General features: G+C 58.6%; 101 protein-coding genes, 1 tRNA gene and 3 pseudogenes (2 of these 105 running past the window's edge). 32 read left to right on the top strand and 73 right to left on the bottom strand.

Going from position 1 to position 115,343, the window contains the following annotated elements; translation table 11 throughout:
• The 15 genes from sctE to ACM6IQ_RS09670 all read right to left on the bottom strand — a co-directional run.
• On the bottom strand, positions 1 to 572 hold the beginning of the coding sequence (gene sctE / locus ACM6IQ_RS09740) for a type III secretion system translocon subunit SctE (protein ID WP_414878617.1). The gene continues 1,192 nt to the left of window position 1, outside the view; only the first 572 of its 1,764 coding nucleotides appear in the window; the start codon lies at positions 570 to 572; its stop codon lies beyond the left edge, outside the window.
• Positions 573 to 574: 2 nt separating this feature from the next.
• Entirely contained in the window at positions 575 to 1,057 is a 483-nt protein-coding gene (sicA, locus tag ACM6IQ_RS09735; protein WP_017337486.1) for a type III secretion system translocator chaperone SicA, read from the bottom strand.
• Positions 1,058 to 1,175: 118 nt separating this feature from the next.
• Positions 1,176 to 2,210 carry an EscU/YscU/HrcU family type III secretion system export apparatus switch protein gene (locus ACM6IQ_RS09730; RefSeq protein ID WP_017337485.1) on the bottom strand — a complete coding sequence of 345 codons (1,035 nt, stop codon included), beginning with the start codon at positions 2,208 to 2,210 and terminating at the stop codon, positions 1,176 to 1,178.
• Positions 2,185 to 2,991: a type III secretion system export apparatus subunit SctT gene (gene sctT, locus ACM6IQ_RS09725; RefSeq protein ID WP_414878979.1), complete on the bottom strand. Its 807-nt coding sequence runs from the start codon at positions 2,989 to 2,991 to the stop codon at positions 2,185 to 2,187. The genes ACM6IQ_RS09730 and sctT overlap by 26 nt, the downstream gene beginning before the upstream one ends.
• A gap of 4 nt (positions 2,992 to 2,995) precedes the next feature.
• Positions 2,996 to 3,250: an EscS/YscS/HrcS family type III secretion system export apparatus protein gene (locus ACM6IQ_RS09720; RefSeq protein ID WP_017337483.1), complete on the bottom strand. Its 255-nt coding sequence runs from the start codon at positions 3,248 to 3,250 to the stop codon at positions 2,996 to 2,998.
• A gap of 10 nt (positions 3,251 to 3,260) precedes the next feature.
• Complete coding sequence (locus ACM6IQ_RS09715) at positions 3,261 to 3,923, bottom strand: EscR/YscR/HrcR family type III secretion system export apparatus protein (RefSeq protein ID WP_414878616.1); 663 nt, start codon at positions 3,921 to 3,923, stop codon at positions 3,261 to 3,263.
• The gene (locus tag ACM6IQ_RS09710; RefSeq protein ID WP_414878615.1) at positions 3,920 to 4,843 is read right to left on the bottom strand and encodes a FliM/FliN family flagellar motor switch protein; all 924 of its coding nucleotides are present in this window, start codon (positions 4,841 to 4,843) and stop codon (positions 3,920 to 3,922) included. The genes ACM6IQ_RS09715 and ACM6IQ_RS09710 overlap by 4 nt, the downstream gene beginning before the upstream one ends.
• The gene (locus ACM6IQ_RS09705; protein WP_414878614.1) at positions 4,840 to 5,688 is read right to left on the bottom strand and encodes a hypothetical protein; all 849 of its coding nucleotides are present in this window, start codon (positions 5,686 to 5,688) and stop codon (positions 4,840 to 4,842) included. The genes ACM6IQ_RS09710 and ACM6IQ_RS09705 overlap by 4 nt, the downstream gene beginning before the upstream one ends.
• Complete coding sequence (locus ACM6IQ_RS09700) at positions 5,685 to 6,140, bottom strand: type III secretion protein (protein ID WP_414878613.1); 456 nt, start codon at positions 6,138 to 6,140, stop codon at positions 5,685 to 5,687. The genes ACM6IQ_RS09705 and ACM6IQ_RS09700 overlap by 4 nt, the downstream gene beginning before the upstream one ends.
• A complete protein-coding gene (sctN, locus tag ACM6IQ_RS09695; protein ID WP_414878612.1) occupies positions 6,124 to 7,410 on the bottom strand; it encodes a type III secretion system ATPase SctN in 1,287 nt (428 codons plus the stop codon). The genes ACM6IQ_RS09700 and sctN overlap by 17 nt, the downstream gene beginning before the upstream one ends.
• The gene (locus tag ACM6IQ_RS09690) at positions 7,407 to 7,814 is read right to left on the bottom strand and encodes a hypothetical protein (protein ID WP_017337477.1); all 408 of its coding nucleotides are present in this window, start codon (positions 7,812 to 7,814) and stop codon (positions 7,407 to 7,409) included. Before ACM6IQ_RS09690 ends, sctN begins: the two co-directional genes overlap by 4 nt.
• 13 nt (positions 7,815 to 7,827) lie before the next feature.
• Positions 7,828 to 9,879 (bottom strand): EscV/YscV/HrcV family type III secretion system export apparatus protein, encoded by a 2,052-nt coding sequence (locus ACM6IQ_RS09685; RefSeq protein WP_017337476.1) that lies wholly within the window; start codon positions 9,877 to 9,879, stop codon positions 7,828 to 7,830.
• A 23-nt stretch (positions 9,880 to 9,902) separates the two neighbouring features.
• Positions 9,903 to 11,009 carry a type III secretion system gatekeeper subunit SctW gene (sctW, locus tag ACM6IQ_RS09680; RefSeq protein WP_414878611.1) on the bottom strand — a complete coding sequence of 369 codons (1,107 nt, stop codon included), beginning with the start codon at positions 11,007 to 11,009 and terminating at the stop codon, positions 9,903 to 9,905.
• Complete coding sequence (gene sctC, locus ACM6IQ_RS09675) at positions 11,006 to 12,661, bottom strand: type III secretion system outer membrane ring subunit SctC (protein WP_414878610.1); 1,656 nt, start codon at positions 12,659 to 12,661, stop codon at positions 11,006 to 11,008. Before sctC ends, sctW begins: the two co-directional genes overlap by 4 nt.
• Before the next feature lie 4 nt (positions 12,662 to 12,665).
• Positions 12,666 to 13,445 (bottom strand): helix-turn-helix domain-containing protein, encoded by a 780-nt coding sequence (locus ACM6IQ_RS09670; protein ID WP_414878609.1) that lies wholly within the window; start codon positions 13,443 to 13,445, stop codon positions 12,666 to 12,668.
• A 177-nt stretch (positions 13,446 to 13,622) separates the two neighbouring features.
• Between ACM6IQ_RS09670 and ACM6IQ_RS09665 the strand changes: the two genes are divergently transcribed.
• From ACM6IQ_RS09665 to cobA, 7 genes and pseudogenes are all read left to right on the top strand, one after another.
• Positions 13,623 to 14,834, top strand: coding sequence for a CmpA/NrtA family ABC transporter substrate-binding protein (locus ACM6IQ_RS09665; protein ID WP_414878608.1), 1,212 nt, complete (start codon positions 13,623 to 13,625; stop codon positions 14,832 to 14,834).
• Between the two features lie 15 nt (positions 14,835 to 14,849).
• Positions 14,850 to 15,425: an ANTAR domain-containing response regulator gene (locus ACM6IQ_RS09660; protein ID WP_017337471.1), complete on the top strand. Its 576-nt coding sequence runs from the start codon at positions 14,850 to 14,852 to the stop codon at positions 15,423 to 15,425.
• Positions 15,426 to 15,677: 252 nt separating this feature from the next.
• Positions 15,678 to 16,889, top strand: coding sequence for a nitrate/nitrite transporter (locus ACM6IQ_RS09655; RefSeq protein WP_414878607.1), 1,212 nt, complete (start codon positions 15,678 to 15,680; stop codon positions 16,887 to 16,889).
• Positions 16,890 to 16,896: 7 nt separating this feature from the next.
• A complete protein-coding gene (locus ACM6IQ_RS09650; protein WP_017337468.1) occupies positions 16,897 to 18,570 on the top strand; it encodes a bifunctional protein-serine/threonine kinase/phosphatase in 1,674 nt (557 codons plus the stop codon).
• Between the two features lie 330 nt (positions 18,571 to 18,900).
• Positions 18,901 to 20,100: pseudogene (locus ACM6IQ_RS09645) on the top strand (NAD(P)/FAD-dependent oxidoreductase); the annotation flags it as partial.
• A gap of 20 nt (positions 20,101 to 20,120) precedes the next feature.
• Positions 20,121 to 22,838 (top strand): molybdopterin-dependent oxidoreductase, encoded by a 2,718-nt coding sequence (locus ACM6IQ_RS09640; protein ID WP_414878606.1) that lies wholly within the window; start codon positions 20,121 to 20,123, stop codon positions 22,836 to 22,838.
• 10 nt (positions 22,839 to 22,848) lie between these two features.
• Positions 22,849 to 23,616 carry a uroporphyrinogen-III C-methyltransferase gene (gene cobA / locus ACM6IQ_RS09635; protein ID WP_414878605.1) on the top strand — a complete coding sequence of 256 codons (768 nt, stop codon included), beginning with the start codon at positions 22,849 to 22,851 and terminating at the stop codon, positions 23,614 to 23,616.
• Between the two features lie 114 nt (positions 23,617 to 23,730).
• Here the strand turns inward: cobA and ACM6IQ_RS09630 are convergent, their stop codons facing one another.
• The 8 genes from ACM6IQ_RS09630 to ppsA form a co-directional block, all read right to left on the bottom strand.
• Positions 23,731 to 24,765 (bottom strand): OmpA family protein, encoded by a 1,035-nt coding sequence (locus tag ACM6IQ_RS09630; RefSeq protein WP_414878604.1) that lies wholly within the window; start codon positions 24,763 to 24,765, stop codon positions 23,731 to 23,733.
• A gap of 107 nt (positions 24,766 to 24,872) precedes the next feature.
• The gene (gene sigX / locus ACM6IQ_RS09625) at positions 24,873 to 25,463 is read right to left on the bottom strand and encodes an RNA polymerase sigma factor SigX (protein WP_017337463.1); all 591 of its coding nucleotides are present in this window, start codon (positions 25,461 to 25,463) and stop codon (positions 24,873 to 24,875) included.
• An 86-nt stretch (positions 25,464 to 25,549) separates the two neighbouring features.
• Positions 25,550 to 26,374 (bottom strand): mechanosensitive ion channel family protein, encoded by an 825-nt coding sequence (locus ACM6IQ_RS09620; protein WP_008027407.1) that lies wholly within the window; start codon positions 26,372 to 26,374, stop codon positions 25,550 to 25,552.
• Between the two features lie 2 nt (positions 26,375 to 26,376).
• Positions 26,377 to 26,625 carry a hypothetical protein gene (locus ACM6IQ_RS09615; protein ID WP_007944521.1) on the bottom strand — a complete coding sequence of 83 codons (249 nt, stop codon included), beginning with the start codon at positions 26,623 to 26,625 and terminating at the stop codon, positions 26,377 to 26,379.
• 63 nt (positions 26,626 to 26,688) lie between these two features.
• Positions 26,689 to 27,684, bottom strand: coding sequence for a zinc transporter ZntB (locus ACM6IQ_RS09610; RefSeq protein ID WP_017337462.1), 996 nt, complete (start codon positions 27,682 to 27,684; stop codon positions 26,689 to 26,691).
• Between the two features lie 26 nt (positions 27,685 to 27,710).
• The gene (rraA, locus tag ACM6IQ_RS09605) at positions 27,711 to 28,202 is read right to left on the bottom strand and encodes a ribonuclease E activity regulator RraA (protein ID WP_017337461.1); all 492 of its coding nucleotides are present in this window, start codon (positions 28,200 to 28,202) and stop codon (positions 27,711 to 27,713) included.
• A 121-nt stretch (positions 28,203 to 28,323) separates the two neighbouring features.
• Positions 28,324 to 29,313, bottom strand: coding sequence for an alpha/beta fold hydrolase (locus ACM6IQ_RS09600; RefSeq protein ID WP_017337460.1), 990 nt, complete (start codon positions 29,311 to 29,313; stop codon positions 28,324 to 28,326).
• Positions 29,314 to 29,406: 93 nt separating this feature from the next.
• Entirely contained in the window at positions 29,407 to 31,782 is a 2,376-nt protein-coding gene (gene ppsA, locus ACM6IQ_RS09595) for a phosphoenolpyruvate synthase (RefSeq protein ID WP_017337459.1), read from the bottom strand.
• Between the two features lie 174 nt (positions 31,783 to 31,956).
• On the opposite strand from ppsA, the gene ACM6IQ_RS09590 reads away from it, so the two are divergent.
• Entirely contained in the window at positions 31,957 to 32,775 is an 819-nt protein-coding gene (locus ACM6IQ_RS09590; RefSeq protein WP_008027418.1) for a pyruvate, water dikinase regulatory protein, read from the top strand.
• A 117-nt stretch (positions 32,776 to 32,892) separates the two neighbouring features.
• Here the strand turns inward: ACM6IQ_RS09590 and prpD are convergent, their stop codons facing one another.
• The 6 genes from prpD to ACM6IQ_RS09560 all read right to left on the bottom strand — a co-directional run bounded on the left by prpD (position 32,893) and on the right by ACM6IQ_RS09560 (position 41,529).
• Positions 32,893 to 34,377 carry a 2-methylcitrate dehydratase gene (gene prpD / locus ACM6IQ_RS09585; protein WP_414878603.1) on the bottom strand — a complete coding sequence of 495 codons (1,485 nt, stop codon included), beginning with the start codon at positions 34,375 to 34,377 and terminating at the stop codon, positions 32,893 to 32,895.
• A 217-nt stretch (positions 34,378 to 34,594) separates the two neighbouring features.
• On the bottom strand, positions 34,595 to 35,785 hold the full coding sequence (prpF, locus tag ACM6IQ_RS09580; RefSeq protein WP_414878602.1) for a 2-methylaconitate cis-trans isomerase PrpF: 1,191 nt from the start codon (positions 35,783 to 35,785) through the stop codon (positions 34,595 to 34,597).
• 56 nt (positions 35,786 to 35,841) lie between these two features.
• The gene (gene acnD, locus ACM6IQ_RS09575; protein WP_414878601.1) at positions 35,842 to 38,439 is read right to left on the bottom strand and encodes a Fe/S-dependent 2-methylisocitrate dehydratase AcnD; all 2,598 of its coding nucleotides are present in this window, start codon (positions 38,437 to 38,439) and stop codon (positions 35,842 to 35,844) included.
• Between the two features lie 203 nt (positions 38,440 to 38,642).
• Positions 38,643 to 39,770 carry a 2-methylcitrate synthase gene (gene prpC, locus ACM6IQ_RS09570; protein WP_017337455.1) on the bottom strand — a complete coding sequence of 376 codons (1,128 nt, stop codon included), beginning with the start codon at positions 39,768 to 39,770 and terminating at the stop codon, positions 38,643 to 38,645.
• Positions 39,771 to 39,922: 152 nt separating this feature from the next.
• The gene (gene prpB / locus ACM6IQ_RS09565; RefSeq protein ID WP_017337454.1) at positions 39,923 to 40,813 is read right to left on the bottom strand and encodes a methylisocitrate lyase; all 891 of its coding nucleotides are present in this window, start codon (positions 40,811 to 40,813) and stop codon (positions 39,923 to 39,925) included.
• The gene (locus ACM6IQ_RS09560) at positions 40,810 to 41,529 is read right to left on the bottom strand and encodes a GntR family transcriptional regulator (RefSeq protein WP_193393024.1); all 720 of its coding nucleotides are present in this window, start codon (positions 41,527 to 41,529) and stop codon (positions 40,810 to 40,812) included. The genes prpB and ACM6IQ_RS09560 overlap by 4 nt, the downstream gene beginning before the upstream one ends.
• Positions 41,530 to 41,831: 302 nt before the next feature.
• Here ACM6IQ_RS09560 and ACM6IQ_RS09555 point away from each other — a divergent pair, with 302 nt between their 5' ends.
• The 4 genes from ACM6IQ_RS09555 (at position 41,832) to pabB (ending at position 46,439) form a co-directional block, all read left to right on the top strand.
• Positions 41,832 to 42,368: an ATP-dependent zinc protease gene (locus tag ACM6IQ_RS09555; RefSeq protein WP_017337452.1), complete on the top strand. Its 537-nt coding sequence runs from the start codon at positions 41,832 to 41,834 to the stop codon at positions 42,366 to 42,368.
• 5 nt (positions 42,369 to 42,373) lie between these two features.
• Positions 42,374 to 43,909: an inactive transglutaminase family protein gene (locus ACM6IQ_RS09550; protein ID WP_017337451.1), complete on the top strand. Its 1,536-nt coding sequence runs from the start codon at positions 42,374 to 42,376 to the stop codon at positions 43,907 to 43,909.
• Positions 43,909 to 44,895 carry an alpha-L-glutamate ligase-like protein gene (locus ACM6IQ_RS09545; RefSeq protein WP_253438844.1) on the top strand — a complete coding sequence of 329 codons (987 nt, stop codon included), beginning with the start codon at positions 43,909 to 43,911 and terminating at the stop codon, positions 44,893 to 44,895. Before ACM6IQ_RS09550 ends, ACM6IQ_RS09545 begins: the two co-directional genes overlap by 1 nt.
• Positions 44,896 to 45,101: 206 nt before the next feature.
• Positions 45,102 to 46,439 carry an aminodeoxychorismate synthase component I gene (gene pabB / locus ACM6IQ_RS09540; protein WP_414878600.1) on the top strand — a complete coding sequence of 446 codons (1,338 nt, stop codon included), beginning with the start codon at positions 45,102 to 45,104 and terminating at the stop codon, positions 46,437 to 46,439.
• Between the two features lie 139 nt (positions 46,440 to 46,578).
• Here pabB and thrH read toward each other — a convergent pair whose 3' ends face one another.
• Positions 46,579 to 47,196 (bottom strand): bifunctional phosphoserine phosphatase/homoserine phosphotransferase ThrH, encoded by a 618-nt coding sequence (gene thrH / locus ACM6IQ_RS09535; protein WP_017337448.1) that lies wholly within the window; start codon positions 47,194 to 47,196, stop codon positions 46,579 to 46,581.
• 172 nt (positions 47,197 to 47,368) lie between these two features.
• Between thrH and ACM6IQ_RS09530 the strand changes: the two genes are divergently transcribed.
• The 3 genes from ACM6IQ_RS09530 (at position 47,369) to ACM6IQ_RS09520 (ending at position 50,997) form a co-directional block, all read left to right on the top strand.
• A complete protein-coding gene (locus ACM6IQ_RS09530) occupies positions 47,369 to 48,109 on the top strand; it encodes a phosphoadenylyl-sulfate reductase (RefSeq protein WP_414878599.1) in 741 nt (246 codons plus the stop codon).
• Positions 48,110 to 48,679: 570 nt separating this feature from the next.
• Positions 48,680 to 50,212, top strand: a complete 1,533-nt coding sequence (locus tag ACM6IQ_RS09525; protein ID WP_414878598.1) for an NCS1 family nucleobase:cation symporter-1 — start codon at positions 48,680 to 48,682, stop codon at positions 50,210 to 50,212.
• Positions 50,213 to 50,268: 56 nt separating this feature from the next.
• Positions 50,269 to 50,997: an aspartate/glutamate racemase family protein gene (locus ACM6IQ_RS09520; protein WP_414878597.1), complete on the top strand. Its 729-nt coding sequence runs from the start codon at positions 50,269 to 50,271 to the stop codon at positions 50,995 to 50,997.
• Between the two features lie 106 nt (positions 50,998 to 51,103).
• Here the strand turns inward: ACM6IQ_RS09520 and ACM6IQ_RS09515 are convergent, their stop codons facing one another.
• Entirely contained in the window at positions 51,104 to 52,027 is a 924-nt protein-coding gene (locus ACM6IQ_RS09515; protein ID WP_414878596.1) for a LysR family transcriptional regulator, read from the bottom strand.
• Positions 52,028 to 52,152: 125 nt separating this feature from the next.
• Here ACM6IQ_RS09515 and ACM6IQ_RS09510 point away from each other — a divergent pair, with 125 nt between their 5' ends.
• Positions 52,153 to 52,899, top strand: a complete 747-nt coding sequence (locus ACM6IQ_RS09510; RefSeq protein WP_017337443.1) for a 3-oxoacyl-ACP reductase family protein — start codon at positions 52,153 to 52,155, stop codon at positions 52,897 to 52,899.
• Positions 52,900 to 52,977: 78 nt separating this feature from the next.
• Here ACM6IQ_RS09510 and ACM6IQ_RS09505 read toward each other — a convergent pair whose 3' ends face one another.
• Entirely contained in the window at positions 52,978 to 53,673 is a 696-nt protein-coding gene (locus tag ACM6IQ_RS09505) for an HAD-IA family hydrolase (RefSeq protein ID WP_414878595.1), read from the bottom strand.
• Positions 53,674 to 53,933: 260 nt separating this feature from the next.
• Between ACM6IQ_RS09505 and ACM6IQ_RS09500 the strand changes: the two genes are divergently transcribed.
• Together ACM6IQ_RS09500 and ACM6IQ_RS09495 are read left to right on the top strand one after the other, a co-directional pair.
• Entirely contained in the window at positions 53,934 to 58,802 is a 4,869-nt protein-coding gene (locus ACM6IQ_RS09500; protein ID WP_414878594.1) for an RHS repeat-associated core domain-containing protein, read from the top strand.
• A complete protein-coding gene (locus tag ACM6IQ_RS09495) occupies positions 58,802 to 59,194 on the top strand; it encodes a hypothetical protein (RefSeq protein WP_414878593.1) in 393 nt (130 codons plus the stop codon). The genes ACM6IQ_RS09500 and ACM6IQ_RS09495 overlap by 1 nt, the downstream gene beginning before the upstream one ends.
• Before the next feature lie 145 nt (positions 59,195 to 59,339).
• Here ACM6IQ_RS09495 and ACM6IQ_RS09490 read toward each other — a convergent pair whose 3' ends face one another.
• The 8 genes and pseudogenes from ACM6IQ_RS09490 to ACM6IQ_RS09455 form a co-directional block, all read right to left on the bottom strand.
• Positions 59,340 to 59,558, bottom strand: a complete 219-nt coding sequence (locus tag ACM6IQ_RS09490; protein WP_414878592.1) for a hypothetical protein — start codon at positions 59,556 to 59,558, stop codon at positions 59,340 to 59,342.
• A gap of 108 nt (positions 59,559 to 59,666) precedes the next feature.
• Positions 59,667 to 59,855, bottom strand: coding sequence for a hypothetical protein (locus ACM6IQ_RS09485; RefSeq protein ID WP_414878591.1), 189 nt, complete (start codon positions 59,853 to 59,855; stop codon positions 59,667 to 59,669).
• A gap of 129 nt (positions 59,856 to 59,984) precedes the next feature.
• A complete protein-coding gene (locus tag ACM6IQ_RS09480) occupies positions 59,985 to 60,413 on the bottom strand; it encodes a glycine zipper domain-containing protein (protein ID WP_017337436.1) in 429 nt (142 codons plus the stop codon).
• A 189-nt stretch (positions 60,414 to 60,602) separates the two neighbouring features.
• Positions 60,603 to 60,974 (bottom strand): hypothetical protein, encoded by a 372-nt coding sequence (locus ACM6IQ_RS09475; protein WP_017337435.1) that lies wholly within the window; start codon positions 60,972 to 60,974, stop codon positions 60,603 to 60,605.
• Between the two features lie 312 nt (positions 60,975 to 61,286).
• A complete protein-coding gene (locus tag ACM6IQ_RS09470; protein WP_414878590.1) occupies positions 61,287 to 61,475 on the bottom strand; it encodes a hypothetical protein in 189 nt (62 codons plus the stop codon).
• Positions 61,476 to 61,654: 179 nt separating this feature from the next.
• Positions 61,655 to 61,975, bottom strand: a complete 321-nt coding sequence (locus tag ACM6IQ_RS09465) for a YbjQ family protein (protein WP_017337360.1) — start codon at positions 61,973 to 61,975, stop codon at positions 61,655 to 61,657.
• 119 nt (positions 61,976 to 62,094) lie between these two features.
• Positions 62,095 to 62,244 (bottom strand): annotated as a pseudogene (locus ACM6IQ_RS09460) (6-aminohexanoate hydrolase); the annotation flags it as partial.
• A 211-nt stretch (positions 62,245 to 62,455) separates the two neighbouring features.
• A tRNA-Ser gene (locus ACM6IQ_RS09455) sits at positions 62,456 to 62,545 on the bottom strand.
• A gap of 309 nt (positions 62,546 to 62,854) precedes the next feature.
• Between ACM6IQ_RS09455 and ACM6IQ_RS09450 the strand changes: the two genes are divergently transcribed.
• The 3 genes from ACM6IQ_RS09450 (at position 62,855) to ACM6IQ_RS09440 (ending at position 65,593) form a co-directional block, all read left to right on the top strand.
• On the top strand, positions 62,855 to 63,544 hold the full coding sequence (locus ACM6IQ_RS09450) for a crotonase/enoyl-CoA hydratase family protein (protein WP_414878589.1): 690 nt from the start codon (positions 62,855 to 62,857) through the stop codon (positions 63,542 to 63,544).
• 213 nt (positions 63,545 to 63,757) lie between these two features.
• The gene (locus ACM6IQ_RS09445; protein ID WP_017337357.1) at positions 63,758 to 64,480 is read left to right on the top strand and encodes a lysophospholipid acyltransferase family protein; all 723 of its coding nucleotides are present in this window, start codon (positions 63,758 to 63,760) and stop codon (positions 64,478 to 64,480) included.
• Between the two features lie 141 nt (positions 64,481 to 64,621).
• Complete coding sequence (locus tag ACM6IQ_RS09440) at positions 64,622 to 65,593, top strand: magnesium and cobalt transport protein CorA (protein ID WP_017337356.1); 972 nt, start codon at positions 64,622 to 64,624, stop codon at positions 65,591 to 65,593.
• A gap of 103 nt (positions 65,594 to 65,696) precedes the next feature.
• Here the strand turns inward: ACM6IQ_RS09440 and ACM6IQ_RS09435 are convergent, their stop codons facing one another.
• From ACM6IQ_RS09435 to ACM6IQ_RS09425, 3 genes are all read right to left on the bottom strand, one after another.
• Entirely contained in the window at positions 65,697 to 66,425 is a 729-nt protein-coding gene (locus tag ACM6IQ_RS09435; RefSeq protein WP_414878588.1) for an amidotransferase, read from the bottom strand.
• A 95-nt stretch (positions 66,426 to 66,520) separates the two neighbouring features.
• Positions 66,521 to 68,665, bottom strand: coding sequence for a 3-hydroxyacyl-CoA dehydrogenase NAD-binding domain-containing protein (locus tag ACM6IQ_RS09430; RefSeq protein ID WP_414878587.1), 2,145 nt, complete (start codon positions 68,663 to 68,665; stop codon positions 66,521 to 66,523).
• Positions 68,666 to 68,693: 28 nt separating this feature from the next.
• A complete protein-coding gene (locus ACM6IQ_RS09425; protein ID WP_017337353.1) occupies positions 68,694 to 69,899 on the bottom strand; it encodes an acetyl-CoA C-acetyltransferase in 1,206 nt (401 codons plus the stop codon).
• Between the two features lie 593 nt (positions 69,900 to 70,492).
• Here ACM6IQ_RS09425 and ACM6IQ_RS09420 point away from each other — a divergent pair.
• Positions 70,493 to 71,323, top strand: coding sequence for a c-type cytochrome (locus ACM6IQ_RS09420; protein WP_414878978.1), 831 nt, complete (start codon positions 70,493 to 70,495; stop codon positions 71,321 to 71,323).
• Between the two features lie 171 nt (positions 71,324 to 71,494).
• Here ACM6IQ_RS09420 and ACM6IQ_RS09415 read toward each other — a convergent pair whose 3' ends face one another.
• From ACM6IQ_RS09415 to ACM6IQ_RS09380, 8 genes are all read right to left on the bottom strand, one after another.
• Complete coding sequence (locus ACM6IQ_RS09415; protein WP_017337351.1) at positions 71,495 to 72,304, bottom strand: transglutaminase family protein; 810 nt, start codon at positions 72,302 to 72,304, stop codon at positions 71,495 to 71,497.
• On the bottom strand, positions 72,301 to 73,251 hold the full coding sequence (locus tag ACM6IQ_RS09410) for an alpha-E domain-containing protein (RefSeq protein ID WP_150711766.1): 951 nt from the start codon (positions 73,249 to 73,251) through the stop codon (positions 72,301 to 72,303). Before ACM6IQ_RS09410 ends, ACM6IQ_RS09415 begins: the two co-directional genes overlap by 4 nt.
• A gap of 12 nt (positions 73,252 to 73,263) precedes the next feature.
• Entirely contained in the window at positions 73,264 to 74,673 is a 1,410-nt protein-coding gene (locus tag ACM6IQ_RS09405) for a circularly permuted type 2 ATP-grasp protein (RefSeq protein WP_017337349.1), read from the bottom strand.
• A gap of 468 nt (positions 74,674 to 75,141) precedes the next feature.
• Positions 75,142 to 75,483, bottom strand: a complete 342-nt coding sequence (locus ACM6IQ_RS09400; RefSeq protein WP_017337348.1) for a ribonuclease E inhibitor RraB — start codon at positions 75,481 to 75,483, stop codon at positions 75,142 to 75,144.
• 218 nt (positions 75,484 to 75,701) lie between these two features.
• Positions 75,702 to 75,935 (bottom strand): hypothetical protein, encoded by a 234-nt coding sequence (locus ACM6IQ_RS09395; RefSeq protein WP_017337347.1) that lies wholly within the window; start codon positions 75,933 to 75,935, stop codon positions 75,702 to 75,704.
• Positions 75,936 to 76,084: 149 nt separating this feature from the next.
• Entirely contained in the window at positions 76,085 to 76,960 is an 876-nt protein-coding gene (gene speE, locus ACM6IQ_RS09390) for a polyamine aminopropyltransferase (RefSeq protein WP_017337346.1), read from the bottom strand.
• Positions 76,961 to 77,213: 253 nt separating this feature from the next.
• The gene (locus ACM6IQ_RS09385; protein WP_017337345.1) at positions 77,214 to 77,405 is read right to left on the bottom strand and encodes a PLDc N-terminal domain-containing protein; all 192 of its coding nucleotides are present in this window, start codon (positions 77,403 to 77,405) and stop codon (positions 77,214 to 77,216) included.
• Between the two features lie 66 nt (positions 77,406 to 77,471).
• Positions 77,472 to 78,002, bottom strand: coding sequence for a hypothetical protein (locus ACM6IQ_RS09380; protein ID WP_008042186.1), 531 nt, complete (start codon positions 78,000 to 78,002; stop codon positions 77,472 to 77,474).
• A gap of 179 nt (positions 78,003 to 78,181) precedes the next feature.
• Here ACM6IQ_RS09380 and ACM6IQ_RS09375 point away from each other — a divergent pair, with 179 nt between their 5' ends.
• The gene (locus ACM6IQ_RS09375) at positions 78,182 to 79,663 is read left to right on the top strand and encodes a methyl-accepting chemotaxis protein (RefSeq protein WP_414878586.1); all 1,482 of its coding nucleotides are present in this window, start codon (positions 78,182 to 78,184) and stop codon (positions 79,661 to 79,663) included.
• A 137-nt stretch (positions 79,664 to 79,800) separates the two neighbouring features.
• Positions 79,801 to 80,166, top strand: coding sequence for an Mpo1-like protein (locus ACM6IQ_RS09370; RefSeq protein WP_017337343.1), 366 nt, complete (start codon positions 79,801 to 79,803; stop codon positions 80,164 to 80,166).
• On the opposite strand, the gene ACM6IQ_RS09365 is transcribed toward ACM6IQ_RS09370, so the two are convergent.
• From ACM6IQ_RS09365 to ACM6IQ_RS09355, 3 genes are all read right to left on the bottom strand, one after another.
• On the bottom strand, positions 80,167 to 80,964 hold the full coding sequence (locus ACM6IQ_RS09365; RefSeq protein ID WP_017337342.1) for an acyl-CoA thioesterase: 798 nt from the start codon (positions 80,962 to 80,964) through the stop codon (positions 80,167 to 80,169).
• Between the two features lie 217 nt (positions 80,965 to 81,181).
• Complete coding sequence (locus ACM6IQ_RS09360; protein ID WP_414878585.1) at positions 81,182 to 81,949, bottom strand: CHAD domain-containing protein; 768 nt, start codon at positions 81,947 to 81,949, stop codon at positions 81,182 to 81,184.
• 42 nt (positions 81,950 to 81,991) lie between these two features.
• Positions 81,992 to 82,270, bottom strand: a complete 279-nt coding sequence (locus tag ACM6IQ_RS09355; RefSeq protein ID WP_017337340.1) for a hypothetical protein — start codon at positions 82,268 to 82,270, stop codon at positions 81,992 to 81,994.
• A 221-nt stretch (positions 82,271 to 82,491) separates the two neighbouring features.
• Between ACM6IQ_RS09355 and ACM6IQ_RS09350 the strand changes: the two genes are divergently transcribed.
• Positions 82,492 to 83,532 carry a patatin-like phospholipase family protein gene (locus ACM6IQ_RS09350; RefSeq protein ID WP_017337339.1) on the top strand — a complete coding sequence of 347 codons (1,041 nt, stop codon included), beginning with the start codon at positions 82,492 to 82,494 and terminating at the stop codon, positions 83,530 to 83,532.
• A gap of 146 nt (positions 83,533 to 83,678) precedes the next feature.
• On the opposite strand, the gene ACM6IQ_RS09345 is transcribed toward ACM6IQ_RS09350, so the two are convergent.
• The 6 genes from ACM6IQ_RS09345 to kdpF form a co-directional block, all read right to left on the bottom strand.
• Positions 83,679 to 84,377, bottom strand: a complete 699-nt coding sequence (locus ACM6IQ_RS09345) for a response regulator (protein ID WP_017337338.1) — start codon at positions 84,375 to 84,377, stop codon at positions 83,679 to 83,681.
• A gap of 49 nt (positions 84,378 to 84,426) precedes the next feature.
• Positions 84,427 to 87,078 (bottom strand): sensor histidine kinase, encoded by a 2,652-nt coding sequence (locus tag ACM6IQ_RS09340; RefSeq protein WP_017337337.1) that lies wholly within the window; start codon positions 87,076 to 87,078, stop codon positions 84,427 to 84,429.
• Between the two features lie 131 nt (positions 87,079 to 87,209).
• Positions 87,210 to 87,755 carry a potassium-transporting ATPase subunit KdpC gene (gene kdpC / locus ACM6IQ_RS09335; RefSeq protein WP_017337336.1) on the bottom strand — a complete coding sequence of 182 codons (546 nt, stop codon included), beginning with the start codon at positions 87,753 to 87,755 and terminating at the stop codon, positions 87,210 to 87,212.
• A 188-nt stretch (positions 87,756 to 87,943) separates the two neighbouring features.
• Entirely contained in the window at positions 87,944 to 90,001 is a 2,058-nt protein-coding gene (gene kdpB, locus ACM6IQ_RS09330; protein ID WP_414878584.1) for a potassium-transporting ATPase subunit KdpB, read from the bottom strand.
• 10 nt (positions 90,002 to 90,011) lie between these two features.
• A complete protein-coding gene (gene kdpA, locus ACM6IQ_RS09325) occupies positions 90,012 to 91,706 on the bottom strand; it encodes a potassium-transporting ATPase subunit KdpA (protein WP_414878583.1) in 1,695 nt (564 codons plus the stop codon).
• An 8-nt stretch (positions 91,707 to 91,714) separates the two neighbouring features.
• On the bottom strand, positions 91,715 to 91,804 hold the full coding sequence (kdpF, locus tag ACM6IQ_RS09320; RefSeq protein ID WP_007899818.1) for a K(+)-transporting ATPase subunit F: 90 nt from the start codon (positions 91,802 to 91,804) through the stop codon (positions 91,715 to 91,717).
• 404 nt (positions 91,805 to 92,208) lie between these two features.
• On the opposite strand from kdpF, the gene eat reads away from it, so the two are divergent.
• Both eat and ACM6IQ_RS09310 read left to right on the top strand, forming a co-directional pair.
• Positions 92,209 to 93,573, top strand: coding sequence for an ethanolamine permease (gene eat, locus ACM6IQ_RS09315; RefSeq protein WP_017337333.1), 1,365 nt, complete (start codon positions 92,209 to 92,211; stop codon positions 93,571 to 93,573).
• A 125-nt stretch (positions 93,574 to 93,698) separates the two neighbouring features.
• Complete coding sequence (locus ACM6IQ_RS09310) at positions 93,699 to 93,866, top strand: DUF2897 family protein (protein ID WP_017337332.1); 168 nt, start codon at positions 93,699 to 93,701, stop codon at positions 93,864 to 93,866.
• A gap of 126 nt (positions 93,867 to 93,992) precedes the next feature.
• Here ACM6IQ_RS09310 and ACM6IQ_RS09305 read toward each other — a convergent pair whose 3' ends face one another.
• On the bottom strand, positions 93,993 to 94,844 hold the full coding sequence (locus ACM6IQ_RS09305) for an urea carboxylase-associated family protein (protein WP_414878582.1): 852 nt from the start codon (positions 94,842 to 94,844) through the stop codon (positions 93,993 to 93,995).
• A gap of 15 nt (positions 94,845 to 94,859) precedes the next feature.
• Positions 94,860 to 95,513, bottom strand: coding sequence for a GntR family transcriptional regulator (locus ACM6IQ_RS09300; RefSeq protein WP_017337330.1), 654 nt, complete (start codon positions 95,511 to 95,513; stop codon positions 94,860 to 94,862).
• A gap of 176 nt (positions 95,514 to 95,689) precedes the next feature.
• Here ACM6IQ_RS09300 and ACM6IQ_RS09295 point away from each other — a divergent pair, with 176 nt between their 5' ends.
• A complete protein-coding gene (locus ACM6IQ_RS09295; RefSeq protein WP_414878581.1) occupies positions 95,690 to 96,247 on the top strand; it encodes a TetR/AcrR family transcriptional regulator in 558 nt (185 codons plus the stop codon).
• Here the strand turns inward: ACM6IQ_RS09295 and fabF are convergent.
• The 3 genes from fabF to ACM6IQ_RS09280 form a co-directional block, all read right to left on the bottom strand.
• Positions 96,244 to 97,518 (bottom strand): beta-ketoacyl-ACP synthase II, encoded by a 1,275-nt coding sequence (fabF, locus tag ACM6IQ_RS09290; RefSeq protein WP_414878580.1) that lies wholly within the window; start codon positions 97,516 to 97,518, stop codon positions 96,244 to 96,246. The two genes, ACM6IQ_RS09295 and fabF, sit on opposite strands and share 4 nt — an antisense overlap.
• Positions 97,519 to 97,549: 31 nt before the next feature.
• Positions 97,550 to 98,344 carry an SDR family NAD(P)-dependent oxidoreductase gene (locus ACM6IQ_RS09285; RefSeq protein WP_017337327.1) on the bottom strand — a complete coding sequence of 265 codons (795 nt, stop codon included), beginning with the start codon at positions 98,342 to 98,344 and terminating at the stop codon, positions 97,550 to 97,552.
• Between the two features lie 197 nt (positions 98,345 to 98,541).
• Complete coding sequence (locus ACM6IQ_RS09280; protein WP_414878579.1) at positions 98,542 to 98,877, bottom strand: ComEA family DNA-binding protein; 336 nt, start codon at positions 98,875 to 98,877, stop codon at positions 98,542 to 98,544.
• A gap of 926 nt (positions 98,878 to 99,803) precedes the next feature.
• On the opposite strand from ACM6IQ_RS09280, the gene ACM6IQ_RS09275 reads away from it, so the two are divergent.
• Positions 99,804 to 101,153 carry a hypothetical protein gene (locus ACM6IQ_RS09275; RefSeq protein ID WP_414878578.1) on the top strand — a complete coding sequence of 450 codons (1,350 nt, stop codon included), beginning with the start codon at positions 99,804 to 99,806 and terminating at the stop codon, positions 101,151 to 101,153.
• A 354-nt stretch (positions 101,154 to 101,507) separates the two neighbouring features.
• Positions 101,508 to 101,788 (top strand): annotated as a pseudogene (locus ACM6IQ_RS09270) (ATP-binding protein); the annotation flags it as partial.
• 380 nt (positions 101,789 to 102,168) lie between these two features.
• On the opposite strand, the gene ACM6IQ_RS09265 reads toward ACM6IQ_RS09270, so the two are convergent.
• From ACM6IQ_RS09265 to ACM6IQ_RS09230, 8 genes are all read right to left on the bottom strand, one after another.
• A complete protein-coding gene (locus ACM6IQ_RS09265; protein ID WP_414878577.1) occupies positions 102,169 to 103,281 on the bottom strand; it encodes a glycosyltransferase family 4 protein in 1,113 nt (370 codons plus the stop codon).
• Positions 103,281 to 105,242, bottom strand: coding sequence for an asparagine synthase (glutamine-hydrolyzing) (gene asnB / locus ACM6IQ_RS09260; protein WP_414878576.1), 1,962 nt, complete (start codon positions 105,240 to 105,242; stop codon positions 103,281 to 103,283). The genes ACM6IQ_RS09265 and asnB overlap by 1 nt, the downstream gene beginning before the upstream one ends.
• Before the next feature lie 26 nt (positions 105,243 to 105,268).
• The gene (locus ACM6IQ_RS09255; protein WP_414878575.1) at positions 105,269 to 106,420 is read right to left on the bottom strand and encodes a glycosyltransferase; all 1,152 of its coding nucleotides are present in this window, start codon (positions 106,418 to 106,420) and stop codon (positions 105,269 to 105,271) included.
• 63 nt (positions 106,421 to 106,483) lie between these two features.
• Complete coding sequence (locus tag ACM6IQ_RS09250; RefSeq protein ID WP_414878574.1) at positions 106,484 to 107,155, bottom strand: class I SAM-dependent methyltransferase; 672 nt, start codon at positions 107,153 to 107,155, stop codon at positions 106,484 to 106,486.
• 70 nt (positions 107,156 to 107,225) lie between these two features.
• Entirely contained in the window at positions 107,226 to 108,464 is a 1,239-nt protein-coding gene (locus ACM6IQ_RS09245) for a lipid II flippase MurJ (protein ID WP_414878573.1), read from the bottom strand.
• A 93-nt stretch (positions 108,465 to 108,557) separates the two neighbouring features.
• The gene (locus ACM6IQ_RS09240; RefSeq protein ID WP_414878572.1) at positions 108,558 to 109,601 is read right to left on the bottom strand and encodes an NAD-dependent epimerase/dehydratase family protein; all 1,044 of its coding nucleotides are present in this window, start codon (positions 109,599 to 109,601) and stop codon (positions 108,558 to 108,560) included.
• A gap of 15 nt (positions 109,602 to 109,616) precedes the next feature.
• Positions 109,617 to 110,894, bottom strand: a complete 1,278-nt coding sequence (tviB, locus tag ACM6IQ_RS09235) for a Vi polysaccharide biosynthesis UDP-N-acetylglucosamine C-6 dehydrogenase TviB (RefSeq protein WP_414878571.1) — start codon at positions 110,892 to 110,894, stop codon at positions 109,617 to 109,619.
• A gap of 678 nt (positions 110,895 to 111,572) precedes the next feature.
• Positions 111,573 to 113,192: a hypothetical protein gene (locus ACM6IQ_RS09230; protein ID WP_414878570.1), complete on the bottom strand. Its 1,620-nt coding sequence runs from the start codon at positions 113,190 to 113,192 to the stop codon at positions 111,573 to 111,575.
• Positions 113,193 to 114,055: 863 nt separating this feature from the next.
• Here ACM6IQ_RS09230 and ACM6IQ_RS09225 point away from each other — a divergent pair.
• Together ACM6IQ_RS09225 and ACM6IQ_RS09220 are read left to right on the top strand one after the other, a co-directional pair.
• Complete coding sequence (locus tag ACM6IQ_RS09225) at positions 114,056 to 115,015, top strand: UDP-glucose 4-epimerase family protein (RefSeq protein WP_414878569.1); 960 nt, start codon at positions 114,056 to 114,058, stop codon at positions 115,013 to 115,015.
• Positions 115,015 to 115,343 carry the 5' portion of an MraY family glycosyltransferase gene (locus ACM6IQ_RS09220; protein ID WP_414878568.1) on the top strand. It continues 709 nt past the right edge of the window, so 329 of the gene's 1,038 nt are visible here — the first part of the coding sequence; its start codon is at positions 115,015 to 115,017; its stop codon lies off the right edge, out of view. The genes ACM6IQ_RS09225 and ACM6IQ_RS09220 overlap by 1 nt, the downstream gene beginning before the upstream one ends.

Genomic DNA, 115,343 nt, shown 5'->3' with positions numbered 1-115,343 from the left:
TCGCGACGCGCCAACTCACTCGCATACTCGGGTGATTCGGGGTCCAGCTTCGCCAGACGCGCCTCGCTTTCGTCCAGCAAGCCCTGGAGTTGCTGAACCCGCTCGCGCAATTTCTCGAGCTGTTCCTGACTGCCGCCAATTGCGCCCTCGGCGGCTTCCAGAGCCGCGACGGCCTCAGCATATTCAGACGCCAGTTTTTCATGACCCTGTTGTTTGGCACCGGCCATGCTCTGCAACATCGCCAAACGGTTTTTCAGCTTGTTGACGTCGACCTCGCCAATCAGCTCGCTGATCATCGCCATCAGCAGCGTGAACAAATCGCCTTCCGACTCTTTGCCACTCGTGCGGGCCAGTGGCAGATGCAACTGTGGACGCCCCGGGGTGGCTGTGGATTTACCGTGCTCGCCGTCGTAATTCACCGACATCAAACCGGCCAGCGCGTCCTGGCCAGCCTTCTGAAAATCCACCGTTCTGGCTGCCTGGCTGGCGGCTTTGCCGTAGATCTCAAAGGCTTCGGTACGGCTGAGCCCTCCGGCATAAGCCGGGTTGAATGTACTTCTGATTTCACTCATGTTCAGTCCTCCGAACAGTCCATTTCAATGTGAGCCAAGGTGTCGAGATACACCTGTGCCTGTTTGCGCAGGTCCTCTTCCGTGGCCTGCTCCAGTACGTACCCGAAACACAACCTGGCCTTGCCGATCTTGCCCAGGGCAAGCTGGCACTGACCGCTGTAGAACATCGGTCGGTAATCGTTCTTGCCCTGGGCGAAGGCGATGGCGTACAGGTCGATTGCTTTCTGATGGTTTTGCTTGAGCTGGTACACCGCCGCCAATCCCATCCAGTACTGGCTGTTGTAAAAGTCGTAGATGCACAGGAAGTGAAAGAACTTCTCGGCATCGTCCAGCCGGCCTTGCTCATAAAACTGGTAAGCAAAGGCATAAAGACCATCCATGTGCTCGTCGCTGAGGCCCTGCACGTCCTTTAACGGCGCCCCCGCGAGCACGGCATCCACGATTTCCAGAGCGATTTGCTCGTCTTGTTGGTTGTTGCGACTCATCGGCCACACTCCTGAAAAAACGTCAGCGCCGCTGACGAACGCATTGAGCCAAAGCGCTGGCAGACCCGCTGCCAAATTGCGCTCATGCCAACGATGGGATGGATAAAGAAAGGGGGGATCAGGCCTGCTCCACCTGCTCGAGCCAGATCAACAGGCGCAGGACTTCCTCGACTTCCTGCACCTGGAGGAAGCTGTAGCGCTGGTGGGTCTTGAAGATCCGCCGGGCCAGGGCGATGTCGTTGATCACTGGTACCCCGACCTCTTTGGCATACGCTCGAACGGCCAGGGCGCGCTGGTTGGTTTCCATCAGGGAGATGAACGGCAGCACGGTGATTTCCGGACGGAAATACACGCCGATGGCAATGTGGGTGGGGTTGGCGATGATCATCCGCGAGCTGCGCACATCGGACTTGACCTGCTCCGACAGCAACTCCCGGTGCAGGTCACGCCGGCGACCCTTGATTTCGGGATTGCCGTCCTGCTCCTTGTGTTCGCGCTTGACCGAGTCCTTGTCCATCATCTGGTCTTTCATGAACAGCCAGTACTCGCTGAGCGCATCGAGCACCACGATCAACAGCACGCAGCCCAGAAACGCCAACACCAGCACCAGCAGCAAGTGCCCCCAGATCGCGAACAGCTCCGGGGCCTGGGCAAACAATTGGGCAAACAGCAATTGCCGCTGGGTGACCCAGACAATCCACAGCGCCAGGGCAAAGCTGCCCAGGTACAACAGCGCTTTGACCGTGTCCTTGACCGTGCGCAGGCTGAACAGTTTTTTGAAGCCATTGATCGGGTTCAGCGCCCCGAGATTCAGCTTCAAGGCTTCGCTGGCCAGGGCAAAACCGCTTTGCAGCAACGCCGGCAACGCGCTGGTCAAGACACACACCAACAGCAGCGGCAGCAGTGCCTTGAGCCCGACCACCACCAACATCGCCGAGTACTTTTGCAGGTCGGCATCAAAGTCGCTGGCGATGATGCGCCGGTAGACTTCCATGACCTCAAGCAACGAGCTGTTGAACACCATGTAGGTGATGCCGCACAGGGTCAGGCAGGTGACGACCAGATCCTTGGCCTTGAACGTTTGCCCCTTGCGCGACGCATCCCGCAGTTTCTTCGGGGTGGGCTTCTCAGTCTTCGAGGCGCTGGACGACATCGCCACCCTCCCCGTCGCCAGTCAGATAGTGCTCCAGTGCCTGGGACTTGCTCCCCATGCGCAGGACTTCGTCGGGCAAGTGCACGCCGAAGTACAGCATCAGCACCACCAGCGCCACCAGGCTCTTGACCGTCAGCGACACCGAGAATGCATTCATTTGCGGTGCATAACGCGAGAGCAATCCAAGGAGCGCTTCGCTGACCAGCAGCGTCGCCACCACCGGCGCGCTGATCACCAGGGTTTTGCTCACCAGCGCATCCAGCAGACTCAGCACGGCTGGCAGGTGCATCTCACAGCCGTTTGCCGGCGTACAAATGCGATAACTGTGGCCGACGGTTTCGAGCATCAACAGCATGCCGCCACCTTCGAGATAAACCGCGGCGGCGAATAACTGGAGAAAATTCGCCAGCTCCGACGTATCGACGCCGTTGGCCGGGTCCACCGTACTGCTGAGCATTGCCCCGCGCTGGTTATCGATCAGGTTACCCATGGCGTGCAACACCCAGAACGGCCAGCACAGCAGGCAGCCCAGCAGTACGCCAATGCCGGCCTCGCGCAGCAACAAGCCTAAGAATGCCAACCCGTCGAGGCGCGGCAGCGGCTCGCCGACAGAGGTCCAGAACCCCAACGCCACCAGCACGATGACAGCCTGGCGCGGTGCCCCGGTCAGCACGCCGCTGTTGAGAAACGGCAACATGAAAAAAATCGGCGCCAGCCGTGCAACCCCCAGGACCGCCGCCGCGAACAGCGCGTACAGATCGAAAAACAGCGTCACCGACATCGGTCTAACCCAATGCCAGACGGATGACTTCACGGCTGAAATCGAGCAGGGTTTCGCCATACCAGCCCGAGAGCAGAAACAGGCACGCCGCCACCGCCATCAACTTGAATCCGAACGGCAGTGTCTGCTCCTGCAACTGGGTCACGGTCTGAATCAACCCCACCACCAGGCCGACCACCGTGGCGACAATGATCGGCCAGGCCACCATCAACAGAATCAGGTACAGGGTTTTATTGCCGGCATAGACCAGATCGTTCATGTCTATTCCCCTATGCCAGCAACGTCAGGTATTGCTTGACCAGACCGGTCGACAGCAACGCCCAGCCATCCAGCGCGACAAACAACACCAGTTTGATCGGCACCGAAATGATCACCGGACTCATCATCATCATGCCCAGCGCCAGGAGGATGCTGGAGATCACCAGATCGACGATCACAAACGGCAGATAGAGATAAAAACCGATCTTGAATGCGCTTTTGATTTCACTCAGCGCATAGGCCGGCAACAGCGAAAACAGTGAAGGTGTGAGTTGTTCATCAGCGGGCAGCTCCACCTCGGCATCACTACTCTGGACCGCTTGTGCACGCTCGAAGAACAGGGCCAGTTCGGGGTCAGTGTATTTGCGCAGGTAATCCTTGTAGCCACCCAGACCGTTCTCGGCAAAGTTCACCACCGACTCGATGTCGGTGAAGGCCACCGCTTCTTCCTTGTAGTAGCCGTAACCCTGCTTCATGACCGGCGTCATCACGAAAATCGCCAGCATCAAGGCGATCGCGTTGAGGGCCATGTTCGACGGCACCTGCTGCAATCCCAGCGCGTTGCGCACGATGACAAACACGATGGAAAACTTGATGTAACAGGTACCGGCGGCTACCAGGAACGGCAGCAGTGAAGCGAACGCCAGCAGCGCAATCAGCGAGACATCATTCATCGCCGCTGTTCCGATAAGTCGTTCCGATAGACTTCGAGCAACTCCACACCCAACTGATCGTCCAGCTGCACCAGTTCCCCACGGGCCACGCGCTTGCCATTGGCGCGAACCTCGATGTGCCGGGCGGCATCGGCCGCCAGCGGAATGAGCTGGCCATCGATGATCTGTGACAACGTCCCCAGGTCGATCTCATGAGCGGCGAGCAGGAATTCCAGGCGCACCGGCAAAGCACCCAGTTCGATGTCCGCATCGGCTGGGCCATCCGTCTGTTGATTTGAATCGGCAACCGTCGATTGCATGTGTAATCCCTCTTCAGTGAACGTGAACACACCGATGCGTTGATCGGCCAACAGGCATTGGTCTGTCCGGTGGGTGATGCGCAGGACGTCGCCCTGCCCCAGCCGCACTGGACGCAGGTGGCTGAAGCCCAGCAGCAGTTGCAGGCGAAGCGGCAAATCAGCCAGCCATGACCACGGTCCAGGCGAGCGACGGGACGCCTGTGTCGGTGGCAACTGCGTCAACCACACGCGCCCATGAGCCGTGTCGAGCCAAAGCAAATCGTGCGCTGGCAGTTCGGCCGGGGCGTCGATCAGTTCGAGATCGACCAACGCTTGATAAGACAGCTCGTCCACCATGGGCAGCGGTCGCGGCACAGCCCGGAACAACTCGACGATGCTCGCCGGCGGGCACTCGACGATCAACAATGAGCGCAACTGCGGTAATGCTTGATCCAGCCAGTCGCGGGCCAGGATCAGGCCATGCCAGTCCCCTTCCTTGCTGCGAGCGCAAAACCGCAAGTAGCCGGGCAATAGGTCCGGTCTGCCCACGCCGGCACCATGACCGGCATCGCACCAGCGTTGAACTGCTTGCGTACGGGCGTGCGCCGTTGCGTCGACCCGGCGCAACGTCAGCGCTCTCATGCTGGAAATTCCTGCTGCTCCGTCTGCTCTTCATCCGGCGAGTGATGGGAGCCTTGGTGCTGCTGCTCGCCACCGTCGTCGGTCAACCGCCAGCCGGGATCCCGAGCCAGTTCAAAAGGTGCCTTGAGTTGTTCGAAGACCAGGGTGTTGCTCGGGCTGAGCAGCAAGTTCTGAGTGGGCTCGTCGGGTAATCGGGAAATCGTCACTTGCCCGCTGGCGGCGCCTTTGTTGAAGGGCACCTGCAGCAGGCCACGGCTGGAACCGGGCAGCGTTTCGATCATCATGTCGAGGGCTGGCTTGGGCATAGGCATTGGGGGCAAGGGGATGGAAACCGCTGCGGCCGCAGGTGCATGCCGCACGGTGTGAAAGTTCATCAGTGCTTCGGGCGGTGGCGCGTCGGCGGCGAGTGTTGCCGGGGTACTGGCGGTGGCTGTCCGCTCGACCGGCAGCGATTCAGCCGTACTCGACGAATGTGGGTTCACGTCAATGCGCCCTGGAATCCCTTGCGCAGGCATGGCCACCCTGTCGAAGGCCGGGGCAACAACCTCCATTCGTTGTTTCAACGAAGGTTGGACTGGCTGGCCGGAGAACCGGACCGGTTGCGGATGAGACATCAGCTCCGGGACCCCCTGGGCGGAGATCAACGAATGCCCGGCCCCTTTGCGGCCAGCCTCCATGACAGGCCGATGACGCACAATCAGCGTTGCAAGCAAATCCTGCACACCTTGCGGCAGCTCATCTTCTTGCGCCGGTACAAGTGTGTCGCGCAGTTCATCTGCAGAACCCTCGGTAGCAGGTTCCAGCGTTGGCGCCGGTCCTGGTGAAACCGTAGAAACCCCCTTCATCGCTTTACTCCAGTCATCTCTTCTGTCTCCCGTTCTTCCCGGCGCACCTGCTCCAGCCGTTGCGCGCGCACCAGTTGCTGCACCGACCGTTGGTATGTGTCGTGTTTACGCTGCAGGCCACGCAGTTGCTCGCGTTGCGCTTGCAACGACAGCTCGATCTGCCTGCACTGCCCGTCCACGCGGTCGCGCTCAAGGCGTACCAGATCAATCTGCCGCCGGATGACCGCCTGGGTTCGCAGCAACGCCAGCAACTGCCCATGATCCAGAACGCAATCGGTGGCACGATGGCTGGCCAGCAGGTTTTGCAGCGAGACCTCTTGCCCCTCGAAACCGGCGAGTTCCCCCCGCAGCGGCTGCAACTGTTGTTGGGTGCGCAGCACGGCCTGTTCACCGCGTTGCTGACGGAACTGGCTGAACACCAACAGGCGGCGCCGGTCAGGCAATGAGTTCATTGAGGCTCCGCAGGGTTTCGTCAGGCTCGCAACATTCGTCCGTCGGCTGACGCAGCCAGTGAGTCAAGGCTTCGCGACGCTGCAAGGCCTGGTCGTTGGCGGCATCGGCGCCCTGGGTGTATTCGCCCATGTCGAGGAAAATCTGCAACTGCTCCAGGCGCGTCAGGGTTTCACGGGTCGACGCCGCCAGTTGTTGCACCTGCGCGCTGGTGACTTGCGTCGCCACGCGGCTGACACTGCGCAAGACATCGATCGCCGGGTAATGACCTTTGGCCGCCAGGGCACGACTGAGGTAAATGTGGCCGTCGAGAATGGAGCGAATCTCTTCGGCGATCGGGTCCGGTTCATCGTCACTCTCGAGCAGGACCGTGTACCAGGCGGTAATACTCCCGGAAGCCGTCACGCCGGGCCGCTCCAGCAAACGTGGCAGCGCATCGAACACCGACGCCGGATAGCCGCGCCGGGCCGGCGCTTCACCCGCGGCCAGGGCCAGGTCGCGGCGAGCACGGGCGTAACGGGTCAACGAGTCCAGCAACAGCACCACACGCTGGCCCTGATCGCGGAAATATTCGGCGATGGCTGTCGCCTGCAACGCTGAATTGCAGCGGTCCACCGAGGAAAAATCCGATGTGGCAAACACCACCACGCAACGTGATCGCTTCGTGGATTGGCGCAGATGTTCAATGAACTCGGTCACTTCACGCCCGCGTTCGCCGATCAGGCCAATGACGAAAACGTCCGCATCGGTGTGGCTGATCAGCATATTGATCAAGGTTGTTTTGCCGGACCCGGCCGCGGCAAAAATACCGATGCGCTGACCGACACCGCAGGTCAACAAGCCATCGATAACGCGGACTCCGGTGCTCAGCGGTTCTGCTACCGGCCGACGCTGGTGGTACGACGGCGGGTCGGCATCCACCGGATAATCCTGCGGCTCGAAGGCTGTCGACGGTGCCAGTCGCTCGACGATATTGCCCTGGGGATCGACCACGCTGCCCAGCAAGGCATCGCTGCAACTCAGGCGCAATGTCGAACCCGTCGGGACAATCATCGACTGTCTGGACAATCCTTTGGCGTCGCCGAGCAAACTGAGCAGTACGGCGCCGGGTTTGAAGCCGATGACTTGCGCCCGGGCCGCCACGAGCGGCGAACGCCAATGACGACGCACTTCGCAGACCTCGCCGACCACCACATCGTCCAGCGCCGCTTCGATCAAAGGACCGCTCAAGCGCAAGGGATGGGCGGCCTGCCGTTCCAGCCGGATGCTCATCGGCGCAACAGTTCGCACAGCGTTTCAATCGACTGCACAAAAGCATCCAGGGCCTGCGCGAAACGCTCGGCGTCCCCCAGGGCGTGGTCATTGGCCATCAAGCGCAGTTCGAGCTGCCCCTGGACTTCGCACAGGTGCAGTTGGCCGGTGCGAGAAAAAGCATTGCCTTCCAGCAAGAACTGCATCAATTCGAAGGCGCAATGGTTCATGACGCCGGGGGTCGCCTGCGCGACGGCGGCCCAGATCCACACATCGCCTTCCACCACGGCCACGCTGACATCGGGCAGGTTTTTCATCTGCATTTCAATGGTGCTGTGGCTGTCGAAGTGCCCTATCTGGCTGTCCATGCAGCCGCTGTGTCGCAGTGCTTCACGCAGCAGGTCAGCAATATCGATCGGTCTCATTTACAGGGTTTCCTCAGAGGGTCTTGATGACATTGACCGAGATGGTCTCGGAGATTTCGCCGAACGACATCACGTCCAGCTCCCGGAAACGCCCCTCGATCAGTTTCTTGATGTAGCGCCGCACATCGACCGAACACAGCAGCACCATGTCCTTGTGCGCGATGTGCAGGCTGTCCAGGCCGACGCTCAGGCGGTCCATCAGCTCTTCCGACTCGGCCGGCTCCAGGTTGATGAAACTGCCGCCCGAGGTTTGCCGGATGCCCCGGCGTACTACCTCTTCGAATTCCGCCGATAGCAGCAGGACGCGCAAGTCATTGCCGTGGGCGAATTTGTTGCTGATGTAGCGCGCCATCGCTCCGCGAACGTGTTCGACCAGCGCCAGCACGTCCTTTTCCCGTGACGCCCAGTGGGCCAGCGACTCCAGGATCAGCTTCATGTTGCGCACGGAAATGCGCTCACCGATCAGGCGTTGCAGGACCTCGGCGATCTTCTGCACCGTGACATGGCGATAGACTTCCTTGAGCAGGTCGGGATATTTCGCTTCCATTTCGTCGAGCAGTTGCTTGGTTTCCTGCACGCCGAAAAACTCCTGGATATTGCGCGCCAGCAACGTGACCAGGCAGCGGTAGCACTCCTCGTCTGCCGGGCGCAGTTGATAGCCCAACTGTTGCACTCGCTCCTTGTCGACGGCGTTGACCCAGACACCGCCCAGGCGATTGCTGTCGTTGCCGCGCACCAGGGCAAAACCCAGGGGCTCGAGGTCCGGCGAATAGTCGAGCAGACGCCAGTGATCGAAATGGATATCGAATTGCTCGGCACGCACTTCATTGATCAGCACCGCCACTTGATGAGCCGGCAACGCCTCGCTCGCGCGGAACTGCGGTTCGGGTATCCGCAAGCCGTAGTCGACGAAAAACTGGCTGCGAAAGCGCGCCGCCCAACGGGCTTTGTTCAGCGCAGCCAGTTGCGACGTGGGCACCAGCAACATCAAGGCGATGGTCTCTGTGGCGATGTTATCGACGTCATCGAGCAATCCCGACCCGGTTTGCAGCACATCCTGCTCGGTGGCTGCAACACGGCTCTCACCGTCAACAGTGCCCCTGGAAGCCTTTCGATGCCGGATGAACACCACCAGCGCCAGCACCGCGGCAATCGGCAGAAACGTCATCAGCGGGAACCCGGGGAGCAGACCGACACCCACCGCCAGCAGCGCGGTGACGCCCATCACGAACGGATTGCCGAGCATCTGGGCCAGCATGTTGCGCCCCAGGTTGCTGTCGTCGCCGTTGACGCGGGTCACGATGAAGCCGGCGCCGATGGCGATCAGCAGCGCCGGAATCTGTGCGACCAGGCCATCGCCGATGGTCAGCAAGGTGTAGGTCGACAGGGCCGTGGACATGTCCATGCCCATTTGCCCGACACCGATGGCCATGCCGCCGATGAAGTTGACGAAAATAATGATGATGCCGGCGATCGCATCGCCCTTGATGAATTTCATCGCGCCGTCGAAGGAGCCATACAGCTGGCTTTCACGCTCCAGCACGCTGCGTTTTTCCTTGGCTTCCTCGGCCGTGATGGCGCCTGCCTTGAGGTCGCCGTCGATGCTCATTTGCTTGCCCGGCATGCCGTCCAGCGAGAAGCGCGCCGCGACTTCGGCGACCCGCTCCGAGCCTTTGGTGATCACGATGAACTGCACAATGGTGACAATCGAAAAGATCACGAAGCCCACAACAAGGCTTTCGCCGATCACGAACTCGCCGAAGGACGCGATGATCTCGCCCGCATCGGCCTGGCTCAGGATCAAGCGGCTGGTACTGATCGACAGTGCCAGGCGAAACAGGGTGGTCAGCAACAGCAGCGCCGGGAACGTCGAGAAGCTGAGGATGCGTTCGATGTAGAACGAGCCCATGAACACCAGCAGCGAAATGACGATGTTCAGGCCGATGAGAAAATCCACCAGCACCGTCGGCAGCGGAATGATCAGCATGGCGATGATCATCACCATGAGAGTCAGGATCAGCAGCTCCGGGCGAGCGCTGACGTTGCGCAAAAACACATTGAACATGGCAGGTCAGTTCCGGAAAAAAGTCATGAGCAACCGCCGAGACGACGCTGTTCAATGCATTCGTGGGTGTAGGCAACGTCGGCCAGCAGCGAAAACTGTCGCGCCAGGCGCAGCGGCGCCTCTTCATCGGCAAACAGTTGCAACGGCAACTGCAGGCTGAACCGGCGCACCGTCTGCAGCAGCGTCGAGCGCTCACGGTGCAGGCTCAGCAGCACGCGCTCACCGAGCACGCCGAGCAACAACTGGTCGAGCTCATCGGGCCAGGTCAACAGGCCGAACAGGAACACCAGCCAGTCGGATTCATCGGGGTTGTGCCGGCAGATCAGTTCATCGCCCAGCAGGCCGCCGATGAACAGACCATCGGCTGAACGCAGGCGCTTGAGGCCATTCAGCCGGGCCAGCAGTTGGCCAAACTCTGCGCGCGAGCAACTCGGGTCCTGGGCGCTGATATCGGTGAGCAGCGCCGCTTCGATGAAGGCCAGTACATTCGTGCGTTGCAGTGGGCCGTACAGCGCAATCCAGTCCTGATAACAGCTGACCGGCCCTTCATCGGACTCGAGAAAATCCCGGTACGTTTCGCGCAACAGCGCGGCGCGCACAGCCATGCTCGCGCCGAACATCCTGGCCTTGAGCGCGGCGTTGATGCCGGCGTTCATGCGCTTGGGAGACGCCTGGGCGACCACCGTCTGCAAAAGGGTTTCGAGCCGCTGACGGGTGCTTTTCTCGAGTTTTTTACGGCGCAACAGTTCTCGCAGCACCAACGCCAGATCGCTGTCATCGGCAAACAGCTTCCGCGCCATTTGCAGCAACCAGCTGATGGGTTTGTCGCCGAGCCGTGCCAGGCTGAGAATCTGCCGAACCTTGGGCACGGTGTCGTCGTCCAGGACCCTTTCGAAGTTGTCGGTCAAGGTGTCGGACTTCAGTTCGAACTGCCGACGGCCACGAAACTGCGCCAATGCCGCCGACATTTCATCGCTGATCTGCACGAAACGCTGCAGGACGGCAGCCGTGCCGCTGTCGTCGAGATCAGTCTCCGCCGTCGCCTGTGGCTGCGGATGCTCGGCGGCCTTCTCGGCATTCAGCCGCGCCTGGGCCGCGCGCCCACCGCTGGAAATCGCTGGCAGGATCATTTTATTGCCGCCCGAAAATAGGAACGGCGCAAACGTTCGTGCTGTTCCGGGGTCAGCAACTGTGGAGCCGGTTCAACGGCGTTCGGCTCCAGCGTGTCGCGAATTTCCTTGGGTTGAATCAGGAAGACCCGCACGGTATTCGCCGAGCGACTCTGCCGATAACTGAACAGCCGGCCTATCCACGGAATCGACCCCAGCACCGGTATCCGGCCAATCTGTTCGCCGTGGTCATCGCGGGTGAAACCGCCCACCAGCAGGCTCTTGCCCGGCGGCACCCTCGCCACCGTACTGATGCGGGTGCGGCCGACTGTCGGCAGAGCGCTGGGCCGCTCACCCTGGCCCGGGTTCTCGATTTCGTTGCCGTCTTCGATATTGAGCGACATTTCAATCTCGTCCGCCTGGGCGAAACGCGGCAATACGCTCACCAGCGTGCCGTAGGTCACGTGCTGCAGATCAACACTGCGCTCGCCCACCAGCGGCGCATAAAAGGTGCGGTTATTGTCGAAAATCGCCGGCACATTTTCCTGGGTCAGGATCACCGGTCGCGACACCACATTCGCCCGGCTCGTGCGCTCCAGCGCCATGACCTGGGTGACGAACGACGCACCATCGAGCGTGGTCGCCGAGCCGGCGTTGAGCGACGCGCTGAATTTTCCGCCCGAATTCACGACGCCTTGCCAATTGACGCCCAACTGATTGAGCTCATCCTTGTGCAGATCAATGATCCACAACGACAACTCCACGTGGCGTTTGGGCGTGTCCAGCGCACTGACCAGGTTCTCGATAAAACGCACCTGCTCCGGCAACCCCTTGACCAACAGGCTGTTGGTGTCGGGATAGGCCACGACCCGAATGTTCCCGGCAGCGGTGTCGCGCGCGAGGATTCGCGGCGCGGACGGGTCCTGATCCGAAGGGGAGCTCGCCAGGCCTTCCAAAGGAAACGCCGGCATCATGCCCTGCGGTCGCTGTGCCGGGACGTGCGCCACCGCGGGCTCGACGCCGTTGCGTTCGCCGCGCAGCAAGGCCTCAATCACGGTGGCCAGCCCGGGAATCGTCACCTTGTCATCACGCAACTCGTATTTGCGGTCGCTCACAAAGGTGTTTCGCACCTGGATGACGCCGATCTGCTGCTTGCCCAGCAACAGTTCCGAGCGCTGGTTATCCATCAGGCCGGCCGCTTGCGTGACCAGATCGACATACATCGGCGGGCCGGAGACATGGAACGTACGCAGGCCATCGTGGCGCAATGGATAACGGCGATCGTGCAACCCGGAGCGTTCCAGGAACGCCTGCAGCTTCGCCACGGTCAGGGTTTGCAGCGACACCATCGCGCTTTTGAGTTCCGGGGCGTCATACAGATAAATCGCCTGACCATCGCTGTACCAGATCAGGCCCATTTGCGCGCTGACTCGCTCAAAGGTGCGTTGCGGCGCGAGCAGGTCGAACGTACCGGAAATCCGCTTGGCCGCAGCGGCCTTGCTGACGATGACCGGCTTGCCCAGCGGGCCGGACAGCTCGCTGAAAAAAGTGCGCGCGCTTTGTTCGCGGGCCTCGAAATTATAGACAGAGGCCTGTGCGGCAAAGGGTGCGAGCAGCAACACCGTGGCCAGACAGACGGGCAAAAGGGATAAGGAGAACGATCGGCGGTTCATCGGCTCACTTGCCTGGAAGGTAGGTGATATCGGCAAGACTGCTGGGCGTGAAGCCCACCAGTTCGCGGATTTCCTTGGAGAAATGCGAAGAAGAGGCAAAGCCGAATTCCAGCGCGACATCCGTTAGCGAGCAGTCCCGCAGACTCATGTTCAACAGCGCCTGGGCCGTGCGCCAGCCGCGCAATGCAGGCTTTGCCGCACTGCCCAGCGCCTGTCGGCACAATCGACGAAAGTGCGATACGGAAACGCCATAGCGTTGCGCCAGGTCGCTCAGTTTTTCACTGCGGGTGCCCTGCTCCAGCAGGAATCGCACAAGCCCGTAGCTCTCGGTATGACGTAGCACGCTGGCGAAAGCGTGGTAGGCCGGACTTGCGCTCATGGCCTGCCCGATGTACCAGCGCTCCAGCGCGCGCTCCGACCGAACGGTCTCGTACGTGACCGGCAACAGCGCCCACGGCGCATGGCCCGGCCGTTGCTCCGTCAACGTGTCACTGAGATCGAAAAAGACCTGCAGTTTCACCAGCCGTGTTTCGGACAGCGGCAGCACCTGCACACAGCCACCGCGCATTTGCAGCGCCTCGCTGACCGCGATCAGCCCCTCCCAACCACCGGGCAACCGGTGGCACTGCGCCGAACCCAGCAGGTCGGTCGACTCGCTGACACGCAGATGCAACACCCGCTCGCCGGAACGAGCCTCCGGGAATGTGGGGGCATGAAATGATTCGGTTTGCACGCCAACCTCCTTTGCAGCCTGACGATGAAGGGTCGGCAGGATGAAAGACATGGCGCGGCAAGTCCTGATGGAAAACTGATGAACACCGGGCTGGCATATGCCTTGCACCCATTGAGGTATCAGCACTCATGCCAACGGCGGGATGAGTGCCAGGACAATGGCGTCGTCACCCGGCCTTGCTCATGCGAGGACCCGGGACGACGCTTTTTTTTGCAAGGTGAAGATGCGATGAACGAACCATCAGCCGGCCCGTTGGCCTGGGTCAACGGCAGCGACGCCCCGGAAAAGACCGACATCAACCTCGGTTTCATGGCCCTGAGCGACTGCGCCTCGGTGGTGGTCGCCGCCACCCAGAGTTTTGCCCAGCCCTATGGACTGACCTTGAACCTCAAGCGCCAGTCCTCCTGGGCCAACCTGCGAGACAAACTGGTCAGCGGCGAACTCGACGCCGCCCACAGTCTTTACGGCCTGATATACGCCGTGCACCTGGGCATCGGTGGCGTCGCGGCCACCGACATGGCGGTGTTGATGGGCCTGAATCAGAACGGCCAGAGCATCAACCTTTCCCATGGCTTGCAGGCGCTCGGCGTGACCGGTCCTGAAGCACTGGACCGTCACGTGCACCAAACTCGCCCAAAACTCACCTTCGCCCAGACATTCCCGACCGGCACCCACGCCATGTGGCTGCACTACTGGCTGGCAAGCCAGGGCATTCATCCGTTGCACGACGTCGACAACGTGGTGGTGCCGCCACCGCAGATGGTCGCGCACCTGCAAGCGGGCCGTATCGACGGGTTCTGCGTCGGGGAGCCCTGGGCCGCCAGCGCGGTGAAACAGCAGCTCGGCTTCACGATGGCGACGACCCAGTCGATCTGGCCCGACCATCCGGAAAAAGTCCTCGGTTGCACCCGTGCGTTTGTCGAGCAATACCCCAATACCGCCCGGGCACTGGTGATGGCCATTCTGGAAGCCAGCCGTTTCATCGAAGACAGCGTCGAGAATCGCCGCAGCACCGCGCAGCTGTTAAGCGCTCCGGATTACCTCGATGCACCGCTCGATTGCATCGAACCGCGCCTGCTCGGCGAATACAACGACGGCCTCGGCAATCACTGGCAAGATCCGCACGCATTGCGCTTCCATGGCGGTGGCGCGGTCAACCTGCCGTACCTGTCCGATGGCATGTGGTTCATGACCCAGTTCCGCCGCTGGGGCTTGTTGCGCGACGACCCGGACTACCTCGCGGTGGCCCGTCAGGTCCAGCAACTAGACTTGTATCGAGAGGCCGCGGCCGCCGTCGGTGTTGCCTCGTCGGGCGAGGAAATGCGCAGCAGCCAGTTGATCGACGGCAAACGCTGGGACGGTTGCGACCCTGCCGGTTATGCCCGCAGCTTCAAGCTGCACGCCATGAGCGACAGCTCGCCCCTACTCGCCAGCCGCTGACAGGAGACTGCGAACATGTTGCGTATCCTGCTGATCAACGACACCGCGAAGAAAGTCGGCCGGCTGAAAGCGGCCCTGACCGAAGCCGGGTTCGAGGTGATCGACGAATCCGGCCTGACCATCGACCTGCCCGCGCGCGTCGAAACGGTGCGTCCGGACGTCATCCTGATCGATACCGAGTCACCGGGCCGCGATGTGATGGAGCAAGTGGTGCTGGTATCCCGCGACCAGCCGCGGCCGATCGTGATGTTTACCGACGAACATGACCCCGATGTGATGCGCCAGGCGATCAAGTCCGGGGTCAGCGCCTACATTGTCGAAGGCATTCACGCACAACGCTTGCAGCCGATTCTCGACGTGGCCATGGCGCGCTTCGAAAGCGACCAGGCCCTGCGCGCCCAGCTGCACGCCCGCGACCTGCAACTGGCCGAGCGCAAGCGCATCGAGCTGGCCAAGGGATTGTTGATGAAGATGAAAGACTGCAACGAGGAAGAGGCCTACACCCTCATGCGCCGCCAGGCCATGAGCCGGCAGCAGAAGTTGATTCAGGTGGCGGAGCAGATTATTGCCATGAGTGAGTTGCTGGGCTGACAAAGCAAAGATCGCAGCCTCGCCACAATTCATGATGTGGCACAGATCTCGCTAGGTAACCGCTACAGGTAACCAACGGCGGTTGCCCCACCTACGACAAAGACGTCGCTCACCTCATTTGCCCAAGGCGAATCCGGTGGCGGCGTTTTTTTGTTTTGGCCCCACAGCCCGGGGCCGGTGGTGCGGCCGTTGCGGCGCCCCACCTGCAAGCTCATGACTCCTTCTCGAGACGACTCACAGCTGAGGTGCGCGATGAATTCAAGCTTCTGGAAATCCGGCCATACCCCGACATTGTTCGCGGCCTTCCTCTATTTCGACCTGAGTTTCATGGTCTGGTACCTGCTCGGCCCATTGGCGGTGCAAATTGCCGCCGACCTGCACCTGACCACCCAACAACGCGGCATGGTGGTTGCCACGCCGATTCTGGCGGGCGCCGTATTGCGCTTCATCATGGGCATGCTCGCCGATCGCCTGTCGCCGAAAACCGCCGGGCTGATCGGCCAGGTGATCGTCATCTGCGCCCTGTTCGGCGCCTGGAAACTGGGCATCCACACTTATGAACAAGCGCTGTTGCTGGGCCTGTTCCTCGGCATGGCCGGTGCGTCCTTCGCCGTGGCCTTGCCGCTGGCGTCGCAGTGGTATCCGCCGCAGCATCAAGGCAAGGCCATGGGCATCGCCGGGGCCGGTAACTCGGGCACTGTGCTCGCTGCGCTGATCGCTCCGGTGCTGGCCGCAGCGTTTGGCTGGAGCAACGTGTTCGGCTTCGCCCTGATTCCGCTGATCCTGACCATTATCGTCTTCGCCTGGCTGGCCAAAAATGCCCCTGAACGGCCGAAAGCCAAGTCGATGTCCGACTACTTCAAGGCCCTGGGTGACCGTGACAGTTGGTGGTTCATGTTTTTCTACAGCGTGACCTTCGGCGGCTTCATCGGCCTGGCCAGCGCCCTGCCCGGCTACTTCAACGACCAATATGGCCTGAGCCCGGTCACCGCCGGTTACTACACGGCGGCCTGCGTGTTTGGCGGCAGTCTGATGCGTCCCTTGGGTGGTGCGCTGGCGGACCGTTTCGGCGGGATTCGCACGTTGCTGGCGATGTACACGGTGGCGGCGATCTGCATTGCGGCGGTGGGTTTCAACTTGCCGAGTTCCTATGCGGCGCTGGCACTTTTTGTGTGCACCATGCTCGGTCTGGGTGCGGGTAACGGCGCTGTTTTCCAATTGGTCCCACAACGCTTTCGTCGTGAGATCGGCGTGATGACCGGTTTGATCGGTATGGCCGGTGGCATCGGCGGTTTCGCCCTCGCGGCGGGCATGGGTGCGATCAAGCAAAGCACCGGCAGCTATCAACTGGCCCTGTGGTTGTTCGCCAGTCTTGGCGTCCTCGCCTGGTTCGGCCTGCACGGCGTGAAACGTCGCTGGAGGACCACCTGGGGCTCCGCGGCCGTCACCGCCGCGCGGGTGTGAGGGCTGAATGAGCCTGCAACTGAGTTTCGCCGAAGCCAGCGCCATGGGGCCGCGCGAGGAGAATCAGGACGCCCTGCGCCTGGTCACTCCCGCGCCGGCGCTGGCGGCGAGCAAGGGCTACCTGTTCGCCATCGCCGACGGCGTCAGCCAGTGCGCCGATGGCGGGCTCGCCGCCCGTTCGACCTTGCAGGCGCTGGCGCTGGACTATTACGCCACCCCGGAAACCTGGGGCGTCGCCCAGGCACTGGACCGCCTGCTACTGGCACAGAATCGCTGGCTGCAGGCCAATGGCGGTGGGCAACCGCTGCTCACGACCGTCAGTGCCCTGGTCATGCGCGGCAGGCGATTTACCCTGGCGCACGTCGGTGACTGCAGGGTTTATCGCTGGCACGCCGATCACTTGCAACGGATCAGCGAAGACCACGTCTGGGACCAACCGGGCATGCAGCATGTGCTCAAACGGGCGCTGGGCCTCGATCAGCATCTGGTGCTGGATTTTCTCGATGGCGAGTTGCGCCAGGATGAGAGTTTCGTGCTGCTCAGCGATGGCATCTGGGCTGTGCTGGGTGACACCGCGATTGCGGCGATCCTGCGCGATCAACCGGATCTGCGCAGCGCGGCACACACCCTGGTGAGTGCCGCGCATCTTGCGGGCAGTCAGGACAATGCCAGCGCTTTGCTGGTGCGGGTCGACGCACTCGGTGAAACGAGTATCGGCGACGCGCTGATTCATCTGCAGCAATGGCCACTGCCGCCGGCGCTGAAACCGGGCCAGTCCTTTGAGGGGTGGCAGGTAGAAACGATACTCGGGCAGAGCCAGCAGTCCCTGCTTTACCGGGTGCGCGACGCTCAGCAACAACCCTGGCTGCTGAAAACCTTGCCCGCGGCACTGCGCGACGATCACCTGGCCGGGCAGGCATTGCTGTCGGAAGAGTGGTTTCTCAAGCGTGTGGCCGGCCGGCATTTTCCTGAAGTCCATGCCGCCCATCAGCGTCAGCATTTGTACTACGTGATGCGTGAATATTCCGGGTCTACCCTGGCACAACTGAGCGCGCGAAACGCAATGTTGCCCATGGCTCAATGGCAGGACCTGGCGGAACGTTTGCTGCGGGCAGTCGGCATGCTGCATCGCCGGCAGATTCTCCATCGCGACATCAAACCGGAAAACCTGCTGCTGGGGGACGACGGCGAGCTGCGCCTGCTGGACTTCGGCCTCGCCTACTGCCCCGGTCTGTCTGAAGACCAGGCCTCGACCCTGCCTGGAACGCCCAGTTATATCGCGCCGGAAGCCTTTCGCGGCGATCCGCCGTCGGCGCAACAGGATTTGTATGCGGTCGGCGTGACCTTGTATTTCCTGCTCACCGGGCATTATCCCTACGGCGAAATCGAAGCGTTCCAGCGACCGCGGTTCGGTGCACCGGTCAGTGCCAGTCGCTACCGGCCCGACCTGTCCGAGTGGATCGCGCAAAGTCTGGAGCGCGCGGTGGCGGCGAACCCGGATGAGCGATATGAAACGGCGGAAGAATGGTTGCTGGTACTGGAACAGGGCGAGCGGCGCAGTTTGAGTGTGCGGCCAAGGCCTTTGCTGGAACGCGAGCCGGTGAAAGTCTGGCGGACGTTGGCGCTGGGGTCGTTGCTGGTAAATCTGGTGCTGTTGTTTCTGGTTCTCCATTCATCCTGATTCGAACAGATCCTATGTGGCGAGGGAGCGGGAGCGAGCTCCCTCGCCACAGGTTCGCATGCTCCAGTACCGGGCAAGCCGCCTCTAATCAGTGCAGAAAATTTGAATCGGTTCCTCAAATGCCCTCCCGCAGCCCCGTAAATCCCTTCCTTGAATAACTTGGCACAACCACTGCATTACCTCTTTCAACTTACATAAAGCCCAGCCTTCAAAGACGAAGGATGCGCTTCCCGAAGTAACGGGACCAGGACAAAGGCGTCCTCGCTAGGCAACTAGCGGGACGCCTTTTTTTGTTTGCGCGAAATGTGTTCCGAGCACCCGGAGAACCTGATGAAAAAACTAAACCTGGTGATGATCGGCAATGGCATGGCCGGGGTTCGGACCCTGGAAGAGTTGCTCAAGCTGAGCAACGAGCTGTACGACATCACCGTCTTCGGCGCCGAACCGCATACCAACTACAACCGCATTATGCTGTCGCCCGTACTGGCCGGCGAACAAACCTTCGAAGAGATCGTGCTCAACGACCTGGACTGGTACCTCGACAACAACATCAAGTTGCTGCTCAACCGCAAAGTGGTGGAGATCGACCGGGTCAAACGCCGGGTCATCGCCGACGACGGCACCGAGGCCGAGTACGACCGCCTGCTGATCGCCACCGGTTCGACTCCGTTTATCCTGCCGATCCCCGGCAACACTTTGCATGGCGTGATCGGCTACCGCGACATCGCCGATACCCAGGCCATGATCAACACCGCCAAAACCCACGAGCACGCCGTGGTCATCGGCGGCGGCCTGTTGGGTCTGGAAGCGGCCAACGGCCTGATGCTGCGCGGCATGCACGTCACCGTGGTGCACAACGGTGAGTGGTTGCTGGAGCGGCAACTGGACAACGTCAGCGGCCAAATGCTGCAAACCGCGCTTGAGGCTCGTGGCCTGAAGTTTCGCCTTCGCGAGCAAACCCGGGCCCTGCACGATGCCGGCAATGGCCGGGTCGGCTCGGTCGAGTTCCACAATGGCGACATCATTCCCGCCGATCTGGTGGTGATGGCGGCCGGCATTCGCCCTGCGAGCGAACTGGCGGAAAAGTCCGGCCTCCCCTGCAATCGCGGGATTCTGGTCAGCGACACGATGCAAACCTACGATCCGCGGGTCTACGCCATCGGCGAATGCGCCAGCCACCGTGGCATCGCCTATGGCCTGGTCGCGCCGCTGTTCGAACAGGCCAGGGTCTGCGCCAACCATCTCGCCCGGCTGGGGTTCGCCACCTACAAGGGCTCGGTGACCTCGACCAAATTGAAAGTCACCGGCATCGACCTGTTTTCCGCCGGCGACTTCATGGGCGGCGAAGGCACCGAAACCATCACCCTCTCCGACCCCATCAGCGGGATTTACAAGAAGCTGGTCATCAAGGATGACGTGCTGGTCGGGGCCTGCCTGTACGGCGATACGGCAGATGGCGGTTGGTACTTCCGGCAGATTCGTGAGAACCAGGACATCGGCGAGCGCCGCGATCACCTGATGTTTGGTGAAACCTTGAAGGAAGCCAGTTGATGAACCGCCAGATCACCGCCTCCACCTGCTGCTATTGCGGAGTCGGCTGCGGCGTGCTGATCGAGCATGACGGCGAGCGCATCCTCGGCGTCAACGGCGATCCGGCCCACCCGGCCAACTTCGGCAAACTGTGCAGCAAGGGTTCGACCCTGCACCTGACCGGTGACCTCGCGGCCCGAGCGCTGTATCCGGAACTGCGCCTCGGCAAGGGCCTGGCCCGCAGCCGCACCGATTGGGACACGGCCCTTGATCACGCTGCCAGCGTCTTCGCCAAAACCATCGCCGAACACGGCCCGGACAGCGTGGCGTTTTACATTTCCGGGCAACTGCTGACCGAGGATTACTACAGTTTCAACAAACTGGCGCGAGCACTGGTCGGTACCAACAACATCGACAGCAATTCGCGGTTGTGCATGTCCTCGGCAGTGGTCGGCTACAAGCGCAGCCTCGGTGCCGATGCACCGCCATGCAGCTACGAAGACCTGGAATCCAGCGACTGCGTGATGATCGTCGGCAGCAACATGGCCTACGCCCACCCGGTACTGTTTCGGCGCCTCGAAGAGGCAAAATCCCGCCGGCCACAGATGAAAGTCATCGTCATCGACCCGCGTCGCACCGACACCTGCGACTTGGCTGACCTGCATCTGGCGATTCTTCCGGGCACCGATGTCGCGTTGTTCCATGGGATCTTGTACCTGTTGCTGTGGGAAGGCTGGATCGACCGCGATTTCATCAAGGCCCACACCGAAGGGCTGGCCGAACTGAAAGACCTGGTTCGCGATTACACGCCACCAATGGTTTCGCAGCTGTGCGGGATCAGCGTTGAACAACTGCAACAATGTGCCGAGTGGGTGGGTACCTCGCCGAGTTTCCTGTCGTTGTGGTGCATGGGCTTGAACCAGTCCACCGCCGGAAGCGCGAAAAACAGCGCGCTGATCAACCTTCACCTCGCCACCGGGCAGATTGGCCGTCCGGGTGCAGGACCTTTCTCCCTGACCGGCCAGCCGAATGCCATGGGGGGACGGGAAACTGGCAGTTTGTCGAACTTGCTGCCCGGCCATCGCGAAGCGGCCAATGCCGAGCACCGCGCGGAAGTGGCCGCCTACTGGGGCGTTGACCAATTGCCTGAACGCACCGGGCTCAGCGCGATCGAGCTGTTTGAGCAGGTTCGTAGCGGAACCGTCAAAGCCCTGTGGATTGCCTGCACCAACCCCGCGCAATCGATGCCGGACCAGACCGCCGTGCGCGCAGCGCTGGAAGCCTGCCCGTTCGTGGTGTTGCAGGAAGCCTTTCGCACCACCGAAACCGCCGCGTTCGCCGACCTGCTGTTGCCTGCCGCCAGCTGGGGTGAAAAGGAAGGGACGGTCACCAATTCCGAACGGCGGATTTCCCATGTCCGCCGTGCGATTGTCGCCCCCGGTGAAGCGCGTTCCGACTGGGCGATCACGGTAGATTTCGCACAGCGCCTGGAAAAACATCTGCGTCCCGATCAAGCCAGTCTGTTTGCGTTCGAGACCCCGGCGCAGATCTTCGATGAGTACAAGCAATTGACTCGCGGCCGTGATCTGGACTTGTCCGGCATCAGCCATGAGCTGATCGACCGTCTCGGGCCGCAGCAATGGCCATTTCCTGCAAACGCCAGTGAAGGTACGACCCGATTGTACGTGGACGGTATTTTCCCGACCGCCAGCGGACGCGCCCGGTTCATCGCCGATCCGTATCTTGCCGCCCGGGAACAACGTGATGGGGAATTCCCGCTGACCCTGATCACCGGCCGCCTGCGCGATCAATGGCACGGCATGAGCCGCACCGGTACGGCCGCGCAGTTGTTCGGTCATGTCAGTGAAGCCGTGTTGAGCCTGCACCCGGATGACCTGCACCGCCATGGACTGCAACCCGGTGAGCTGGTCAGCCTGAAAAGCCGTCGCGGCGCGCTCATTGTTGCCGTCGGCAGTGACGACAGTGTGCGTCCTGGCCAGGCCTTCCTGCCCATGCACTGGGGCGATCGCTTCCTGAAGGGTGGTGTCAATTCGATCACCCAACCGGCTTTTGATCCATTGTCGAAACAACCGGAACTCAAACACACCGGAGTAAGAGTTGACCCGGTAAACCTGCCCTGGAACCTTTTCGCCTTGGTCGAGGGCGATATCCAACAGCATTTTGAGACGCTACGACCACTCTGCGAGGCGTTTTCCTACGCCAGCCTCAGCCTTGTTGGCCGTGAACGCCCCGCGCTGCTCATACGCGCTTCCAGCGCCACAGCGCCAGACCCGCAATTACTGCGTGATATCGACCACTGCCTGAGGCTCAACGAGGGTCCGGTACTGGCCTACGACGACCCTCGGCGCTCCATCGGTAAACGGGTGCGGATCGAGAACGGCCGAATTACCTCGATTCGTCTCGCTGGCGAAACCCTCGCCCAGCACTGGCTGCAGGACCTCTGGCACGAAGGTCGCGTCGACCAGCAACTGCGGCGCTGGCTGCTTGCACCGCTGAGCGCGCCGCCTGGTAACGCCAGCGCCCCGGCCGCCGGCACCAAAACCCTGTGCAACTGCAAAAACGTCAGCCAGAACGCGGTCTGCGCCGGCATCCGTCGAGGCCTGGACTTGCAAGGTTTGAAACAAGAATTGGGCTGCGGCACGCAATGCGGCTCCTGCGTCCCGGAAATAAAGCGTTTGTTGGCCGCCACTGCGCAGCCGATCGCCGTCATCTCGTGAGGAAAACACTATGAACGCAAAAGTCTGGCTGGTGGGTGCAGGTCCTGGCGACCCGGAATTGCTGACCCTCAAGGCTGTTCGAGCGTTGAGCGAAGCCGATGTGGTGTTGATCGACGATCTGGTGAACGAAGCGGTGCTGGAGCATTGTCCACGGGCGCGAATCATTGCCGTGGGCAAACGCGGTGGCTGTCGCTCCACGCCTCAGGCGTTCATTCATCGATTGATGCTGCGTTATGCCCGTCAGGGCAAATGCGTGGTGCGGCTCAAGGGCGGCGACCCGTGCATTTTTGGTCGCGGCGGTGAAGAGGCCCAGTGGCTGCGCGAGCGCGGGGTCGATGTCGAGCTGGTCAATGGCATCACCGCCGGACTCGCCGGTGCAACGCAATGCGATATTCCGTTGACGCTACGGGGCGTTGCGCGCGGTGTGACGCTGGTGACGGCCCACACTCAGGATGGCAGCAGCCTGAACTGGCAAGCCCTCGCCCAAGGCGGCACGACATTGGTGGTTTATATGGGCGTGGCGAAGCTGAGTGAAATTCGCGAGCAGTTGCTGATTGGCGGGATGGCGGCAGATACACCGGTGGCGATGATTGAAAACGCGTCCCTGCCACACCAGCGGGAATGCCGCAGCGATCTGACGGCGATGGAAGAAGATGCCTACGCCTTTGAGCTGAAAAGCCCGGCCATTCTGGTGATTGGCGCGGTGGCGGCTGACGAGCAGATCAAAAGATCGCAGCCTGCGGCAGCTCCTACATTGGCCCTGCGTACATCCTTGTAGGAGCTGCCGCAGGCTGCGATCTTTTCGCCACGCCGCAGATCCAATGCTGGAACCCAAATCGCAGGCAAAGAAAAGCCCGGCCTAAGCCGGGCTTTTCTCAGAGCTGCGGGCTAATTACTTAGCTTGAGCTTCAACCTGCGCTTCTACGCGACGGTTTACAGCGCGACCAGCTTCAGTTTTGTTGTCAGCAACTGGGCGGGATTCGCCGTAGCCAACAGACTGAACGCGGGACGATTCAACACCGTACTGGTTGGTCAGAACTTGCTTAACGGCGTTTGCACGACGCTCGGACAGTTTCTGGTTGTAAGCGTCAGGACCGACGGAGTCAGTGTGACCTTCAACAGTAGTGGTGGTGGATGGGTACTGCTTCATGAAGTCAGCCAGGTTCTTGATGTCGCCGTAGCTGTTGGTTTTAACAACAGATTTGTCGAAATCGAACTTAACGTCCAGCTCTACACGAACAACTTCAGCAACTGCTGGGCAGCCATCAGCGTCAACAGTTACGTTGGCTGGGGTGTCCGGGCACTTGTCAACGTTGTCGCAAACGCCGTCGTTGTCGCTGTCGGAGCAGACTTCAGCTGGTGCTGGAACTGGAGCGGCTGCAGGCTTGGAGCCGCCACCGAAGTTCACACCGATACCGACGCTTGGAGCCCACTCGGTGTCACCTTGGTCGATGTTGTACTGAGCTTCAACGCCGGCACGGGCGTAGAAGTTGTCAGTGAAGTACAGCTTGGCACCGCCGCCAACGTTGGCGAAAGTGGAGCCGTTACGACCACCGCGATCGTTCTGGCCGATGCTCTGATCGGAGAAACCAGCAGATACGTACGGACGCAGCATGTCGCCTGGGTTGTTGAAGTGGTACAGAGCGTCCAGGGCGGTGTTGGAGCCCTTGATGTTCTTGCCCGACTCGCTACGAACGTTGTGCACTTCGTCGTAGCCCAGACGCAGTTCAACGTCGTCGGTCAGGAAGTAACCGATCGAACCACCGAACAGGTTGCCGTCGTTTTTGAAATCGCGCTGGCTGTCGTAGTACTCTTTCTTTGCAAAGCCTTCGATTTCAACTGCGCCTTGGCCTTGTGCCAGTGCGCCGAACGAAGTGGCTGCAATAAGAGAACCAATGGCCAAGCCCAAGGTGTTTTTCAGTTTCATCCGTTAAATCCCCATCTGGTGATTGTGAAGCAGTCCCGCAAACCGGGGGACAACTCGGCGGCAAGTCTATCAGAACTTGCCTACACGTAAGAGATATTTGCGCCGAACTAAGTTTCAGCAATGCCTGCAAATTTCTCACGCAATTTGTCTAGAGCGCGTTTGTAACGCATTTTTGTTGCACTCAAACCCATGTGCATGATGTCTGCGATCTCCTGAAACTCCAGCTCTGCGACAAATCGTAGCACCAGAATTTCACGGTCAATCGGGTTCACATACACCAGCCAGCGATCAAGTCCGCCCTTCTCCTCGGGTTTCGGCGCCTTTTCTTCAGACGCTTCCTCGAGGGGGTCCAGACTCAAAGCGTCCATCAAGCGACGCTTTCGCCGTTCTTTCCGATACTGCGTGATGCACTCGTTGTACGTGATGCTATATAGCCATGTCTTGAACTTCGATTTCCCCTCGAAGTTCTTCAGTCCATACAGCACCTTCAACATCACTTCCTGACAGACATCGTCTGCATCGCGATCGTTCCCAAGATATCGTGCACAGACGTTAAATAATGTTCGTTGGTAACGCCGCATCAATTCTTCATAGGCGCGCGTTACGTGAAACAGCTCGGTATGCGAGCGCGCGACCAACTCCTCATCAGAGAGCTCGCGGGGGTCGTAGCGCGTGGAGAGCGATTGAGCTTTATTCAAAACAAGTCGGGCCGACAGTCAGGTCAATGTCCGCCGCAGCCCTTCAGGGCATTTTGCGGCGGCATACATTAGCAGGGTTTGCCGGGTTAGCGGCTACTCACATGCTGCTCCAGGAGGATCCGATTGGAGAGAGAGACTAGCTCACCCTCATCGGTCAGCAATGTGGTTTTAACCGTGCCGATCTCTTCGATCTGACCTTCGACCTCGCCAACACGCACTTGTTGCCCAACCTGATACAACTCACGCACATAGATTCCCGCAAGAATCTGGCCGGCAATTTCCCGGCTTCCCAACCCCATGGCCAGCGCAACCGCCAGACCAACGGTTATCAATACGATCACGATCACATGGTTCAGCAGGTCAGTCTTGACCTCCAACTGGCTGATCGCGACCGAAATACTGATGATAATGACCAGGCCCTGGGCAATTCGCCCCAACCCTGCAGCGTAATCCAGCCCTACGCCTTCTGCCGCGCCACGCACCAGCCCATTGGCCAGTTGAGCCAGTAAAACACCCACCAGCAGCACCAACGCAGCGCCGAAAACTTTCGGCAAATACAGAGCAAGCATGTCCAGCGTAGCTGAAACTCGCTCAAGTCCAAGGGATTCTGCGGCCGAAACCAGAAAAATCAGCAGAACGAACCAGTAGACGATTTTACCGATCAGCGTCGAAATCGGTACTTGAAGGCCGGCCCGGGACAGCAATTTTGTCAGACCGGTGCCGCCCATCAAGCGATCGAGACCGAGCTTGGCGAGCAACTTCGACAGCAAAGTATCCAAAAGTTTCGCAACGACGAAACCCAACAGCAGCACGACCAGTGCGCCGAACAGGTTCGGAATGAAATTCGCAACCTTGGTCCATAACGCAGTCATTGCAGTGACGAGGCTCTGAGTCCAGAGATCAAGTTCCATATTCAATCAGCCTTATCAGCAGTGCGAACGGTAGGTTTACGGTGACGGGAAACCGGCGAAACGTGCGCCGATCCGTTATTCAGGGCGATCATCAGCGCGGGCAACCAGCGGCCCAGCAGGCTGAAAAGATCACCGGCGCCGACCTGGCGATTGGCGGTTTTCAGGACACGGCCCAGACACGCATCGTCGTCCCGAGTGGACGGCGAGGCGTTCAGCATGTCGCGCAAAGACTGTTCAAACGGATCGTGCATACGCACCTCTCGTGATGTCTGTGAAAGACGCGGCCAGATTTGCACGGGTCACATGGCTCATCATCAGACCCAGCGCAAACGTCGGAATAACCACCACTGCCCCAGTGCCACCGAAACCATCATCAGGCAGGCAATCAGGAAGCCGTAGGGGCTGGCAGAGAACGGAATTCCCCCCACGTTGATACCCAAAAGACCGGTCAGGAAACTCATCGGCAAAAAGATCCCGGTGATGATCCCGAAGCGGTACATCGTGCGGTTCATGCGCACGCTCAATCGCCGGTCTTCGGCCTCCAGGACCAGCCCCACGCGCTCCCGGGTCAACTCCAGCTCCTCAAGATAGCGGGTCAGGCTGTTGTTCAATTCGTTCCAGTAATCGCCGTCATCTTCGACAAACCAGGGTAGTTTTATCCGCGTCAGCTGTCCGAAAATATCCCGCTGCGGTGCCAGGAAACGTTTCAGCGCAGCCGCCCTCCGACGGATCTGCAAAATGGAGTCATGTTCGGGTGTATACCGTTCGTCGGTATCCAGCTTCTCTTCTTCCTCATCGACCACTTCCGAGAGGCAGCCGACCAGATCCTGCACCTTGTTGGTGAGGTACTGAGCCATATAAAGGATGAGTTCGGAGGCAGTTTTCGGTCCTTTGCCTTCGGCGAGCTGCACCAGCAATTCATCAGTGGCGCGCAACGGGCGCAGACGCAGAGAAATCACCCGCTGTGCCGAAGCAAAAATCCGCACCGACACCATGTCTTCCGGTTCCGCACCCGGATTCAGATTGACGCCGCGTAAAAATAGCAGCAGTTCGCTGTCGGAAAGCTGTAAGAGACGCGGACGGGTGTTTTCTTCCAGCAACAGATCACAGCTGAATTCACTCAGGCCGCTGGATTTGCGCAGCCAGGTCTGGGTTTGCGGGTGACTGCGATCCCAGTGCAGCCACAGGCTTTCGTGCGCCTGCAGCTGCAAATCATCGAGTTCAGTCCGGGCTATCGAACGCGCACCGCCTTTACCATCCAGCACCAGGGCATGCACCAGCCCCCACTGCGCGTTGTCTTCCTCGAACATCCTCACCCCTTTGCCTGGCTCAACGTTTATTCAGGCATCTTCAGCGGACTTGGCGAGATGATCACGCCGTTGTTGTCCGCATAGATGTACTCGCCTGGACGGAACGTCACACCGGCAAAGGTCACCACCACGTTGAGGTCGCCGAGCCCGCGCCGGTCGGATTTCCTCGGGTGGCTGGCGAGGGCCTGAACGCCCAGGTCGGTCTGCGCGATGATATCGACGTCGCGGATGCAACCGTAGATCACCAGCCCTTCCCAACCGTTGTTCGCGGCTTTCTCGGCCAGCATGTCACCCAGCAACGCATGACGCAGGGAGCCACCACCATCGACCACCAGCACCTTGCCATCGCCCTTGAGCTCGACCTGCTCCTTGACGCGCGAGTTGTCTTCGAAGCACTTGATGGTCACGATTTCGCCACCGAAGGAATCGCGGCCGCCGAAATTGCTGAACATCGGCTCCAGCACTTGCACCAGTTCAGGATAGGCGTCGCACAGGTCAGGCGTGATGTAATGGTTCATCGAGAAACTCCTGTAAAGAGGAAGACAATCGAGGATGTCGCAAAGTGACCGGAAAAGCTCAATGCGTCATATCTTAGCCGCAAGCCGATCAGAGCGAAATGCCCTTGATAGAGCATCAGGCTCAGACTGCCGCGGCCAAATCCGGCTTGTCTCCCGACAACGGCGTGTGCTGATCGGCCAACCAGCGCGCCACCAACGGCCAGACCTCAGTCTGCGCCGCTTTGCTGACGAGCATTTCCACGTGGCCGAAGTTGTCGCCAAAGCCCTGTTCGCGACCGAGGTTGATGAACTGCTTGTGCTCGGAGCCCACCTGGTCAAACAACTTGCGACAGGCCCACGCGGGATCCTGATGGTCGCCCGCCGCACTCACCGCCAACACGGGCAAGCGGACATCGGCCAATCCGGCCCACCAGTCCTTGTCGGCATCGCCAAAGCGTCCGAACAGACCGTACCAGCGCATGCTTTCCAGGGCCAGGCCAATCGGCTCGTCCTCCGGGCCGCGCTTGAGCCGTGACCCGGACAGCTGGGCGAAACGCTTGAGAATGAAGCGCCCGCTCCACTCAACCGGCGGGATCTTCAACGGCCAGTAGGTGCGACTGACTTGTGTGCCGAAGAACGCCGCAGAGGCCACCACCGGTTCACCGATGTACTCGCCACCCAGCGCCGCCGCCAGGGTTATCCCGCCCAGCGAGTGGCCGATCCAGTGCGGGACCTGGCCACTCTGCTCACGCACGAACGCGCCGATGGCTGGCAGATCGTAACGAGCGTAATCGGCGACGCGGTTTTTGCGGTAGTTCTGGTTGCGCTGGGACAGGCCATGGCCGCGCATTTCCGGAATCCATACATCGAATCCCAGGCGTGTCAGGTAAGCCCCGAGTCCCAGCCCCTTGGGAGAAAACCAGAACCGTCGATTGGAAAAACTGCCGTGCAACAGAATCACCGGCACGCCCCCGTGCGCGGGCTCATCCGCCATGCCCAATCGGGTCACGGCCAACTCCACAGTACCATCGGGACTGTTGCCGGGTTTCAAACGATAAACGTCTTCGCTCAGATCGCCGCGCCGCTCGGCGCTGATCAGGGCGACAGGAAATAGGTTGCTGCTGCTTTGCATAATGCTCTTGCACAAAAAAGGGCGGCATCCAGAGGAGCCCGCCCTACTTGAATCTTAAAGCCCCGGCCACTCGACCGAGGCTTCATTCACGAATCAGGCCGAAGCCTGACCTTCCGCCAGGAAGAACCAGGTTTCCAGTACGGAATCGGGGTTCAACGAAACGCTTTCGATACCCTGTTCCATCAGCCATTTGGCCAGATCAGGGTGGTCCGAGGGGCCCTGACCGCAAATGCCGATGTACTTGCCGGCCTTGTTGCACGCGGCAATCGCGTTCGCCAGCAGCTTCTTGACCGCCGGATTACGCTCGTCGAACAGGTGAGCGATGATCCCGGAGTCACGGTCCAGGCCCAGCGTCAACTGAGTCAGGTCGTTGGAGCCGATGGAGAAGCCGTCGAAGAATTCGAGGAACTCGTCGGCGAGGATCGCGTTGGATGGCAGTTCGCACATCATGATGATGCGCAGACCGTTCTCGCCGCGGGCCAGGCCGTTTTCTGCCAGCAGGTCGATGACCTGGCTCGCTTCGCCCAGGGTACGGACGAACGGCACCATGATTTCAACGTTGGTCAGGCCCATCTCGTTGCGCACACGCTTGAGGGCGCGGCATTCGAGCTCGAAGCAGTCGCGGAACGATTCGCTGATGTAACGCGAAGCACCACGGAAGCCCAGCATCGGGTTTTCTTCTTCCGGCTCGTAGAGCTTGCCGCCGATCAGGTTGGCGTATTCGTTGGACTTGAAGTCCGACAGACGCACGATGACCTTTTTCGGGGTGAACGCAGCGGCCAGGGTGCTGATGCCTTCAACCAGTTTGTCGACGTAGAAGCCGACCGGATCGTCGTAACCGGCGATGCGCTTGTCGACGCTGTCCTTGATGTCCTGCGGCAGGCCGTCGTAGTTCAACAGCGCTTTGGGGTGCACACCGATCATGCGGTTGATGATGAACTCAAGGCGGGCCAGGCCCACACCGGCGTTCGGCAGTTGCGCGAAGTCGAAGGCGCGGTCCGGGTTGCCGACGTTCATCATGATCTTGAATGGCAGATCAGGCATGGCATCGACGGAGTTTTTCTTGATATCGAAGCCCAGTTCGCCTTCGAAGATGTAGCCGGTGTCGCCTTCAGCGCAGGAAACGGTGACGCCCTGGCCGTCTTTCAACAGCTGGGTGGCGTTGCCGCAACCGACCACGGCCGGGATGCCCAGCTCGCGAGCGATGATCGCCGCGTGGCAGGTACGGCCGCCACGGTTGGTGACGATGGCGCTGGCGCGCTTCATGACCGGTTCCCAGTCCGGGTCGGTCATGTCGGAAACGAGAACGTCGCCCGGCTGGACTTTGTCCATCTCGGACACGTCCTTGATGATGCGAACCTTGCCGGCGCCGATGCGCTGGCCGATGGCGCGACCTTCAACCAGCACGGTGCCGGTTTCTTTCAACAGGTAACGTTCCATGACGTTGGCCTGGGTGCGGCTCTTCACGGTTTCAGGACGGGCCTGAACGATGTAGAGCTTGCCGTCGTCACCGTCTTTGGCCCATTCGATGTCCATCGGGCACTTGTAGTGCTTCTCGATGATCATCGCTTGTTTGGCCAGCTCGCTGACTTCGGCGTCGCTGAGGCAGAAACGTGCGCGATCGGCCTTGTCGACGTCGATGGTCTTGACCGACTTGCCGGCCGTGGCGACTTCGCCGTAGATCATCTTGATCGCTTTGCTGCCCAGGTTACGACGCAGGATCGCCGGACGACCGGCCTCGAGGGTTTGTTTGTGGACGTAGAATTCGTCCGGGTTCACCGCGCCTTGTACGACGGTTTCACCCAGGCCGTAGGCGCCGGTGATGAACACCACGTCACGGAAGCCCGATTCGGTATCGAGGGTGAACATCACGCCGGCGGTGCCGGTTTCGGAGCGGACCATGCGCTGCACGCCAGCCGACAGAGCCACCAGCTTGTGATCGAAGCCCTGGTGCACGCGGTAGGAAATGGCACGGTCGTTGAACAGCGAAGCGAACACCTCTTTGGCGGCGCGAATGACGTTTTCGACACCACGGATGTTCAGGAAAGTTTCCTGCTGACCGGCGAAGGAAGCGTCCGGCAGGTCTTCGGCGGTAGCGGAAGAGCGCACGGCCACGGCCATGTCAGGGTTGCCGGCCGACAGCGTGGCGAATGCGGTGCGGATCTCGGCGTTGAGCTTCTCGGGGAATTCGGCTTCCATGATCCATTGACGGATCTGGGCGCCGGTCTTGGCCAGGGCGTTGACATCATCGACGTCCAGAGCGTCGAGGGCGGCGTGGATCTGATCGTTCAGGCCGCTCAGTTCCAGAAAATCACGATAAGCCTGAGCTGTCGTGGCGAAGCCACCGGGCACCGATACACCGGCACCTGCAAGGTTACTGATCATCTCGCCCAGGGATGCGTTCTTGCCCCCTACGTGCTCCACATCATGGACGCCGAGCTTATCGAGGGAAACTACGTACTCTACCAAGGTGATCTCTCCACTAACTGTGTTGGAAAAGCTCAGAAGCCGGCGCTCCGAGGGAGCATTTGCCAGCTGTATGGCCTGGACCTGGAAAATAAGTGAGAATGCGGGCCAAGGGCGGCCGGCAAATCGCGCCTATCATATCCAAGATTCGTTACTAGCTTAAGGCCCAAGGTGCAAATGAAACGATCTGCTTTCTTTATCTCCGATGGCACCGGCATCACAGCCGAAACCCTGGGTCAAAGCCTCCTGGCGCAGTTCGAAAACATTACCTTCAGCAAATTCACGCGACCGTACATCGACAACGTGGATAAAGCGCGGGCCATGGTACAACAAATCAACAAAGCCGCCGAAACCGACGGCTTTCGGCCGATCATCTTCGACACCATCGTCAATCAGGACATTCGTGAGATCCTCGCGACGTCCAATGGTTTCATGATCGACATTTTCTCGACCTTCCTGGCACCGCTTGAACAGGAACTGACCGAGCATTCTTCCTATACCGTCGGCAAGTCTCACTCGATCGGCGGCAACTCCAACTACATGGAGCGCATCGAGGCGGTGAACTTCGCCCTCGACAACGACGACGGCGCGCGCACGCATTATTACGACAAGGCCGACCTGATCCTAGTGGGGGTGTCGCGTTGTGGTAAGACACCGACGTGCCTGTACATGGCCATGCAATTCGGCATCCGCGCGGCCAACTACCCGCTGACCGAAGACGACATGGAACGCCTGACCCTGCCAAACGCCCTGCGCGCCCACCAGCACAAACTGTTCGGCCTGACCATCGACCCGGACCGCCTCACCGCGATCCGCAACGAGCGCAAGCCCAACAGCCGCTATTCGAGCTACGCGCAGTGCGAGTTCGAAGTGCGCGAGGTGGAGAATCTGTTCCGTCGCGAGAACATTGCACACATCAATTCCACGCATTTTTCCGTTGAAGAGATTTCGGCGAAGATTCTGGTGGAGAAAGGCGTGGAGCGGCGGTTCAAGTAATTCTCTGTTGCCTGTTCTGGCCTCATCGCTAGCAGGCTGGCTCCCACAGTTGATCTGCGGTGAACACAAATCAACTGTGGGAGCAGCCTGCTAGCGATTGAACGATAACGCGGTCCTCTAGATAACAAACAAATCCACAAACCGGTTCACCGGCGTCGCCTCAAGCCGCTCCTGATCCTTGCACAACGCAAAAATCTCCTCGCTACGCTGACCCGTGAATCGTGTCAGCAGGTTCGCCCTGAACTTGTCTTCCAGCAGCGGAATACCTTCCGCACGGCGCCGACGATGGCCGATCGGGTATTCAACCACCACCTTCCCGGTGCCGGACCCGTCCTTGAAAAACACCTGTATCGCATTGGCGATCGAGCGTTTGTCCGCCTCCAGGTATTCGCGGGTGTATTGCGGGTCTTCGACGATGACCATTTTTTCGCGCAGCACATCGATGATCGGATGCGCCGCATGGAAGTCATCTTCGTACTGCTCGGCCACCAGATTGCCGAAGGCCAGCGGCACGGCGGTCATGTACTGGATGCAGTGGTCGCGGTCCGCCGCATTGGCCAGCGGGCCGACCTTGGAAATAATGCGGATCGCCGACTCGTGGGTGGTGATGACGATTCTGTCGATCTCGTGCAGGCGATTCCTGACTTGCGGATGCAACGTCACAGCCGCTTCGCAAGCGGTTTGCGCGTGAAATTCGGCAGGGAAGCTGATTTTGAACAGCACGTTTTCCATCACGTAGCTGCCATAGGAGCGGGTGAAACGGAAGGCACGCCTGTCTTCGGGCTTGAGCGCCAGGTCGTTGTTGGTGTGGCTGAACGACACGTCGTAGAAGCCCCACTGCCTGGCGGTCAGCACCCCGGGAATGCCCATCTCGCCACGCATCGCGATGTCCGCCAGACGCACACCTCGACTGGTCGCATCGCCCGCCGCCCAGGATTTGCGTGAACCGGCATTCGGCGCATGCCGATAGGTGCGCAACGCTTGCCCGTCGGCAAAGGCATGGGACAGCGCGGACAGCAACTGCTCGCGATTGGCGCCCATCAGTTTGGCAGTAACGGCGGTCGAAGCGACTTTCACCAGGATGACGTGATCAAGGCCTACACGGTTGAAGGAGTTTTCCAGCGCGATCACGCCCTGAATCTCATGGGCCATGATCATGGCTTCAAGGACGGCGCGAACGGTCAGCGGCGCGTCGCCATTGGCCAGGCGCTTTTGCGACAGGTGATCGGCCACCGCGAGAATGCCGCCGAGGTTATCGGACGGATGGCCCCATTCAGCGGCGAGCCAGGTGTCGTTGTAGTCGAGCCAGCGCACGATGCAGCCGATGTCCCACGCCGCTTTGACCGGGTCGAGACGATAGCTGGTACCGGGTACGCGGGCGCCGAACGGGACGACGGTGCCTTCGACGATCGGCCCGAGGTGTTTGGTGCATTCGGGGAAACGCAGCGCCAGCAAGCCGCAGCCGAGGGTGTCGATCAGGCAGTTGCGGGCAGTGTCCAGAGCTTCCCTGGACTCGATCTTGAAGTTGAGGACGTAATCGGCAATGTCCTGCAGGACCGTGTCGTAGTCGGGGCGGTTGTTTTGGTCGACGTTGGTGCTCATGTTCGATTCACTCGTGAAGTGGTTCGTTGATGGGACCTCGGTTCAGGGCAATCTCAGTTAATGAAAAATTCTTATGATTGAAATGCAGTCCACTGTGGGAGCGAGCCTGCTCGCGATTGCGGTGTATCCGTCGACATCAATGCTGGATGTCAGTCCGCCATCGCGAGCAGGCTCGCCCCCACAGGGTTTTGTGTTTATCTCTGGTTCCGTGTCGGGTTCAGAAAGAATCTCCCGGCACGCGAACAAACCCTTCCATCAACACCCGCGCACTGCGGCTCATGATAGCTTTGTTCACTGTCCATTCACCGTCCACCAGGCTGGCCTCGGCACCGACGCGCAAGGTGCCCGACGGATGGCCGAAACGCACGGCATTGCGCTCGACGCCGCCCGCTGCGAGGTTTACCAGCGTGCCGGAAATGGCGGCGGCAGTGCCGATAGCGACCGCCGCAGTGCCCATCATCGCGTGGTGCAACTTGCCCATGGACAATGCGCGCACCAATAGATCGACATCACCTGCCGCAATCGCTTTACCGCTGGACGCGACGTAATCCGCAGGCTTGGCCACAAAGGCAACCTTGGGCGTGTGCTGGCGCTTCGCGGCTTCATCCAGATTGGAAATCAGCCCCATGCGCAGCGCACCGTAAGCACGAATGGTCTCGAACATCGCCAGTGCTTTCGGATCACCGTTGATAGCGCCCTGCAACTCGGTGCCGGTGTAACCGATGTCTTCGGCATTGACGAAAATAGTCGGGATACCCGCATTGATCATGGTTGCCTTGAACGTCCCGACGCCGGGCACTTCGAGGTCGTCCACCAGATTCCCGGTAGGAAACATCGAACCGCCACCGCCCTCCTCTTCCGCCGCCGGGTCCATGAATTCGACCTGCACTTCGGCTGCCGGAAAGGTCACGCCGTCGAGTTCGAAATCACCGGTTTCCTGCACCTCACCATTGGTGATCGGTACGTGGGCGATGATGGTCTTGCCGATGTTGGCCTGCCACACGCGCACCACCGCCACACCGTTGTGCGGAATGCGGCTGGCGTCCACCAGGCCGTTGCTGATGGCGAACGAACCGACCGCCGCCGACAGGTTGCCGCAGTTGCCGCTCCAGTCCACGAATGGCTTGTCGATGGAGACCTGACCGAACAGGTAATCGACGTCGTGATCGGCCTTGAGGCTTTTCGACAGGATTACGGTTTTACTGGTGCTGGAAGTCGCGCCGCCCATGCCATCGATCTGCTTGTCGTACGGGTCGGGGCTGCCGATCACCCGCAGCAACAGGGCGTCGCGCGCCGGGCCGGGAATCTGTGCCGCTTCGGGCAGGTCTTTCAGGCTGAAAAATACGCCTTTGCTGGTGCCGCCGCGCATGTAGGTGGCGGGGATTTTGATCTGGGGTGCGTGAGCCATGGGTGCTCCTTCAAGACAGACACGGGACTTGAAGTCCCGCGTCCGCACAGCTTGATTTAGACGGCAACCGCCGATTCTTCGAGGAAGTCCTGCGCGAAGCGTTGCAGCACGCCGCCGGCCTCATAGATCGACACTTCTTCAGCGGTGTCGAGGCGGCAGGTCACCGGCACTTCGACGCGCTCACCGTTCTTGCGATTGATCACCAGCGTCAGCTCGGCGCGCGGTGTGCGTTCGCCGATCACGTCGTAGGTTTCGCTGCCGTCGATGGCGAGCGTGTGGCGGTTGGTGCCCGGTTTGAACTCCAGCGGCAACACGCCCATGCCCACCAGATTGGTGCGGTGAATACGCTCGAACCCTTCGGCGGCAATCGCTTCCACACCCGCCAGACGCACGCCTTTGGCCGCCCAGTCGCGGGACGAACCCTGACCGTAATCGGCGCCGGCGATGATGATCAGCGGCTGCTTGCGTTCCATGTAGGTTTCGATGGCTTCCCACATGCGCATGACCTTGCCTTCCGGTTCCACGCGGGCCAGCGACCCCTGCTTGACCTTGCCGTTTTCCTGGACCATTTCGTTGAACAGTTTCGGGTTGGCGAAGGTGGCGCGTTGCGCGGTCAGGTGGTCACCGCGGTGCGTGGCGTAGGAGTTGAAATCCTCTTCCGGCAGGCCCATTTTCGCCAGGTATTCGCCGGCGGCGCTGTCGAGCATGATCGCGTTCGACGGCGACAGGTGATCGGTGGTGATGTTGTCCGGCAGCACCGCCAGCGGGCGCATGCCCTTGAGCGGGCGCGCACCTGCCAGCGCACCTTCCCAGTACGGCGGACGGCGGATGTAGGTGCTCATCTCGCGCCAGTCGTACAGCGGCGTGACCTTAGGACCGGTGTCTTCGTGGATGGCGAACATCGGGATGTAGACCTGACGGAACTGCTCAGGTTTGACCGAGGCTTTCACCACCGCGTCGATCTCTTCGTCGCTCGGCCAGATGTCCTTCAGGCGGATTTCCTTACCGTTTGCGTCCAGGCCCAGCACATCTTTTTCAATGTCGAAACGGATGGTGCCGGCGATGGCGTACGCCACCACCAAGGGCGGCGAAGCGAGGAATGCATTCTTGGCGTAAGGGTGAATCCGCCCGTCGAAGTTGCGGTTGCCCGAGAGCACGGCGGTGGCGTACAGGTCGCGGTCGATGATCTCTTGCTGGATCACCGGGTCCAGCGCGCCGGACATGCCGTTGCAGGTGGTGCAAGCAAAGGCCACGACGCCGAAACCGAGTTGTTCCAGTTCGTCCGTCAGGCCCGCTTCATCGAGGTACAACGCCACGGTTTTCGAACCCGGTGCCAGGGACGACTTGACCCACGGCTTGCGGGTCAACCCGAGCTTGTTGGCATTGCGCGCCAGCAGGCCGGCGGCAATCACGTTGCGCGGGTTGCTGGTGTTGGTGCAACTGGTGATGGCGGCGATGATCACCGCGCCGTCCGGCATCTGGCCAGGTACGTCGTCCCATTTCCCGGAGATGCCTTGCGCGGCGAGGTCAGACGTAGCAACGCGAGCGTGCGGGTTGCTCGGGCCGGCCATGTTGCGCACTACCGAGGACAGGTTGAAGGTCAGGCCGCGCTCGTATTGCGCACCCTTCAGGCTGTCGGCCCACAGGCCGGTGGTCTTGGCGTAGTTCTCGACCAACTGTACTTGCTCGTCTTCACGGCCGGTGAGTTTGAGGTAGTCGATGGTCTGTTGGTCGATGTAGAACATCGCCGCGGTGGCGCCGTATTCCGGGGCCATGTTGGAAATGGTTGCGCGGTCGCCGAGGGTCAGCGCGGAGGCGCCTTCGCCGAAGAACTCCAGCCACGCGCCGACGACTTTTTGCTTGCGCAGGAACTCGGTCAGCGCCAGCACCATGTCGGTGGCGGTGATGCCCGGTTGCAGTTTGCCGGTCAGTTCGACGCCGACGCTTTCCGGCAGACGCATCCACGATGCGCGGCCAAGCATCACGCTCTCGGCTTCCAGGCCACCGACGCCAATGGCGATCACACCCAGGGCATCGACGTGCGGGGTGTGACTGTCGGTGCCGACGCAGGTATCAGGGAACGCCACGCCATCGCGCACCTGGATCACCGGAGACATTTTCTCCAGGTTGATCTGGTGCATGATCCCGTTGCCGGGCGGAATCACGTCAACGTTCTTGAACGCTTTCTTGGTCCAGTTGATGAAGTGGAAACGGTCTTCGTTGCGACGGTCTTCGATGGCGCGGTTCTTCTCGAACGCGTCCGGATCGAAACCACCGCGCTCGACGGCCAGGGAGTGGTCGACGATCAGTTGTGTTGGCACCACCGGGTTCACTTGCGCCGGGTCGCCACCTTGCAGGGCGATGGCGTCACGCAGGCCGGCGAGGTCGACCAGCGCGGTCTGGCCGAGAATGTCGTGGCACACCACGCGGGCCGGGAACCATGGGAAGTCGAGGTCGCGTTTGCGCTCGATGAATTGCTTCAGGGATTCGGTGAGCGTGGCCGGGTCGCAGCGACGCACCAGGTTTTCCGCCAGCACGCGGGAGGTGTACGGCAGGGTGTCGTAGGCGCCGGGCTGGATGGCTTCGACCGCCGCACGGACGTCGAAGTAATCCAAATGGCTGCCGGGCAGCGGTTTACGGAATTCAGTGTTCATCGTCAGGACTCGGTCACGGTAGTTTCAAAAGGTGGGGCCTGGCATAGCACCTGAAATGCACACAATCCACTGTGGCAGCGAGCCTGCTCGCGAAAGCGGTGTATCAGCCGACATCGATGTTGAATGTCAGTCCGTCTTCGCGAGCAGGCTCGCTCCCACAGGGATCTGCGTAGCGTTCAGATCCCGGTGCAGGCCTTCACCATTCAGCGTTGTTCGATTGGCACGAACTTGCGCTGTTCGACGCCGACATACTCGGCGCTCGGGCGGATGATGCGGTTGTTGGCACGCTGTTCGAACACATGCGCCGCCCAGCCGGTCAGGCGCGAGCAAACGAAAATCGGCGTGAACAACTTGGTCGGAATACCCATGAAGTGGTACGTCGACGCATGGTAGAAGTCAGCGTTCGGGAACAGTCTCTTCTGTTCCCACATGGTTGCGTCGATGGCTTCGGACACTGGAAACAACACGGTGTCGCCCACTTCGTCAGCGAGTTTTTTCGACCAGCCCTTGATCACCTCGTTACGCGGATCGTTGTCCTTATAGATCGCGTGGCCGAAGCCCATGATCTTGTCCTTGCGCGCCAGCATGCCGAGGGTGCCCTCGACCGCCTCTTCCGGCGACGAGAAACGCTCGATCATTTCCATCGCCGCTTCGTTGGCGCCGCCGTGCAGCGGGCCGCGCAGGGAACCGATGGCCGCGGTGATGCAGGAGAACAGGTCGGACAGGGTCGATGCACACACCCGAGCGGTGAAGGTCGAAGCGTTGAACTCATGTTCCGCGTACAGGATCAGCGAAACGTTCATCACTTTGACGTGCAGGTCGCTTGGCTTCTTGCCGTGCAGCAGGTGCAGGAAGTGGCCGCCAATGGATTGTTCGTCGCTCACGCAGTTGATGCGTTTGCCGTCGTGGCTGAAGCGATACCAGTAACACATGATCGCCGGAAACGCGGCCAGCAGGCGGTCGGTTTTGTCGTGCTGCTCGGAGAAATCCATCTCCGGTTCGATATTGCCCAGGAACGAGCAACCGGTGCGCATCACGTCCATCGGGTGGGCATCCGCGGGGATGCGCTCCAGCACTTCCTTGAGCGCTTGCGGCAGGTCGCGCAACTTGCCCAGTTTGTTGATGTAGGCGTCCAGTTGCGCCTGGGTCGGCAGTTCGCCGTACAGCAGCAGGTAGGCCACTTCTTCGAACTGGGCGTCAGCCGCCAGTTCGCGAACGTCGTAGCCGCGGTAGGTCAGGCCTGCGCCCGACTGGCCCACGGTGGACAGTGCGGTTTGCCCGGCAACCTGGCCACGGAGCCCGGCGCCACTGAGTACTTTTGCTTCGGCCATTGCTGTCTCCAGTTTTCTTGAATTTGTTAGGGAATCGGCAAATTTGGGTGTTGCCAAAAAGATCGCAGCCTTCCGCAGCTCCTACATCGACTGCGTCCGGCAACATCCCCGTAGGAGTTGCCGGGTGAAACGAGGCTGCGATCTTTGGATCTTTACTTCTTCGCGGCAAACAACGCATCGAGCTTCTGCTCGAAGGTGTGGTAGTCGATGCGATCGTAAAGCTCCATGCGCGTCTGCATGGTGTCGATCACGTTCTGTTGCGTGCCGTCGCGGCGGATCGCGGTGTAGACATTTTCCGCGGCCTTGTTCATGGCGCGGAAGGCCGACAGCGGGTACAGCACCAGCGACACATCCGCTCCTGCAAGTTGCTCGGTGGTGTACAGCGGCGTCGCGCCGAACTCGGTGATGTTGGCCAGGATCGGCGCTTTCACGCGGCTGGCGAACAGTTTGTACATCTCCAGTTCGGTGATCGCTTCCGGGAAGATCATGTCGGCGCCAGCCTCGATGCACGCCGCAGCGCGATCCAGTGCGGACTCCAGACCTTCCACCGCCAGGGCGTCGGTGCGGGCCATGATCACGAAGCTGTCATCGGTGCGCGCATCAACCGCCGCTTTGATGCGGTCGACCATTTCCTGCAGCGACACGATTTCTTTGTTAGGACGGTGACCGCAGCGCTTGGCGCCGACCTGGTCTTCGATATGAATCGCCGCCGCGCCGAACTTGATCATCGACTTGACGGTGCGCGCGACGTTGAACGCCGAGGAGCCGAAACCGGTGTCCACGTCCACCAGCAGCGGCAGGTCGCAGACGTCAGTGATGCGGCGCACGTCGGTCAGCACGTCGTCCAGGCTGGTGATGCCCAGGTCCGGCACGCCGAGTGAGCCGGCAGCCACCCCGCCACCCGACAGGTAAATCGCCTTGAAACCGGCGCGCTTGGCCAGCAGCGCATGGTTGGCGTTGATCGCGCCAACCACTTGCAGCGGATGTTCGCTGGCGACCGCATCGCGGAAACGCTGGCCTGGAGTGCTCTTGTTGGAACTCATGACTCACCTCGTTCAGTGGCTGTCTTAGTGGCGCCGTCCTGGTAATGACGGGCGATATTGCGTTTGGAGGCGCCGATGTGACGGCGCATCAACAACTCGGCCAGTTCACCGTCACGGTCGGCGATGGCGTCGAGAATCCGGTGGTGCTCGGCAAAGGCCTGGCGCGGGCGATTGGGCGTGGTGGAAAACTGGATGCGGTACATGCGCACCAGTTGATAAAGCTCGCCGCAGAGCATCTGCGTCAGGGTGCGGTTGCCGCTGCCCTGGATGATTCGGTAGTGGAAGTCGAAATCGCCTTCCTGCTGGTAATAACCGACACCGGCCTGAAACGCCGCATCGCGCTCGTGGGTTTCAAGGACGTGGCGCAGTTCGTCGATTTCTTCGACGGTCATGCGTTCCGCCGCGAGACGGCAGGCCATGCCTTCGAGGGATTCGCGGATTTCGTAGAGTTCCAGCAGCTCGGCGTGACTCAGGGAAACCACTCGCGCCCCGACGTGCGGCACGCGAACCAGCAGGCGCTGGCCTTCCAGACGGTGGATCGCTTCGCGCAGCGGACCGCGACTGATGCCATAGGTGCGCGCCAGTTCCGGCTCGGAGATTTTGCTGCCCGGGGCGATCTCGCCCTTGACGATGGCCGCCTGAATGCGTCGAAAGACGTTCTCGGAAAGTGTTTCCGAATCGTCCTGAGCAATGATCGGGGGATCGAGTTGATCCAGCATATTGTCGACACCTTGAAAGCTGATGCGGCAAAAACTAGCGAATATAGGCCTGGCAGTCAAAGGATAAATGGATATTGTCGACAATCGTCTAATAACCGGCCGCACCATAACGAAGCAGCATCTCTGTTTATAGCCGCCTCCCGGCGCTGGCGCCATGAAACCACCGTGCTAGAATGCCGCCCGCATTTGTTTGTGACATCTGCACGGCCTGTCATAAATAGCTGATAGGCATACGAGGGAGCTTGCGCAGCGATGCCAGGGCCTTGAATCGAAACACGGACCGCTGCGCACCAGGATTTATGAGACTCAAGCCCTTCCCCACCTTCCTTTATATGCTCTGCCTGCCCGGTGTCGCCGCGGCGGGGGAAAAAACCGTGTACGGCCTCAACGAGTACGCCTCGCTGGACGGCATCAACCTGGAAGTCGCGGCCAAACTCGACACCGGGGCGAAAACCGCCTCCCTGAGCGCCCGCGACATCAAACGCTTCAAGCGCAACGGCGAATCCTGGGTGCGCTTCTATCTGGCGATCGACGCGGCGCACTCGCACCCGATCGAACGGCCACTGGCCCGCGTCAGCAAGATCAAGCGCCGCGCCGGCGACTACGATCCGGACGAAGGCAAGAAATACACCGCCCGTCCGGTGATCGAGCTGGATATCTGCATGGGTTCGGCTTTACGCAGCATCGAAGTGAACTTGACCGACCGAAGTGCCTTCCAATATCCGCTCCTGATCGGCTCCGAAGCGCTCAAGCGCTTTGATGCGCTGGTCGACCCCAGCCTTAAATACGCTGCTGGCAAACCCGCCTGCGCCACCGACGCTCATACCGCAGAGTAATTCCAATGCGCTCTCTTACCCTCCATCTGAAAATGCTGATCGCCATCCTGGTGGTGCTGGGCATTTCAGTTACGGCCTATCAGATTTTCGTGCTCGGCATTCCCGTGACCGAAGACGCCACCGACGACTTGTGGAACATCGACGCCAAGGTCGAGTTCGTCGCCAGTGCCAAGGACCCGGTCAAGATCCAGATGTTCGTGCCGCCTCTGAGCCGCGATTACGTCAGCCTGAATGAAAGCTTCATCTCCAATAATTACGGCGTGGCCGTAAACCGTGTCGACGGCAACCGCAAGGTCACCTGGTCGGCGCGCCGGGCCAAGGGCAACCAGACGCTTTATTACCGCCTGGTGCTGACCAAGCGCTACACCGGTGAAAAATCCAAGATCAAAGGCCCGACCTTCCGCGACAGCATCGCCGTCGAAGGCCCGGAAAAAATCGCCGCCGAAGCCCTGCTCGCGCCGATTCGCCAGCACTCGGCCGACGTCGAAACCTTCATTGGCGAGGCGATCAAGCGGGTCAACAACGTCAATGACGACAACGTGAAACTGTTGCTGGGGGGTGATCCGTCCAGTGGGCACAAGGCCAAAATCGTTGAACTGGTGCTGTCTATCGCCCACGTGCCGGTGGAAAAGGTCCACACCATCCGTCTGGTCGCCGACCAACCGCAAACACCTGAACTCTGGCTGCGCAGCTTCAACGGCACCGACTGGCTGTACTTCAACCCGGAAACCGGCGAGCAAGGCCTGCCGACCGACCGCCTGCTGTGGTGGACCGGCGATGAAAACCTGATCACTGTCGATGGCGGCAAGAAAGCCACCGTCACGTTCAGCATGAACAACAGCGAAATGAACGCCATTCGCCTGGCCAAGCTGACCGACGAAAACACCGACGCCAACTTCCTCGAATACTCGCTGTACGGCCTGCCGCTGCAAACCCAGCAGACCTTCATGATCATGGTGATGATCCCGATCGGCGTGCTGGTGATCCTGATCCTGCGCAACCTGATCGGCTTGCAGACCCTCGGCACCTTTACCCCGGTGCTGATCGCCCTCGCCTTTCGCGAAACCCAGCTCGGCTTCGGTATCGTGCTGTTTACCATCATCACCGCGCTGGGGCTCTCGCTGCGCTCGTACCTTGAGCACCTGAAACTGCAGATGTTACCAAGGCTGTCGGTGGTGCTGACGTTTGTGGTGGTACTGATCGCAGCGATCAGCCTGTTCAGCCATAAGCTCGGCCTGGAGCGCGGGTTGTCCGTGGCGCTGTTCCCGATGGTGATTCTGACCATGACCATCGAGCGCCTGTCGATTACCTGGGAAGAACGCGGTTCCGGGCATGCGATGAAAGTCGCGATCGGCACCTTGTTTGCCGCCACCCTGGCACACCTGATCATGAGCGTTCCAGAGCTGACCTACTTCGTGTTCACCTTCCCGGCGGTCCTGTTGATTCTGGTGGGCTTCATGCTGGCGATGGGACGCTATCGTGGTTATCGCCTGACTGAACTGGTGCGTTTCAAGGCGTTCCTGAAGAAGGCTGACGTCTGATGTTCGGCTTCTGGAAGACCTGGAAGGCCCTTGAAGCCCGGGGCATCATGGGGATCAACCGGCGCAACGCAGACTACGTGCTCAAGTACAACAAGCGCAGCCTGTACCCGATCGTCGATGACAAGATCATCACCAAGGAACGGGCGATCGCCGCCGGCATTCATGTGCCGGAACTGTATGGCGTGATCTCCACCGAGAAAGAGATCGACAACCTCGACAAGATCATCGGCGGACGCAACGACTTCGTGATCAAACCGGCCCAGGGCGCGGGTGGCGACGGCATCATTGTGGTTGCCGACCGTTTCGAGGGGCGTTATCGCACAGTGTCCGGCAAGATCATCAGCCATGAGGAAATCGAGCACCATATCTCCAGCATCCTGACGGGCCTCTATTCGCTGGGCGGTCACCGGGATCGTGCGCTGATCGAATACCGCGTGACACCCGATCAGATTTTCAAAAGCATCAGTTATGAAGGCGTGCCGGATATCCGCATCATCGTGCTGATGGGCTACCCGGTGATGGCGATGTTGCGCCTGCCGACGCGCCAGTCCGGAGGCAAGGCCAACCTGCACCAGGGCGCCATCGGTGTCGGTGTCGACCTCGCCACCGGCCTGACCCTGCGCGGCACCTGGCTGAACAACATCATCACCAAACACCCGGACACCACCAACGCGGTGGACGGTGTGCAACTGCCCTACTGGGACGGTTTCATGAAACTCGCCGCCGGCTGTTACGAGCTGTGCGGGCTGGGTTACATCGGTGTCGACATGGTGCTGGACCAGGAAAAGGGACCGCTGATTCTCGAGCTGAATGCCCGGCCGGGGCTGAACATCCAGATTGCCAATGATTGCGGGCTGACGTTGCGCACCCATGCGGTCGAGGCGCGACTGGAAGAGCTGAAGGCTCGCGGGATCACCGAGACGGTGCAGGAGCGGGTCGAGTTTGTTCAGGAGATGTTCGGGCATATTCCGGCCGTCGAAGGCTGACCTTGTGGCGAGGGGATTTATCCCCGTCGGACTGCGTAGCAGGCCTGATTTTGGGGACGCTTCGCTGCCCGACGGGGATAAATCCCCTCGCCACAGGCCTAGCGCCAGCCGCTGCCAATCGGTCACTTCACGACATCCCCTCTAGGAGCAATTCCCCGAGGGGACTACAATCGCCACCCCGCCTCGATGGCTGATCTGCCCCGCCCATGCTGACCTGTTCCGTACACCCGCTGCCCTATCGTGCCAACCCCGCCGAGTACTTCGCGGCGATCCGTCATGCTCCTGGTGCCGTGCTGCTCGACAGTGGCCGGCCAACGGCCGATCGCGGGCGTTATGACCTGCTCAGCGCCTGGCCGCTCGAGCAACTGACGGTGTTGCCTGACGAAAGTGGCAGCGATTTCCTTCAGCGTCTGCGCACAAACCTGACACGACTCGGCGAAGCGGCAGTTCCGTTTGATCTGCCCTTCGCTGGCGGCTTGATGGGCTATCTGAGCTATGACTTCGGTCGGCATCTGGAACACCTGCCCAGTCAGGCGCGGGACGATCTTCAATTGCCCGATGCGCGTTTCGGACTCTACGACTGGGCGCTGATCAGCGACCACCAACGGATGACCAGTCAGTTGGTGTTCCACCCGTCACTGATCGACAGCGAACGTCAGCGCCTGATTACGCTGTTCACTCAACCTGCGGTCGCAGCGGTCGAGGCATTTCAACTGAAAGCGCCGATGCAGGCCGATCTGAGCGCTGATCAATATCGCCAGGCACTAGAGCGTATTCAGCAGTACATCCAGGCTGGCGATTGCTACCAGGTCAACTTCGCCCAGCGTTTTCGCGCCGAGTGCGAAGGCGATCCATGGGCCGCTTACTGCGCGTTGCGCGCGGCGTGCCCGACGCCCTTCTCCGGCTTCCAGAGCCTGCCGGACGGTGGCGCGGTGCTGAGCCTGTCACCTGAGCGCTTCGTCAAAGTCAGCGAACGCCACGTTGAAACGCGCCCGATCAAAGGCACCCGTCCCCGTGGCCTGACTGCCGCCGAAGATGCGGCGAACGCCGCCGAATTGTTGGCCAGCCCCAAGGACCGCGCGGAAAACCTGATGATCGTGGATCTGTTGCGCAACGATCTGGGCCGCACTTGCCGTATCGGCTCGGTGCGGGTGCCTGAGTTGTTCAGTCTGGAAAGCTATCCGAATGTGCATCACCTGGTGAGCAGCGTGACCGGTGAACTGGCGGATGACCGTGATGCCCTGGACCTGATCGCCGGCAGCTTCCCGGGCGGCTCGATTACCGGAGCGCCGAAGATTCGCGCGATGCAGATCATCGATGAGCTGGAGCCGACCCGACGCGGGTTGTATTGCGGTTCATTGCTGTATCTGGACGTGCGCGGCGAGATGGACAGCTCCATCGCGATTCGCAGCTTGCTGGTGAAGGACGGGCAGGTGTGTTGCTGGGGCGGCGGCGGGATCGTGGCGGATTCGGAGTGGCAGGCCGAGTATCAGGAATCGATCACCAAGGTGAAAGTACTGCTCGACACCCTGCAAAACCTTTAGCTTGTGGCGAGGGAGCTTGCTCCCGCTGAGGTGCGAAGCGCCCCCAAAACCAGACGCCGCACACCTTCAGTCAGAACGCATTCGCCGGTTTTACGGCTGGTCTTCAGCCGAGCGGGAGCAAGCTGCCACAGGGTTGCGACTACAAACTCAACGCCCGATTCGAAGCCTTGATGAACTCCTGCTTCAAATCCTCAAAGGTGTGCACCGCCGGGAATTGCGGAAACTCGCGAATCACGTTATCCGGCGCATGGAACAGAATCCCCGCATCCGCCTCGCCCAACATCGTGGTGTCGTTGTACGAATCCCCCGCTGCAATCACTCGGTAATAAAGGCTCTTGAACGCCAGAACCGACTGACGTTTCGGATCTTTCTGACGCAGCTGATAGCTCGTCACTCGCCCGGCGTCGTCGGTAATCAGACGATGACAGAGCAAGGTCGGGAAGCCCAACTGACGCATCAGCGGCTGGGAAAACTCATAGAACGTATCCGACAGGATCGTCACCTGAAAGCGCTCGCGCAGCCAGTTGACGAACTCGACAGCGCCGTCCAGCGGCTTGAGCGTGGCGATCACTTCCTGGATATCGGCGAGTTTCAGGCCATGCTCGTCGAGGATCCGCAGGCGCTGCTTCATCAGCACGTCGTAGTCGGGAATGTCCCGGGTGGTGGCCCTGAGGGATTCGATCCCGGTTTTTTCGGCGAACGCGATCCAGATTTCCGGGACCAGCACACCTTCCAGATCCAGACAGGCAATTTCCACAAGACACCCCATTTGTATTGATTATTGAGTCGAGCGAGCAAAAGGACTGCCGAACTCTAGCGACTCGGGCGGGCGTGCGCAACGCAGAGGGCGCGCCAGCCACCGCAGGATTTTGTTACCATCAGGCCCATATAGAGCGCCCAGCGCCACCGACCTGTAGGAAGCCGCCCTGATGAGCCCATCGTTCGATGTCGTGGAACTCGCCACGACCTATGCCAACAAATCCGCCCAGGACATCCTCAAACTCGCGTTTGCCGAGTTCGGCGATGACCTGTGGATATCTTTCAGCGGCGCCGAAGACGTGGTGCTGGTAGACATGGCCTGGAAGCTGAACAAGAACGTCAAAGTGTTCAGCCTCGATACCGGCCGTCTGCACCCCGAGACTTACCGCTTCATCGATCAAGTGCGCGAGCACTACAAGATCGACATCGAACTGGTGTCCCCGGACTACACGAAACTTGAACCGTTCGTGAAGGAAAAAGGCCTGTTCAGCTTCTACAAGGACGGCCATGGCGAGTGCTGCGGCATCCGCAAGATCGAGCCGCTGCGCCGCAAATTGTCCGGCGTGACCGCCTGGGCCACCGGCCAGCGTCGGGACCAGAGCCCTGGCACCCGCAGCGCCGTCGCGGTGCTGGAAATCGACACTGCCTTCTCCACTCCGGAACGCACCCTGTACAAGTTCAATCCGCTGGCGCAAATGACCAGCGAGGAGATCTGGGGTTACATCCGCATGCTCGAACTGCCTTACAACAGCCTGCATGAGCGCGGTTTCATCAGCATCGGCTGCGAGCCGTGCACCCGGCCGGTGCTGCCGAACCAGCACGAGCGTGAAGGTCGTTGGTGGTGGGAAGAGGCGACGCAGAAAGAATGCGGGTTGCACGCCGGTAACATTATCAGCAAGTCGAAGGTGTAATCCCCTACCCTGTGCAATCCCTTGTGGGAGCGAGCCTGCTCGCGATAGCGGTGTAACAGTCGACAATAATGTTGAATGTCAGTCCGTAATCGCGAGCAGGCTCGCTCCCACAGGGTTAGTGTTCCGCCTACAAATGTGTACACACGAATGTCACCATAGGTGCCATTTATGTGTGCATTTTTTGTTTCTGCGCCCCAAATGGTTACATCCTCCCTTCCTGCATTCCTTCGTAAACCTTCCTCGCGAATCCGGCCGAAAAATAAATACCTGTTCATACGGTCAATATTTATCGTCTTAATTTCAGTCACTTATTGCCTATCAATAACAAAACGAAATTAGCAGCAAAAATCATAGACCTGTGGCTGGCATGGATCTGGCTTAAGTGCATACATGTTTTGTATACAATCAGCTCAAAACATACACACACTCAAGATCCGCAAGCCTGAAGCGCCCTATCCCGTACAGGCTGCAGATGCCCCGTAACCAATGATGCTTGTCGCCCGCGACGAAGATTTGTCGAGCCAACGCTCATGCACAGTCATCGCGACGCCAAGCTCGGAGCCTGCCGGAATGCGTACTAGCCTCTCCAACAACATCGCGCTGGATCTGCCCTCCTTTCCACCCACCGCTCACGATCAGACCTTTCAAGAACCTGTGGTGCTCAGCCCGCGACTGCACAACAAAGACCTGGCGCCGACCAAAGCCGAAGGCCGGCGCTGGGGCCGCTACAGCATTTTCGCGCTATGGACCAACGACGTTCACAACATCGCCAACTACTCCTTCGCCATCGGCTTGTATGCGTTGGGCCTGGGCGGCTGGCAGATTCTGCTGTCGCTTGGGATCGGCGCAGCGTTGGTGTATTGCTTCATGAACTTGTCCGGCTACATGGGCCAGAAAACCGGGGTGCCGTTTCCGGTCATCAGCCGGATCAGTTTCGGTATCCACGGGGCGCAAATTCCTGCACTGATCCGCGCCGTGATCGCCATCGCCTGGTTCGGCATTCAGACATACCTCGCCTCGGTTGTGTTTCGCGTGCTGCTGACAGCGGTGCATCCGGGCTTCGCCGATTACGATCACGATTCGATCCTTGGCTTGTCGAGCCTGGGCTGGGTGTGTTTTGTCGCCATCTGGCTGGTGCAACTGGCGATCCTCGCCTACGGCATGGAAATGGTGCGGCGCTACGAAGCGTTTGCCGGGCCGGTCATTCTGCTGACCGTCGCGGCCCTCGCCGCCTGGATGTACTTTCAGGCCGACGCGACCATCGCCTGGTCGATCCGCGAGCCGCTGACCGGCGGCGAGATGTGGCGCAATATCTTCGCTGGCGGCGCGTTGTGGCTGGCGATCTACGGCACGCTGATTCTCAACTTCTGCGACTTCGCCCGTTCATCGCCGTGCCGCAAGACGATCAAGGTCGGAAATTTCTGGGGCCTGCCGGTGAATATTCTGGTGTTCGCCGGCATCACCGTCCTGCTGTGCGGTGCGCAATTTCAGATCAACGGCCGGATCATCGAAAGTCCGACGGAAATCATCGCGTCGATTCCCAACACCTTCTTTCTGGTGCTCGGGTGCCTGGCATTCCTGATCGTCACCGTGGCGGTGAACATCATGGCCAACTTCGTCGCCCCGGCCTTCGTACTCAGTAACCTGGCGCCGAAATACCTGACCTTCCGTCGCGCCGGGCTGATCAGCGCGACCATTGCGGTACTGATCCTGCCGTGGAACCTCTACAACAGCCCGTTGGTGATCGTGTATTTCCTGTCCGGTCTCGGCGCCCTGCTCGGCCCGTTGTATGGCGTGATCATGGTCGACTACTGGCTTGTACGAAAAGGTCAGGTCAACGTGCCGCAGTTGTACAGCGAGGATCCCGCCGGCGCTTATTACTACAGCCGTGGCGTCAATTTACGTGCGGTGGCGGCGTTCATTCCTGCAGCGCTGATCGCCATCGTCCTGGCGCTGGTGCCGGGTTTCCACCTCGTATCACCCTTCTCCTGGCTGATCGGCGCCGTTATTGCCGGGATGCTCTACCTGCTTATCGCCAAGCGGCAGCCCCACTACGCGGACGTCAGCGGTGAAGCCATCGCGGTCGACAACGTCAGCCATTAACCCCACGACGGCCCGGCATCGTCGGGCCGCAGAACCACCCGCTATAAGGACTTCCCATGCGAATTCTCGTGGTCAACGTCAACACCACTGAATCCATCACCCAGGCCATTGCGCGTTCGGCGCAAGCCGTGGCCGCGCCAGGCACCGAAATCATCGGCCTGACGCCACATTTCGGCGCCGACTCCATCGAAGGCAATTTCGAAAGCTACCTGGCCGCCATCGCTGTGATGGACCGGGTGATGTCCTACGACCAGCCTTTCGATGCGGTGATCCAGGCCGGTTATGGCGAGCACGGTCGCGAAGGCTTGCAAGAATTGCTCAACGTGCCGGTAGTGGACATCACCGATGCGGCGGCGAGCACGGCGATGTTCCTCGGTCATGCCTATTCGGTGGTCACTACGCTGGACCGGACGGTGCCGCTGATCGAAGACCGCCTGAAACTGTCCGGGCTCTGGGACCGCTGTGCCTCGGTGCGAGCCAGTGGTCTGGCGGTGCTGGAGCTGGAAGCCGATCCGCAGCGGGCACTGGAAGCGATTGTTCGTCAGGCTGAGCGGGCGGTGGTTGAAGACAAGGCCGAGGTGATCTGCCTCGGCTGCGGCGGGATGGCCGGGCTGGATGAACAGATACGCCGGCGCACCGGGGTTCCGGTGGTGGATGGTGTGACGGCGGCGGTGACCATTGCCGAATCGCTGGTGCGGTTGGGGTTGTCGACGTCGAAAGTGCGGACGTATGCCACGCCGCGGCCGAAGAACATCGTTGGCTGGCCGGGGCGGTTTGGCCGGTAGACCGCGTTATCGTTCATCGCGGGCAAGCCACGCTCCCACAGGGATCTATGCCGTTCACAAATCCCCTATTTGCCCGCGATGGCAGCATCGCTGTCCAAAGCCAGGCTCAAACCGCACTGAACCGCGCCCCCAATCCCTGCTCCGCAAACTGCTCAATAATGAAATCCACAAACGCCCGAGTCTTGCCCGGCAACAATTTGTGCTCAGCGTAATAGATAGAAATATTGCCATCGTCGACATACCAATCGGGCAACACCCGCTGCAACGTTCCGGCCTCCAGATACCCCGCGGCAAACGGCATGCTCACCAGCGCAATGCCCAACCCCTGAGCCGCGGTCGCACAGGCCGCTTCCGAATCGCTCATGGTCATCCGCGCCTTGAGTGTCAGGGGACTGTGTTGCCGAGTGCGACTGGTCAACTGCCAGGAACGCACGCGCCCCGTCTGCGGCGACCGAATGAGGATGCCATCGTGATGCTTGAGATCATCGGGCTCGACGATCGCCTCGCGCTCCGCCAGATAGTCGGCTGAAGCCACCAATACCCGATGGGCTGGCGTCAGCTTGCGCGCCACAACGCCTTGCGGCAGCTCGAATCCCCCACCGATCGCGGCATCGAATCCCTGAGCGATCAGGTCGACCTGTCGGTTATCGAAATGCCAATCCGGGTTGATTGCCGGAAACCGCCGCAGAAACTCGCCCAACAGGGGCACGACATACAAACGGCCGAACATCGTGCCCATGCTGACTTTCAGCGTACCGGCCGGGCGTCCTTCGGCGCTGGCGAGGTTTGCCACCGCATTCTGGATGGTGAGCAGACTGGAACTGACTTCGCCGAGAAACAACTGACCGGCCTCGGTCAACGTCAGGCTGCGGGTGCTGCGCTGAAACAGCCGCACGCCGAGGTGCGCCTCAAGTTTTGCCACACTCTTGCCCACCGCTGCGGGTGTCAGGCTCAGTCGCCGCGCGGCTTCGGCAAAGCTGCCGACTTCCGCACTGCGCACGAAGCATTCGATACTGCTGAAGGTTTCCATAGGCGCCACTATAAACTTCTGGTTTACACAGACTATCGCAATTACCGGCTACTCAGCGTGTAATCGGGAATCGATACTAGGCTCCATCAACCGAGACATCTCGCCTCGGGATTTTGGAGATCGACATGACTACTCAGAACCTCAGCGGCAAAGTGGCTTTGATTCAAGGCGGGTCCCGCGGCATCGGCGCTGCCATCGTCAAACGCCTGGCCGCTGAAGGCGCGACCGTTGCCTTCACCTACGTCAGCTCCACGGCCAAGGCCGAAGAACTGCAACACAGCATCACCGGCAGCGGCGGCAAAGCGCTGGCCATCAAGGCTGACAGTGCCGACGCCGAGGCCATTCGCAACGCCGTGAGCGCCACCGTCAAAGCCTTCGGACGCCTGGACATCCTGGTCAACAACGCTGGCGTGCTGGCCGTGGCCCCGCTGGAAGATTTCAAACTCGAAGACTTCGACCAGACGCTGGCGATCAACGTCCGCAGCGTGTTCATCGCCACCCAGGCTGCCGCAAAACACATGACCGAAGGCGGTCGCATCATCAACATCGGCAGCACCAACGCCGACCGCATGCCCTTCGCCGGTGGCGGCCCTTATGCCATGAGCAAATCGGCACTGGTCGGCCTGACCAAGGGCCTGGCCCGCGACCTCGGCCCGCGTGGAATCACCATCAACAACGTGCAACCGGGCCCGGTCGATACAGATATGAACCCGGCCAGCGGCGACTTCGCCGAAAGCCTGATCCCGTTGATGGCGGTGGGTCGTTACGGTAAAGCGGAAGAGATCGCCAGCTTCGTCGCTTACCTTGTGGGACCGGAAGCCGGTTACATCACCGGTGCCAGCCTGACTATCGACGGCGGTTTCGGTGCCTGATACGGATCAGTCAACACACAAACTGTGGGATCGAGCTTGCTCGCTCCCACAGTTGCCTGTGTCATGCTGCCTGTCGCGTTAAGCCCACTCAAGCGCGGGCAAACCGCAAGCACCTGGCGTGAACGCTCTCAACGTACGAAGAATGCCATCCGCGTGTGCGTATTTTTCGTCAGCCATCGCCGCATCGGGAATCGCAATCGCCGTCATCCCCGCCGCTTTCGCCGCCGTGACACCGAACGGCGAATCCTCGAACACCAGGCAATCTTCAGGCGCCACGCCCAGGCGTCGTGCTGCCGTGAGGAAAATATCCGGCGCCGGCTTGGCTGCGCCAACCTCCGGGTCATCGGCCGTCACAATGAAGTCGAACAGCGCAAACCAGTCGCGGTGCAACGTGGTTTTCTGGCCGAACGACTGACGCGAAGAACTGGTGCCCACCGCAATTGGAATGTTGTTGGCCTTCAAATGCCGAACCAGCTCCTCTGCACCAGGCATCGCCAACGCTGTAGGAAAACGCTCGCGCATCAGCGGCTCGCGGATCACCAGGAACTCCTCGGCGGTGATCGGCAGCTCCAGCGCCTCGACCACATAACGCGCCAGATCGCCCGCGCCGCGGCCAATGATGTTCTGCTTGACGCTCCAGTCGAAGGTCCGGCCATAGCGCCCGGCAATGATCGACGTAACCTCGGTGTAAATGCCCTCGGTGTCCAGCAGCAAGCCGTCCATATCGAAAATCACGGCTTTGATCGGGCCGAACTCTTTCAGCGGTGCATTCATCGCATCTGATCCGTTTTTAATGACATCCCGACCGACTCCAGTACGGCTGAATCGCGGATTTGATTAAAGGGTTCAGCAGCATAACGAGCGCGGCCGACATAGAGCAACGGGCAATCTCCCGACGGTCCAGCACCGGTTCGGAAGTGCTGCCGATGATTTAGCGATTTGCCCTACACCAAACGCCTCCTTTCCCGACTTCTTTCCCCGTTGATCCCCCGCAAAGTCTCGCGATCAAAATTGATCCGCGCGAGGGACTGCGAATGTTCAACCCCGACAAGGTCCTGGCCTTGAACAACGCCATCGGATTGCTCGTGGTCGCCGCCATGAACCCGGGGCAACCGGACGTCGAAGCGTTGCTCGGGGATTTTCGCCTCTGCCTCAACGACTACGACGCCTGGGCGGAAAACTTCTGGACCGGTTGGGCGCTGGACGTCGAGCAGGTGTTCAAGGTCGGCAACGACGTTCGCTTGAGTGCACCGAAGGACTCCACCGCGCCTGTCAGTTCGACACTCGCCACGTGCCCGGCCAGCGGTCCGTTGACGCTGGTGCACCTGTTTGAAGCTGCGCGTTTCGTGCCGATCGGCGATACGCCGGTGATGCTCGAACCCCTGCTGGCCGAGGACAACGGCGTACCGACGTTTGGCGAGCCGATTCACAAAGTCATTGGCCCCAGCGGCATTCTCGAAATCCCTGAATGCTGGCGTGGCCAGCGTTACCGCATCACGTTCTTTCCCGACGTATCCACCGAACACGTCAAAGCGCTTTACGCCTCTTATCAAAGCGTGATCGACGAACTTGAAGGTTGGTTGCGCAACGAATGGACAACCGAGTTTCAACCGCTGTGGGCGGGTTTTACCGAGGCAGGTTTCACTGAACGCTATGGCCTGCTGCAGCGGGCCGATTGGCGTGGCTTCGAGAAATCGCTGCACGGTTTGTGGGATGACGTGAAGCAGGTATTTGCCCTGATGGCAGACCTGCAAGCCAACAGCGAAAAACTCCTGGAGTACCTGAGCGAGGTTGAGCTCGAAACTCTGTTGAACGCATCGACCGAAGCCATCGCCAACGTGCTGCTGGTGTTAAGCGATGAGCCGTTGATGTTCATTCACCTCGCGGCCTTCACCAGTTGGTTGCGCCTGTTGCCACCGCAGTACGTCGCCGAGGTGGTGGCGGAAATTCGTACAGAGATACTGATCGGTTTCCTGCTGGTGCGCCTCACGGGGCCTGCCGGATTGCATGTCGGCATGAGCGCCAAAGTACTGGGCAAGATCAAGTCCGAGCGAGCCCGACAATGGCTGGCGGCGGCAAGTTCGCGCCTGGCCGGGCTCACGGCGGGCGCTGACCTTACCCGTCACGCAGGTGCGCTTAAACCTTTGATCGTCAATGCCCGGGATGCGCCGCTCAAACCTGCGCCAGCGGTTCCAATGCGCATTACCGACCGTCAATCAGCGGTTGTGCAGGTCAACAATCCACTCGCCATTGCCCGCAACAAATCCCAAACCAGGACCCGCCTGACCCGGCAGGAACATCGCGATGATGCCTCCGCCCCGGCGAAAAACCCGAACGGCGACAGTGTCGATTCAGCGGACAACACCGCGACCAACGGCTGCCCGGTGTCGATGGTCACCGGCGAAGAACTGCTGACGCTGATCGATGGCTCGCTGGATGGTCTGTTGCCGTTCGAGTTCACCCGCGTTTATCGCACCAGTGCCGTCGAAATCGACGGCGGGCTCGGATTTGGCTGGAGTCACTCCCTGGCGCACCGGTTGGAAATCGATGGCGACAACGTCAGTTGGATCGACCACGAAAACCGCTGCATCACTTTCCCGCTGCCGAACAGCGAACGACCGGCCATCCACAACAGCCTGTCGCGGGCGGCCATTTATCTGGGGGGTGAGCCGGAAGAACTGGTCCTCGCACTGGCCGGCGAAGCAACGCGCTTTTACCACTTCCGGACAGGACGACTGACGGCGATCAGCGACGCTTATGGCAACCGGCTGACGGTGCAGCGCGACAGATCCGACAGAATCACGCGCCTCGACAGCGGCGCAGGGCGTTCACTGCGATTGCGCTATGAGCGCCGACACCTCGTCGCCGTCGAGTATCAGAGCTTTCACCCAGCTGCCACGCTGGAAGACGCCTGGCGTACCGAGCAGACACTGGTTGCCTATCGCTACGACGCCTGTCATCGCTTGATCGAAGCCACCAATGCCCTCGGTGAAAGCGAACGCTACGACTACGACGGCCAGCAGGTCATTTTGCAGCGGCAACTGGCCGGTGGCGCGAGTTTCTTCTGGGAGTGGGAAGGGTCCGGCAAGGCTGTGCGATGCGTCCGACACTGGGCGTCGTTTTCGCAAATGGACACGCGGTATGTCTGGGATGACGCGGGCAGTGTCACGGTCCGCAACAGTGATGGCAGTGAAGAGGTTTATCAACACGACGACCGCGCACGCCTGGTACGCCGGGTCGGGCTGGAAGGTGGCGAAGCGCTAAAGGCCTATGACGATAAGGGCCGTCTGGTTGCCGAGCAGGATCCGCAGGGCGCGGTCACTGAGTACCGTTACGACGATGTCGGACGGCTGATTGCGCTGACTCCATCGGAGGACGAGCCCACGTCCTACGAGTACCGCAACGGTTTCCTGCACGCGCGGTATCGCGGCAAAGCGGTGTGGAAGTACCAGCGCAACCCTCAGGGTGACATCACCGAGGCGACCGATCCTGACGGTGAGACGACCCACTATCACTACGACGAAAAAGGTCAGTTGCTGTCGATCCGTTACCCGGACAACAGCCGTCATCTCTTCGTCTGGAATACCTTGGGGCAACGGGTCGAAGAAACCTTGCCGGGCGGTGGTCAGCGGCGGTTTTCCTACGATGCGTTGGGCCGGCAGACGACTCGTCAGGACGAACACGGTGCGGTCACCCGCTATCAATGGGACGCCGTGGGCAGGCTGGTTCTTACGACGCTTCCCACGGGCACCGTCCGCGCCTTCAGCTACAACGCCTACGGCAAGATAACCGCCGAGCGCGACGAACTGGGCCGCGTCACGCGTTACGAATACGCCGACGATTTGCACCTGGTCAGCCGCCGGATCAATCCCGACGGAACTCAGCTGCGTTATCGCTACGACAACGCACAGCTGTTACTCACCGAGATCGAAAACGAGTCAGGCGAAAAATATCGGCTGGACTACACGCCCAATGGCTTGATCCGACAGGAAACCGGATTCGACGGCCGTCGCACCGCGTATGCCTACGACCTCAACGGTCATCTGCTGGAGAAAACCGAGGCTGGCGACGATGGCTCGCAACTCGTCACCGCTTATGAACGAGACTCGGCCGGCCGCTTGCTGGTCAAGACCCTGCCCGACGGCATCAAGATTCGATATTGCTACGACAGCCTGGGACGGCTGGTCAGCGTTGACGACGGTCACGATCACCCGTTGGAATTCGAGTACGACCAACAGGATCGGCTGATCACCGAACACCAGGGCTGGGGCACCCTGCGTTATGGCTACGACGCCTGCGGCCAGCTCAAACGGATGCGTCTGCCGGACGGCAGCAAACTCGATTATCGCCACGCCAAGGGCGGCGCGCTGACCGCCATCGATCTCAACGGCACGCGGCTCACCACCCACCAATCCACCTTCGGTCGCGAACAGCAGCGCCAACAAGGCCTACTGCTAAGCGAATTCTCCTACGACGATCAAGGCCGCCTGAAGGCGCATGCCGTCAGCCAACACCAGCAACCGCTGTACCGCCGCGATTATGCCTACAGCCTCAACGGCAATCTCGACAGCCTCGCCGACAGCCGCCACGGCCAGCGCAGTTACCACTACGATCCTCTCAACCGACTGACCCGCGTCCGCCACTCTCGCGACCAGCCACCGGAAAGCTTCGCCCACGACCCGGCCGGCAACCTGCTGATGCAGGACCGCCCCGGCCCGACCACCGTCAACGGCAATCGCCTGCTGAGGCAGGGCGACCGGCGCTATGACTACGACGCCTTCGGCAACCTGATCCGCGAACGCCGCGGCACCGGGCAAAAACTGGTCACCGAATACCGCTACGACTGCCAGCACCGGCTGATCGGCGTCACCACCCCGGATGGCCGCTGCGCCAGCTACCGCTACGACGCCTTCGGCCGCCGCATCGGCAAAACCGTCGACGGCAAAACCACAGAATTCTTCTGGCAAGGCGACCACCTCGTCGCCGAAAGCAGCCGCGAGCACTACCGCAGTTACGTTTACGAACCGGGCACTTTCCGTCCGTTGGCCATGCTTGATGGCAAGGGACCGCTAAAGGCATGCCCGTTCTATTACCAACTCGACCACCTCGGTACACCGCAGGAACTGACGGATTACAGCGGCGAAATCGTCTGGGCAGCCCAATACAACGCCTATGGCCGCCTCACCCGCCTTAACCGCGACACCCACCAGATCCTCGACCAGCCCTTGCGGTTTCAGGGGCAGTACTTTGATGCCGAGAGCGGCCTGCACTACAACCGCCATCGGTATTACCAACCGGATGTTGGACGGTACCTGACGCCGGATCCGAGCAAGCTGGCCGGAGGATTGAATCAGTACCAGTACACGCGGAGTCCGACGGGGTGGGTTGATCCGTTGGGGTTGAGTGAGTGTCCGGGGACGGGGAAATGCGGAACCGTAACAGGGGTTGAGGATCCTGCCGCTAAGGTTAAGACTGATGAGGAAGGCCCCACCGCTCCATCCCCAAAAACAAACAAGCGTTACTTGTACCGAGGAGACTCGAGGGAGGACTGGGAGATTTTTGAGACTGGATTTGAGCCATTGGGGGACAGCATGGACATTTATCTACACGCACATGACAACCGAAGCCCTCCCAGTTTTTTTGTCAGCACCTCAACCTCAGAAAAGGAAGCAATAAAGTTTGCGACCGGTTACGGATTTGAAAATGGCTTCGTGTACGTAATAAAAAACATTCGTGGAATTAATGTGAATAAAAAACTAGGTCTGCTCTCACCACACAAGGGTGAGGCCGAAATTGCTATGCCGGGAGGAATAGCTAGCAAAGATATTCTAGGTGTAACCCCTGTGCGCGCTGATGGCAGCTATGAAGGTTATTCAATCCCTAATCCGAACAGAAAGCCATGATGAAAATAATAGAGATACGTACAGACATCCGAGGGGTCATTAAGAACGCGGTGATCGAATGCGATCGGAAACAGCTATCGTTAACCCTGGTGATGGAAAACGGCATAAAAAAAACATATACGGCCTATGATCTTTACGCTTGTTTTGGCCTATTGCGAGCGGACTTTCCTGAAACGAAATTTTTATGCAAAGGCGCCAAACTCAATGTGTATCCCTCGCGCATGTCATCGCAAATGTCCTCGGGGTTAGTGGCGTATGAATTGCAGTTGGGCAGACCGACCGAACCTGATGACGTGGTTAACATCTTTGATTACGAAGAAACCGACATTACAAGTGACATTCAGAAGCAGCATGATTTTTACCAGCGCTGGCTCGCGTCTTTGGACGGCTAAACTCTGTGCGTGTTAATACTTACTCTGCCGGATTTAAAAGCGCACTAGCACGGGGGTGAAAAGAGTCTTAATTATCAGTGCATACCCAGCGGATAGCTGGGTTTGATACCGCGCACGTACTCGGCGACTTTTCATTGAAAAAAGATCAACTCGGCTCGTCGGAGCCATCCGTACCCGCAACATCCGGATCATCCGGCAGCGCTTCAACATCAGTATCAGTTCGCTTTACATCACTATCAGGCACCTGCTCCACCCCCGCCTCGTCATCATCCGGCGGCCGCTGATCGCGACTCAGCGAGTCGGTCGGCGAAGGCAGTGGGTACTCCGGGGTATCGTCATCGGTGTCTTTCGGGCCAGCGTTCATAAGTCACCTCTCAAGGGGCCTGAAAAACAGGTCCTGACATTTTGATGACAGCGTGACGAACGCAGTTCGATCAGGGGGACGATCGGTCGCCCCGATCGCAGCGACTGATCATTGTTCGTCTTCGTCGTCATCCTCGTCTTCAAACTCTGACTGGCCCATGTCACCCGCCTCATCGGCATCGTTGAGCGGCACCGTTGCATCATCCATCAGCGACCCCGGATCTTCATTACCCGGATCATTGATAAATGGTAGTCCGCTCGGACCTTTTTCTTCCTTGCCTTCGGTTTCAGGTGTCATGGCATACCTCTCGATATTCAGGTGTGTATGAAGTTCGAGGCAGACTGGGAGCAAACGTTCCGGAGTACTTCTCGCGCAAACGAAAAAACCCGGCGCCAGGCCGGGTTTCTACTGTCATTCGCTATCGGGTCAGCGATGTTTATTCCTGTGTTTATTCTTGTGTTTGTTTTTGTGCCCGTTTCCGGAATGGGAACTGCCACTGTCGGTGCCCAGGTTATTGCCCACCGCGCCACCCGCTGCACCGCCCAGGCCTGCGCCGATAGTGGAACCGGTCGAGCCGCCGAGGCTGTTACCAATCACCGAGCCACCCGCCGAGCCCAAACCACCACCAACGGCCGCTGCGGTGCGACTGCCTTTAGGCGCGCCAACCGCACTGCCCGCCGCGCCACCCACACCTGCGCCAATCGCTGCACCTGTGCTGCCGCCCATTTGCTGGCCGACCACGTTACCCAGTGCACCGCCAATACCACCGCCAACAGCCGCGGTGCCATCACCGGCAGCCATCGCACCTTGAGCGACCAAAAGTCCCAGAACCAACGTGGACAATGTCAAACGCATGATATGAACCTCTAATTCCGCATCGGGGGAAAAGAACGCGCTGCGGATCGGCGGAGTCTAGCACCTGCCCCACTGAATCCGGTCAGCGATGACGTTTGGACCGCCAAAGATGCGCTAGCTGCGAAGAAGAAACAGCCAGATACAAAAAGCCCGGCATCAAAGCCGGGCTTTTGAACTGATCACTCAGGATCAGTGACGCTTGTGACCCTTGGCCAGATTGCTGCCAACGCCACCGCCCAACGCACCGCCCAAACCAGCACCGATGGTGGAACCGGTCTTGCCGCCCAGGCTGTTGCCGATCACCGAACCACCAGCTGCACCCACACCGCCGCCGATCGCCGCCTTGGTACGGCTGCCTTTGCGTGCTGCCACGGCACTGCCGGCTGCGCCCGCAACACCGGCACCAATCGCTGCGCCGGTGCTGCCGCCCATGCTTTGACCGACGACGTTACCCAGCGCGCCACCCAGACCGCCACCCAGCGCGGCCGTGCCGTCGCCAGCAGCCATTGCACCTTGAGCAACCAAAAGCCCCAGAACCAGGGCGGGCAGTGTTAAACGCATGACAAGAACCTCAAAAATAGGGGGAAATCAAAAAGGGTCGAGATTGAATGCTTTAGCAGCGAGAAAGTCCAGACGCACGAACCCGACCTCGCCATTGGCGACGGTTGGACAACGTTTATGGAAAAGGTTTTATGACAGGCAAAAAAAAGCCCGCTGGGGAGACGGGCCAGGTGTTGCTTTCTAACGGATGAGTTGAGATTACGTAGGACCTTGTGAAAACTTTGTGAAAAGGCCGGACCAAAAAAAACAAGCCTCGACAAAAATCATTCAGGCATAAAAAACCCCGCTCGATGCGGGGTCTATTCATGGAAGCTACTTCCTGACCGGCGTCGCTACCTTGGGTAGAAATTTCGCCTTCGGTCCCTGGTGCACCATGGTTTTCATCTTGCCGAGCTTGACCTTGTCGTCACCAAAGCCCGACTCATAGTCTGTCTGGCCACACTGCACGCAATTGTTGATCGGAAATTCAGCCCCGTCGTCTTCGATATACGGATCAGCCATCTTTTCACCCCTCTCAAAATGCGGGATCGACACCGGCAAGCCCTATTTGCCTGAAACATATCGACCACCAAGCTTTTGAGACTAGTCGGTCATTACCGGACTTGTAATTCATATCACCGATGCCCGACGAATGGGCTACACCGCTTCCTACAAAACCAACACAACAATTCGTACCGGACTCACCTCAGTTTAACCGCCGTCCCGGTGACGAAAACCACCACCATCCCGCCCTTCCCGGCCGGCATGCTGATCTCGAAATCGAGCCCCACCACGGCATCGGCCTGAATCGCCCGCGCCCGTTCCTTGATCTCATCGGTCGCCTGAATCCGCGCTTCTTTCAACGCACGCTCCAATGTCTGAGAGCGCCCGCCGAAGAAGTCGCGCATCCCGGCGAACATGTCCCGAATAACGTTGACGCCCTGCACCGACTCGGCGCTGACAATGTCCAGGTAGGCGGTGATCTGTCGGCCTTCGATGGCGTGGGTTGTGGTGGTGATCATAGGTTTTCCTTTTTCATGGCCCTGGCACTCAAGGCAACCGGGATAAATGTTGAGCCAGCGCATCAAACGCCGGCAACGGGATGGGAAGCGTACCGAACAATCACCCTCTCGTCCGAGGGATCGACCACGGCTTTGGGCACGATCTGTTGGCCATTGAACCGACCGTCATTGCGTAGCATCTCGCCAAACCGCGCCAGGTCCCGCAGACCGGTATTCAAGGCGCCGCCGGCAAACGGAGTGCCGATGGAGTCCACCGTAAAATAGGCGAACGCGCTGCCGTATTCGCCTTGCCATTAGCCACATTAAGCAGTGGTGGGCGGGACATATTCTGGCCTCCGTCCCCTTGTTGCCCAGTGTGACAAGCTCAGCCCAGGATGCCCCTTGAGCCCCATAAAAGTCCCTTGGGACATTTTTCAGACGCCAGAAACCACAAACCCCCGACTTTCTCTAGGAAAATCAGGGGTTTGTGTTTTACAAATTTGGCGGTGAAGGAGAGATTCGAACTCTCGATACAATTTCTTGTATACACACTTTCCAGGCGTGCTCCTTAAGCCACTCGGACACTTCACCGTATCTCGTCAGACATGTTCTGTCTGTCGAGGCGCGCTAATGTAGTCGAAAGCTTTTCTGATGGCAAACTTTTTTTGCAGAATTTTCATGCGGTTAGCGATTTAGACGTTCTGCGGGTCTCTGGGCAAGGCAAACCCGCCAATCTCCGGCTTCGCACCCTCTTATCTATATAGAAGGCGAGGCATGGCGGGCGTGGCGGGTTGGGCTTGCCCGGAGGGGAAAGTGTGACTGGCGGGTCAGTCACGGCGCTTTACCTGGCCTGCGACGGTGGGTAACGTCTGCCTCAACTTTCATACAAGGAATAGCGTCATGAGTGAGTTGATTTCCTACCACCTCGAAGACGGCATCGCGACCCTGACTTTGAGCAACGGCAAGGTCAATGCTATCTCCCCGGACGTGATTGCTGCGTTTAATGCTGCGCTGGATCAGGCGGTGGCTGATCGTGCAGTGGTGATCATTACCGGTACGCCGGGGATTCTGTCCGGTGGTTATGACTTGAAGGTGATGACAGCCGGCCCTAAAGAAGCCGTGGCGCTGGTGACGGCCGGTTCAACCCTGGCCCGTCGCCTGCTGTCGCACCCGTTCCCGGTGATCGTTGCATGCCCGGGTCATGCCGTGGCCAAGGGTGCGTTCCTGTTGTTGTCGGCGGATTACCGCATCGGTGTCGACGGCCCGTTCAGCATTGGTCTGAACGAAGTGCAGATTGGCATGACCATGCACCACGCCGGTATCGAGATCGCCCGTGATCGCTTGGGCAAAGCGGCATTCAACCGTTCGGTCATCAATGGCGAGATGTTCAATCCGCAGGGTGCCGTGGTTGCAGGCTTCCTTGACGTGGTGGTATCGGCTGAAGAGTTGCAGGGCGCTGCACTGGCGGCGGCGCGTCAACTGAAGAAGATCAACATGAACGCACACAAGAACACCAAGCTGAAGGTGCGCAAGGCACTGCTGGAAACGCTGGATAACGCAATCATTCTGGATCAGGAACATATGGGTTAAGCCCAAGCGTGCTACACCGAAAAGCCCGACCGTCGTGTCGGGCTTTTTCATACGAGCTCTGTTGAAAAGCCTACAACCGCTCTAGAACACGTCTGACCAATAAGTCGGAAACATGCGCTCAAACATCGGCCATCTCCTACCTTTTAGCGGCAATTGCCGAAAACAGTGCACATCCGTACACTGCGCCACCTTTTGTCCCGGTGGGGCCTGCAAATGCTGTTCGTGCTTCGTATGTTATTGATGGGCTTGCACTTTATCCTGGCCGGTGTACTCGGGGTGATTCTGGGTCTGTGTCGGCCGTTCAATCCTGACAACAGCCGTTTGTGCGCGCGTCTGTATGCGTGGCCGGCGATGTGTATTTTGCGTTTGCGGGTGAAGGCCGAGGTCGGTCCGTTGATGGACAAACCTGACAGCTGCGTGATCATCGCTAACCACCAGTCCAACTACGATCTGTTTGTGTTCGGCAATGTGGTGCCCCGCCGCACCGTGTGCATCGGCAAGAAGAGCCTGAAGTGGGTGCCGTTGTTCGGCCAGTTGTTCTGGCTGGCCGGCAATGTGTTGATCGACCGTGGCAATGCGCACAAGGCGCGCCAGTCCATGTTGACCACGACGCACACCTTGCAGCATGAAGACACCTCGATCTGGGTATTCCCGGAAGGCACGCGCAACCTCGGTGAAGAACTGCTGCCCTTCAAGAAAGGTGCTTTCCAGATGGCGATCGCGGCGGGTGTGCCGATCGTCCCGGTGTGTGTCAGCAGTTACGTCAAGCACATGCGATTGAACCGCTGGCGCAGTGGGAAAATTCTGATCCGTTCACTGCCGGCGATTCCAACCGCCGGACTGAGCCTGGACGACATGCCCCTGCTGATCGCCCAGTGCCGCGAGCAGATGCGCGATTGCATCGCCTCGATGGATCGGCAACTGCAAGCCGCGTGAAACGAAACCCGCCCTGTGCGGGTTTTCTTTTGCCTGCGAGCTTCGAACTCTGCAGATTTCACTGACTCTCAAGCAGCAGACAAGGCTAAGCTGATCAATGCCTGCTACTGCCACCTGCCAAATAAGAAGTGAACCTGAATCATGGGTAGAGTTGTTGCTGCTGCGGTTTACAGCGCTGGAAAGAAAGTCTCCAATATTACCCTCGACGAAGGCGCGGCCTGGGCCGCCAAGCCCGGCCACTTTGTCTGGATCGGCCTTGAAGAACCAAATGCCCAAGAGCTGACGAACCTGCAACGCCAGTTCAACCTGCACGAACTTGCCATCGAAGACGCCCTGGAAAAACACAGTCGACCGAAGCTGGAAACCTTCGGTGATGCCCTGTTTATCGTCACGTATTCGCCGATTCGCAACGAAGGCAAACTGGAGTTCATCGAGACTCATATCTTTGCCGGCAATGGTTACATCATCACCGCCCGGAACGGTCACTCGGCGTCCTACGCCCTTGTCCGACAGCGTTGTGAGGCGCGTCCGCTGTTGCTGGAGCACGGGGAAGATTTCGTACTCTATGCCATCCTCGACTTTGTGATTGAAAACTACCAGCCGGTAGGCGAAGCAATCCATGCCGAGATCGATGAGCTCGAGCGAAACGTGCTGTGCAGCGCGCTGAATGAACATGACATCCAGAAGCTTCATGGCCTGCGCCGAGACGTATTGCGCCTGCGTCGTTATGCGGCGCCGATGGTGGAGATCGGCGAGGAACTGCAGAAACTGAATTTTCCGTTTATCGACAAGAACATGCGCCCGTATTTTCGTGATGTGCAGATTCATGTGACACGGCAGATGGAAGACCTGACAACCCTGGCGGATATCGCCAGCCAGACGATTGAAGTCGGGGTGTTGCTGGAGGCCTCACGGCAAAGCGTGGTGCAGCGCAAGTTTGCGGCGTGGGCGGCGATTCTGGCGTTCCCGACGGCGGTGGCCGGGATCTACGGGATGAACTTCCAGAACATGCCGGAGCTGACCTGGCATTACGGGTATTTCGCGGTGTTGGGGTTTATAGCGGTGGGGTGCGTGAGTTTGTGGGGGAGTTTCAAGAAGTCAGGGTGGCTTTGACAACCCATTGCTCCCGCTGGGCAGCGAAGGGGCCCCAAAGGATGGGGCTGCTACGCAGTCCAGCGGGAGCAAGCTCCCTCGCCACAAGTGTTGTGCCAGCCTGCTAAACCGACTGCGCCTCTGGCTTATGCGCCACAAACCGCATCATCCACTCCGCAACGGTGGTGCCGTGATGCTCATGCTCAAGGCTTGCCATGCCTTTCGAATAAATCTGCTCGCCCAGCACTTCCTGGCGAATATCCAGCAACGCCCGCGAGTAATCGTGAATGAACTCCGGATGCCCCTGGAAGCACAGCACTTGATCGTTGATGTGGTAAGCGGCAAACGGGCAGAAATCGCTGGAAGCGATGACCGTGGCGTTTTCCGGTAGCGACGTCACCTGGTCCTGGTGACTGATCAACAACGTCAGCTCTTCGCGCAGCGGGCTCATCCACGGCGCCTTGGCCGCCAGTTTGTAGCTGTGCGTGCCGACGCCCCAGCCCTGGGTCGCGCGCTCGCTCTTGCCGCCCAGCAGCAACGCCAGCAACTGATGGCCGAAGCACACCCCCAGCAGTTTGTCGCCGCGTTCGTAACGGGTCAGCAGGTAAGCACGGAGGGTTTCGATCCACGGGTCGGTGCCGAAGGAATCGGCCTTGCTGCCGGTGACGAGATAGGCGTCAAAAACCTCATCATCGCTTGGGTATTCGCCCTGCATCACGTTATAGACGGTGAACTCGGCCGCGATAGGCTGCTGCGAAAACAGACGCTGGAACATCTGCCCGTAACCCTGATATTGATCGACCAGTTCCGGACGCAGGATGTCGGTTTCCAGAATGCAGATGCGTAACGACATAAAAAATACCTGACACGTGATGGGAATAATGCACACCCCAGAGCCTGCCTCGAAACAGGGTGACAAGGCAAGCCCCGAAGTGCGTCATCGGTCCCTTAAAACGCCTCCCCGCTGGCGGCTTTTTGCAGCAGCAACGCCGGTGGTGCGAACCGTTCGCCGTACTGTTCGGCGAGGTATTGCGCGCGGGCGACGAAGTCTTTCACACCGTACTGGTTGATGAACTGCAGCGCGCCACCAGTCCAGGCCGCAAAACCGATACCGAAGATCGACCCGACATTGGCGTCCGCCGTCGATGTCAGTACGCCCTCTTCCACGCAGCGCACGGTTTCGAGGGCCTGCACGAACAGCAGGCGATCGCGCACATCCTTTGGCGAAATCTGTCCGTCGGCTTTCTCGAAGCGGGTTTTCAACTCAGGCCACAAATGCTTCTGGCCACCGGCCGGGTACTCGTAGAAACCACCGCCCGCGGCTTTGCCTGGACGCTTGTATTCGTTGAGCAGCAAGTCAATCACGGCAAACGCGGGATGCTCAATCAGCGGTTTCCCTTCTGCTTGCAGGTCTTTGGCGGTTTGCTGGCGGATATGGCTCATGAGACTGAGGGAAACTTCGTCGGAGATCGCCAGAGGCCCGATCGGCATGCCAGCCTTGCGGGCTTCGGTCTCGATCATCGCTGCGCTCACGCCTTCGCCAAGCATGGCAATGCCTTCGTTGGTGAAGGTGCCGAACACTCGAGAAGTGAAAAAGCCACGACTGTCGTTGACCACAATCGGCGTTTTCTTGATTTGCAGTACGAAATCGAACCCTCGGGCCAGGGTTTCGTCACTGGTGTGGGCGCCTTTGATGATTTCCACCAAGGGCATTTTTTCCACGGGGCTGAAGAAATGCAGGCCGATGAACTTGCTCTGGTCCGGTACGGCGGTGGCGAGACCGCTGATAGGCAAGGTCGACGTGTTGGAAGCAATCACTGCGTCAGGGCCAACGATAAGTTGCGCGGCGGAAGAGACTTTGGCTTTCAGTTCGCGATCTTCGAACACGGCTTCAATGATCAGATCGCAGCCGGCCAGATCGGCATCCTTTTCGGTGGTTTTAATTCGCGCCAGCACTGCATCGCGCTGCTCGGCGCTCAACTGGCCGCGGGCAACTTTCTTGTCCAGCAATGCCGCCGAATGTGCCTTGCCCTTCTCCGCTGCCGCGAGGTTGATGTCCTTGAGCACCACGTCGATGCCCGCCGATGCGCTGACAAAAGCAATCCCGGCGCCCATCATCCCGGCGCCCAAAACGCCCACTCGACGTGTCACATAAGGTGTAAACCCGTGAGGCCGCGAGCCGCCCGCATTGATCTCGTTGAGCTGGAACCAGAAGGTGCCGATCAGGTTCTTCGAGACCTGGCCGGTGGTCAGCTCTGTGAAATAACGGGTTTCGATCAGGTGCGCGGTATCGAAATCCACCTGCGCGCCCTCAACCGCCGCGCAAAGAATTTTCTCCGGCGCGGGCAGGCAGCCCTGGGTTTTAGTGCGCAGGATCGACGGCGCTATCGCCAGCATCTGCGCGACTTTAGGATTCGATGGCGTACCGCCCGGTATCTGATAGCCCTTCACGTCCCAGCGCTGTATAGCCGCTGGATGGGCGATGATCCAGGCCCGGGCCTTGGCCAGCAGCTCTTCGCCATCCGATGCCAGTTCATCGATAAGACCCGCCTGCAAGGCTTGCTGTGGGCGGACCTTCTTGCCTTCAAGCAGATACGGCAAGGCTTTTTCCAGACCGAGCATGCGCACCATGCGCACCACCCCGCCGCCGCCCGGCAACAGGCCGAGGGTGACTTCCGGCAAACCGAGCTGCACCGATGAATTGTCCAGTGCCACGCGGTGATGGCATGCCAGGCAGATTTCCCAGCCACCGCCCAGCGCCGCGCCGTTGATCGCGGCGACGACAGGTTTACCCAGGGTTTCCAGGGTGCGTAACTGGCCCTTCAGCGTCAGCACCATGTCATAAAACGCTTTGGCTTCAGGCTTGCCGACCTTGATCAGTTCATTCAGGTCGCCACCGGCGAAAAACGTTTTCTTGGCCGAGGTGATGATGACGCCGGCGATGCTGTCTTTTTCAGCCACCAAACGGGCGACGCAGGCAGCCATGGCCTCACGGTAGACCGCGTTCATGGTGTTGGCGCTCTGGCCCGGCATGTCGATGGTCAGGACGACGATCTGGTCCTGCCCTTTTTCGTAACGGATTGCTTCGTTCATGGCTCTTGTTTTCCTGAAAATCGGGGGCTCAGAGGCGTTCGATGATGGTGGCAATGCCCATGCCGCCGCCGACACACAACGTCGCCAGGCCATAGCGCAGGCGGCGGGTTTCCAGCTCATCGAGCAGCGTGCCGAGGATTGCGCAACCGGTCGCGCCGAGGGGATGGCCCATGGCGATGGAGCCGCCGTTGACGTTGACCTTGTCCGGGTCGATGGTCATGTCCTTGATGAATTTCAGTACGACAGAGGCAAACGCCTCGTTGACCTCGAACAGGTCGATGTCTTCGACCCGCAGCCCGGCCTTGGCCAGCGCCTTGCGCGTGGCCGGCGCCGGGCCGGTGAGCATGATGGTCGGGTCGGTGCTGGTAACCGCCGTGGCGACGATCCGCGCCCGTGGCTGCAAGCCCAGCGCGCGCCCCTTCGCTTCGGAGCCGATCAACATCAGCGCCGCGCCATCGACGATCCCGGAACTGTTGCCCGGCGTGTGCACATGGTTGATTCGCTCGACGTGGCTGTAGACCCGCAACGCCGTGGCATCGAAGCCCATTTGCCCCATCATCTCGAAGCTCGGCTTGAGCTTGCCCAGGCCTTCAAGCGTGGAGTCGGCGCGGATGAATTCATCGTGATCGAGCAGGAGAATGCCGTTCTGGTCCCGTACCGGCACCAGCGATTTACTGAACGATCCATCGGCCCGGGCCCGCGCGGCTTTTTGCTGGGAATGCAGCGCGTAGGCATCGACGTCCTGACGGCTGAAGCCTTCAAGGGTGGCGATCAGGTCGGCGCCCACGCCTTGCGGTGTGAAATGGCTGTGCAGATTGGTTTCCGGGTCCAGCGCCCAGGCGCCGCCGTCGCTGCCCATCGGCACCCTGGACATCGACTCGACGCCACCGACCACCACCAGTTCTTCAAAGCCGGAACGCACTTTCATCGCCCCGAGATTCACCGCCTCGAGCCCCGACGCGCAGAAGCGGTTGATCTGCACACCTGCCACGCTGACGTCCCAATCGGCTACTTGTGTCACGGTTTTGGCGATGTCGGCGCCTTGATCGCCGACCGGCGTCACGCAGCCCAGCACCACGTCATCGACCTGGCTGGTGTCCAGAGAAGTGCGCTGCTGCAGCGCCCTGAGCAACCCGGCCACCAGGTTCACCGGTTTGACGCTGTGCAAGGCACCATCGGCCTTGCCTTTGCCACGGGGCGTGCGTAACGCGTCGAAAATCAAAGCTTGGGTCATGACGTCCTCGAACCTGACGGTGAAAATACTGAGCCTTCACCTTATGCCGAGCCACCGCCGATTCAATGACCACAATGCTCACAGACGTTGACGGACACGCTCAGACGGACGGTAGTGTGTTACCGGATTAACCGTTTCAGGACACCGAGCTGTCTAGCAAAAGGGCGGCAAAGAAGCTGGCAATAGGCCTCATGCCTTTTTTAAAGCAATTTGTGCGCGCTCCATACGAAAGGGATCTAAACCACGAGTGACGCGGGCCCTAAGGTGAACATATGCGAAGTTGTCGTCGGGTTTTGCCGAGGCGCTCGCTCTACAGGAAGTGCAACGCGCTGCCGTCATGGAGATATGCAGGCAGGCATCAGGAAATAACAAAAAAGGCGGTCAAGCCATGTTCAAACATTCGAAAGTACGTCAAGCCGGGCTCATTCTTTTCGCCACTACGCTGTTGTTGATTTTGCCGAACCTGACCAAGGTGATCGGCTAGTCGGTTATTAAAATACGGCGCCAAGGTTTTTTATCGCCTCATCAAAAATGTGACTGGCTCGCTACCCGGGCCAGCGTGGGTGTGCCAACCTTTGCGGCACTTCCACGACATGGACGGCGATCATTTGAAAACGCTCATTCTGCTCGGGGCCTTGCTGTTCGGCTCGCCCCTTTATGCCGCACAGCTGAACCTGGAGCTGGGCGCGGACAGTCGCACCTGGCAAACCGAGGAATTGCTCAAGCATCCTCAGGTGCAGACCCTCACGATTACCAACGACGTTTCCTATAAACGGGACATGAGCTATCGCGCCGTGCCCCTGGCGGCGTTGTTGACCGGCATCACGCCTGACGAACACTTGCAAGCGGTGGCACTGGATGGTTTTGCCGCTGAACTGGCAGCCGCGCCGTTGCTCAATGCCAAGGGCGCGCGGGCCTGGCTGGCGATTGAAGACCCGGCCAAGCCGTGGCCGCCACTGTCCGAAGGCAAGCCAGGTGCGGGGCCGTTTTATCTGGTCTGGACCAACCCGCAGGCGGGCAACATCAGTCCCGAACAATGGCCCTTTCAAGTGGCGAGCATCAAGCGCATGGCGCCGGTGGCAGAGCGCTTCCCTGCCCTGTTGCCGGATCCGGCGTTAAAGGCGGATCATCCGGTGAATCTGGGGTTTGCACTGTTTCAGAAGAACTGCCTGGCGTGTCATCGTCTCAATGGCGCCGGGGATGCGCAGTTCGGACCGGATCTTAATATTCCGTTTAACCCGACCGAATATTTTGGCGCGGACTTTTTGAAGCGGTATATCCGCGATCCGCAGAGCTTGCGACAGTGGCCACAGGCGAAGATGCCGGGGTTTTCGGCGCAGGTGTTGCCCGACGGCGATCTGGAGATGTTGGTGGGGTATTTGAAGCATATGGCTGGACGCAAGCACATCACAGCCAATAAGTAGCAGATAGACCTGTGGCGAGGGAGCTTGCTCCCGCTGGGCCGCGAAGCGGCCCTCAAGTCAGGCGATGCGATCCGTCATGCAAACCACTTTTATCGGATTTACGACTGCTGCGCAGTCGAGCGGGAGCAAGCTCCCTCGCCACAAAAGCGCCTTCTCCCCGATAATTCGTGATTACTGTTGTTGGACCGAGATCACAGGCATCGGCGTCGGCGACACAAACACCTTCGCATGCATCTGCTCACACCCGCCGCCGCGACGCATCCCGCGCACCGGACAGGCATCCAGGTAATCAAGGCCCACCGCCAGCTTCAAATGGCGCTCCGGCCGCGCCAGTTCATTGGTCACGTCAAAGCTGTACCACGCGTCGTCCAGCCAGGCTTCCGCCCACGCGTGACTGGCCAGGTGCTCGCAGTTCTCGCTGTACAAATATCCCGATACATAACGCGACGGAATGCCCAGGCTGCGAGCACAGGCGAGGAACGCGTGGGTGTGGTCCTGACACACGCCAGAACGCCCGGCAAAGGCCTGGGCTGCGCTGGTATCCACTTCGGTGGAGCCTGGCGTGTAGGTCATGTGCTGGTTCAGCCCATGCATCAAGTCGATCAACGCTGTGCGATCCCGGCGTTGCTTGCATTCCTTTTCCGCGAAAGCGCGCAGGGCTTCGTCGGCTTCTGTCAGGCGTGTGAAACGCAAAAACGGCAGCGCCGACTGGCTCTCGTGCTCGGCCTCACGCAGTTCGTCGATGTCGACCTGGCCACGGGCGCCGATGATGATCGCTTCATGCGGCTCGTCCATGGTCAGCACGTGCAGAATGTTGCCGAACGGATCGAGTTGCGCACGCACCGGACGCGGCAGGTCGAGTTGCCAGCTGAGCACGTGCTGGCGCTCGCTGTCGTGAGGGGTCAGTCGCAGGTACTGGATGCTCGCCCGCACCTGATCTTCATAGTGATAGGTGGTCTCGTGGCTAATGGAAAGTCTCATGCCGCCTCCAGGTAGGAACTGTGTATGGCGTTACCCAACTGGCGCACCAGCGGGATGAACTCGGTCAACCAGGCGTGCAGGCCTTCGTCGAGAATTTCGGTGATGCCGGTGTAGCGCAGGCGCGCGTCCATCTCGGCGGCCAGGCGTTGCGCGGGACGGCCGTTGGCGCCGGGCAGCTGGGCGAGGATCTGGTCGATTTCTTCGGTGCAGGCCCGTAGCGAACGTGGCACATCAGCACGCAATAGCAGCAGTTCGGCCACATGCCGGGCACCGGGCGCATCGCGGTAGATTTCGGTATAGGCCTCGAACGACGACAACGCCCGCAACAAGGCACTCCACTGGTAATAAGCGTGGGCCGTGCCGTCGCTGACCGCTTCGGCCTGATCACCAGCCATTTCGTAGCGAGCATCGAGCAGGCGCAAGGTGTTGTCGGCGCGCTCGATAAACGTGCCCAGCCGAATGAAACGGAACGCATCGTTACGCATGATGGTGCCGTAGGACGCGCCGCGAAACAGGTGCGAACGTTCCTTGATCCACTCACAGAAACGGCTCATTCCGTAGCGGCTCAAGCCTTGCTCGGCGATCCCGCGTATTTCCAGCCAGGTGGCGTTGATGTTTTCCCACATGTCGGCGGTGATTCGCCCCCGCACCGCATGGGCACTGGCCCGTGCCGAACCGAGGCAACTGTAAATGCTCGCCGGGTTGGCCGCGTCCAGGGCGAAAAAGTGCAGCAGCCGTTCGGCATGCAACTCGCCGTGGCGTTCGAGGTAATCGTCCAGGGTGCCGGTAATCAGCAGCGGCATGGCGAGCTCATGCAGACCATCACCGCGACCATCCTGCGGCATCAGCGACAGCGAATAACTGATGTCGAGCATCCGTGCGAGGTTTTCCGCCCGCTCCAGGTAACGCGACATCCAATACAAATCCGAGGCAGTTCTACTTAACATGGCAGGCTTCCTTCAATCCTCGACCACCCAGGTGTCCTTGGTTCCGCCGCCCTGGGAGGAATTCACCACCAGGGAGCCTTCACGCAGGGCGACTCGGGTCAAACCGCCGGGCACGACCCGGGTTTCGCGGCCAGACAAAACAAACGGACGCAGGTCGATGTGGCGTGGCGCGATGCCGTTTTCGACAAAGGTCGGACAAGTCGACAGGGACAACGTCGGTTGGGCGATGTACGCGTGTGGCTTGGCCTTGATGCGGGCGCGGAACGACTCGATTTCCGCCGCTGTCGCCGCCGGCCCCACCAGCATTCCGTAACCGCCGGAGCCCTGGGTTTCCTTGACCACCAGATCCGGAAGATTGGCCAGCACGTGGGACAGCTCAGAAGGATTGCGGCACTGGAACGTCGGCACGTTCTTCAGGATCGGCTCTTCATCCAGATAGAAACGGATCATGTCCGTCACGAACGGATACACCGATTTGTCGTCCGCCACCCCGGTGCCGATGGCATTCGCCAGCACCACATTGCCCGAGCGGTAGGACGACAGCAGCCCCGGCACACCGAGCATCGAATCCGGGTTGAACGCCAGCGGATCGAGGAACGCATCGTCGAGGCGTCGGTAGATCACATCGACCGCTTTCGGCCCGTCCGTGGTGCGCATGAACACCTTGTCGTCACGCACGAACAGGTCCGCGCCTTCCACCAGTTCGACGCCCATTTCTCGCGCCAAAAATGCATGCTCGAAAAACGCACTGTTGAAGCGACCCGGCGTCAGGACCACCACGCTCGGGTTATCGATCGGGCTGGAGCTTTTCAGGGTGTCGAGCAGCAGGTTCGGGTAATGATCGATAGGGGCGATGCGCTGGGCCGAGAACAACTCTGGGAACAGGCGCATCATCATCTTGCGGTCTTCGAGCATGTAGCTCACGCCGCTCGGTGTACGAAGGTTGTCTTCCAGCACGTAGTACGTGCCGTCGCCATCGCGCACCAGATCGACACCGGAGATGTGCGAGTAGATATCCCGGTGCAAATCCAGGCCTTGCATCGCCAACTGGTATTGCTCGTTGGCCAGCACTTGCTCGGCCGGAATGATGCCGGCCTTGATGATGCGCTGTTCGTGATAGAGGTCGGCGAGGAACATGTTCAACGCCTTGACCCGCTGGATGCAGCCACGTTCGACAATCCGCCATTCGCTGGCGGGGATGCTGCGCGGAATGGTGTCGAAGGGAATCAGGCGCTCTGTGCCCTGCTCGTCCCCGTAGAGCGTGAAAGTAATCCCGGCGCGATGAAACAACAGATCGGCCTCGCGTCGCCGTTGGGCGAGAAGTTCGTCAGGCGTCTCGGCCAGCCAACGGGCAAACTCCCGATAATGCGGGCGGACCTGGCCGCCGGCATCGTACATCTCATCAAAATAGGTGCGGATCATGCCGTACTCCTTGTCACCCGGACATACAGACCTTCGCAAGGCCCGTGCCATCGGCATAAACGCTTTGATATCAATCGGTTGGATATTCGTCGCGCAGCGACCGCACCATTCCTGTGCGGTAATTGCCCCAACCTGATCGCCCCCGCTTCATTGCGAAGCAATGCTTTCGCCTATCACCAGCATAGTCAGAGTTGATTTCACTGCCCGGCAGTGGCTGTGGATAATTGGCGCATTCGCTGGTAATGCTCACCGAACTTCCCTTTTAGCCGCCTGTTAAGGCGGCTTTTTTTTGCTTTGTTGAAATGTCATGAATCAAAAATACGTCAAAAGATCGCAGCCTTCGGCAGCTCCTACGCATTCCTATGCAGGAGCTGCCGAAGGCTTGCGATCTTTTGATGTTCAGACGCACAAACGAAAACGGCCAACCCGAAGGTCAGCCGTTAGTGGATGTTGTCGCTGTTCATAGTGTTATGCGAGTAGCCCTCGTACCTCCTGCTTGACGCCCCATCCTTCGATGATGCCGCCCAAAGGCTCGACCACCGCCTCGAAATCCTGCTCAAAGTCACCGATGCCGTCATAGGTGGCGGACATCACTTTACTCAGTTCCAGGGCCCATGCGCCGTCATCGCGTACGCTGATCTGTGCATTCATGGATTCGCCGGAATAATGCCCTGCCGCCCTGCGTGCCCGCTCCTCGTCCGGGAAAATGGCGTAGAACTCAATGGGATGGAATCGTGAAAAGTCGAAACCGCCTTCTTTCATGCGGCGCAGCACCGAGCTGCTGATGTCTTCTTGATAGGCTGTGCTCATGAAACGTCCTCCTCAAACCGATGGATAGACTTTCCGTACTCCCGACGCCTGCAACCGAATGGTGCAAGCATTGCGGCAACCACGTTGCCGAAGGGAAACAAGCATGTAGCTGACAAGACCAGACCTTAGCGATCCAATCGCTGATCTCGATTGCAGAGTAGCCTCAAGTAAGCGCCGCTGCCAAGGCCTGGTGTTTCACGAGTGTGCCAGAGAGTGTTTCAGACGGGAGTAATGTCGAGGATTTGTATGCTGTTCTGGGACTTGAGATTCTTGACGCTCGCATCAGCAGTGCGCCCTTCCAGATCGTTCAGATCCAGTTCGGCAGCGACAGGAAGGAGACGGGCCTTGATGAGTTTGGCGGCATGCTCGTTGTCCGGGCATTTGTCGCACTCAAAGACTTCATCGACTGTTTCGCCGTGATCATCCACGAAAGTGATTTTCCACTTTTGCATCAGTGCCTCCTCGAACAAACCCGCAAATGGGCGTACATCTATCTGGACTTTTGGCCTGACTGATCGTTCAAACGGATTACGGCACACCCACATGAAAACACACTGACCCTGTGGGAGCTGGCCAGCTTCCACAGGGGATGTGAATAACGTTAGTCGTTGCTTGGCTTGTTCACGGCTTGCAGTACGTATTGCGGCAAGGCAAACGCGCCAATGTGGATTTCCGGATTATAGTAGCGGGTGATGATGCCGCTGCCGGCGAAGCGCTGTTGCAGGGTTTCGCGGGACAATTTGCGATAGGCGGTATTGGTCGCGCCCCAGGCAAATGTCATCGAACCACCGATGTAGGTCGGCACGGCGGCCTGATAGAAGTGCCAGTCCGGGAAAAGGCTGCGCAGGCGGCCGGCGGTGGTTTTGACTTCTTCGATCTGCATGAACGGCGTGCCGTTCTGGGTCACCAGGATACCGCCCTCGTTCAGGCAGCGACGGCAGGCCTGGTAGAAGTTTTCCGAGAACAGCACTTCGCCCGGACCGATCGGGTCAGTGGAGTCAGAGATGATCACGTCAAACTTTTCGGTGGTGGTGGCGACGAAGCGCATACCGTCGTCGATCACCAGGTTCAGGCGTGGATCATCGAACGCACCCTTGGAGTGGTTCGGCAGGAATTCCTTGCACATGTCGACCACGGTGCCGTCGATCTCGACCATGGTGATGTGCTCGACGCCACCGTGCTTGGCCACTTCACGCAGCATGCCGCCGTCGCCGCCACCGATAATCAGCACGCGTTTGGCGCTGCCGTGCGCCAGGATCGGCACGTGGGTGAGCATTTCGTGGTAGATGAATTCGTCGGCTTCGGTGGTCTGGATCACGCCGTCCAGCGCCATGACCCGGCCCATGCGCGGGTTTTCGAAAATCACCAGGTGCTGGTGTTCGGTGCGCACTTCGTGCAGCAGTTTTTCCATGCGAAAACGCTGGCCGTAGCCTTCGTAGAGGGTTTCCAGGTAATCGCTGGTTGGAGTGTTGCTCATGGGAAGTGCTCCGATGAATGCGGTGGCAACGGACGGTTACCCGCCCATGAAGGCCAATCGATCAGCTCGATTGCCCGGGAAAGGCGCGCATTCTACGTCGCGGAAGATGACAGGTCGAACGTCAGTTGACGGCTCGACGCCAAACCTGTGGGAGCTGGCCTGCCAGCGATAGTATCGCTGCGGTCTATCAGAGACTCCGCAGTGATGCCATCGCTGGCAGGCCAGCTCCCACAGGTTTGGCGGTGTTTAGGGGTCAGATTCGCACGTTGCCCCGCGGCCCGGCGATGGCCCAGATGATCAGGCCCAGGACCGGCAACAGCAGGATCAGCAGGACCCAGACGATTTTCATCCCGGTGTCGGCGCCACTTTTCAGCACGTTGATGATTGCCCAGATGTCCAGGGCAAGAATGATCAGGCCGACCAGGCCGTTGAACGTGGAACCCATGGTGTCGCTCCCTAAGAGTGATGTGCACTCTTAGGATAGCCGGCCGTTGTCAGGGTTCCGTTTTATTCAAACGTGGATCGCCACTTTCAGGGCTTCCAGGGAAGGTGCGGCCGCGATGCCGACCTCGGCGCACAACTCGAGCACACGCGGCACGTCGTTGCCGTAGACCAGCACCACTTGCAGTTCGTCGTCCAGCAACTGGCTGAAGTTCATCAGCGTGTAGCCGCCGTTTTCCTTGTTCATGCTGCCCATCTGCACCTGGATGCGATTGAGCGCGGTCAGCGCTTCGGTCTTGGCCAGTTGCTTGGGTTTGATGTTGAAATCCACGCCCGGGCCGAACGACGCGACGATCTGCGCGAACAAGTCCATATAGGTGTCAGCCTGGAACAGCACGGTTTCCGGAAGGCTGCCGACGACCACCCATTCGCCCAACGGAATCGGGAAGGTGTCGTCGTAGTTGATGTCCGGATTGGCCGTCAGAAAAGCCTCTGGATCGGCGTAGGCCTGGGCCGCTTCGTCAGCGACCTTGAGGATTTCGTCTTCGCTCATGCACCCGGAGCTGATTTTGCTGATGAGTTCGACGAGTGCGGCTTTCATGGGGGCGGAATCCTGTAGCGAGGGAATTTTGAAGGCGCGAAGGATAGCGCATTACGCCCCGCAATTCCTGCGCGGGAACACGGTCGGGAATGTTGATGCACATCAAGATCCGCCGACTCGGGTAGCGGCACAATGCTGGCACCTTGCCAATGCTGTTTCCGCTATCAGAGAAGACCTCCATGGGTGCCTGGCTTAGCAACATCTCGCTGAAATATAAATTCTGGGCGGTCAACGCTGTCGCCTTCGTCACCACCCTGTTGTTGGTGCTGTACGCCGTACAACTCGAACAGCAGGCCCGCAGTCAGGCGGCTCAAGCGTCTGCTCAAGCGCAGGCGCGCTTGCTCAACGCCTGGCCTGCCGGGCAGGCGCTGCCCAAGGCCGATAACCTGCTGACGTTCAGCCGCGGGCAGGCGCCGTTGCTGAACGAGCAGCCCGTGCTGGAATTGGCGGATGCCAACGGCTGGGTCAAGATCAACTCAATGCCGCTGTTTGGCGACAACCCGCTGATGGGCGCGGAAGTGTTCACGCGCGCCGATGGTCAGCAAGTGGCAGTGATCGCTCATGGCCCGAGCCTGACCCAGGTGTTTGGCGAGCGTTTCGCCAATTACGCGGTGGCGGTGTTCATCCTGATGCTGGCGATGCTCGGAGCGTCGCAACTGTTGATCCGTTTTTTGCTCAGCCAGCTCAACACTTTGAAAGACGTGATGCTCCACGTTGAAAAAACCGGCGATCTGTCTGCCCGTGTGCCGCTGGCCTGCACCGACGAGGTCGGGCAGATGGCCGGCGCGTTCAACGCCATGCAGGCCGGTTATCAACGGGTGGTCACCACTGTCGCCAGCACCGCCCGGCAACTGGATGTCGGCGCGGCGCGCCTGGCATCGAGCATGAACGAGGTCCGTCACGGCATGCTGGGTCAGCAAAGCGAAACCGACCAGGCCGCCACGGCGATCAACGAAATGACCGCCACCGTCTATCACATCGCCCAGCACGCCGGCGCCACCCGCGACCTCTCGCAAACCGCCGATACCTTGGCCGGCAGCGGTCAGGAAGTGGTCAGTCGCGTGCAGAAGTCGATTGCCGGGTTGTCCACTGGCGTACAGCAAACGGCCGAGATGATTCAGCGTCTGGCCGAGGACAGTCAGAAGATCAACGGCGTGGTCAATGTGATCCACAGCATCGCCGAGCAAACCAACCTGCTGGCGCTGAACGCGGCGATTGAAGCGGCCCGGGCCGGGGAAATGGGACGTGGCTTTGCGGTGGTCGCCGATGAAGTGCGCAACCTCGCCAAACGTGTACAGGCCTCGACTGACGAAATCACCCTGATGGTCTCGGCGTTGCAGGCCGGAACCCGGGATGCGGTGGATTTCATGCAGGAAAGCTCGTTCAAGGCCGACGACTGCGTGCAACAGGCTCAAGAGGCCGGCGCCGCGTTGGTGGAAATCACCAGCGCCGTGGCGCAGATGCGTGAAAGCAACACGCAGATCGCGGTGGCGGCCGAACAGCAGAGCCAGGTGGCGGAAGAGATGAACCGGGCGGTGGTGAGCATTCGCGATGTGACCGAGAACACGGTGCAGCAGACGGTGGATTCGGCGACGACCAGTCATGAGTTGGCGGCGTTGGCCGGGGAGTTGAGCAAGGCGATAGGGCTGCTCAAGCTGTAAGGGCCCCTTCGCCGGCCCAATCAACATCAATTCTGACCATGGCACCTATCACTGCGATAGCCATCCTTGATTCGCCGCCCGCCCATGCCACGCCTATTCTTCAATCATGTGTTCAACATGGATCGAGGATCAGCATCATGGGCAAACGTCACCCCAACCTTCCCGCCTGGCAATGGCGCGCGTACCCGGACAACCACCAGCACCCGGCCAATCTGGTGTTGCACCTGATTGCCGTGCCGCTGTTCATCGTGGCGTTTCTGCTGCTGGTGTGCGGGGTGTTCAGCCTGAGCTTTGCAAACTTCGCGATTGGCATCATCGGCCTGCTCGCTGCATTGGGCCTGCAACGCCACGGTCACAGCCTGGAGGCGCAGGCCTCCGAGCCGTTCAGTGATCGCAAAGATGCGGTGTCGCGCCTGCTGGTCGAGCAGTTCCTGACCTTTCCGCGCTTTTTCCTCAGCGGCGGTTGGTGGCGCGCCTGGCGTGAGCGCCACCGTCGTCACTGATCAGGCAAAAATCGTCACGGTCTGGCGGCTCATGGCGATCAGCTGACCGTCCGCGCTCCACAGCTTAGCGGCCGCATGCCCATAGCCGTCAGCGGCATGTTCGATTTCTACGAGGTACTTGCACCAGTCCAGGGTGCTGAGCTCGAGCAAGGGCTGGACGAATTCGATGGTCCAGGTCAGCGTGCTGCCCATCGCGACTTTATTCAGGTGCGGTAGCAGCGCCGGCGGCCAGGCGTCCACCAACGCCAGGATATGCGCCTCAGTGACCGCCTCTTCCTTCACATCACCACGCAAGCGCACCCAGCCGCCCATCTCGCGGGATTTATTGCCCGTGAACGGCAGGCCGCCAACACTCCAGCGCATCGCCAGATGGCGCATGAATTCCGGAGTCATGCCTTTGACATACGGCAGCTCCTGGCAGTCGTCCCAGTGCTTCATGTCGGGAGCCGGCGTGGCGGCTACGGCCACTTCGGACGGCCGCGAGGCGCCAAAGCTGCCTTGGATCAACGTCACCACTTGTCCCTTCTGCATCGCCCGGCCCAGCACCTGGCTGACCGCCTTGCCTTCGCGCAGGACATCGACTTCAAAACTGACCGGCACTTCGGGTTCGACGGGCCCGACAAAGGTGATCGCCAGCGAGCGCACGGGACGATCCACCGGCACCCGTGCGCGCATGGCTTCGTATTGCAAAGCCGCGACCAGACCGCCGAAGCTGGCACGCCCCTGCGCCCATTCGGCCGGAATAGACAGCTCCAGCGGCTGGCTGCGGACGGCGTCGAGCAGATCGGAAAAGCGCATGAAAACCTCAAGGGCAGAAATGGAATGAAGCGATGTTAACCAGCCAGCGAGGATGGCACAGCGCTTATTCTGGCCAAAAGCACTGACAGATGAGCCGGATGTACACACTCTTTGTCGGAGCTGCCGAAGGCTGCGATCTTTTGATTTTGGCGTGAATGACGACGCAAAAGATCAAAAGATCGCAGCCTTCGGCGGCTCCTGCTGGGCCGTGGTGGCTTCAGGATTTGAAACAGGCGGCGCTGAGTTTGTCGAGAACAATGTCGGCACGGCCTTCGGCCTTGGCCATGGTGGTTTTCCACACGGCCACACAAGGTTGCAGATCCGCTTCGTGTTCGGCCCGGGCCAGCCATTGCCAGCAATCGTGCCAATCCCCCAAGGCCGCCTGAGCCGACTTGAGCCTCGGCAGGGCCGGTTTCGGCAAACGGTCCAGTTCGGGGTAGGCCTCGATGCCATACCGTACACGCTTGATCAACAAGCGCAGTCGATGGCGATCATGGGCAGGATCGTGCAAAGCCTCATCGAGTTTTTTCCACTGCTTGCCCAGGCGCTTTTCGATGCGTTTGCGCAGTCCCTTGAGCAACCCCTGTCGCTGGGATGCCCGCAGAAAACGCGGGAAGGCGTCGAAAATCATCAGCAACTGCGCCAGCTCGGTGCTTGCCGCGACCGCCGGATAGGCCACGGCCATCTGCGCCATGCGACGTTGCGCTGCCTCGGGTTGATCGTGCTCGAGCAAATACGCCGCCAGTACTTCGCGATCGCGCAACGGCGTGGTCAGGTCACCGACCCGGGACGCCGCCACTTCCAGCTGCTCGACCCCAGGCAAGCCGCGCAACGGCCGCAGCAGACTGCGCAAACGGCGAACCGTGGTGCGCAGATCATGCAACGCTTCCGGATCGGTGCGGGCATTCAAACGTGCCTGACACGACAGCAGGCGGACTTCCAGGCCCAGAACATGGGCCACTAACCGATCAACCAAGGCAGACATCGTTTGCTCCCTGAATCGAATTACTGATGCCTACATCATGCCTCAACGCCCGGCGCGTGATTCACGAATATAAAAGCGCGCCTTCTCGGCTTTCTTGGTGCAGCCTTCGAACGCTTCGAATTGCTGCTGGGTCTTGGCGCCGGTCAGCAACGACAGGGCCTTGGAGTAACTGACGGTGCCGGCGAAACCTTCGGCCTTGGCCAGGTCCAGCTCACGCCACGCGGCATCGATCCCGCTACCGCAGCTGTCACGGTACGCAGTCTTGCCGGCACAACCGGCGAGCGCCAGCGCAATCAAAGGCACACAGATCCAGGCTTTCATCACTCACACCTCAAAGATAGGTAAACAGTCGTGCAGGTAAGACGGTCCGGCGCGTGAAAAGTGCCTTGGCCCGCTGCGGAAACTATAGCGCTCGCGAGAATAACCATCTGCCGCCATGGAGTGTCGAAAAAACGACGCGTTCACCCTGCTGAACGACCTTAGCGATTGAAGCACGCCCCTCGTTGGGTGCATTGTTGAACCTTGTCAGACGAGGGCGATTCATGAAAAAGCGTGTCGCATTGGTGCTGGGTTCCGGTGGAGCCCGGGGCTATGCCCATATCGGTGTCATTGAAGAGATCGAGCGGCGTGGATACGACATCGCCTGCATCGCCGGTTGTTCGATGGGCGCCGTGGTTGGCGGGATTTATGCCGCCGGCAAACTGGATGAATACCGCAACTGGATCGAGAGCCTGGATTACCTCGACGTGCTGCGTCTGGTGGATGTCAGTTTTCGACTAGGTGCGATTCGCGGGGAGAAGGTCTTCGGGCAGATCCGCAAGATCGTTGGCGAGATCAATATCGAAGACTTGCGCATCCCCTACACGGCGGTGGCCACCGACCTGACCAACCAGCAGGAAATCTGGTTCCAGGAAGGTTGCCTGCACCAGGCGATGCGCGCCTCGGCGGCCATTCCGAGCCTGTTCACGCCGGTGATGCAGGGCAATCGCATGCTGGTGGACGGCGGTATCCTCAACCCGTTGCCGATCGTGCCGGTGGTGTCGAGCCATTGCGACCTGATCATCGCGGTCAACCTCAACTCCACCAACCAGCGCCACTATCAACTGCCGGTGATCCAGCGCCCGGCCGCGTTCAAGACCCGGTTCGACAGCCTGATGAGCTCGGTCGGCTCGAAGTTGCCATTCCGTCGCAAACAAGCGGAAAAGTTGCTGCTGCTGGAAAAGGAGGCATTGATCGCAGAAGCGGCCGAGATCAACCCCTGGATCGAATCCGCCGAACCCGAAGCCCAGCAACCGGCGGCCGCTCCGGAACGCGATGGCGCGCCGAAATCAGCCACCGGCTCGTTCATCATCGACAACGTGGGGCCGGCGTCCTTGCTGGATTTGATCAACCAGAGTTTCGAAGTGATGCAGACGTCGTTGGCGCAGTACAAGATTGCCGGTTATCCACCGGATATCCTGATCAACGTGCCGAAGCGGGTGTGCCGGTTTTTCGAGTTCTACAAGGCGCCGGAATTGATCGCGCTGGGGCGCGAGATTGCGCGGGATACGTTGGATAGATACGAGAGTGAGCGGGATTCCTGAGGTTTCTCGAGTGAATGTGAGGGCCCCATCGCGAGCAGGCTCGCTCCCACAATTGATCTTTGGTAGACACAAAATTTGTGGATCACCTAAATCCACTGTGGGAGCGAGCCTGCTCGCGATCGGGCCGGATCAAGCAACACAAAACCCTAAAGACCACCTTCACTCAAAAGCCGATACCCAACCCCCGCCTCTGTCACGATAAACCGCGGCTGCGTCGGGTCATCCGCCAGCTTCTGCCGCAAATGCCCGACCACAATCCGCAAGTAATGACTATCCTCGGTATGGGTCGGCCCCCAGATGTCCTTGAGCAATTGCTGCTGGGTGATCACCCGCCCCGGGTGCCGCGCCAGTTGCGCCAGCACCGCGTATTCCTTGCGGGTCAACGCCACTTCGACGCCGTCGAGCAGCACCCGGCGATAGGCCAGGTCCACGGTCAACGGGCCGAACGCCAGCGCCGCTTGCTGCGCCTCACCCACCGGCGCCTGACGCAACAAGGCACGCACCCGCGCCAGAAACTCCTGAATGCCGAACGGCTTGGTCACGTAGTCATTCGCACCGCCATCCAGCGCTTCCACCTTCTGCCCCTCGCTGGCACGCACCGACAGGACCAGCACCGGCACTGTCGACCATTCACGAAACTCGCGCAGCACTTGCTGGCCGTCCATGTCCGGCAGACCGAGGTCGAGCACAAGGAGGTCCGGTTTGTTCAATGCGGCCTGTGCCAGGCCTTCCGTGCCGGTGCCGGCCTCCAGCACTTTATAGCCTTGGGAAGCGAGGCTGATGCGCAGGAATTTACGGATCTGCGGTTCGTCGTCGATGACCAAAATGGTCGCGGTCTGGCTCATGGTTTCTGATCGTGGCATGGAGAAATCCAAAGGGTATCAGGCTTCACTGTCAGCCCTCACTGTCAACGTCGGGTTGTTCCTGCAAAGGCAAGTGAAGAGTGATGCACGTGCCACGCCCTTCGATACCGTCGCCGACGCTGATTCGCCCGCCATGGGCGCCCACCATGCCCTGACAGATCGCCAGTCCAAGCCCCGTGCCCTGCCCGCCTCGATCTCCACGCGCGGCGGTGTAGAACATGTCGAAAATCTTCGCCCGCTCCTCCTCCGGAATGCCCGGGCCTTCATCGCTGACCGAGAAGAACAGCTCGCTGTCATCGGCGCCGGCGAGTAATTGCAGACGGCCGTGAGGTGGCGAAAAACGCGCGGCGTTTTCCAGTACGTTGACCAGTGCCTGCTCGATCAGCGCGGCATGCACGTACAGCAGCGGCAATTCGGCCGGCACTTGGGTGCTGACCTGCAGCGGTGCCAGCACCGCACGCAGGCGATTGAGGGCGCTGCCGACAATGTCGGCCGGCGACACCCAATCCCGTGCCAGCTTCAATGCGCCGTGGCCCAGGCGGGTCATGTCCAGCAGGTTTTGAATGTAGCGATCGAGGCGCTCGGCTTCATCCCGGGTGCCTTCGAGCAGTTCGCGACGATCCTCCAGCGGGATCGCCTCGCCGAGCGCCAACAGGCTGTCGATGCTGCCGCGCATGGACGTCAACGGCGTGCGCAGATCGTGGGACACCGACGCCAGCAAGGCACTGCGCAGTTGCTCGGTTTCGCCGTGCAGCCGCGCCGCTTCCAGGTCTTCGGCCAATTGCGCGCGAGCCAGGGCCTGGGCCAGCGGCTGACTCAACGCGGTCAATAACCGTCGACGCTGACCGCTCAAGGTCTGCCCTTCTTTGGCACAGACGCCGAGCAATGCCAGCGGCCCGTCTTCCACCGACAGCGGCCACCACCACCAACGCCCGAACGGCAACGTGCCGGTGCCCGCGCCCGCCGGTTGATCGTGTTGCCAGGCCCAGTCGGCGGCCGCGCGCTCGGCTTCGGAAAACTCCAGCGGGCCGCCGGTTTCGACTTTCCAGCCGCTCTGGCCATCGCGATTGAGCAGGCACAATTGCAGATCGCTCCAGCCCTCTAGGTGCTGGGCAGCGGCATTGACCACGGCCTGACGGTCAGTGGCCGCCGTCAGTTTGCGTGACAGGTCGAGCAGTTCGGTGGTTTCCTCCTGGGTGTCGCGCAAGGCCTGCAATTGCCGCCGCTGGCGCGCCGCGAGGTTGCCGGTGAGCGCTGCCATCAACAGGAAGAACAGCAAGGTCAGCACGTCTTCTTCACGCTGGATGCTGAAGGAAAAATTCGGTGGAATGAACAGGAAGTCATACGTCAGGAAGGACAGCGCAGCACAGGCCAGCGCCGGGCCGAGGCTGCTGCGCACCGCCACCAGCAACACGGCGGCAAGGAACACCAGCGAAATATTGGGCAGCGGCAAGACACTCGCCACTGCCCAGGCCAGGGCAGTGGCGAGCACGGTCGCGACCAGCGCCAGCGCATAGTCGAACCACACCAGCGACTGTACCGGGCGTTGTCGTGGCGGATCCTGTTCGTGATCGCTGTCGATGACGTTGATTTCGAGCCCGCGAGCATGGCGCAACAAACGCGCCGCCAGGCCGCCACCGAACAGCCGACGGCGCAATCGCTGCCGGGACTGGCCGACCAGGACCAGGCTGGCACGTCGTTCAGTGGCGTGCTGAATCAGGGTTTTCGCCACCTCACCGGCCCGCAGCAACACCACTTCACCGCCGAGGCGTTCGGCCAGTTGCTGGGCACTTTGCAGACGCAGGCGTGATTGCTCATCACGCACGCTGCCGTTGTCCACATGCACCAGGCTCCACGGCAGATGCCGACGCTGGGCGACGCGGCTGGCGTGACGCACCAGACGCTCGGCCTGGGCATCGCCATCGACACCGACCAGCAAACGACCGCGCACCGTCGGTGCTGCCTGGCCAAGCTGACGATACCCTTGGGCCAGGTCGTTATCGACCTGAGCCGCAGCGGTTTGCATCGCCAGCTCACGCAGGGCAGTAAGGTTGGTCTGGGAGAAGTACGCATCGATGGCCGCCCGCGCCTGCTCCGGCACATAGACCTTGCCGTCACGCAGACGCTCAAGCAGCTCCCGTGGCGGCAAGTCGATCAACAGCAATTCGTAGGCTTCTTGCAGCACCCAGTCCGGCAGGGTTTCGCGGACTTGCACGCCAGTGATCCCGCGCACCTGATCATTGAGGCTCTCCAGGTGCTGAACGTTGACCGTGGTGTACACGTCAATGCCGGCGGCGAGCAGTTCCTGAATATCTTGCCAGCGTTTGGCGTGACGACTGCCCGGTGCATTGGTGTGGGCCAGCTCGTCCACCAGCACCAGTTTCGGCTTGGCGGCGAGCAAGCCGTCGAGGTCCATTTCTTCGAGGGTCACGCCCCGGTATTCCGAGCGCACCAAGGGTTGCTGCGGCAAGCCGCCCAGCAGCGCCTCGGTCTCGGCGCGGCCATGGGTTTCGACGACGCCGGCAATAAGCTTCACGCCTTGGCGAAGTTGGGTATGGGCGGCTTGCAGCATGGCGTAGGTCTTGCCGACACCAGGCGCGGCACCGAGGAAAACCTTGAGCCGGCCACGACCGTCACGGGGCAGGTCTGCTAACAGCGCGTCGGCGCGGCCGGAGTCACTCATGCTTTGATATCTCTTTTTTTCAGAGGTTGATGAGGTGATTGTTCTGCCGTCATCGCCAGCAGGCTGGCTCCCACAAGAATTCAGCACTCCCTGTGGGAGCTAGCCTGCTGGCGATTGGCGCCACCACCGATCTACAGTTTTTCCAACGCCATGTTCAACGCCAGCACATTCACCACCGGCGGCCCCACCAGCGGCTGCTCGATGTGCGCATCCAACAGGTTCTGGAGCGTCGCCACCGGCAGGTTCCGCGCCGCCGCAACTCGCGCCAGTTGATAGGCAATTGCGGCCGGAGGCAAGTGTGGATCGAGGCCACTGCCGGAAGTGGTCACCAGCGCCAACGGCACCGGCCCCTGCCCTGGCACTCGCTGTTTGTTGGCATCGTCGATCACCCGAGTGGCCAAGGCCGGGTTACTTGGCGAGAGGTTACTGGCGCTGCTCGATACCGTGGCGAAAGCACCGGCGGATGGCCGTGGATGGAACCAGGCATCACCGGTGAAATCCTGGGCAATCAGCGAGGAGCCGCGGACCTTGCCATCGGCGTCGTGTACGAGGCTGCCGTTGGCTTGATCCGGGAACGCGACCTGGGCGACACCGGTGACCACCAAGGGGTAAGCGACGCCGGTGATCAGGGTCATCAAGACCAGCAGGCTCAGGGCCGGACGTATCATTGTGGACATTTCAAAATCCTCGAATTCATTAAAAACATGCACATCACCCTGTGGCGAGGGAGCTTGCTCCCGCTGGACTGCGAAGCAGCCCCACCTGGACACAGTGTTTATTCAGGTACACCGCATCGGCTGGTTTTACGACTGCTGCGCAGTCGAGCGGGAGCAAGCTCCCTCGCCACAAAGGCCAACGCTAACCATCAAACCAGATGCAACGCCGTCAACAGCATGTCGATCGCCTTGATGCCCACGAACGGCACCAGAATCCCGCCCAGTCCATAGATCAGCAGATTGCGACGCAGCAACGCCGCCGCACTCGCCGCCTGCACCCGCACACCGCGCAGCGCCAGTGGAATCAGCACCACAATGATCAAGGCGTTGAACACAATGGCCGACAGAATCGCGCTCTGCGGACTGCTCAGATGCATGACGTTCAGCACGCCCAATTGCGGGTAGATCGAGGCGAACAGCGCCGGCAGGATCGCAAAGTATTTGGCCACGTCGTTGGCGATGGAAAAGGTCGTCAGCGCACCACGGGTCACCAACAATTCCTTGCCGATCTGCACCACGTCCAGCAACTTGGTCGGATCGCTGTCGAGGTCAACCATGTTCGCCGCCTCGCGTGCGGCTTGCGTACCATCGTTCATCGCCATGCCGACGTCTGCCTGGGCCAGCGCCGGGGCGTCGTTGGCACCGTCGCCGCACATCGCGACCAGGCGCCCGTCGTTCTGCTCGTGACGAATACGCGCCAGTTTTTTCTCCGGCGTGGCTTCGGCCAGTACGTCGTCGACGCCCGCTTCAGCCGCAATGGCTGCTGCGGTCAGCGGGTTGTCGCCGGTCACCATGACGGTGCGAATCCCCAATTTGCGCAGCTCGGCAAAACGTTCGCGGATGCCGGGCTTGACCACGTCCTTGAGGTGAATCGCACCGAGCAACTTACCGTCGACGCAGACCAGCAACGGCGTGCCGCCGCTCTGGGCAATCTTGTCGATTTCACGGGACAGGGCCGGGGCGAGATCAGCGCGTTTCAGGCCGACGAACGCCAGCAAAGAATCCACTGCGCCTTTGCGATACACGCGGCCCTGATAGTCAACGCCGGACAGGCGGGTTTCAGCACTGAACGGTACGGCGGTCAACAGCTCGGTGCTCGGCTCAGGCTGCGGATGCAGGCCCCGCAAGTACTCGACGATGGATTTACCTTCCGCCGTGTCATCGGCCAGCGAGGCGAACAGCGCGCCCTCGGCCAGTTCCCGGGCGTTCACACCTGGCGCGGCATACACCGCGGTGCAACGACGGTTACCGAAGGTGATGGTGCCGGTCTTGTCCAGCAGCAGCACATGCACGTCCCCCGCCGCTTCCACGGCGCGGCCGGATTTGGCGATCACGTTCAGGCGCACCAGACGGTCCATACCGGCGATACCGATGGCCGAGAGCAAACCGCCGATGGTGGTCGGAATCAGCGTGACCAATAACGCCACCAGGAACACCAGCGGCAGGCTGCCGTTGGCGAAGTGGGCGAACGGTTGCAGGGTGACGACCACGAGCAGGAAGATCAGGGTCAGGCCGATCAACAGGATGTCGAGCGCCACTTCGTTCGGGGTTTTCTGGCGTTTGGCGCCTTCGACCAGCGCGATCACGCGGTCCAGGGTCGATTCACCGGGGTTGGCGGTGATGCGCACCAGCAGCCAGTCAGACACCAGGCGAGTGTTGCCGGTGACAGCCGAACGGTCGCCGCCGGATTCGCGGATTACCGGTGCGGATTCCCCGGTAATCGCCGCTTCGTTGACCGCCGCGATGCCTTCGATGACTTCGCCGTCACCGGGGATCATTTCCCCGGCTTCGACGCGCACCACATCACCCTTGCGCAGGCTGGTGGCCGGCACTACCTGAAAGGCGCCGTTGCTGGTTTTGCGGCGTGCGCTCAAGCCTTCGCTGCCAGCCTTGAGGCTGTCGGCGCGGGCCTTGCCGCGACCTTCGGCCAGGGCTTCGGCAAAGTTGGCGAAGAGCACGGTGAACCACAGCCACAGCGCGATTTGCGCGGCGACGAAAGTGGGCACGGCGCTGTCGGGAATAAAGCACAAAACGGTGGTCAGCACGGCGGTCAGTTCGACCACCAGCATCACCGGCGCACGCTGCAATTGCCGTGGGTCGAGCTTGACGAAGGCTTGCACCAGCGCCGGGCGCCAGAGGGCCGAGATCGCGGTTTTCGGTTGTTCCGGCGCCTTCACGGCAGCGGGTTTGGTTGCGGGCATATTCATCATTGACTCCTTAGAAGCCCATGCTCAGATGTTCAGCGATTGGGCCCAACGCCAGGGTCGGCAGAAAGGTCAGGCCGCCCACCAGCAAAATGGTCACGGTCAACAGGGTCACGAACAGCGGACCGTGGGTCGGGAAGCTGTTCTGGCCAATCGGTGCGGTTTTCTTCATCGCCAGGCTGCCGGCCAAGGCCAGTACCGGGAGGATGTAACCGAAGCGACCGATCAACATGCCAAGACCGAGCATCAGGTTGTGGAACGGTGTGTTGGCGCCGAAACCGCCGAACGCCGAACCGTTGTTGGCACTGGCCGAGGTATAGGCGTAGAGCAACTGGCTGAAACCGTGGGGTCCGGGGTTGGTTACCGACGCCACCGGACCTGGCAGGCTGGCGGCAATCGCACTGAGCACCAGCACACCGACCGGCATCACCAGCAAGGTCACCACCAGCAGTTGCACTTCCTTGGCCTGCAATTTCTTGCCGAGGTATTCCGGAGTACGGCCGATCATCAGGCCGGCGAGGAACACTGCGATCAACACGTTGAGCAACATGCCGTAGAGCCCGGCGCCGACGCCGCCGAAGATCACTTCGCCGACCATCATATTGACCATCGCGACCATGCCGCTCAGCGGATTAAGGCTGTCGTGCATACCGTTGACCGAACCGTTGGACGCGGCGGTGGTGGTCACCGACCACAGCACCGTGGCGGTAGTGCCGAAGCGTGCTTCCTTGCCTTCCAGCGGCGCGGTCTGTTCGACGGCGACGTTGTTCAGGGAAGGGTTCGGCTGGTATTCAGCCCACAGCGAGGTGGCGCCGCCGATCAGGAACAGCGCCAGCATGCAGGCGATGATCGCCCGGCTCTGACGCAGGTCCTTCACGTAATGGCCGAAGGTGAACACCAGGGCGACGGGGATCAGGATGATCGAGGACACTTCGAACAGGTTGCTCCACGCCGTCGGGTTCTCGAACGGGTGCGCCGAGTTGACGCCGAAGAAGCCACCGCCGTTGGTCCCCAGCTGCTTGATCGCAATCTGGCTGGCGGCCGGGCCGAGCGGAATCACCTGATCGACGCCTTGCATCGTCACTGCATTCACGTACTGCGCGAAGGTTTGCGGCACACCCTGCCAGACCAGATACAGCGCCAGCAGCAGGCACAGCGGCAGCAGGCCGTAGAGGGTGGCGCGGGTCATGTCGACCCAGAAATTGCCGAGGGTCTTGGTCGATTTGCGACCGATACCGCGGCACAGCGCAACCAGCACAGCGAGGCCGGTGGCGGCGCTGACGAAGTTCTGCACGGTAAGGCCGGCCATCTGACTCAGGTAGCTCAGCGAGGCTTCGCCGCTGTAACCCTGCCAGTTGGTGTTGGTCATGAAACTGACGGCGGTGTTGAACGCCAGCGTCCACTCCTGACCCGGCAGATTTTGCGGGTTGAGCGGCAAGTGGTCCTGGAACAACAGAATCGCGAACAACAGCAAGAAGCCCGCAAGGTTGAAGGCGAGCAAGGCCAGGGTGTATTTCTGCCAGCTCTGTTCGGCCTGCGGATCAACACCGGCCACCCGATAACAGCCCCGCTCCACCGGCCCCAGGATCGGTGTCAGCCAGGTGCGCTGCCCCTCCATGACCTTGTAGTAGAACCGCCCGAGAAACGGTGCCGGAATCAGCACCACGGCGAAGAAGGCCAGGATCAGCCAATAGTCATAACTGTGCATAGCCGCTCCTAGTTCCGGTCCGCGCGCAACAGCGCAACCAACAGATAAATGAACAGCCCCACTGCCAACAGCAGTGACACCCCGTCCAGAACGCTCATGGAAGTTCTCCGTGTTACGGCGTATTGCCGCGTGTGGAGTCATTGTCGGAACGAAGGCTGTAAAGGAGCGAGATCGAGGGTGTTGGCTGTGCATAAAGAAAGCGTAAAGAGTGGGTTTATGGCGTTGTTACAGCGGTGTTTCGGCGAGCTCCATCGCTAGCAGGCTAGCTCCCACAGGGGTTTGATGTTGTTTGGGCCACCGCAGTCCAATGTGGCAGCGAGCCTGCTCGCGATGACGGCAGAACTGGCAACCCTGCCCTCAACTGGCGCACAAAGATGCGTGCATCCAGCAGCAAACATCCCCGATACGACACCTTTTTACGCTTTACGACTGCCATCACAACACTGGCACGCCCACTGCACACGCCCTCCCCGAGCTTTCCAAACCGTTCAGGGAGCAAACGATGAACACACAACTCAAACCCACGCTGGGCACGCTGCACCTGTGGGGCATTGCGGTCGGACTGGTGATTTCCGGTGAGTATTTCGGCTGGAGTTACGGCTGGGGCGTGGCCGGGACACTGGGATTTCTGGTGACCTCCTTCATGGTCGCCACCATGTACACCTGCTTCATCTTCAGTTTCACCGAACTGACCACCGCCATTCCCCACGCAGGCGGTCCCTTTGCCTACAGCCGCCGCGCCTTTGGCGAGAAAGGCGGATTGATCGCCGGGCTGGCGACGCTGATCGAATTCGTCTTCGCCCCACCGGCCATTGCCCTGGCGATCGGCGCGTATCTGAACGTGCAATTCCCGGCACTTGATCCGAAGCACGCGGCAGTCGGCGCGTACATTGTTTTCATGGGCCTGAACATCCTCGGCGTGAAACTGGCAGCGACGTTCGAGCTGGTGGTCTGCGTCCTGGCAGTCGCCGAGTTGCTGGTGTTCATGGGCGTGGTGGCGCCGGCGTTCAGCTTCAGCAACTTCGCGCTGAATGGCTGGGCCGGTTCCGATGTGTTCGGCGCACCGGCGATTGCCGGGATGTTTGCGGCGATTCCGTTTGCCATCTGGTTTTTCCTCGCCATCGAAGGCGCGGCCATGGCCGCCGAAGAAGCCAAGGACCCGAAACGCACGATTCCCAAGGCGTACATCAGCGGCATTTTGACCCTGGTGTTGTTGGCCATGGGCGTGATGTTCTTTGCCGGCGGCGTCGGCGACTGGCGCACCCTGTCGAACATCAACGATCCGTTGCCGCAAGCGATGAAAACCGTGGTCGGCGAAAGCTCCGGCTGGTTGCACATGCTGGTGTGGATCGGCCTGTTCGGCCTGGTCGCGAGTTTCCACGGGATCATCCTCGGCTACTCGCGGCAGTTCTTCGCCCTCGCCCGTGCGGGTTATCTGCCGTCGTCGCTGGCCAAACTCTCGCGCTTCCAGACGCCACACCGGGCCATCATCGCCGGCGGTGTCATCGGCATCGCCGCGATCTACAGCGACGGCTTGATCAACCTGGGCGGCATGACGCTGACGGCGGCGATGATCACCATGGCGGTGTTCGGCGCGATCGTGATGTACATCATGAGCATGCTCAGCCTGTTCAAACTGCGTAAAACCGAACCAAACCTGGAGCGCACATTCCGCGCGCCGTGCTACCCGTTGGTGCCGTTCATTGCATTGGTGCTGGCGGTGGTGTGCCTGGTGGCGATGGCCTGGTTCAACACGCTGATCGGGGCGATCTTCCTCGGCTTCATGGCGGCGGGCTTCGTGTACTTCATGCTGACGGCACAGCTGCGGGCGGATGCGCCGGCGGATGCGATGCTGACCGGGCTCTGAATCGCAGCAGGTGTTGCGGGCAGATCAGGCATAGAATGGAACCACTGCGAAAATGAATCGCTCAAAGTGGTATGCACGACCGGTTGGCAAAACCCGCCAATCGGCCTGCCCTCAAGGAGAGCCCTATGCCCTGGTATGCCTGGTTGATTCTGGTCGTTGCAATCGGCTCGATTGTGGGTGGTTTGATGATGTTGCGTGACACCGCCAACAAAGTTGAACTCACCGACGAGCAACGCAAGCGAGTCGCTGAACGTAATGCGCAAGCGGACGCCAAGGATGCGCAGGACCGCTGACATATAACTGTGGCGAGGGAGCTTGCTCCCGTTGGGTCGCGTAGCGGCCCTCGATGTCCCTCGCACTTTTTTTTGCGCCCGCTGCGCGGTCGAGCGGGAGCAAGCTCCCTCGCCACAACAGCGCTGTTACTTTTCCCAATCGGCCTTGGCGATGTGCAAGCCATGCAGCCCTTTGTAGGCCGCCCGCTCCGGTTGGCTCCAGCCTTCCAGCAACGAATTCTCTAACTTGTAGATCTCTACTCCAAGCGGGCGACACACGCTGAGCGGGTCCTGCGCATCCGGCCCCCACATCGCCAGCGACAGATCGCCGCCCGGACAGGTCGACAGCGCACACAGCAAATCAATCTCCGCGAAAAACTCCAGGTAATCGCCCTTCTGCGCCGGACAGGCTTTCATGAAATACATGTCGTCGTGGTTGAGGCCCGTGCACTGGAAAATGTTCAACACGTCATGCACGTCGAATTCGGTCAGGCCATGGGGCAACACGGCGCGGGTCAGGTTCGAGTGGCAGTGGTGATGGAAGTCTTCGCCGGTGAGCATTTTGTTCACGTAGGGATCGCAGCGAGTGCCGAGCAAGTCGTGCAGGCGACCACCATGTTCGTCGATGCCGTAACCGGCCAGGCTGTCATCGGTGATCGTCACCAGCGGCCGTAAAAAAGGCAGGTTCGACCAGAGCCGGTCATGGGTGCTGACGTGCGCGCCCTGCAACTGGCGGGTTCGCGCCGCCCACAAGCGTTCACGCGGATCATTGGCATTCCAGACGTTGAAATCACCTACTTGCGGACCGACCGGCGTCGTCACGCGAAACACGTGCCCGGCCGGGACGTTCCAGGCGCGACCGGTGCGGATCGGCACTTCAAACTGCTCGATCAGCGTGCGCCCCTCCTTCGAATCCCGGATCTTCTCGTAAAAGGCTTTGTCCACCTGCAACGCCGAGCCTTTGCTCACTTGATAAGCCGCCGGATAGTCTTTGTACATGGCACGAATCCTCGATCAGTGATGGGAGTTTGGAGCAAGCATTTGCAACAGGAGCTGTTCGGAGTCATCGAGATAAAGGCTCATGGCATCTCCGGCAGCGCGCTTGTCGCCTTCGGCGAGCAGCTCATGGATCTGCCGGTCGCGCGCCAGCCAGGGCGCCTGGAACCTCGATTCATCGGGCGCGGTGCAAAACACCAGGCGCAGTTGCGCGACGACATTGGTGAAGAATTCATCGAACAACGGACTGCGCAGCAATCCGACGATATGTTGATGAAACGCCAGGCTGTGAGTGCCGACGGCGCGCCAGTCCTCGCGTTCGCGGGCCAGTTCGGTGGCTTCCAGCGCCTCCAGCATCCGGTCGGACTGATAATCGCGCAGCGGTTGACTCGCGCTGATGGCTTGCAATTCGAGGGTTCGCCGCACGTTGAACAGGTCCCGCACATCCGCAGCCCCCAGCTTGCGCACCATCACGCCTTTGTTGCGCACATAACGGGTCAGACCTTCCTGTCCCAAACGATGCAAGGCTTCGCGAATGGTGTTGCGGGAAGCGTTGTAGGCCGAGACCAGGTCGTTTTCCACCAGCGCCATGCCAGGCAGCAAACGTCCGCCAATGATGTCGGCGCGCAATTCCAATGTGATGTGATCGGCCAGGGACAGTCCGCTGTTCATGCTCATCGCCTCTTGATTGTTCAACAATCGTCAGCGAATGAGTAATCACTATTCGTGCCAGATTATTCAATGCGCTGTGACAGAGTTGGACGCATCTGCATGCTTTTTAGAAGTAGAAGTACAGTCACCATCCCATTTTCATTGGTTAAGATGGCGCATTGTTGCGGAGATTCAAGATGCGTTACTCGCAGGACCATAAAGCCCAGACCCATCAACGCATCATCAAGGAAGCCTCAGCGCGGTTTCGCCGCGACGGTATTGGCGCTACCGGCCTTCAACCTCTGATGAAAGCGCTGGGCCTGACTCACGGTGGCTTCTACTCGCATTTCAAATCCAAGGATGAACTGGTAGAAAAAGCCCTGCAGGCGGCTGGCGAGCAATGTGACGTCACCTGCGCCCAGCTGTTCGCCCAGGAGCATCCGCTGGAGGCGTTCATCGACACCTATCTGTCCGAATGGCACCAGACTTCACCCGATGAAGGGTGTCCGCTGCCAACGATGTCATCGGAACTCGGTTTGCGTGGACAGCCAAGCCCGACCTCGGACGTGGTGCTCAATGCGAGGCTCGAACAAATACAGGGGACGCTTGAAGGCGAGGACGCCGCCGACCAGAGCATCTTTATCATGTCCGCGCTGGTCGGGGCGTTGCTGCTGTCACGCAGTGTCGAGAACCCCGAACTGGCTCAGCGGGTTCTCGACATCACACGCACATTTCTCAAACAACCACGGGATTAACCCTGCCAACGTTTGAACAATACGCTGGCATTGACCCCGCCAAAGCCGAAACCGTTGGACAGCGCATATTCGATCGCCATCGGCCGCGCCTTGCCGTGGACGATATCCACACCTTGCGCGGCCGGGTCCGGGTTATCGAAATTGAGCGTGGCCGGCGCGATCTGGTCCCGGATCGCCAACAGCGTGAAGATCGCCTCGATCCCGCCCGCCGCGCCGAGCAAATGGCCGGTGGCCGACTTGGTCGACGTGACCGCTATCTTGTTGTCTGAGCCGAACAACGACTTGATCGCCGCCAGTTCCCCCAAATCCCCTACCGGTGTCGAGGTGGCGTGAGCGTTGAGATGCTGTACCTGGTCCGCAGAAATACCCGCCTGAGCCAACGCCAACGACATCGCCCGCCGCGCACCACTGCCATCTTCGGGGCCCGCAGTCAGGTGATAGGCATCGGCACTGGTGCCGTAACCGACCAGTTCCGCCAGCGGTTGCGCGCCACGAGCCAGAGCATGTTCCAGGGATTCGATCACCAGAAGACCCGCGCCCTCACCCATGACGAAGCCATCTCGATCACGGTCGAACGGGCGCGAAGCACGTTCCGGGGTGTCGTTGAAACCGCTGGACAAGGCCCGGGCAGCGGCGAACCCGGCGAGGCTGACCCGATCGATTGCCGCTTCCGCGCCGCCACACACCGCAATATCCGCTTCGCCACAACGAATCAGCCGCGCCGCATCACCAATCGCCTGAACCCCGGCCGCGCACGCCGTTACCGGAGCACCCAGCGGACCTTTGAAACCATGCTGGATCGACACATGGCCCGCGGCCAGGTTGACCAGGAAAGAAGGAATGGTGAATGGCGACAAACGCCGCGGGCCACGGCTGTCCGTGGTGCGCACCGCATCGGCAATTGCACCGAAACCGCCGACGCCCGAACCGATGATGGTAGCCGTGCGCTCCTGAGCATCGGCGGTTTGCGCCTGCCAACCGGCTTGCTCGATCGCCTGACGCGCCGCTTCCATGGCGAACAATATGAACCGGTCCATCTTCTTCTGTTCTTTGGGTGGGGTGGCCCGGTCCGGGTCAAAACCGGCCTCGGCATCATCGGCCAGCGTCGGCACTGCACCGCCGACCTTGGCCGGCAGATCGGCCACGACGTCGTCCGGTAAATTGCGCAAACCGGAACGTCCGGACAACAGGCGTGCCCACACCGCTTCGACACCACTACCCAGCGGCGACACCAGCCCCATGCCCGTTACAACCACTCGACGATCACTCATACCGCAATATCCTCATGCCAATGCTGGCGCTTTATTTGTAACGCGCAGCGGCTTTGCTTTTGGAAAGGTTTGGCGCCATCACGTGTCGCGCCGCAACAAAGGCGTGCCACTCGCTGGCATCCGGCAACGACGGAATGGTGATCAACTCGCCCTGGTCCAGACCCGCTAGAGCCGCGTCGACCATATCCCCTGCGTCCATGACCATGTCATCCGGGATCTGGCTCGCGTCGATACCGGAACGCTCCCAGATTTCGGTGCGCGTCACGCCAGGCAATACGGCCTGCACCTTGACCCCCGTGCCATCCAGCTCGGCGTTCAACGACTGCGTCAGACTTAACACATAAGCCTTGCTGGCGCTGTAAGTGGCGTTGAAACGCTCGGGGAACAGAGCGACCACCGAGGCGATGTTGATGATTGTGCCCCGGCCCGCCTTGGCAAAACTGGCAGCGGCCGCCGATGCCAACCGCGTGACCGTCGTAACGTTCAGTTGAATCAGGCGCTCCAGCTGATCCAGATCGGAGTTGGCCAGCAAGCCATCCGCCGCGACACCGGCATTGTTCAGCAACAGGCTGATACTCGAATCGCTGCGAAGGCGCTGCTCGAGCTTGAGCACATCATCCTTTTGCGTCAGGTCCGCCTTGAGCACCTCGACCTGAACACCATGCTCGGCGCGTAGCTTGCTCGCCGCCGCCTCCAGACGCTCCTGATCACGAGCGACCAATAACAAATCAAAACCACGCGCCGCCAACCGCTCAGCGTAGATGGCACCGATACCGGAGGAAGCACCGGTGACTAGGGCTGTGCCTTGGGTCTGGGGAGAATTCATGACAGTGCTCCTGGAAATATGTAGAGGAAGACAAGTGCCTGCGCTTCAGAACGCCTCACGTATTCATTATAGACATAATTTAAATACAATATGATAGTCGTAATTTTTCCTCCGCCGACGGGAGGCAATCCATCTCCACAGACCCCAAAAGCAAAAAGGCCGGTCAATGACCGGCCCCTGGCGCTGAATTTACAAGCTTAGTTCACCTCAAGCTTTTCGCGGTTTTTATCGAGGATGGCTTTGCCAATGCCCTTCACTTCGAGCAGTTCGTCCACTGAGGAAAATGGCCCATTACTCTCCCGATACGCAACAATCGCCTTGGCTTTCGCTTCCCCTACACCCGTCAGCTCGCGCTGCAGTGTTGAGGCATCGGCCTGGTTCAAATCCACCTTGTCAGACTGAACCTGAGGGGAAATCTCCATGACCAGAGGTGCGTTTTCAGTCCCGGATTTGACCATCGGCGCAGCAATAGCTGCAACGGAGGTGCTGGTGAGCAGGACAAAAATCAGAGAGTAGAAGTAGCCAGTACGCATAAATGAAGCTCCATGACATCGATTGAGAAAGCAGCTTTTCCGAAGCTGCTTTTCAAATTTAGGCGATGGATTGTGGTTGTCAAAAAGGAGGTCGTTACGGGATGTGAAATAATATAAGTTCTAGTCAGCATAGCTGGTAAACGGCCGACGATCTTTTCAATTAACACATATATAACGCGCGGCAACAAACGCATCCCTTTCGATGCAGACCGATAAAAAATAAATGGCGAACGGTTCGCCCTAGCCCGGCCCAGCCGCTACCTCAGCCTTGCAAAAGTGAAATCTCGTGTAAGGTCCTGGATGCATAGGAGACAACGGTATCGCTACCGAAAGAGAAAATTTTTGACGCGGCACCCTAGCTAAGGCGCTGTTTCGAGATAATTATTTTGCAAACTTGACTACACTGTCTCTACCGTCGAGCCCTCCTAGGCATGTAAGTTAATGTCCAAGAGACTATCTCAACCCGCAACAGCATGCGAACGTGAAGAATTGGCTGGTACACAACTGTATTTTCACGTGCGCTTATAGCAACCTCAAGCTCTGGGAAGACTAGGTCGAGCGGATTTTCAGGAGCATCAAGAGTGTCAGAAAGCCCGATTACCACCTTTCGTGGCGTGACGAAACGCACAATCGATCGGACAGGAATGGAGCCCAAATCGACAGGAAATCTTGCACACAATCTGGTAAGTATGCGATGTTATGGAGCGCAGTTGAATCGGTAAGCCATTTCAAAAACCGTACGATAGCACCAAGCATAGCTTAGTTCGTCTTTTAAATGCATCGCAATATTTCACATAAGAAATTTTAAATATACAAAACGAATTAGCCATTCAGGCAATTAGACACCAGGGTCAAACATTTCACATAACGCAGCAAGAACGGCTTTCACCCTTCCTCCAAAAGGCATACGCAACTGGTGCAAAATAATGACACTGTCAGTTTTCACACTAGCAATATTCGCAACATTTATCACTTTGTTCACGCTGTCGCTGGCTGACAAGGACGTCAAAAAATCAATCCTATCCTGGATGCTACTTGGCATCATCGTTAGTATATTCAAAAATCTTCTAGTACAAATAACTCCCCAATGGAGTGATGTGCCGTTAGACTCATTGACCTATCAACTGCATGCAGAAGCGCTCTACCTGCATTGGTCGGGACATCCCGTCGACGCAATTGAATATAGATTGGCTGGTTACCTCAATGGTTGGGAGTCGATGTATGGTCGTTATTGGTTACCCGAATCCGAAATTTCCTATTCGGGGGTTTTAGGCTCCCGCGAATGGCTGTACGCTGCATTCTTGGCAATTTTGAACACTGCAACTGACGAAAAATATGGCATTCTCGCGAATGCATTGATGGCCGGTGCATTTCCTGCCACTACCTATCTAATTGCGCGTGAATTAGGTGGTTCAGCAAAGGTCTGCCATTTAGCAGCACTGTTCATTGCGATTGATCCTTCAACAGCAATAAATAGCGCATGGCTTATCAAGGACACCTTAGCCACTCTCATATCTGCGATCACCATTATAGCAATTTGTAAATTGTGTAAAGGACCATCCTTGAGGTTCACGCTAATCCTCGCGCTGTCCTTAGGATTATTGGCAGGCGTCAGGTATGTCGCATTTATTTCATTCGGTGTGGTTATCGCAGGGTTAGTATCATTCTTAATCTTCAAAAAATCCAAAAGACGGACGATATGTTTTTCTGCAGCTTCGATAACTTCAGTTTTTATATGTGGCCTACTCTACATTGCGCCTGTTACAAACATCTCAAAAGGTGAGGTTTTTCTTTCAATAATAAACCCATTACAGGCTCAAGCCACGACTTTGAAAGCCAAAGAGCATGAGTCAGGAGCTGATGAATCTGTTATTCAATGGCGATCCTATTTAATCGAGCACCCAGTAAAAGCAGTAGTAAGATCTATTGCACGAACACTTTTTGCGCCTTATCCGTGGTCTATTTTCCAGAAACAAATAACTGGAACCAATCACATCGAACTTTACCTATTAGGAAGTCTGTTTTGGATAATAATCGCACTGCCTGGAATTTTTATTGGCATGGTTAGCGCCAGCAAAAGCAGTTTTCCAGCTTGTGTACTCATAGCATTACTAATAACAATCTCCGTCCCTTACCTTGTATTTTTCGGTGAATGGAGCACTCGCCAGAGAGTATTCATGATGCCTTTATTTTTCTCATTCGCCGCTATTGGCTGGAAACAAATTTGGTATTCATTTTCTCGTTCAAAACACCACGTATCTAGCTCAACCATCTAGCACCAAGTAAATACAAACAACCAAAATGCAATAATTAAAAGGTTGCGGCGTGAGTATCTGTATATTACCTCTGACCTAGTAGCAGACGAATGCAAGTTCTACTATCGAGATAATAATCACAAGCGACTCAACGACTCCCACCCCACTTTTGGCAGGAAACCGGGGCCGCGGCCTTACCAATAGCTTGTAACTAGCCAGTCAGACGATGACGACACCATATGACAAAGCTAGGGAAGGTCTGAAGTACCCACAGATTTTTGATGCCCTCTCTGCTTAAGGTTCAAAAAAAGCATACTCGGTCGAAAACCAGACCTTTGTGAGCGCTCCACGAAACCCACATACAAAGCCGCGATTTATGCAAAGACTGACCTGCTGATCCTTGACGACTCGGGCCTGGTACCGTTCACCGCTGCTCAGCGGCGCGACATGCTTGAACTACTGGACGTCCGCTACGGCAACCGCTCGACGCTAGTGATCAGCCAGATGCCCAAGGACAAATGGCATGCGCCGATCAGCGATCCGATCTTGGGCGATGCGATCCTCGACCGACTGGTGCACAACGCTTATCGCATAGAATGAAGGGAGAATCGATGCGCAGGCGCGCAACGAAATTGACGGCGGCAGGGACTTCAGACAATACAAACCTACGTCGCTGCGCCCCAACTGCCTGTCCAAGTGGACGTGGATCAGGTGTCCAAATGACCGTGGACTGGGTGTCCAAGTTGCGTGGAATTCGCAGTTCATGGAGCGCTTACATCCGAATCACCCTGAGCATGAGACAATGTTGGAGTGGCATGGGGATGATGGGTTCGACCCGACTGCGTTTGATTGCGAATGGGTCAATCAATGGTTGAAGCAGGCGAAGGTCTGATCAGCAAGAGGGTGTTGGGCGAACGCTTACCTTTATCCAGTTCATCCATTTAGCTTTTTTGATCGAGCCGCTAGCACCATGAAAATGGTGCTGGCGCAGGTCCGATCGCGATCAACGCGAACATCAAGTTGCGTCGTAGAGAGACTATCTGCCCTCATACAGTGACAGGTGTTGGTCAATGATGCCGCGGATGTCAAATGCCTCTTCCGCTAATTGTCGGCCAGCAGCCCCCATAGAGGTGAGGAGCTGAGCATCGTCCAGAAGTTTTTGTATTCCGGCTGCCAGTGCCTCAGGGTTGCGAACCTCGACAAGCAATCCCGAAACACCCGGTTCTATTGCATCCCTGCAACCTGGCACATCTGTCGTTACGACCGCCCTCCCACACGCCGCAGCCTCAACAAGCCCTTTCGGAAGACCTTCTCGATAGGAAGGTAATACCACAATATGTGCCATTGGCAGAACTGCAGGCATGTCATTTCGAACGCCCCACCATTCAATAACGCCCTCCTCCACCCATCTCTCCAGCTCTTCGCTTCGAAGACTGGTCGGGTTACCCGGATCAACACTTCCCACCAGTACAAATCGCGCTGATGTATGCCCGTGTAAGAGGCGTGCAGCGGCCACAAACTCCAGAACACCTTTGTCTTTCAACAAACGTGACGCCATCATCACGATTGGAGAAGCATCGGGTAGGGCGACAACCGGCCATGCGGACAGATCAACACCAGAACCACGAATACGAACAACCTGAGAGTCGCCAATACCCGCATGACGCTGCAAGATCGCCTGATCGTCACCGTTCTGAAAAATCACTCGCACCCGTTTGTGCGCCAAGGCGAGCCGGTACAATGACGACACCAACAACTTCCTGAAATACGCCCCTCGTCCACGAGCAGTGAACACAAAGCCTAATCCGGAAATAGCCGCGATCACACGAGGGACTCGAGCCAGCCTTGCCGCTAGCCCGCCAAGCAAAACAGGCTTTATCGTCACCAAGTGGACAACGGTCGGTGACAGAGAACGAATTAACGAATACAAAGAAACGAAGAGCTTGCCAGCCTCTATTGGATTGGCGCTCCGCCGATGGATATTGAGTGGATGCAGCTTGATCCCATAACGGGTGATTTCCTCTGCGCGGTCCGTAACCGCAGTGGCTAAATGCACTTCAAAACCGGCTTGCATTGCCGCCAATGCAAGGGGAAGCCGGTGTGACAGAAAAAACCAGTCAGCATTAACAACAAATAATAGACGTGGCATTAGTGTGTATTATTTTCCAACCAGGCTTGAAACATAAGAATATCCCAAAGATGGTAGGCCCAATTACGGCTACCACTGAGATGCTCAGCCCACTTACGGCGAACCGCTTCAGGCCGAAAGAAACCTTCCTGCCGTAATCTTGACTCATCCAGCAGGGCTTCAGCCCAATCTCGCAATGGCCCTCTCAACCAGACATCAATCGGCACCCCAAAGCCCATTTTTGGCCTGTCAATCAAGGATTGGGGTACATGTCGGTAAAGTACCTGTCGCAGTATCCACTTCCCGACACCTTCGCGCTGCTTGAGAGACTGGGGTAATTGCCATGCAAACTCGACAATCCGGTGATCCAGCATAGGTACGCGAGATTCAAGGGTCACGGCCATCGATGCGCGATCAACCTTGGTCAGAATATCGTCTGGCAAATAGGTTAAAAGATCCAGAATCATCATTCGCTCGACGGGATCCAAATCGGAAAGATTCGGCATCAATCCTGTCAGCAATGTCTGAGGTTCGTGTCCACCAATCACCACCTGAGCAGGATCCTCCCAATGCGACACAAGTCCATGATAAAGCGCATCGATAGAGGTACTTCCCAGCACACCAGCACCTTTATGCAGCTTGTCGCCAAAACGATTACCAAAATGCCGTGAAGGTATCCAGCCGAGCAACTTCGACCAGGTATCCGGCGAAAGCGTGGTGATGGTGTTAGCAGCAGCTTTTCGAAGAGGAAGCGGTATCTGTGACAATTTGCTCCACATGCTGGAGGTTGCGGTATACCGATTATAACCACTGAAGAGCTCGTCGCCCGCGTCACCCGACAGCGATACAGTGACATGCTGCCTTGCTAGCTGGGAAACCAGGAACGTTGGAATCTGGGACGAATCAGAAAAAGGCTCATCATAAATGGCTGGAAGTTTCGGAATGACCGCCATTGCTTCCTGCGGTGTCACATATAACTCCGTGTGATCCGTTCCCAAATGTTTGGCAACCGCCTTTGCATGCTCGGCTTCGTTGTAGCCTTTCTCATGAAAGCCAATAGTAAATGTCTTGACTGGCCGGTTCGATTGCGCCTGCATCAATGCAACAATCGTGGACGAGTCAATGCCGCCCGACAGAAACGCCCCCAACGGTACATCAGCCATCATTTGCTGAGAAACAGCCGACTTTAACAGCGCTTCCAGATCATCAACCGCCTGATGAGGGTCCCGATATGCTTGACGCTCGGCAGCACCATCACGGACAGCGTTCAATGCAGACCAGTATTCTCGAGTAACCGGCTCACGACGCTCCATTGAAACAGTGAGCATGCATCCTGGCTGCAGCTTCTGAATACCCTCATAGATCGAAAAAGGTGCAGGTACGTAGTTGTGGCGCAAGTAAAGCGCCAATGCATTTCGGTTAACAGATGCATTAAACGCGGGGTGTGCTTTGAGCGCCTTGAGTTCAGAACCAAACAGGAAAACGGCTTGCTCCCCTTGGCCTTGCCAACCGTAATACAGCGGTTTTTCCCCCAATCGATCTCGGGCAAGTATCAGCACCTTCTGCTCAAGATCCCACAGCGCGATCGCAAACATCCCAATGCATTGCTGCAGGGCTTTTTCTACCCCCCAGACATCAAAGGCGGCGAGCAATGTTTCAGTATCGGAATGACCACGCCAGGCAGGTGCCCTGCCTGCACTGGTCATCGAACGACGAAGTTCAAGATGATTATAGATTTCACCATTGAAAACCATCATGTATCGATCGGACACCGAATGCATCGGTTGATGTCCAGCCGGTGAGAGGTCGACAATCGCCAGTCGCCGGTGAGCAAGGCCCACTCCAAACTCCGGTCTTGCCCATACCCCATGGTCATCAGGACCACGGTGAATGATTGCATCGGCCATTCGCGAGCATTCACTTAGCAACGAAGATTCCGTCGACTGCCCAGGCCATTTCAACTGTCCAGCTATTCCACACATGAGATTGACTGCGTCAGTGGTTGTTTTTAGGCAGCGTCGCTGCCGCGATAAAGATCTGCGTAGCCTTGAAGGCAGGCATCCATGGAAAATATCGTTACAATTCGATTATGTCCGGCCTCACCCATTTTTTTTCTCTCCGGATTCTGCACCATCGCCAAGAGGGCTTCGGCAAGTTCATCTGGAGCTTTAGGCGCCACCACAAGTCCAGTCAAGCCGTTTATCACTGCCTCAGCATTACCGCCCACATCAGTAACAACCATTGGCAACTTCGCAGCCATTCCCTCGAGGACCGCATTGGAAAAACCCTCTTCATGAGAACACAGCACACCAATATCAGAGGCATTGAGCAGTTCAGGTACGTCCTTCCTAGAGCCTAAGAAGCGTATCTCCTTGCCAATCCCCAGAGAGACAGCTTCCTCGTGCAGCGTACTCGCTATCCCGTCGTCCCGACCGACACAAAGGCATACCCAAGGCTGAAGAATAAGATGCTGGATTTTGGCAAATGCCTTAATCAAGTCAGTATGGCCTTTGTAGGGTATGAGATTGGCTACGATAACAAAAACCAACGTTTCATCTGAGATAGATAGGTCGCTTCGCACCTTTGCCCTGCGTTCAGGCAGCAAGAAATGCTCGACGTTGACACCGTTATAGATGAGACAAGCCTGATCTTTCGTAACACCTTCAGAGTACAAATCTTGGATGACAGCAGCCGAGTTACCGCAGACTTTGTCCATGCGAGGGTGCAGCCAATGCTCGAGCTGACGAAACAATTTATGCTTGGCCTGATACAGGTTTAAGCTCCGGCGGCTCATGATCTTGCGCGCCCGCGGACCGAACAAGGAGACGACGCCGCCAACTATATAAGCAGCGGGGAGAAAGAAATGGACGACCTGTGGGCGTCTACGCCAAAGAAGCCACCAAAAAGCAACCGCAGAATAGAGCAAGCCGGCCCGAGCAATTGCGCGTTCACTTCTTAAAATTCGGCACGCCCAACCCGGAAGCGCTACACCATGAACGGGAACCCCGCCCTCCAAAAAGGCGCGCGTCAAGGGGCCACCTATCGTGATAGCAAAAACTTCCGGTTGAAAACCTCTGGCGCAGAGGCCTGTCGAAACTCGCAACAAGTGCTGCTCGGCTCCACCAACTTCCATGGAGCCTATTACGTAAAGCAGTTTCATATACTAATCCACAAGTAACTGAATAGTGTTCAATTATCTAATACACTCTCCAATTTGCTGGCCTTAACGTGAACGTCCAATCACCGCGATGCAGTATGCGTAACCCCGATTCTGCAAGAACCTCAAAGCTGCGCGTGGCAAGAATCTCCGTGACGCTCTATGTATCGGCGTAGCAGCCAGATCCCCATAGCCAAACGTTGAGACCACATCCATACCCGCTTCACTGACAATGGCTGCGAGCTCATTTACAGTATAAATTCGCTCATCAGATATTCCATTGGTATAAGCCGTGTACTTCGTAGGAATCTGAATCAGAACATAATTTGAATATTTGGCCTGCTCCTTAAGCAGTTGAACCGTAACGTCTCTATCGAAATGTTCAAGCACTCCGCAGGAAAATGCCAAATCAAACCGCCCCTCGAGCCCCGAAAGATCGAAAGCATCTGCCACCTTGAACTCAGCGACCATTCCTAGGCGTTGAGCTTGCTGATTAGCGAGGTCAACCAACGTAGGTTCGTTATCAACCCCTACCACGTTGTATCCCAAAGATGCCAAGTACATATCAGACCATCCTGGCCCGCACCCTACGTCAAGAATTCGAGACGAAGGCCCACAGTAACGCTGGATCATTCCATAAAGAACTTCGTTAAACCCCCAATGCGCGACTGCGCTCTTCAGCCAATCGGAGTTAAATGCGCCATAGGAGTCAAAAAATTCACGCCAGCGATCTGCCATTTCTATTCCTTTTCTGAATTTTTTTCTAGTGCCGAAAATATGAAGATAACCTCATGCCCAATCATACTGGTCAAACCTGTGCACGCATTGTAGTAGGCGGAGACATAAGAGACCTAAAGCAAAATAATACAACCACTGCAGGTGCGACTGATATCGCCAGCCCTATAGCCCGCTCCCCCAACACCCCCCGGAAAGCGAAATAGCATAAAAACATTGAGATTAGGTTAGACGCCGCCATAAAGGTCATAAACTTAGCCCGAGACTGGGCCTGGCAGAGCTTTGCAAAAATATTACTTAACAGGGTGAAGCCAACCCCCGTGGTCAACCAAAACCAAAATCGATTCACGCTATAAGCCGCATCAGAATCGAAGCGCCCACCAAACAACACCAGTAGTATTGGCTCCCCAATTAACCAAACCAGTAATGGACCCAAAACACCAATCACAGTGGATACCAATACAGCGCTACCCAACAATTTCTTTACACCTGTATCATCCCCCTCAGCAATAAGTCTAGAAAAACGGGCCAACAATAATGTAGAGCTCGACATGATAAGCAACTGCATCAGTGAGGTATGGAGCCGATAAGCATACCCAAATGAAGAAACTATCCCTTCACCATACGATGAAGCCCAAACCAAAGGTAGAGAGGAAGACACATTGGAAAAAAACACACCAGGGAGAACCCAGCCTCCAAGAGTCAGCATGTCATATCCTTGTGTCGACAAATTCTTCCATATCGGTAGAGCGCCAAAAATGGAAAATCCGCTTTTACGCAATCCATACAAGCAAATAACTAACTGCACCAATAGACCGATCAGAGTCCCCAATACAAGACTGAACAGTCCCGCATCGGGCATCAAAAACAACACCCCTCCCCCCAACAATCCATTTGCAATTGGGGCGCCAGCGGCATAGGCAAACCTTTCACGCATTGCAAGTACATAACCCGCGCAATCGCATGCGATATTAAGAGGAACCAGTAGTGCCACAAATGAAAGGACGAATAAAAAAGCAGCACGAACCGATGGCTGACCTTGTTTGGTCAACCAATCAGCAAGCCATGGAGTAGATGCAAAAATAAGAACCGCCAGGATTATTCCTAGCAGCACCCCCCCCCAGAGCACCGCGCGTTCAAAGGCCTCAGCTACTGAAAGACCAAAAAGGGAGAACACACGAGAACGGACAGGAAAAAATCCAGTCTGAATTACACCGGACACGATACCGGAAATCAATACAGGCGCTACAAGCGCAAGATTGTACCCATCGAGCTCACTACCGACACCAAAATATCTTGCAGTGAACCACAACTTAAAAAATGCCGCCAACTGAGACAAAAGCGTAAGTAGCGATATTATAACGAGTTGCCGCCTCACCTCAGTAACCACGCATGATAAATTCTCTCAGGATGCATTGTTTACATACCAGTCGAGAGCCTCATGAACCCCGTCACTAAGACGATGACTGGGTTGATACCCCAGAAGCGACGAGACCTTGCTGATATCAGCCAGCGAGTGCCTGACATCTCCAACGCGAAAATCTCTATAAACGGGCTGTGCCTGGCTCAGTTCCTGGCGCGATACAGCCAAACCATCCCTGATCAATTTGAATAGATCATTCAGTGAAGTTCTATCACCGACCGCCACATTATAAACCTGATTGATCGCGTCAGCAGAGGTTGTAGTAGCAGCAAGGAGATTCGCTTGAACCGCATTGGCAACGAAGCAAAAGTCACGACTGGTTTCGCCATCACCATTAATAAAGACAGGTTCACCACCGAGCAGGGAAGCCGTCCATTTCGGAATGACAGCAGCGTATGCACCGTTAGGATCCTGGCGCGGCCCGAACACATTGAAATAACGCAGACCGATAGTTGAGAAACCATATACACGAGCAAAGACCTCGGCATAAAGCTCATTGACATATTTCGTCACCGCATAAGGACTGAGCGGCTTGCCAATCTCGCCCTCGACTTTTGGCAGGCCTGGGTGATCACCATAAGTACTGCTACTGGCTGCATAGGTAAAACTCTTAACCTTCGCATCCCGCGAAGCAACCAACATATTCAGGAAACCTGTGATGTTGGTTTCGTTAGTGGCAATAGGATCCACGATACTACGAGGCACACTCCCTAGAGCCGCTTGGTGCAACACATAATCGACATCCTGTTCACCACGCCACCGCATGACGCGATGACAATCGTCGATATTTCGAATATCACCTTCAACAAAATCAAATCTCTCCCATTGCTCAGGAGAGACCAACCCTTGTACTTCCACAAGATTACGACGATGCCCAGTGACAAAACTGTCCAGACCAACGACCCGCTGGCCCAACTTTAGAAGACGTTCAAGCAGATTACTACCAATAAAACCAGCCACACCGGTAATCAGCCAAGTATGCGATTGGCCAGATAAGCGTTGTTGCAACTCTTGAAAAGCATTCATGAATACCTCGTCCCTTTACAACCGGCCATCTACATCGCCCATCGGAAGAATACTCTTTACATCAAAAAGTACCGCGCCTGGCTCGCCACAACTTTTTATACCGCTTGTTCCCATATCGAGGAACTCCCGATGCCCGACCGCCAGAATAATCGCAGCATATCCACCTTGCTCAGGCTTTTCGCGCAAACAGGTCAATCCGTATTCCTCAAAAGCCTCGTCAACATTGATCCAGGGGTCATAGATATCGACTTCGCAGTTATAGCTTTTCAGCGTACTAATTATATCAACGACTTTTGTGTTTCGTAGGTCAGGGCAGTTCTCTTTGAACGACAACCCCAAGACTAGTACGCGACTACCCAAGACAGGCTTGCCCTTGCGCAGCATCAGTTTCACCGTGCTGTCAGCAACATGCCCGGCCATACTGTCGTTGATACGACGCCCCGCAAGAATCACTTCCGGATGATAACCAACTTCTTGCGCTTTATGGGTTAGATAATAAGGATCAACACCAATGCAATGCCCGCCTACCAAACCCGGACGGAACGGCATGAAATTCCATTTAGTTCCGGCAGCCTGCAGGACCTCGAGGGTATCAATTCCCAAGTGATGAAAGATTAGACTCAACTCATTCATCAAGGCGATATTCAGGTCACGCTGAGTATTTTCGATTACCTTTGCTGCTTCCGCTACCTTGATGCTACTGGCCAAGTGGGTCCCGGCGGTAATAATTTCCGCATACAGCTGATCAACAGCTTTCGCAACTTCCGGAGTACTGCCACTTGTCACCTTTTTAATAGTAGGCAACCGATGTTCTTTATCCCCTGGATTGATACGTTCGGGGCTATAACCGCAGAAGAAGCCACTGTTAAACTTCAACCCACTAAACTTTTCCAATACTGGCACGCAAATCTCTTCTGTAGCGCCCGGAAAAACGGTGGATTCATAAATAACGACATCGCCGCTCTTTAAAACCTTACCAACGGTTTCACTTGCCTTTAGCAGCGGCGTCATGTCTGGCCGGTTAGCAGCATCTACCGGAGTAGGGACAGTTACGATATATACCTGTGCGCGACGCAGATCCTCGATATCACAGCTGTAACTCAGATGCGACGCCGCCCGAAGCTCCTCGCTGCTACATTCGAGCGTATGGTCGTTGCCAGCCTGCAGCTCCAGGATCCTGGTGCGCTGAATGTCAAACCCGATAACAGAGCGATTTTTACCAAACTCAACAGCTAACGGCAATCCGACATAGCCCAAACCGATAATTGCAATTGCTTTTTCGTGAAAATCCATTACCAGATTTATCCTTCATCAATATCAGCCAGAAATACTACCACGTAAGAGTTACGCCGGCTCACAGAATTTGCTCGAACGACCGCGTCGTCGGCCCCCTCCGCCGCAACACCCACGCATCTAAAAACCCTATGCCAGAGCTATCGCACCACAATAATTGTTCTTGGCGTCGTCAAACCACAAGACCGGCACTCAATAGAGCCATCATCGCTTCGCGACTCCTCGTATACAGGGGCGAATCCACCTTACACACACTCAGTATCGCAAAGCCCTCAGACCCGAATCGATAGACACGGACAAGAGAATAGAACCATTGATTCACGCGGCATTACCGATTCAGAACAGCTAGTTCTACCGTACTACCGTATCGATTCCGAGTAAACAAACAGGCGACCAGATCACTGCAAAGCGGCCACGAGCACCCAGCAGGTCAAACGAACGCGATACTGATTAATAGCTTTTCACCGCAGGTCGATACTTGGAGGGGGCCTACGTGGGCGACGTCAATTCCCGCTTAATTTCCACCCTCGCCTGCTAGACCGCGAAGCCATCGGCCAAGGCACGAAAACACTCCTTGTAGATTCCCTGCCATTGTCAATGGAGGGGGGGGGGGGCGGTAGAGAACTCTATCACCCGCTTGTTTGAAGGGTTGCTTCCCCAGTCCAGGAGCCGAAGTCTCTAGATGCGGTAAGCAATTTTCCCATCGAGAGTCTCGATGGTGCTAGATCGGTTATAGGTATGGGTTCCTGTCAGCCCTTTTAGCCACGTTGGATCGATTCGCCCCACGATTTCTTCTTTGAAATCATCCCTTGTCAGCTTTGAAATTTCGCAGAACTGAATAGCGTATCCATAGGTTTTCGAACAGTCTTGAGTCGGCCTGATAAGCCGACCGTCCTGTTTGAATATTTTCCCCGCCGGTCTTGAGCTGCGAACATCCGACTTTATAGGATTGAGCGCGTGCGGCAGCCAAGGCCCGAGTGGCGTATCGGCATAAAAGAGAAAAAGCTCATCACAAGTTGACCCGCCATACTCGCTGATGTTCACGAACATATACCAGCTCCCTTCATGCTCAATAAAGGTCGCATCGGCTGCGTTTACGTCTTGCAGCAAATCACCTACAGGCTCCCACTTATCCGGAAATGACGCCGCTCGATACAAGGTAACAGTACGGTTTTGCGCAGTTTCAGGGATCATAAATATTTCGCCATTCCACTCCAGAAGGAAAGGATAGGAAAGGTGTACATCGCTGGATAAGGCCAAACGAGGAGTTGACGCACAACCTGACTCGTCAATCTTGATATAAGAGATCACCCCCTTACCGGTAGCATACTCTAACTCCTCAAAAAATATATAATCTTGGTCCGCAACTCTAATCGGGAAAGGATCGGCATAAAATCGATCGGAGGGAGGTATCAACGGTATAAATTTGTCGGCACCGGGTATAACCCCATCATGCTTGACTGCTGGCTTGTAGGCTATCAGCCATTGCTCCTGCTTCTTGCTTGCCTTCGCAGCCAGGATACCCCATCCAGCACGAGCCAGAAACGGCAACATCTGCCAATTGGTCGGCATGCGATAGATTGACTTTCTATACGGCTGAGCCGGCTCTGGACTCAACCCTTGCTCACCCAGCAAATATAACTTTCGCAAGCAACGCCAAACATAGGAAGTCGCCTTCCAGTATGTACGCTTTCTATTTCCACTTAACCAGGTGGTATCTTCGGTAGAACTGAAAGACCGATAAATAACTTCCCCGCCGTCCAGATTTTCGTTCAGCCGCTGCAAGATTGTCCCTGATAGGGGGTTGCGCTCGTGCATTTCCCAGAAAAGAGCGGGCCCCCCTCTATACTCATTATTGTCCCCATGATGATAAGACCATACACCGTAACGCGCACTCTGTAATATTTCGCCCTTTATGATATTGAAACCAAAACGAAGTATGACGTCCAGCTCATGAGCCTTGACGCTCTCTACGTCGGCGTCCGAGAAGCGATCAACAAATTTTTGTCTAGTGTTTTTTATGGGCATTTGTGGAATGCCCGCTATCAAACCACTAATATCCTTTGAATGCATGGCTGTCACCAAGTGACCATGCTTCGCTTCGTCAAATGAAATATAGCGAGAATAAAGCGCGTGCTTCATCTGCCCCGTTAAAAATCTCTTCAGTCGACTTTGTGAGGGTTGCGGGACTGGATCGTTCGCATTGAGGATCACCAGCGATAGTTTAGCGAAGCCGGATGACCTTATACCTTTCAGAAGTGTTTCAACCCACGCAGGCGCATTCGTGCCGTCCAACATGATTCCGATTCGTAGCAAGGGTCGATCCAGCGGCACTGCTTGGTAAAGCTCAGACTGTGGGTGTGTGACCATTTTTTTGACATCATGACAAATAGATAGGGGCGATAGCATCACATAAAGAGTTTCCCTTCGTCGACCGAATACGATTTAGGCGCGCCCAAGACGCACGCAACCCGTAAAACATTTCAATCCTCGGCCCCATGCGAGGACCGAGCATCGAGGAAAATGCCGCTACCTGCGCAGACAAACATTATGGTACCCACTTACTCACAACGCCCGCCTAACCATCAAACCGCACAAAGCCGAAACGTTCATAGCTGCCAATCAGCAGGGGAAGATTCCGCATCTCGAAGAAGGAAGCAAAAAATCACGCATGCAGCCTAACCGGAGGAGAGTGGCTATAAGCCATCCGCCTGCCACTGCGCTTTTGCACCGCGAAACAAGGGAGTTCGCCAGGCGAGGAAATTGCTGAGCCAGCGAGAGGACTATAGAACGCGACCTGAGCCGCCGATGAGGAAGTGCTGGAGCGCTGGGCATGATAAAATACCCGCCGCGGAGCAGAATCAGTTTAAGAAAGTGAAGAGATGAATCGTCAAAACGGCCACGCGCACAAAAAAGTGGGCGCCGACCTCAACAATGCGCTCTCGCCAGAAGCTGGCATTGCTGCAACATGCAACAGAGCAAACCGGCTTTTGACGGTATTTTTCTTGATAGCTCTCCGTGCAGCCTTGACTACTTACGACAATTGTCAACCAAAGCCTATATGAGTTCTGAAAATATTTGGCTTGGGGCTCCACAAAAAAGAGTACGGATCATCTATAAACCCACTGCATGTCCGTCTAAAGCATAAATTGGGAGTAAACATGCGCGTGATGATTACTGGATCATCTGGATTTGTAGGAACCAAGCTAGTTAAAGTCTTGGCAGATAAAGACGGTATCGATGTCCTCGCAGCTACACGTCACGAGCCCACCGATTGTCCGACTTCTGTGACCATACTGAAAAACTGTCATATTTCCGCTGAAATGGATTGGACGGCATATTTAAGTAGCGTCAATGTTGTCATTCATACGGCAGCACGCGTACATATAATGGACGACCGAACCCCCGATCCAATGGCGGCGTTCAGGGCTGTAAATGTTCAAGGGACAATGAGGCTGGCAGAACAGGCAGCCGAAATGGGCGTTCAGCGCTTTATCTTTCTAAGCTCTGTCAAAGTCAACGGGGAAGAAACGCCGCACGGCGAGGCATACACAGCTGATCAAGCCCCTGCCCCGGCAGACCCTTATGGCGTGTCAAAGATGGAGGCCGAATCGCAACTTAGAACTTTGGCAGAACGCTCCGGAATGGAAGTTGTAATTATTAGACCGGTATTGGTCTACGGGCCTGGAGTCAAGGCAAATTTTCTGAAGATGATGAAATGGATTGATAGCGGCGTACCCCTACCATTCGGTGCAATTCACAATAGCCGAAGCCTGGTAGCGCTAGACAACCTGGTCGATCTTATCGTGCTCTGCATCGACCACCCCAGGGCAGCCAATCAAACCTTCATGGTTAGCGATGGTGAAGACCTGTCAAGCACTGAACTGATGCGCAGAATGGCACGCGCACTTAATAAGCCGGCTCGACTTTTCCCGGTGCCTGTCGGCCTGCTTACGCAATGCGTTCGCCTAATTGGAAAACCGCACCTTTCGCAACGGCTGTGCGGATCCCTGAAGGTCGACACTCGTAAAACTCTAGATATTTTGGACTGGAAACCAGTAGTCACAGTAGAATCGGCCTTGAAGGAAGTCGCCGCGTATTTTCAGGAGAATAATAAGTAATGATGTATTGGTTGTTAGTTCTGTTCGTTGCCCTCATGTCATTGGGCCTCACCGCTGCATTACGTCATTATGCGCTTCATCGAAGGATTATCGACATTCCGAATGCTAGGAGCTCGCACACAACGCCAACTCCGCGCGGGGGCGGACTGGCAATCGTTATCACTTTCCTGGCAGCAATACCATTTTTTGCATGGGGGAATCTGATTTCCTGGCAAACAATAATTGCTCTCGGCGGAGCAGGAGCGCTGGTTGCCATTATCGGCTTCATGGATGATCACGGACATATTCCTGCGCGCTGGCGGCTCCTCGGCCATTTTAGCGCCAGTAT

The sequence above is a fragment of the Pseudomonas sp. IT-P100 genome (assembly GCF_949767185.1).
GTDB classification, from domain to species: Bacteria; Pseudomonadota; Gammaproteobacteria; order Pseudomonadales; family Pseudomonadaceae; genus Aquipseudomonas; species Aquipseudomonas fluorescens_B.
Note: the sequence above shows the minus strand (reverse complement) of the source record. Positions and strands in the feature narration are given on the sequence as shown.

Coding starts and splice junctions, on each gene's coding strand:
- ACM6IQ_RS09690 (WP_017337477.1), bottom strand. CDS start 7,814: ATGAGACCGATCGATATTGCTGACCTGCTGCGTGAAGCACTGCGACAC.
- ACM6IQ_RS09425 (WP_017337353.1), bottom strand. CDS start 69,899: ATGACCCAAGCTTTGATTTTCGACGCGTTACGCACGCCCCGTGGCAAA.
- ACM6IQ_RS09515 (WP_414878596.1), bottom strand. CDS start 52,027: ATGGAAACCTTCAGCAGTATCGAATGCTTCGTGCGCAGTGCGGAAGTC.
- eat (WP_017337333.1), top strand. CDS start 92,209: ATGAACACACAACTCAAACCCACGCTGGGCACGCTGCACCTGTGGGGC.
- ACM6IQ_RS09710 (WP_414878615.1), bottom strand. CDS start 4,843: ATGAGAGCGCTGACGTTGCGCCGGGTCGACGCAACGGCGCACGCCCGT.
- ACM6IQ_RS09650 (WP_017337468.1), top strand. CDS start 16,897: ATGAGCCTGCAACTGAGTTTCGCCGAAGCCAGCGCCATGGGGCCGCGC.
- ACM6IQ_RS09385 (WP_017337345.1), bottom strand. CDS start 77,405: ATGGGTTCCACGTTCAACGGCCTGGTCGGCCTGATCATTCTTGCCCTG.
- ACM6IQ_RS09615 (WP_007944521.1), bottom strand. CDS start 26,625: ATGCACGATCCGTTTGAACAGTCTTTGCGCGACATGCTGAACGCCTCG.
- ACM6IQ_RS09665 (WP_414878608.1), top strand. CDS start 13,623: ATGAACGAACCATCAGCCGGCCCGTTGGCCTGGGTCAACGGCAGCGAC.
- ACM6IQ_RS09620 (WP_008027407.1), bottom strand. CDS start 26,374: ATGGAACTTGATCTCTGGACTCAGAGCCTCGTCACTGCAATGACTGCG.
- ACM6IQ_RS09550 (WP_017337451.1), top strand. CDS start 42,374: ATGCGCTCTCTTACCCTCCATCTGAAAATGCTGATCGCCATCCTGGTG.
- ACM6IQ_RS09660 (WP_017337471.1), top strand. CDS start 14,850: ATGTTGCGTATCCTGCTGATCAACGACACCGCGAAGAAAGTCGGCCGG.
- ACM6IQ_RS09545 (WP_253438844.1), top strand. CDS start 43,909: ATGTTCGGCTTCTGGAAGACCTGGAAGGCCCTTGAAGCCCGGGGCATC.
- ACM6IQ_RS09340 (WP_017337337.1), bottom strand. CDS start 87,078: ATGAGTGACTCCGGCCGCGCCGACGCGCTGTTAGCAGACCTGCCCCGT.
- speE (WP_017337346.1), bottom strand. CDS start 76,960: ATGAGCAACACTCCAACCAGCGATTACCTGGAAACCCTCTACGAAGGC.
- kdpF (WP_007899818.1), bottom strand. CDS start 91,804: ATGAGCGTTCTGGACGGGGTGTCACTGCTGTTGGCAGTGGGGCTGTTC.
- ACM6IQ_RS09350 (WP_017337339.1), top strand. CDS start 82,492: ATGAAAAAGCGTGTCGCATTGGTGCTGGGTTCCGGTGGAGCCCGGGGC.
- ACM6IQ_RS09400 (WP_017337348.1), bottom strand. CDS start 75,483: ATGAGCACAGCCTATCAAGAAGACATCAGCAGCTCGGTGCTGCGCCGC.
- ACM6IQ_RS09440 (WP_017337356.1), top strand. CDS start 64,622: ATGGGTAGAGTTGTTGCTGCTGCGGTTTACAGCGCTGGAAAGAAAGTC.
- ACM6IQ_RS09640 (WP_414878606.1), top strand. CDS start 20,121: ATGAACCGCCAGATCACCGCCTCCACCTGCTGCTATTGCGGAGTCGGC.
- ACM6IQ_RS09275 (WP_414878578.1), top strand. CDS start 99,804: ATGACACTGTCAGTTTTCACACTAGCAATATTCGCAACATTTATCACT.
- ACM6IQ_RS09630 (WP_414878604.1), bottom strand. CDS start 24,765: ATGAAACTGAAAAACACCTTGGGCTTGGCCATTGGTTCTCTTATTGCA.
- sctC (WP_414878610.1), bottom strand. CDS start 12,661: ATGAACCGCCGATCGTTCTCCTTATCCCTTTTGCCCGTCTGTCTGGCC.
- ACM6IQ_RS09475 (WP_017337435.1), bottom strand. CDS start 60,974: ATGCGTTTAACACTGCCCGCCCTGGTTCTGGGGCTTTTGGTTGCTCAA.
- sctN (WP_414878612.1), bottom strand. CDS start 7,410: ATGAGCATCCGGCTGGAACGGCAGGCCGCCCATCCCTTGCGCTTGAGC.
- prpB (WP_017337454.1), bottom strand. CDS start 40,813: ATGAGTTCCAACAAGAGCACTCCAGGCCAGCGTTTCCGCGATGCGGTC.
- ACM6IQ_RS09225 (WP_414878569.1), top strand. CDS start 114,056: ATGCGCGTGATGATTACTGGATCATCTGGATTTGTAGGAACCAAGCTA.
- sicA (WP_017337486.1), bottom strand. CDS start 1,057: ATGAGTCGCAACAACCAACAAGACGAGCAAATCGCTCTGGAAATCGTG.
- prpD (WP_414878603.1), bottom strand. CDS start 34,377: ATGAGCACCAACGTCGACCAAAACAACCGCCCCGACTACGACACGGTC.
- ACM6IQ_RS09600 (WP_017337460.1), bottom strand. CDS start 29,313: ATGCAAAGCAGCAGCAACCTATTTCCTGTCGCCCTGATCAGCGCCGAG.
- ACM6IQ_RS09295 (WP_414878581.1), top strand. CDS start 95,690: ATGCGTTACTCGCAGGACCATAAAGCCCAGACCCATCAACGCATCATC.
- ACM6IQ_RS09365 (WP_017337342.1), bottom strand. CDS start 80,964: ATGCGCTTTTCCGATCTGCTCGACGCCGTCCGCAGCCAGCCGCTGGAG.
- ACM6IQ_RS09700 (WP_414878613.1), bottom strand. CDS start 6,140: ATGAACTCATTGCCTGACCGGCGCCGCCTGTTGGTGTTCAGCCAGTTC.
- ACM6IQ_RS09450 (WP_414878589.1), top strand. CDS start 62,855: ATGAGTGAGTTGATTTCCTACCACCTCGAAGACGGCATCGCGACCCTG.
- ACM6IQ_RS09255 (WP_414878575.1), bottom strand. CDS start 106,420: ATGAAACTGCTTTACGTAATAGGCTCCATGGAAGTTGGTGGAGCCGAG.
- ACM6IQ_RS09720 (WP_017337483.1), bottom strand. CDS start 3,250: ATGAACGATCTGGTCTATGCCGGCAATAAAACCCTGTACCTGATTCTG.
- ACM6IQ_RS09520 (WP_414878597.1), top strand. CDS start 50,269: ATGCGAATTCTCGTGGTCAACGTCAACACCACTGAATCCATCACCCAG.
- sctW (WP_414878611.1), bottom strand. CDS start 11,009: ATGATCCTGCCAGCGATTTCCAGCGGTGGGCGCGCGGCCCAGGCGCGG.
- ACM6IQ_RS09490 (WP_414878592.1), bottom strand. CDS start 59,558: ATGAACGCTGGCCCGAAAGACACCGATGACGATACCCCGGAGTACCCA.
- ACM6IQ_RS09480 (WP_017337436.1), bottom strand. CDS start 60,413: ATGCGTTTGACATTGTCCACGTTGGTTCTGGGACTTTTGGTCGCTCAA.
- ACM6IQ_RS09370 (WP_017337343.1), top strand. CDS start 79,801: ATGGGCAAACGTCACCCCAACCTTCCCGCCTGGCAATGGCGCGCGTAC.
- ACM6IQ_RS09395 (WP_017337347.1), bottom strand. CDS start 75,935: ATGCAAAAGTGGAAAATCACTTTCGTGGATGATCACGGCGAAACAGTC.
- prpC (WP_017337455.1), bottom strand. CDS start 39,770: ATGGCCGAAGCAAAAGTACTCAGTGGCGCCGGGCTCCGTGGCCAGGTT.
- ACM6IQ_RS09410 (WP_150711766.1), bottom strand. CDS start 73,251: ATGTTAAGTAGAACTGCCTCGGATTTGTATTGGATGTCGCGTTACCTG.
- ACM6IQ_RS09610 (WP_017337462.1), bottom strand. CDS start 27,684: ATGTTCGAGGAAGACAACGCGCAGTGGGGGCTGGTGCATGCCCTGGTG.
- ACM6IQ_RS09705 (WP_414878614.1), bottom strand. CDS start 5,688: ATGAAGGGGGTTTCTACGGTTTCACCAGGACCGGCGCCAACGCTGGAA.
- acnD (WP_414878601.1), bottom strand. CDS start 38,439: ATGAACACTGAATTCCGTAAACCGCTGCCCGGCAGCCATTTGGATTAC.
- kdpA (WP_414878583.1), bottom strand. CDS start 91,706: ATGCACAGTTATGACTATTGGCTGATCCTGGCCTTCTTCGCCGTGGTG.
- ACM6IQ_RS09405 (WP_017337349.1), bottom strand. CDS start 74,673: ATGATCCGCACCTATTTTGATGAGATGTACGATGCCGGCGGCCAGGTC.
- ACM6IQ_RS09300 (WP_017337330.1), bottom strand. CDS start 95,513: ATGAACAGCGGACTGTCCCTGGCCGATCACATCACATTGGAATTGCGC.
- ACM6IQ_RS09530 (WP_414878599.1), top strand. CDS start 47,369: ATGAGCCCATCGTTCGATGTCGTGGAACTCGCCACGACCTATGCCAAC.
- ACM6IQ_RS09375 (WP_414878586.1), top strand. CDS start 78,182: ATGGGTGCCTGGCTTAGCAACATCTCGCTGAAATATAAATTCTGGGCG.
- ACM6IQ_RS09510 (WP_017337443.1), top strand. CDS start 52,153: ATGACTACTCAGAACCTCAGCGGCAAAGTGGCTTTGATTCAAGGCGGG.
- tviB (WP_414878571.1), bottom strand. CDS start 110,894: ATGGATTTTCACGAAAAAGCAATTGCAATTATCGGTTTGGGCTATGTC.
- pabB (WP_414878600.1), top strand. CDS start 45,102: ATGCTGACCTGTTCCGTACACCCGCTGCCCTATCGTGCCAACCCCGCC.
- ACM6IQ_RS09465 (WP_017337360.1), bottom strand. CDS start 61,975: ATGATCACCACCACAACCCACGCCATCGAAGGCCGACAGATCACCGCC.
- fabF (WP_414878580.1), bottom strand. CDS start 97,518: ATGAGTGATCGTCGAGTGGTTGTAACGGGCATGGGGCTGGTGTCGCCG.
- ACM6IQ_RS09310 (WP_017337332.1), top strand. CDS start 93,699: ATGCCCTGGTATGCCTGGTTGATTCTGGTCGTTGCAATCGGCTCGATT.
- ACM6IQ_RS09555 (WP_017337452.1), top strand. CDS start 41,832: ATGAGACTCAAGCCCTTCCCCACCTTCCTTTATATGCTCTGCCTGCCC.
- ACM6IQ_RS09420 (WP_414878978.1), top strand. CDS start 70,493: ATGGACGGCGATCATTTGAAAACGCTCATTCTGCTCGGGGCCTTGCTG.
- prpF (WP_414878602.1), bottom strand. CDS start 35,785: ATGGCTCACGCACCCCAGATCAAAATCCCCGCCACCTACATGCGCGGC.
- ACM6IQ_RS09730 (WP_017337485.1), bottom strand. CDS start 2,210: ATGTCGTCCAGCGCCTCGAAGACTGAGAAGCCCACCCCGAAGAAACTG.
- asnB (WP_414878576.1), bottom strand. CDS start 105,242: ATGTGTGGAATAGCTGGACAGTTGAAATGGCCTGGGCAGTCGACGGAA.
- ACM6IQ_RS09430 (WP_414878587.1), bottom strand. CDS start 68,665: ATGAACGAAGCAATCCGTTACGAAAAAGGGCAGGACCAGATCGTCGTC.
- sctT (WP_414878979.1), bottom strand. CDS start 2,991: ATGTCGGTGACGCTGTTTTTCGATCTGTACGCGCTGTTCGCGGCGGCG.
- ACM6IQ_RS09485 (WP_414878591.1), bottom strand. CDS start 59,855: ATGACACCTGAAACCGAAGGCAAGGAAGAAAAAGGTCCGAGCGGACTA.
- cobA (WP_414878605.1), top strand. CDS start 22,849: ATGAACGCAAAAGTCTGGCTGGTGGGTGCAGGTCCTGGCGACCCGGAA.
- kdpB (WP_414878584.1), bottom strand. CDS start 90,001: ATGAATATGCCCGCAACCAAACCCGCTGCCGTGAAGGCGCCGGAACAA.
- ACM6IQ_RS09230 (WP_414878570.1), bottom strand. CDS start 113,192: ATGTTGGACGGCACGAATGCGCCTGCGTGGGTTGAAACACTTCTGAAA.
- ACM6IQ_RS09240 (WP_414878572.1), bottom strand. CDS start 109,601: ATGAATGCTTTTCAAGAGTTGCAACAACGCTTATCTGGCCAATCGCAT.
- ACM6IQ_RS09305 (WP_414878582.1), bottom strand. CDS start 94,844: ATGTACAAAGACTATCCGGCGGCTTATCAAGTGAGCAAAGGCTCGGCG.
- ACM6IQ_RS09345 (WP_017337338.1), bottom strand. CDS start 84,377: ATGAGCCAGACCGCGACCATTTTGGTCATCGACGACGAACCGCAGATC.
- ACM6IQ_RS09265 (WP_414878577.1), bottom strand. CDS start 103,281: ATGCCACGTCTATTATTTGTTGTTAATGCTGACTGGTTTTTTCTGTCA.
- ACM6IQ_RS09250 (WP_414878574.1), bottom strand. CDS start 107,155: ATGGCAGATCGCTGGCGTGAATTTTTTGACTCCTATGGCGCATTTAAC.
- ACM6IQ_RS09360 (WP_414878585.1), bottom strand. CDS start 81,949: ATGTCTGCCTTGGTTGATCGGTTAGTGGCCCATGTTCTGGGCCTGGAA.
- ACM6IQ_RS09495 (WP_414878593.1), top strand. CDS start 58,802: ATGAAAATAATAGAGATACGTACAGACATCCGAGGGGTCATTAAGAAC.
- ACM6IQ_RS09415 (WP_017337351.1), bottom strand. CDS start 72,304: ATGAGACTTTCCATTAGCCACGAGACCACCTATCACTATGAAGATCAG.
- ACM6IQ_RS09525 (WP_414878598.1), top strand. CDS start 48,680: ATGCGTACTAGCCTCTCCAACAACATCGCGCTGGATCTGCCCTCCTTT.
- ACM6IQ_RS09470 (WP_414878590.1), bottom strand. CDS start 61,475: ATGGCTGATCCGTATATCGAAGACGACGGGGCTGAATTTCCGATCAAC.
- ACM6IQ_RS09685 (WP_017337476.1), bottom strand. CDS start 9,879: ATGTTCAATGTGTTTTTGCGCAACGTCAGCGCTCGCCCGGAGCTGCTG.
- ACM6IQ_RS09715 (WP_414878616.1), bottom strand. CDS start 3,923: ATGAATGATGTCTCGCTGATTGCGCTGCTGGCGTTCGCTTCACTGCTG.
- ACM6IQ_RS09285 (WP_017337327.1), bottom strand. CDS start 98,344: ATGAATTCTCCCCAGACCCAAGGCACAGCCCTAGTCACCGGTGCTTCC.
- ACM6IQ_RS09380 (WP_008042186.1), bottom strand. CDS start 78,002: ATGAAAGCCGCACTCGTCGAACTCATCAGCAAAATCAGCTCCGGGTGC.
- kdpC (WP_017337336.1), bottom strand. CDS start 87,755: ATGTCCACAATGATACGTCCGGCCCTGAGCCTGCTGGTCTTGATGACC.
- ACM6IQ_RS09445 (WP_017337357.1), top strand. CDS start 63,758: ATGCTGTTCGTGCTTCGTATGTTATTGATGGGCTTGCACTTTATCCTG.
- ACM6IQ_RS09655 (WP_414878607.1), top strand. CDS start 15,678: ATGAATTCAAGCTTCTGGAAATCCGGCCATACCCCGACATTGTTCGCG.
- ACM6IQ_RS09280 (WP_414878579.1), bottom strand. CDS start 98,877: ATGCGTACTGGCTACTTCTACTCTCTGATTTTTGTCCTGCTCACCAGC.
- rraA (WP_017337461.1), bottom strand. CDS start 28,202: ATGAACCATTACATCACGCCTGACCTGTGCGACGCCTATCCTGAACTG.
- ACM6IQ_RS09670 (WP_414878609.1), bottom strand. CDS start 13,445: ATGTCTTTCATCCTGCCGACCCTTCATCGTCAGGCTGCAAAGGAGGTT.
- ACM6IQ_RS09505 (WP_414878595.1), bottom strand. CDS start 53,673: ATGAATGCACCGCTGAAAGAGTTCGGCCCGATCAAAGCCGTGATTTTC.
- ACM6IQ_RS09590 (WP_008027418.1), top strand. CDS start 31,957: ATGAAACGATCTGCTTTCTTTATCTCCGATGGCACCGGCATCACAGCC.
- ACM6IQ_RS09435 (WP_414878588.1), bottom strand. CDS start 66,425: ATGTCGTTACGCATCTGCATTCTGGAAACCGACATCCTGCGTCCGGAA.
- ACM6IQ_RS09500 (WP_414878594.1), top strand. CDS start 53,934: ATGTTCAACCCCGACAAGGTCCTGGCCTTGAACAACGCCATCGGATTG.
- ACM6IQ_RS09355 (WP_017337340.1), bottom strand. CDS start 82,270: ATGAAAGCCTGGATCTGTGTGCCTTTGATTGCGCTGGCGCTCGCCGGT.